At 64.7% G+C, this 114,835-nt stretch carries 100 protein-coding genes and 1 pseudogene (1 of these 101 cut by a window edge); 58 read left to right on the top strand and 43 right to left on the bottom strand.

Annotated features, from left to right (window positions below; all coding sequences use genetic code 11):
- The 5 genes from I6F17_RS22470 to I6F17_RS22450 form a co-directional block, all read right to left on the bottom strand.
- Positions 1–29: the start of a thioesterase family protein gene (locus tag I6F17_RS22470; protein WP_035997242.1), read on the bottom strand. The gene continues 391 nt to the left of window position 1, outside the view; the window shows 29 of its 420 coding nt (coding positions 1–29); it begins with the start codon at positions 27–29; its stop codon lies beyond the left edge, outside the window.
- A 23-nt stretch (positions 30–52) separates the two neighbouring features.
- Positions 53–814, bottom strand: a complete 762-nt coding sequence (locus I6F17_RS22465; RefSeq protein ID WP_036036313.1) for an SDR family NAD(P)-dependent oxidoreductase — start codon at positions 812–814, stop codon at positions 53–55.
- 25 nt (positions 815–839) lie between these two features.
- Entirely contained in the window at positions 840–2,723 is a 1,884-nt protein-coding gene (locus tag I6F17_RS22460) for a feruloyl-CoA synthase (protein WP_225129888.1), read from the bottom strand.
- Positions 2,724–2,733: 10 nt separating this feature from the next.
- Positions 2,734–3,543: a crotonase/enoyl-CoA hydratase family protein gene (locus I6F17_RS22455; protein ID WP_225129886.1), complete on the bottom strand. Its 810-nt coding sequence runs from the start codon at positions 3,541–3,543 to the stop codon at positions 2,734–2,736.
- A 125-nt stretch (positions 3,544–3,668) separates the two neighbouring features.
- Positions 3,669–4,514 (bottom strand): SDR family NAD(P)-dependent oxidoreductase, encoded by an 846-nt coding sequence (locus I6F17_RS22450; protein WP_036036317.1) that lies wholly within the window; start codon positions 4,512–4,514, stop codon positions 3,669–3,671.
- 181 nt (positions 4,515–4,695) lie between these two features.
- Here I6F17_RS22450 and I6F17_RS22445 point away from each other — a divergent pair, with 181 nt between their 5' ends.
- The 4 genes from I6F17_RS22445 to I6F17_RS22430 all read left to right on the top strand — a co-directional run bounded on the left by I6F17_RS22445 (position 4,696) and on the right by I6F17_RS22430 (position 9,982).
- Positions 4,696–6,192, top strand: coding sequence for an aldehyde dehydrogenase family protein (locus I6F17_RS22445; protein ID WP_036036319.1), 1,497 nt, complete (start codon positions 4,696–4,698; stop codon positions 6,190–6,192).
- Between the two features lie 236 nt (positions 6,193–6,428).
- Entirely contained in the window at positions 6,429–7,556 is a 1,128-nt protein-coding gene (locus tag I6F17_RS22440) for an alkene reductase (RefSeq protein ID WP_035997262.1), read from the top strand.
- Between the two features lie 152 nt (positions 7,557–7,708).
- Positions 7,709–8,212 carry a GFA family protein gene (locus tag I6F17_RS22435; protein WP_225129884.1) on the top strand — a complete coding sequence of 168 codons (504 nt, stop codon included), beginning with the start codon at positions 7,709–7,711 and terminating at the stop codon, positions 8,210–8,212.
- Between the two features lie 108 nt (positions 8,213–8,320).
- Positions 8,321–9,982, top strand: a complete 1,662-nt coding sequence (locus I6F17_RS22430) for a thiamine pyrophosphate-binding protein (protein WP_225129882.1) — start codon at positions 8,321–8,323, stop codon at positions 9,980–9,982.
- A gap of 162 nt (positions 9,983–10,144) precedes the next feature.
- On the opposite strand, the gene I6F17_RS22425 is transcribed toward I6F17_RS22430, so the two are convergent.
- Positions 10,145–11,524: an LLM class flavin-dependent oxidoreductase gene (locus I6F17_RS22425; RefSeq protein WP_225129880.1), complete on the bottom strand. Its 1,380-nt coding sequence runs from the start codon at positions 11,522–11,524 to the stop codon at positions 10,145–10,147.
- A 309-nt stretch (positions 11,525–11,833) separates the two neighbouring features.
- Between I6F17_RS22425 and I6F17_RS22420 the strand changes: the two genes are divergently transcribed.
- The 6 genes from I6F17_RS22420 (at position 11,834) to I6F17_RS22395 (ending at position 17,595) form a co-directional block, all read left to right on the top strand.
- A complete protein-coding gene (locus tag I6F17_RS22420; RefSeq protein WP_225129878.1) occupies positions 11,834–13,231 on the top strand; it encodes a M20 family metallopeptidase in 1,398 nt (465 codons plus the stop codon).
- 87 nt (positions 13,232–13,318) lie between these two features.
- Positions 13,319–14,230, top strand: coding sequence for an amino acid ABC transporter substrate-binding protein (locus tag I6F17_RS22415; RefSeq protein WP_225129876.1), 912 nt, complete (start codon positions 13,319–13,321; stop codon positions 14,228–14,230).
- 129 nt (positions 14,231–14,359) lie between these two features.
- Positions 14,360–15,091, top strand: coding sequence for an amino acid ABC transporter permease (locus I6F17_RS22410; RefSeq protein ID WP_035997279.1), 732 nt, complete (start codon positions 14,360–14,362; stop codon positions 15,089–15,091).
- A gap of 3 nt (positions 15,092–15,094) precedes the next feature.
- Positions 15,095–15,787, top strand: a complete 693-nt coding sequence (locus I6F17_RS22405; protein ID WP_128266201.1) for an ABC transporter permease subunit — start codon at positions 15,095–15,097, stop codon at positions 15,785–15,787.
- 12 nt (positions 15,788–15,799) lie between these two features.
- The gene (locus I6F17_RS22400; protein ID WP_225129875.1) at positions 15,800–16,531 is read left to right on the top strand and encodes an amino acid ABC transporter ATP-binding protein; all 732 of its coding nucleotides are present in this window, start codon (positions 15,800–15,802) and stop codon (positions 16,529–16,531) included.
- 203 nt (positions 16,532–16,734) lie between these two features.
- Positions 16,735–17,595, top strand: a complete 861-nt coding sequence (locus I6F17_RS22395) for a D-amino-acid transaminase (protein ID WP_057028294.1) — start codon at positions 16,735–16,737, stop codon at positions 17,593–17,595.
- 176 nt (positions 17,596–17,771) lie between these two features.
- Here I6F17_RS22395 and iaaH read toward each other — a convergent pair whose 3' ends face one another.
- A complete protein-coding gene (gene iaaH / locus I6F17_RS22390; protein WP_225129873.1) occupies positions 17,772–19,190 on the bottom strand; it encodes an indoleacetamide hydrolase in 1,419 nt (472 codons plus the stop codon).
- Between the two features lie 75 nt (positions 19,191–19,265).
- Entirely contained in the window at positions 19,266–22,715 is a 3,450-nt protein-coding gene (locus I6F17_RS22385) for an indolepyruvate ferredoxin oxidoreductase family protein (RefSeq protein WP_225129870.1), read from the bottom strand.
- A gap of 152 nt (positions 22,716–22,867) precedes the next feature.
- Between I6F17_RS22385 and I6F17_RS22380 the strand changes: the two genes are divergently transcribed.
- A complete protein-coding gene (locus I6F17_RS22380; RefSeq protein WP_225126576.1) occupies positions 22,868–23,323 on the top strand; it encodes an Lrp/AsnC family transcriptional regulator in 456 nt (151 codons plus the stop codon).
- 244 nt (positions 23,324–23,567) lie between these two features.
- Positions 23,568–27,674, top strand: coding sequence for a GAF domain-containing protein (locus I6F17_RS22375; protein ID WP_225129867.1), 4,107 nt, complete (start codon positions 23,568–23,570; stop codon positions 27,672–27,674).
- On the opposite strand, the gene I6F17_RS22370 is transcribed toward I6F17_RS22375, so the two are convergent.
- The 5 genes from I6F17_RS22370 to I6F17_RS22350 form a co-directional block, all read right to left on the bottom strand.
- Positions 27,648–27,989 (bottom strand): hypothetical protein, encoded by a 342-nt coding sequence (locus tag I6F17_RS22370; protein ID WP_036036357.1) that lies wholly within the window; start codon positions 27,987–27,989, stop codon positions 27,648–27,650. The two genes, I6F17_RS22375 and I6F17_RS22370, sit on opposite strands and share 27 nt — an antisense overlap.
- A 225-nt stretch (positions 27,990–28,214) precedes the next feature.
- Complete coding sequence (gene galE, locus I6F17_RS22365) at positions 28,215–29,207, bottom strand: UDP-glucose 4-epimerase GalE (protein WP_225129864.1); 993 nt, start codon at positions 29,205–29,207, stop codon at positions 28,215–28,217.
- 19 nt (positions 29,208–29,226) lie between these two features.
- Positions 29,227–30,030, bottom strand: a complete 804-nt coding sequence (locus I6F17_RS22360; RefSeq protein WP_036036361.1) for a WecB/TagA/CpsF family glycosyltransferase — start codon at positions 30,028–30,030, stop codon at positions 29,227–29,229.
- The gene (locus I6F17_RS22355) at positions 30,023–32,398 is read right to left on the bottom strand and encodes a GumC family protein (protein WP_225129862.1); all 2,376 of its coding nucleotides are present in this window, start codon (positions 32,396–32,398) and stop codon (positions 30,023–30,025) included. The genes I6F17_RS22360 and I6F17_RS22355 overlap by 8 nt, the downstream gene beginning before the upstream one ends.
- A 291-nt stretch (positions 32,399–32,689) precedes the next feature.
- Positions 32,690–33,490, bottom strand: a complete 801-nt coding sequence (locus I6F17_RS22350) for a methyltransferase (protein ID WP_225129860.1) — start codon at positions 33,488–33,490, stop codon at positions 32,690–32,692.
- Positions 33,491–33,812: 322 nt separating this feature from the next.
- Between I6F17_RS22350 and I6F17_RS22345 the strand changes: the two genes are divergently transcribed.
- On the top strand, positions 33,813–34,841 hold the full coding sequence (locus I6F17_RS22345) for a glycosyltransferase (RefSeq protein ID WP_225129857.1): 1,029 nt from the start codon (positions 33,813–33,815) through the stop codon (positions 34,839–34,841).
- Between the two features lie 11 nt (positions 34,842–34,852).
- Here I6F17_RS22345 and I6F17_RS22340 read toward each other — a convergent pair whose 3' ends face one another.
- Positions 34,853–35,839: a glycosyltransferase gene (locus tag I6F17_RS22340; protein WP_225129855.1), complete on the bottom strand. Its 987-nt coding sequence runs from the start codon at positions 35,837–35,839 to the stop codon at positions 34,853–34,855.
- Between the two features lie 249 nt (positions 35,840–36,088).
- Between I6F17_RS22340 and I6F17_RS22335 the strand changes: the two genes are divergently transcribed.
- The 4 genes from I6F17_RS22335 to I6F17_RS22320 all read left to right on the top strand — a co-directional run bounded on the left by I6F17_RS22335 (position 36,089) and on the right by I6F17_RS22320 (position 40,648).
- Entirely contained in the window at positions 36,089–37,192 is a 1,104-nt protein-coding gene (locus I6F17_RS22335) for a glycosyltransferase family 1 protein (protein ID WP_225129852.1), read from the top strand.
- 3 nt (positions 37,193–37,195) lie between these two features.
- A complete protein-coding gene (locus I6F17_RS22330) occupies positions 37,196–38,548 on the top strand; it encodes an O-antigen ligase (RefSeq protein ID WP_225129850.1) in 1,353 nt (450 codons plus the stop codon).
- Positions 38,545–39,690, top strand: a complete 1,146-nt coding sequence (locus I6F17_RS22325; RefSeq protein ID WP_225129849.1) for a GNAT family N-acetyltransferase — start codon at positions 38,545–38,547, stop codon at positions 39,688–39,690. Before I6F17_RS22330 ends, I6F17_RS22325 begins: the two co-directional genes overlap by 4 nt.
- A gap of 73 nt (positions 39,691–39,763) precedes the next feature.
- Positions 39,764–40,648, top strand: a complete 885-nt coding sequence (locus tag I6F17_RS22320) for a methyltransferase (protein ID WP_225129847.1) — start codon at positions 39,764–39,766, stop codon at positions 40,646–40,648.
- Positions 40,649–40,714: 66 nt separating this feature from the next.
- Here I6F17_RS22320 and wrbA read toward each other — a convergent pair whose 3' ends face one another.
- Complete coding sequence (wrbA, locus tag I6F17_RS22315) at positions 40,715–41,314, bottom strand: NAD(P)H:quinone oxidoreductase (RefSeq protein ID WP_057028278.1); 600 nt, start codon at positions 41,312–41,314, stop codon at positions 40,715–40,717.
- Between the two features lie 45 nt (positions 41,315–41,359).
- Complete coding sequence (locus tag I6F17_RS22310) at positions 41,360–42,058, bottom strand: pirin family protein (RefSeq protein WP_035997400.1); 699 nt, start codon at positions 42,056–42,058, stop codon at positions 41,360–41,362.
- Between the two features lie 116 nt (positions 42,059–42,174).
- Here I6F17_RS22310 and I6F17_RS22305 point away from each other — a divergent pair, with 116 nt between their 5' ends.
- The gene (locus I6F17_RS22305; protein ID WP_036036387.1) at positions 42,175–43,110 is read left to right on the top strand and encodes a LysR family transcriptional regulator; all 936 of its coding nucleotides are present in this window, start codon (positions 42,175–42,177) and stop codon (positions 43,108–43,110) included.
- A gap of 183 nt (positions 43,111–43,293) precedes the next feature.
- Here the strand turns inward: I6F17_RS22305 and I6F17_RS22300 are convergent, their stop codons facing one another.
- The gene (locus I6F17_RS22300) at positions 43,294–43,551 is read right to left on the bottom strand and encodes a hypothetical protein (protein WP_225129845.1); all 258 of its coding nucleotides are present in this window, start codon (positions 43,549–43,551) and stop codon (positions 43,294–43,296) included.
- A gap of 141 nt (positions 43,552–43,692) precedes the next feature.
- Here I6F17_RS22300 and I6F17_RS22295 point away from each other — a divergent pair, with 141 nt between their 5' ends.
- A complete protein-coding gene (locus tag I6F17_RS22295; RefSeq protein ID WP_225129843.1) occupies positions 43,693–44,679 on the top strand; it encodes a tripartite tricarboxylate transporter substrate binding protein in 987 nt (328 codons plus the stop codon).
- Positions 44,680–44,687: 8 nt separating this feature from the next.
- Here the strand turns inward: I6F17_RS22295 and I6F17_RS22290 are convergent, their stop codons facing one another.
- A complete protein-coding gene (locus I6F17_RS22290) occupies positions 44,688–47,303 on the bottom strand; it encodes an autotransporter outer membrane beta-barrel domain-containing protein (protein WP_225129841.1) in 2,616 nt (871 codons plus the stop codon).
- 252 nt (positions 47,304–47,555) lie between these two features.
- Here I6F17_RS22290 and I6F17_RS22285 point away from each other — a divergent pair, with 252 nt between their 5' ends.
- Entirely contained in the window at positions 47,556–47,894 is a 339-nt protein-coding gene (locus I6F17_RS22285; protein WP_036036395.1) for a hypothetical protein, read from the top strand.
- Positions 47,895–47,900: 6 nt separating this feature from the next.
- On the opposite strand, the gene I6F17_RS22280 is transcribed toward I6F17_RS22285, so the two are convergent.
- Together I6F17_RS22280 and I6F17_RS22275 are read right to left on the bottom strand one after the other, a co-directional pair.
- Positions 47,901–48,368 (bottom strand): YbaK/EbsC family protein, encoded by a 468-nt coding sequence (locus I6F17_RS22280; RefSeq protein ID WP_225129839.1) that lies wholly within the window; start codon positions 48,366–48,368, stop codon positions 47,901–47,903.
- Between the two features lie 42 nt (positions 48,369–48,410).
- Positions 48,411–49,142: a haloacid dehalogenase type II gene (locus I6F17_RS22275; protein WP_225129836.1), complete on the bottom strand. Its 732-nt coding sequence runs from the start codon at positions 49,140–49,142 to the stop codon at positions 48,411–48,413.
- A 510-nt stretch (positions 49,143–49,652) separates the two neighbouring features.
- Between I6F17_RS22275 and I6F17_RS22270 the strand changes: the two genes are divergently transcribed.
- Together I6F17_RS22270 and I6F17_RS22265 are read left to right on the top strand one after the other, a co-directional pair.
- Positions 49,653–50,024 carry a hypothetical protein gene (locus I6F17_RS22270; RefSeq protein WP_036036406.1) on the top strand — a complete coding sequence of 124 codons (372 nt, stop codon included), beginning with the start codon at positions 49,653–49,655 and terminating at the stop codon, positions 50,022–50,024.
- 652 nt (positions 50,025–50,676) lie between these two features.
- A pseudogene (locus I6F17_RS22265) lies at positions 50,677–51,482 on the top strand (transglutaminase family protein).
- A gap of 2,130 nt (positions 51,483–53,612) precedes the next feature.
- Here I6F17_RS22265 and I6F17_RS22260 read toward each other — a convergent pair.
- Together I6F17_RS22260 and I6F17_RS22255 are read right to left on the bottom strand one after the other, a co-directional pair.
- Positions 53,613–53,870, bottom strand: coding sequence for a hypothetical protein (locus tag I6F17_RS22260; RefSeq protein WP_036036411.1), 258 nt, complete (start codon positions 53,868–53,870; stop codon positions 53,613–53,615).
- 266 nt (positions 53,871–54,136) lie between these two features.
- Positions 54,137–54,508, bottom strand: a complete 372-nt coding sequence (locus I6F17_RS22255; protein ID WP_036036434.1) for a helix-turn-helix domain-containing protein — start codon at positions 54,506–54,508, stop codon at positions 54,137–54,139.
- Positions 54,509–54,669: 161 nt separating this feature from the next.
- Between I6F17_RS22255 and I6F17_RS22250 the strand changes: the two genes are divergently transcribed.
- The 3 genes from I6F17_RS22250 (at position 54,670) to I6F17_RS22240 (ending at position 57,896) form a co-directional block, all read left to right on the top strand.
- Positions 54,670–55,404, top strand: coding sequence for an SDR family oxidoreductase (locus I6F17_RS22250; RefSeq protein ID WP_225129834.1), 735 nt, complete (start codon positions 54,670–54,672; stop codon positions 55,402–55,404).
- Between the two features lie 184 nt (positions 55,405–55,588).
- The gene (locus I6F17_RS22245) at positions 55,589–56,842 is read left to right on the top strand and encodes a glycosyltransferase (protein ID WP_225129832.1); all 1,254 of its coding nucleotides are present in this window, start codon (positions 55,589–55,591) and stop codon (positions 56,840–56,842) included.
- A gap of 10 nt (positions 56,843–56,852) precedes the next feature.
- On the top strand, positions 56,853–57,896 hold the full coding sequence (locus I6F17_RS22240) for an HlyD family efflux transporter periplasmic adaptor subunit (RefSeq protein ID WP_036036419.1): 1,044 nt from the start codon (positions 56,853–56,855) through the stop codon (positions 57,894–57,896).
- A 470-nt stretch (positions 57,897–58,366) separates the two neighbouring features.
- Here I6F17_RS22240 and I6F17_RS22230 read toward each other — a convergent pair whose 3' ends face one another.
- A complete protein-coding gene (locus I6F17_RS22230) occupies positions 58,367–59,251 on the bottom strand; it encodes an amidohydrolase family protein (RefSeq protein ID WP_036036421.1) in 885 nt (294 codons plus the stop codon).
- Between the two features lie 309 nt (positions 59,252–59,560).
- Here I6F17_RS22230 and ykgO point away from each other — a divergent pair, with 309 nt between their 5' ends.
- The 3 genes from ykgO (at position 59,561) to I6F17_RS22215 (ending at position 60,814) form a co-directional block, all read left to right on the top strand.
- Positions 59,561–59,686, top strand: coding sequence for a type B 50S ribosomal protein L36 (ykgO, locus tag I6F17_RS22225; protein WP_006611362.1), 126 nt, complete (start codon positions 59,561–59,563; stop codon positions 59,684–59,686).
- Positions 59,687–59,793: 107 nt separating this feature from the next.
- Positions 59,794–60,429 carry a tetratricopeptide repeat protein gene (locus I6F17_RS22220; protein ID WP_225129828.1) on the top strand — a complete coding sequence of 212 codons (636 nt, stop codon included), beginning with the start codon at positions 59,794–59,796 and terminating at the stop codon, positions 60,427–60,429.
- A gap of 124 nt (positions 60,430–60,553) precedes the next feature.
- Positions 60,554–60,814, top strand: a complete 261-nt coding sequence (locus I6F17_RS22215) for a hypothetical protein (protein WP_035997474.1) — start codon at positions 60,554–60,556, stop codon at positions 60,812–60,814.
- Positions 60,815–60,821: 7 nt separating this feature from the next.
- Here the strand turns inward: I6F17_RS22215 and I6F17_RS22210 are convergent, their stop codons facing one another.
- On the bottom strand, positions 60,822–61,004 hold the full coding sequence (locus I6F17_RS22210) for a hypothetical protein (protein ID WP_028180446.1): 183 nt from the start codon (positions 61,002–61,004) through the stop codon (positions 60,822–60,824).
- Positions 61,005–61,331: 327 nt separating this feature from the next.
- On the opposite strand from I6F17_RS22210, the gene I6F17_RS22205 reads away from it, so the two are divergent.
- The gene (locus I6F17_RS22205) at positions 61,332–62,288 is read left to right on the top strand and encodes an alpha/beta hydrolase (protein ID WP_225129826.1); all 957 of its coding nucleotides are present in this window, start codon (positions 61,332–61,334) and stop codon (positions 62,286–62,288) included.
- 119 nt (positions 62,289–62,407) lie between these two features.
- On the opposite strand, the gene cycA is transcribed toward I6F17_RS22205, so the two are convergent.
- A complete protein-coding gene (gene cycA, locus I6F17_RS22200) occupies positions 62,408–62,803 on the bottom strand; it encodes a cytochrome c-550 CycA (protein WP_225129824.1) in 396 nt (131 codons plus the stop codon).
- 226 nt (positions 62,804–63,029) lie between these two features.
- On the opposite strand from cycA, the gene I6F17_RS22195 reads away from it, so the two are divergent.
- Positions 63,030–64,523, top strand: coding sequence for an FAD-linked oxidase C-terminal domain-containing protein (locus I6F17_RS22195; protein WP_225129822.1), 1,494 nt, complete (start codon positions 63,030–63,032; stop codon positions 64,521–64,523).
- 5 nt (positions 64,524–64,528) lie between these two features.
- On the opposite strand, the gene I6F17_RS22190 is transcribed toward I6F17_RS22195, so the two are convergent.
- Together I6F17_RS22190 and I6F17_RS22185 are read right to left on the bottom strand one after the other, a co-directional pair.
- Positions 64,529–65,299, bottom strand: coding sequence for a hypothetical protein (locus I6F17_RS22190; RefSeq protein WP_225129820.1), 771 nt, complete (start codon positions 65,297–65,299; stop codon positions 64,529–64,531).
- A gap of 219 nt (positions 65,300–65,518) precedes the next feature.
- Positions 65,519–67,096, bottom strand: coding sequence for a sodium:proton antiporter (locus I6F17_RS22185; protein WP_225129817.1), 1,578 nt, complete (start codon positions 67,094–67,096; stop codon positions 65,519–65,521).
- Positions 67,097–67,182: 86 nt separating this feature from the next.
- On the opposite strand from I6F17_RS22185, the gene I6F17_RS22180 reads away from it, so the two are divergent.
- The 5 genes from I6F17_RS22180 to I6F17_RS22160 all read left to right on the top strand — a co-directional run bounded on the left by I6F17_RS22180 (position 67,183) and on the right by I6F17_RS22160 (position 73,283).
- Positions 67,183–67,941 (top strand): hypothetical protein, encoded by a 759-nt coding sequence (locus tag I6F17_RS22180; RefSeq protein ID WP_225129815.1) that lies wholly within the window; start codon positions 67,183–67,185, stop codon positions 67,939–67,941.
- A gap of 309 nt (positions 67,942–68,250) precedes the next feature.
- Positions 68,251–69,642 (top strand): tetratricopeptide repeat protein, encoded by a 1,392-nt coding sequence (locus I6F17_RS22175; RefSeq protein WP_225129813.1) that lies wholly within the window; start codon positions 68,251–68,253, stop codon positions 69,640–69,642.
- A 361-nt stretch (positions 69,643–70,003) separates the two neighbouring features.
- A complete protein-coding gene (locus I6F17_RS22170; RefSeq protein WP_225131300.1) occupies positions 70,004–71,914 on the top strand; it encodes a propionyl-CoA synthetase in 1,911 nt (636 codons plus the stop codon).
- A 159-nt stretch (positions 71,915–72,073) separates the two neighbouring features.
- Positions 72,074–72,343 carry a hypothetical protein gene (locus I6F17_RS22165; RefSeq protein ID WP_035997494.1) on the top strand — a complete coding sequence of 90 codons (270 nt, stop codon included), beginning with the start codon at positions 72,074–72,076 and terminating at the stop codon, positions 72,341–72,343.
- 193 nt (positions 72,344–72,536) lie between these two features.
- Positions 72,537–73,283, top strand: coding sequence for an OmpW family outer membrane protein (locus I6F17_RS22160; RefSeq protein ID WP_225131298.1), 747 nt, complete (start codon positions 72,537–72,539; stop codon positions 73,281–73,283).
- 83 nt (positions 73,284–73,366) lie between these two features.
- Here I6F17_RS22160 and I6F17_RS22155 read toward each other — a convergent pair whose 3' ends face one another.
- On the bottom strand, positions 73,367–74,062 hold the full coding sequence (locus I6F17_RS22155; protein ID WP_035997500.1) for a cell cycle transcriptional regulator TrcR: 696 nt from the start codon (positions 74,060–74,062) through the stop codon (positions 73,367–73,369).
- Positions 74,063–74,325: 263 nt separating this feature from the next.
- Between I6F17_RS22155 and ispH the strand changes: the two genes are divergently transcribed.
- The 3 genes from ispH to rnhA are packed head-to-tail and all read left to right on the top strand — an operon-like array spanning position 74,326 to position 76,745.
- Positions 74,326–75,294, top strand: a complete 969-nt coding sequence (gene ispH / locus I6F17_RS22150) for a 4-hydroxy-3-methylbut-2-enyl diphosphate reductase (protein ID WP_036021214.1) — start codon at positions 74,326–74,328, stop codon at positions 75,292–75,294.
- A 6-nt stretch (positions 75,295–75,300) separates the two neighbouring features.
- Positions 75,301–76,284, top strand: coding sequence for a homoserine kinase (locus I6F17_RS22145; protein WP_225131296.1), 984 nt, complete (start codon positions 75,301–75,303; stop codon positions 76,282–76,284).
- A complete protein-coding gene (rnhA, locus tag I6F17_RS22140; RefSeq protein ID WP_035997507.1) occupies positions 76,281–76,745 on the top strand; it encodes a ribonuclease HI in 465 nt (154 codons plus the stop codon). Before I6F17_RS22145 ends, rnhA begins: the two co-directional genes overlap by 4 nt.
- 110 nt (positions 76,746–76,855) lie before the next feature.
- Here rnhA and I6F17_RS22135 read toward each other — a convergent pair whose 3' ends face one another.
- From I6F17_RS22135 to I6F17_RS22110, 6 genes are all read right to left on the bottom strand, one after another.
- Positions 76,856–77,341: a peroxiredoxin gene (locus I6F17_RS22135; protein WP_028180275.1), complete on the bottom strand. Its 486-nt coding sequence runs from the start codon at positions 77,339–77,341 to the stop codon at positions 76,856–76,858.
- Between the two features lie 108 nt (positions 77,342–77,449).
- Positions 77,450–78,004, bottom strand: a complete 555-nt coding sequence (locus tag I6F17_RS22130) for a DUF924 family protein (protein WP_225131294.1) — start codon at positions 78,002–78,004, stop codon at positions 77,450–77,452.
- Between the two features lie 15 nt (positions 78,005–78,019).
- Positions 78,020–79,705 (bottom strand): long-chain fatty acid--CoA ligase, encoded by a 1,686-nt coding sequence (locus I6F17_RS22125; protein WP_225131293.1) that lies wholly within the window; start codon positions 79,703–79,705, stop codon positions 78,020–78,022.
- Between the two features lie 190 nt (positions 79,706–79,895).
- A complete protein-coding gene (locus I6F17_RS22120) occupies positions 79,896–81,401 on the bottom strand; it encodes a D-alanyl-D-alanine carboxypeptidase family protein (RefSeq protein WP_225131291.1) in 1,506 nt (501 codons plus the stop codon).
- Between the two features lie 189 nt (positions 81,402–81,590).
- The gene (locus I6F17_RS22115; RefSeq protein WP_225131288.1) at positions 81,591–83,387 is read right to left on the bottom strand and encodes a glucan ABC transporter ATP-binding protein/ permease; all 1,797 of its coding nucleotides are present in this window, start codon (positions 83,385–83,387) and stop codon (positions 81,591–81,593) included.
- Positions 83,388–83,469: 82 nt separating this feature from the next.
- Positions 83,470–84,519 carry an ABC transporter substrate-binding protein gene (locus tag I6F17_RS22110; protein ID WP_225131286.1) on the bottom strand — a complete coding sequence of 350 codons (1,050 nt, stop codon included), beginning with the start codon at positions 84,517–84,519 and terminating at the stop codon, positions 83,470–83,472.
- A gap of 226 nt (positions 84,520–84,745) precedes the next feature.
- On the opposite strand from I6F17_RS22110, the gene I6F17_RS22105 reads away from it, so the two are divergent.
- The 7 genes from I6F17_RS22105 (at position 84,746) to I6F17_RS22075 (ending at position 90,333) form a co-directional block, all read left to right on the top strand.
- Entirely contained in the window at positions 84,746–85,105 is a 360-nt protein-coding gene (locus I6F17_RS22105) for a hypothetical protein (RefSeq protein ID WP_036036482.1), read from the top strand.
- Between the two features lie 117 nt (positions 85,106–85,222).
- Positions 85,223–85,627 carry a phosphoribosyl-ATP diphosphatase gene (hisE, locus tag I6F17_RS22100; RefSeq protein WP_057028251.1) on the top strand — a complete coding sequence of 135 codons (405 nt, stop codon included), beginning with the start codon at positions 85,223–85,225 and terminating at the stop codon, positions 85,625–85,627.
- A gap of 46 nt (positions 85,628–85,673) precedes the next feature.
- On the top strand, positions 85,674–86,276 hold the full coding sequence (locus tag I6F17_RS22095) for a YqaA family protein (protein ID WP_081492862.1): 603 nt from the start codon (positions 85,674–85,676) through the stop codon (positions 86,274–86,276).
- Between the two features lie 47 nt (positions 86,277–86,323).
- Entirely contained in the window at positions 86,324–86,866 is a 543-nt protein-coding gene (locus I6F17_RS22090) for a hypothetical protein (protein WP_225131284.1), read from the top strand.
- Between the two features lie 30 nt (positions 86,867–86,896).
- Entirely contained in the window at positions 86,897–88,297 is a 1,401-nt protein-coding gene (locus I6F17_RS22085) for an aspartate ammonia-lyase (RefSeq protein WP_036036488.1), read from the top strand.
- A gap of 271 nt (positions 88,298–88,568) precedes the next feature.
- The gene (locus I6F17_RS22080) at positions 88,569–89,537 is read left to right on the top strand and encodes a nitronate monooxygenase family protein (RefSeq protein WP_036021244.1); all 969 of its coding nucleotides are present in this window, start codon (positions 88,569–88,571) and stop codon (positions 89,535–89,537) included.
- 22 nt (positions 89,538–89,559) lie between these two features.
- Positions 89,560–90,333: a thioesterase family protein gene (locus I6F17_RS22075; protein ID WP_225131282.1), complete on the top strand. Its 774-nt coding sequence runs from the start codon at positions 89,560–89,562 to the stop codon at positions 90,331–90,333.
- Positions 90,334–90,707: 374 nt separating this feature from the next.
- Here I6F17_RS22075 and I6F17_RS22070 read toward each other — a convergent pair whose 3' ends face one another.
- On the bottom strand, positions 90,708–92,270 hold the full coding sequence (locus I6F17_RS22070) for an AMP-binding protein (protein ID WP_225131280.1): 1,563 nt from the start codon (positions 92,268–92,270) through the stop codon (positions 90,708–90,710).
- Between the two features lie 108 nt (positions 92,271–92,378).
- On the opposite strand from I6F17_RS22070, the gene I6F17_RS22065 reads away from it, so the two are divergent.
- From I6F17_RS22065 to I6F17_RS22050, 4 genes are all read left to right on the top strand, one after another.
- Positions 92,379–93,344 carry a nitronate monooxygenase gene (locus tag I6F17_RS22065; RefSeq protein ID WP_225131279.1) on the top strand — a complete coding sequence of 322 codons (966 nt, stop codon included), beginning with the start codon at positions 92,379–92,381 and terminating at the stop codon, positions 93,342–93,344.
- A gap of 136 nt (positions 93,345–93,480) precedes the next feature.
- A complete protein-coding gene (locus I6F17_RS22060; RefSeq protein ID WP_036021252.1) occupies positions 93,481–93,729 on the top strand; it encodes a hypothetical protein in 249 nt (82 codons plus the stop codon).
- Between the two features lie 133 nt (positions 93,730–93,862).
- On the top strand, positions 93,863–94,576 hold the full coding sequence (locus I6F17_RS22055; protein WP_225131277.1) for a hypothetical protein: 714 nt from the start codon (positions 93,863–93,865) through the stop codon (positions 94,574–94,576).
- Positions 94,577–94,666: 90 nt separating this feature from the next.
- The gene (locus I6F17_RS22050) at positions 94,667–95,344 is read left to right on the top strand and encodes a hypothetical protein (protein ID WP_225131275.1); all 678 of its coding nucleotides are present in this window, start codon (positions 94,667–94,669) and stop codon (positions 95,342–95,344) included.
- 60 nt (positions 95,345–95,404) lie between these two features.
- On the opposite strand, the gene I6F17_RS22045 is transcribed toward I6F17_RS22050, so the two are convergent.
- The gene (locus I6F17_RS22045) at positions 95,405–96,961 is read right to left on the bottom strand and encodes a winged helix-turn-helix domain-containing protein (RefSeq protein WP_036036501.1); all 1,557 of its coding nucleotides are present in this window, start codon (positions 96,959–96,961) and stop codon (positions 95,405–95,407) included.
- Positions 96,962–97,330: 369 nt separating this feature from the next.
- Here I6F17_RS22045 and pcaB point away from each other — a divergent pair, with 369 nt between their 5' ends.
- A complete protein-coding gene (gene pcaB, locus I6F17_RS22040; RefSeq protein ID WP_225131273.1) occupies positions 97,331–98,692 on the top strand; it encodes a 3-carboxy-cis,cis-muconate cycloisomerase in 1,362 nt (453 codons plus the stop codon).
- A 113-nt stretch (positions 98,693–98,805) separates the two neighbouring features.
- Positions 98,806–100,065 carry an aminopeptidase gene (locus tag I6F17_RS22035; RefSeq protein ID WP_128264391.1) on the top strand — a complete coding sequence of 420 codons (1,260 nt, stop codon included), beginning with the start codon at positions 98,806–98,808 and terminating at the stop codon, positions 100,063–100,065.
- A gap of 88 nt (positions 100,066–100,153) precedes the next feature.
- Here I6F17_RS22035 and I6F17_RS22030 read toward each other — a convergent pair whose 3' ends face one another.
- Positions 100,154–100,708 carry a hypothetical protein gene (locus tag I6F17_RS22030; RefSeq protein ID WP_225131271.1) on the bottom strand — a complete coding sequence of 185 codons (555 nt, stop codon included), beginning with the start codon at positions 100,706–100,708 and terminating at the stop codon, positions 100,154–100,156.
- A 237-nt stretch (positions 100,709–100,945) separates the two neighbouring features.
- On the opposite strand from I6F17_RS22030, the gene I6F17_RS22025 reads away from it, so the two are divergent.
- On the top strand, positions 100,946–101,401 hold the full coding sequence (locus I6F17_RS22025; RefSeq protein WP_035997581.1) for a cupin domain-containing protein: 456 nt from the start codon (positions 100,946–100,948) through the stop codon (positions 101,399–101,401).
- Between the two features lie 81 nt (positions 101,402–101,482).
- Here the strand turns inward: I6F17_RS22025 and I6F17_RS22020 are convergent, their stop codons facing one another.
- The 6 genes from I6F17_RS22020 to I6F17_RS21995 all read right to left on the bottom strand — a co-directional run bounded on the left by I6F17_RS22020 (position 101,483) and on the right by I6F17_RS21995 (position 107,431).
- Positions 101,483–102,535 (bottom strand): amidohydrolase family protein, encoded by a 1,053-nt coding sequence (locus I6F17_RS22020; protein ID WP_109142361.1) that lies wholly within the window; start codon positions 102,533–102,535, stop codon positions 101,483–101,485.
- Positions 102,536–102,645: 110 nt separating this feature from the next.
- On the bottom strand, positions 102,646–103,167 hold the full coding sequence (locus I6F17_RS22015) for a hypothetical protein (protein WP_225131269.1): 522 nt from the start codon (positions 103,165–103,167) through the stop codon (positions 102,646–102,648).
- Positions 103,168–103,238: 71 nt separating this feature from the next.
- Positions 103,239–104,183 carry an EamA family transporter gene (locus I6F17_RS22010; RefSeq protein WP_225131266.1) on the bottom strand — a complete coding sequence of 315 codons (945 nt, stop codon included), beginning with the start codon at positions 104,181–104,183 and terminating at the stop codon, positions 103,239–103,241.
- 68 nt (positions 104,184–104,251) lie between these two features.
- The gene (locus I6F17_RS22005; RefSeq protein WP_225131264.1) at positions 104,252–105,064 is read right to left on the bottom strand and encodes an MBL fold metallo-hydrolase; all 813 of its coding nucleotides are present in this window, start codon (positions 105,062–105,064) and stop codon (positions 104,252–104,254) included.
- 91 nt (positions 105,065–105,155) lie between these two features.
- Positions 105,156–106,685 (bottom strand): permease, encoded by a 1,530-nt coding sequence (locus tag I6F17_RS22000; protein ID WP_225131262.1) that lies wholly within the window; start codon positions 106,683–106,685, stop codon positions 105,156–105,158.
- Positions 106,682–107,431, bottom strand: a complete 750-nt coding sequence (locus I6F17_RS21995; protein ID WP_036036532.1) for an ABC transporter ATP-binding protein — start codon at positions 107,429–107,431, stop codon at positions 106,682–106,684. The genes I6F17_RS22000 and I6F17_RS21995 overlap by 4 nt, the downstream gene beginning before the upstream one ends.
- A 274-nt stretch (positions 107,432–107,705) precedes the next feature.
- Here I6F17_RS21995 and I6F17_RS21990 point away from each other — a divergent pair, with 274 nt between their 5' ends.
- The 6 genes from I6F17_RS21990 to I6F17_RS21965 all read left to right on the top strand — a co-directional run bounded on the left by I6F17_RS21990 (position 107,706) and on the right by I6F17_RS21965 (position 114,500).
- Positions 107,706–108,581: a branched-chain amino acid ABC transporter permease gene (locus I6F17_RS21990; protein WP_036021277.1), complete on the top strand. Its 876-nt coding sequence runs from the start codon at positions 107,706–107,708 to the stop codon at positions 108,579–108,581.
- A 5-nt stretch (positions 108,582–108,586) separates the two neighbouring features.
- Positions 108,587–109,738: a branched-chain amino acid ABC transporter permease gene (locus I6F17_RS21985; RefSeq protein WP_036036537.1), complete on the top strand. Its 1,152-nt coding sequence runs from the start codon at positions 108,587–108,589 to the stop codon at positions 109,736–109,738.
- A complete protein-coding gene (locus tag I6F17_RS21980; RefSeq protein ID WP_035997604.1) occupies positions 109,735–110,493 on the top strand; it encodes an ABC transporter ATP-binding protein in 759 nt (252 codons plus the stop codon). The genes I6F17_RS21985 and I6F17_RS21980 overlap by 4 nt, the downstream gene beginning before the upstream one ends.
- 3 nt (positions 110,494–110,496) lie before the next feature.
- The gene (locus I6F17_RS21975) at positions 110,497–111,285 is read left to right on the top strand and encodes an ABC transporter ATP-binding protein (protein ID WP_035997607.1); all 789 of its coding nucleotides are present in this window, start codon (positions 110,497–110,499) and stop codon (positions 111,283–111,285) included.
- A 95-nt stretch (positions 111,286–111,380) separates the two neighbouring features.
- Entirely contained in the window at positions 111,381–113,219 is a 1,839-nt protein-coding gene (locus I6F17_RS21970) for an AMP-dependent synthetase/ligase (protein ID WP_225131260.1), read from the top strand.
- An 81-nt stretch (positions 113,220–113,300) separates the two neighbouring features.
- The gene (locus I6F17_RS21965) at positions 113,301–114,500 is read left to right on the top strand and encodes an ABC transporter substrate-binding protein (RefSeq protein ID WP_035997612.1); all 1,200 of its coding nucleotides are present in this window, start codon (positions 113,301–113,303) and stop codon (positions 114,498–114,500) included.
- The last annotated feature ends 335 nt before the right edge of the window (positions 114,501–114,835 follow it).

Genomic DNA, 114,835 nt, shown 5'->3' with positions numbered 1-114,835 from the left:
ATCTGGACCTCGCGCCGGTTCACGAACATCTGGCGGGCCTTACTCTGCGAATTTACTTGGGCGCCATGCGCAGCGAGCCGTCGAGGCGCACCACCTCGCCGTTCAGGTAGGCATTCTCGACCATGTGCAGCGCGAGCGCGGCGAACTCGTCGGCCTGGCCGAGCCGGCGCGGGAAGGGGATCGCGGCGGCGAGCGAGTCCTGGGCCTCCTGCGGCAGGTTCGCCAGCAGCGGCGTCAGGAACAGGCCGGGGGCGATCGTCAACACGCGGACGCCGAACTGCGCGAGCTCGCGCGCGATCGGCAGCGTCATGCCGACGATGCCGCCCTTGGAGGCCGAATAGGCGGATTGGCCGATCTGGCCGTCATAGGCGGCAACGGAGGCGGTGTTGATGATGACGCCGCGCTCGCCGGTCGCCTGCGGCTCCAGCTTGGACATTTCGGTGGCGGCGAGGCGCAGCATGTTGAAGGTGCCGATCAGGTTGACCTTGATCACCTTGTCGAAATCCGAAAGCGCCATCGGGCCGTCGCGGCCGACCACGCGCTTGGCGACGCCGATGCCGGCGCAATTGACCAGCACGCGCGCCGGGCCATGGGCCTTGGTCGCCTGCGCGATCGCGGCTTCAGCGGAGGCGGCATCGGAGACGTCGCAGGTGACGGCCACGCCCTTGATCTCCGCCGCGACCGTTTCGGCCAGCTTGGTGTTGAGGTCGCACACCGCGACCTTGGCGCCCTGCGCCGCCAGTTTTCGCGCGGTGGCCGCGCCCAGTCCCGATGCGCCGCCGGTGACGATGGCTGCCTGATCCTTCAACAACATGGCGTTCTCCTTTGGCGATATTTTTCTAGGCGACCGATATCACACGGTTCGACGGATTGGCAGCGTAGAGCTCCTCGATCAGCTCGCCGCGATGCTCCAGCACCGCACGCTGGTTGATCGAGCCCTTGTCGGTGACTTCGCCCTTGTCGATCGAGAGCGGCGTGTCCATCAGGATCGCGCGTGTGATCCGTGTCGAGGATCCCGTGGCCTGGCCGAGGAAACGGGTCAGGCGCTCGCGGAACGCCTCGCGCACCAGGCGGTCGCGCGTCGCGACGACGAGATCGTCGGGCGGCAGTGTCGGGTTGATCAGGCGGCAGCCGTCGAGATCGAGCACGACCAGCGCGGAGATCTCGTCGCGGTTGATGCCGGCGATGACGACGTCGCGCACCAGGGGCGCGCAGGCCGCGGTGAGGCGCGCGCGCAGGGGACCGACGCTGACCCAGGTGCCGCTCGCGAGCTTGAAGTCCTCGCTGACGCGGCCGTCGAAATCGAAGCCGGCGTTGAAATCATCGGGATCGGCGGGCTTGAGCGCATCGCCCATCTTGTAAAATCCTTCCTCGTCGAAGGATTTTGCCGTGATGTCGGGTTGGCGCCAGTAGCCGGGCATCACGTTCGGCCCCTTGGCGCGCACTTCCAGCTTGCCGTTGTTCGGCACCAGCTTGGCGTCGTTGCCGGAGACGGGCAGGCCGACATGGCCGGAGCGGCTGGTGCGCGGATTGACCGACATGAAGAACGGCGCGGTCTCGGTCGCGCCGAGACCGGTCAGCATCGGCACGCGATAGCCCTTCTCCTTCGCCGCGAGCTCGTCGAGGCTGTTCCAGACGAACGGCGACAGCGCCGCGCCGGAGAAGAACATCGCATGCAGCCGGTCGAAGAACTTGGCGCGCAAGCCCTGGTCGTCGCGCAGATAGGGCAGCAGCGATTCATAGCCCTTGGGCACGTTGAAATAGACCGTCGGTGAAATTTCCCGGAGATTGCGCACGGTCTCCTCGATGCCCCCAGGCACCGGCTTACCGGCGTCCAGATACATCGAGCCGCCGTTGTAGAGCGTCAGGCCGATGTTGTGATTGCCGCCGAAGGTGTGATTCCACGGCAGCCAATCGATGATGACCGGCGGCTCGTCCTTCAGGAAGGCGAGCGTCTCGCGCAGCATCACCTGATTGGCGCAGATCATGCGCTGGGTGTTGATGACGGCCTTGGGATTGCCGGTCGAGCCCGAGGTCAGCAGGAATTTTGCGATCGTGTCGGGGCCGATCCTGCCGTGAACGTCGTCGAGATCGCCACAGATCGGCGTCGCCATCAGATCGGCCAGCAGGGTGACGTCGCGGCCCGGCACGTGGCCATAGGACGCGGCGATCTCGGTGCCGAGCGAGACGTTGGCGGCGAGCGCATCGGCGAACTTGTCGGCATCGTCGGCGAAGACGAGGCCCGGCGTCAGCAGCTTCATCAGATAGGACAGCTTGCCGTAATCCTTCGACACCAGCGAATAGGCCGGCGACACCGGGCAGAACGGAACGCCGGCATAGAACGCGCCGAACGCCAGGAGCGCGTGGTCGATCGAATTGCCCGAGAGGATGACGACCGGCCGCTCCGCCGACAGGCCGCGCTGGATCAATGCGGAAGCGATGTGCCGGCTCGCAGTGAGCAGCTCGGCATAGGTGATCTTGCGCCAGCCGCGGCCGCCTTCGCGCTCGGCCATGAAGACGCGGTTCGGCGTCGTCGTGGCCCAATGATGCAGGCGGTCGGTGATGCGGACCGGATAGTCGCCGAGCGGCTGCTTTGGCCGCAGGTAAATCGTGCCGTCGTCGCGCCGCTCGATGTTGACGACGGGATCGCCGAACGAGATGGGCCGCAGCGGGAAATTGCTCGCGCCGCGCTCGATGCCGGAAGAGGACGGCTGGGCGCTCATGACTTTACGCTCATGATTTGGGCTTCACCTTCGCGGTCTTGTGCTCGAGGAATTCGCGGATCCGCCGCTTGGCCTCCTTGTCGCTCTGCGCGACGGTGGCCATCAGCGACTCCATCAACAGGCCGGTCTGCGGATTGGCCTCTGCGATCATCGGCAGCGCCTGGAGCACGGCGAAATTCGTCAGCGGGGCGTTGGACGCCACCTTGGTCGCAAGCTCCAGCGCTTTGCGGAGCCCGTTGCCGGCCTCCGTCAGATATTGCGCAAAGCCGTAGGACGCGCCCTCGGTCGCGCTGTAGACGCGTCCCGTCAGCATCATGTCCATCATCCGGGCAACGCCGATCAGCCGTGGCAGCCGCACCGAGCCGCCGCCGCCGACGAAAATGCCGCGCTGCCCCTCCGGCAGCGCGAAATAGGTCGAGGGCTCGGCGACGCGGATATGGGCCGCGCAGGCAAGCTCCAGCCCGCCGCCTATCACGGCGCCCCGGAGCGCTGCGATCACTGGCACGCGGCTGTACTGGATGCGGTCGAACACCCGGTGCCACATCTGGGAGTGCAGGAGCCCGCCGGTGGCGTCGTGCTCGGTCAGCTCGGAGAGGTCGAGGCCGCTGGAGAAATGGTCGCCGATGCCGTGGATGACGACCGCGCCGATATCCTCGGGCAGGTTCGCAAAACACTCGCCGATTTCCAGGATAATGCCGTCATTGAGCGCATTGCGCTTGGCCGGCCGGTTCAGACCCACGGTCAGAACCCGGTCCGCCCGCTCGATCCTCAAAAGCCCGGAGGGACCCGCGTTCGCGGTCTCGGCGTTTCCTTGTGTCATTTGCGTCCTTGTCAGAATAGTTATGTTCTATAACGAATTTTGGGGGAGTCAAGGTGGGGCAAGGCCAGGTGGCCGTGACCCCATCCTCTCCGCGAGACCCGAGCGAGCGAGTGAGCGGTGCAGGCCTACTCTCGCGCCACAAACTTCGCGAACGCATCGGCGTAATCCGGATGCCAGCGCGACAATGGCGGGCGGTTCTCGACGATATCGCCGGCCGCCCAGAGCATGCGCTTCTCGTCGAGCGCCCGCGGCACGTCATTGTCCGGGCAGAGAATGTAGAAATCGCCGGCCTCCAGCCGCGCCAGCATGAAATCGACCGTCTGCTCCGGCGTCCAGGCGCCGGCCGGCTTCTCGGTGCGTCCCTTTGCAGTCAGGCCGGTGAAGACGAAACCCGGGATCAGCAGGTGCGCCGTGACGCGACAGTCATTCGTGTTGCGCAACTCGTGCTGGAGCGCCTCGGTGAACGCCTTCACGCCGGCCTTGGAGACGTTGTAGGCGGGATCGCCGGGCGGCGTGGTGATGCCCTGCTTGGAACCGGTGTTGATGATGAGGCCGCATTTGCCACGCGCGATCATGTTCGGCGCGAAGACACGCGAGCCGTTGATGATGCCCCACATGTTGACGGCGATGATGCGCTGCCAATTGTCCGGCGCGTCGAACAAGGTGCTGCCGGGCTGAATGCCGGCATTGTTCATGAGGACATCGGTGCCGCCGAACCGCGCGTGGACGGCGCGCTCGAGTTCCGTCACGCTCTCGATCCTGCTGACATCGACGGCCGAGGTCATGATGTTTGCGGCCGATGTTACGGATGACAATTTTGTTGCAGCTTCTGCCAAGCGTGTCTCGTCGACGTCAGCGATACATACCTTCATTCCGGCGCGCGCAAAGGCGGTGGCGGCGGCAAGTCCGATGCCGGCTGCGCCGCCCGTGATCACGGCAACATTGTCCTTGACGATGGCGGGATGTGACATGGACCGTCTCCCTGGCAAGCTTTCGGCCGAGCTATAGCATGGCAGCAATGCGACCCTGCACAAGTCGGCATGGGAGGTCTTCGTTCCGCGCTGCCTTTACGCCTATCAGGCGCGGCTGTATCCTCGGCCGAACGATCCCGCCCAGATCGAACCAATCAATCAGCTGACAGGGAGTGCAGCCATGGCTGTGTCGCAGGCTATTCCGATCACGCGCCATCCGTTCGCCAACGGGTCCTACAAGCAGATGCTGATCGACGGCAAATGGATCGATGCAGCTTCGGGCAAGCGCTTCGAGACCCGCAATCCCGCCACCGGCGAGCTGCTCGCAACCGTCGCCGAGGGTGACAAGGAAGACATCGATCGCGCGGTTGCGGCCGCCCGCCGCGCCTTCGAAGGTCCGTGGAGCAAGGTCAAGCCGTTCGAGCGGCAGAACCTGCTTCTGAGGCTCGCCGATCTCGTCGAGAAGAATTTCGACGAATTGTCGCAGCTCGACACGCTCGACATGGGCGCGCCGCTGAGCCGCACCCGTGCCTACCGCCTGCGTGCCATCGGCATGCTGCGCTATTACGCCGGCCAGACCACCGCGATTCACGGCGAGACCATCGAGAACTCGCTGCCCGGCGAGATCTTCTCCTACACGCTGAAGGAGCCGGTCGGCGTCGTCGGCGCCATCATTCCCTGGAACGGGCCGCTCACTGCGACGATCTGGAAGATCGGCCCGGCGATCGCGACCGGCTGCACCGTGGTGCTCAAGCCTGCCGAAGAAGCGCCGCTGACCTCGCTGCGCATCGCCGAGCTCGCGATGGAAGCGGGCGTGCCGCCCGGCGTCATCAACGTCGTTCCTGGCTATGGCGAGACCGCGGGGGCGGCGCTCGCCTCGCATCACGACGTCGACAAGGTCGCCTTCACCGGCTCGCATGTCACGGGCCAGTCGATCATCCGTGCGTCCGCCGGCAATCTCAAGCGCGTCTCGCTCGAGCTCGGTGGCAAGTCGCCGGACATCGTGTTCGCCGATGCCGATCTCGACGCCGCCGTGCCCGGCGCGGCGATGGCGGTGTTCGCCAATTCAGGGCAGATCTGCAGCGCCGGAACGCGCCTGTTCGTCGAGCACTCGATCTACGACGAGTTCGTCGGCCGCGTCGCCGAGTTCGGCAAGAAGCTGCAGGTCGGCAACGGCCTCGATCCCAACGTGCAGATCGGGCCGCTCGTCTCCGAGCAGCAGCTCGAACGTGTCACCGGCTATCTCGACATCGGCCAGAAGGAGGGCGCGAAGGCGCTTGCCGGCGGCGGACGGGTCACCGAAGGCGCGTTGTCGAAGGGCTTCTTCGTCTCGCCGACGGTGTTCGCGGGTGTCGAGGACAACATGCGCATCGCGCAGGAGGAGATTTTCGGCCCCGTCATCTCCGCGATCGCGTTCAAGGACATGGACGAGCTGGTCAAACGCGCCAACAACACCACGTTCGGCCTCGGCTCTGGTCTGTGGACGCGCGACGTCAGCAAGGCCCATGCGGTGGCGAAACGCTTGCGTGCCGGCTCGGTGTGGGTCAACTGCTACCAGGCGATGGATCCGGCCGTGCCGTTCGGCGGCTACAAGATGAGCGGCTACGGCCGCGAATCCGGCAAGCAGCACGTCGAGGAATATCTCAACGTGAAGGCCGTCTGGATCAAGACGGCGTAAGGCCGGCTCTCCTTCGCCTCTCCCCGCTTGCGGGGAGAGGCCGGAATTCGCGCAACGCGCGGATTCCGGGTGAGGGGGACTCTCCGCGAGTCCAATTCTCACCGCGATTGCCGAGGCAGCCCCTCACCCCCAACCCTCTCCCCGTAAGAACGGGGAGAGGGAGAACAACCACCGCCTTCAGGCGGTCAGTCTCCCTCACAATCATCTGCATCCTTTCAAAGACATCCGGGGACCACATGAAATTCGAAGCCTTGTTCAAGCCGTTGCAGGTCGGTCCCTACCAGCTCGCGCATCGCGTCGCGATGGCGCCGCTAACGCGCATGCGGGCCGAGCGCGACACTTTCGCGCCGCGGCCACTCAACGCCGAATATTACGGCCAGCGCGCGACGAAGGGCGGCCTGATCATCGCCGAAGCCTCGCCGGTGCTCTCGCACGGCCGCGGCAACCCGGCGACGCCCGGCATCTATTCGGAGGCGCAAGTCGCGGGCTGGCGCAAAGTGACGGATGCCGTGCATGCCAAGGGCGGCGTCATCTTTCTCCAGCTCTGGCATGTCGGCCGCGTCTCTCATTCCTCCTTCCACGGCGGCGAGCTGCCGGTTTCGGCCTCGGCAATTCCGATCAAGGCCGAAGGCATGAAGGCGATGACGGCCGACGGAAAGATCGCCGACTACGAGACGCCGCGCGCGCTCGAGACTGATGAGGTGAAGGGCATCGTCGAGGCGTTCCGGCAGGGGGCCAAGAACGCGCTCGCCGCCGGCTTCGACGGCGTCGAGATCCACGGCGCCAACGGCTATCTGCTCGAGCAATTCCTGCAATCGCGCAGCAACCAGCGCACCGATCAATATGGCGGCGGAATCGAGAACCGTGCGCGCCTTCTGCTCGAGGTCACGCAGGCCGCGATCGACGTCTGGGGCTCGAACCGTGTCGCTGTGCGGCTGTCGCCCTACGGCATCGCCAATGATTCCGGCGAGCCCGATCCGATGCCGCTCTATACCCATGTCGTGAAGGCGCTCGAGAAGCTGGGTTTGGCTTACCTGCATTTCATCGAACCGCGCTCCAGCGGCTCGGGCCGCGCCGAGGTCAACTGGCAGAACGTGCCATCGGCGATGGTGCTGTTCCGTCCGCTCTACAGCGGCGTGCTGATGACCGCCGGCGGCTTCACCGGGGAGACCGCGAATGCGGCGATCGCCGACGGACATGCGGACATCATCGCCTTCGGCCGCATCTTCATCTCCAATCCTGATCTGCCGCGTCGTCTCGAGCACGGCTACCCGATCACGCCGTATAATCGCGCGACGTTCTATAGCGGCGAGGAGAAGGGGTACACGGATTATCCGGTGTATGACGAGCTGACGCCGGCTTGATCTGTCATTCCGGGGCGCGACGAAGTCGCGAGCCCGGAATCCATCGGGCCGCATGACCTAGACTTGGGATGGATTCCGGGCTCGATGCTTCGCATCGCCCCGGAATGACGAGCTTGATTCGCTGCGCTAGCAATGACGACGGAGAGACGTCCATGGCCAAAGCCGCAGCCGCCGCAGGGATCGCCACCGGCCAATGCCTCTGCGGCAAGGTCGCCTTCGAGATCGACGTTCCCGCGCGCTGGGCCTGGCACGATCATTCCGCTGCCAGCCGCCGCGCCCATGGCGCGGCCTACGCCACCTATGTCGGAAGCTGGAAGAAGCGCTTCCGCATCACCTCAGGCAAGACCGCGCTGACCCGCTACGAGGACAAGGCGACGAAGACCGCGCGCAGCTTCTGCTCGCATTGCGGCACGCCGATCATGTACGAGCGCCCGCGCGGGCCGCACATGGTCAACATCCCGCGCGCCCTGTTCAACGAGCGCACCGGCCGCCAGCCGCTCTATCACATCGCCATCGAGGAGCTGCAGGAATGGGCCTATACCGGCGAGCCCCTGGTGCCGCTGAAGGGCTTTCCCGGCGTCGTCTGGCAGCGCTCGAAAAGGAAGAAGCGCGCGAGCGGGGACGACCCGTTCGAACTCGGGCGGGAGGAAATGTAGCGCCTCTCCCGTGCAACGCAGCCATGACCGCGCTTCCTTGCGCCTCTGCCAGCATCTCGGCCATCATGCTTTCGGTCCTTGCGGCAACGGTCCGCTCCTGGAGGAAACATGAAGAACAAGATCACCGGCCGCTCCGCCTTTCTCGCGCTGCTCAAGGACGAGGGCATCACGCATCTGTTCGGCAATCCCGGCACCACCGAGCTGCCGATCATGCATGCGCTGAAGGACCATCCCGATCTCACTTATGTGATGGCGATGCAGGAGAGCTTGGTGGTCGCGATCGCCGACGGCTACAGCCGCGCTTCGGGCAAGCTCGTCGCCTGCAACGTTCACGTCGCGCCCGGCCTCGGCAACGCCATGGGCTCGCTCTACAACGCCCAGTTCACGGGCACGCCGATGATCCTGACGGCGGGCCAGCAGGAGCAGGGCCACGGTCTGATGGAGCCGGTGCTCTATGGTCCGCTGGTGCGCATGGCCGAGCCGCTGGTGAAATGGGCGGTCGAGGTGACACGGCTGGAGGACCTGCCGCGCATCGTGCGCCGTGCCGCCAAGGTGGCGATGACGCCGCCGACCGGGCCGGTGTTCATCTCGCTGCCCGGCGACATCCTCAACAGCGAAGCCGGGATCGATCTCGGCCGCTCCACCCGCATCGATGCGCGCACGAAACCGTCGGACGAGGCGCTGAAGGCCTTTGCCGCACGCCTGCTCAAGGCTGAGCGTCCCGTGATCGTCACCATGGACGAGGTGGTCAAGAGCGATGCTTTGACGGAGGCGGCTGAACTGGCCGAGCTGCTCGGCGCTGCGGCCTATCAGTCCTCGACGCCCTACGGCTCGCACTTTCTGTCCGAAAGCCCGAGCTTCGTCGGCACGCTCGCGCGCGTGCAGAAGGTCGCCCGCGATACGCTCGCGCCCTACGATCTCTTGATCGCGCTCGGCGGCGATCCCTTGCGGATGTCGGTCTATAGCGAGGTCGATGCGCTGCCTGAGGGCCTCGGCATCGTGCAGATCGGTCTCGTCGATTGGGAGATCGCCAAGAATTACGGGGCCGAGATCGCGCTGAAGGCGGATCTGAAGGAAACGCTGCGCGCGCTGATCGCGGTACTCAAGGACATGGGCGGCGCGGCCCTCGCGAGCCGCGCCAAGCAGCGTCTCGCCGAGCTCGCGCCGAAGAACTGGACCGCGCGCCGCGCCGCGTTGGTCGAGCAGATCGGCAAGAGTGCCGGCCGCACACCGATCGATCCGGACTTCCTGGTGCTGCAAATGGTCGAGGCCATGCCCGATAACGCCATCCTGGTCGACGAAGGTCTGACCTCCAGCCGCCAGATCACGGCCCTGCATCCGCATCGCGACCGCTACGGCTATCACGGGCTCGCCTCCGGCGGCATCGGCTGGGGCCTGCCGGCCTCGGTCGGCGCCAGCATTGCCAATCCCGATCGCCCCGTGGTGTGCTTCTCCGGCGATGGCAGCGCGATGTACTCGATCCAGTCGCTCTGGACCGCGGCGCATCACAAGCTGCCGCTCAACGTCGTCATCGCCAACAACGGCGGCTATCGCATCATCAAGCAGCGCCTGCTCGCCTTCCACGGCGATGACAATTACGTCGGCATGGATTTCGTCGATCCGCCCGTGGATTTCGCCGGCCTCGCCAAGGCGCTCGGCTGCGAGACGATCAAGGTCAGCGATGTCAGCGAACTGAAGGCGACGCTGGCCTCGGCGTTTGGCCGGCCGGGGACGAAGCTGATCGAGGTGATGGTGGACGGGAAGGTGTAGGCCCGGAGTCGTCCCCGCGAAGGCGGGGACCCATACCGCGTGATCTATCGACTGCGGCTGGTAGGCGTACCGAACTCCCGAGTCTTCGCCAAACTACTTCCTGTGGTTATGGGTCCCCGCCTTCGCGGGGACGACAGCCTGGCTGTGGCGCGATTTTTCCGCCTACCTCTTCTTCCCCACGCGATACCCCGCCGCCGGATGCGGTGCACCTAACCGCGCGCGGCCCCCACCGAACAGCTTCTCCCGCAACGTGCCCTTGGCGTACTCGCTCTTGTACCGCCCCCGCCGTGTCAGCTCCGGCACCAGCATCTCGGCGATGTCCTCGAAATCGCCGGGCGAGATCGCGAACGCGACGTTGAGGCCGTCAACATCCGTCGCCTCGAACCATTGCTCGATCTTGTCCGCAACCATCTCGGGCGTGCCGACCACGACCGGGCCGGCGCCGCCGATGCCGACATGCTCGGCCACGTCGCGCACGGTCCAGACGCGGTCGGGGTCGGCGCGGGTGACGTTGTCCATGGCGCTGCGGCCGGCATCGTTCTGGACGTGGCGCACCTGCTGGTCGAGGTCGTAGCCGGAGAAGTCGACACCGGTCCATCCCGACATCAGCGCCAGCGCGCCTTCTGGGCTGATGTGGCGGCGGTAGTCGGCGTATTTTTCCTTCGCCTCGGCTTCCGTCCGTCCGAGGATGATCGTCATCATCGAGAACATCAGGATTTCGGCGGGGTTGCGGCCGAGCGAGGCGGCCTCCTGCCGGATCGCGGAGACGCGCGGCGCGATCACCTTGGCCGAGGGCCCCGACATGAACACGCACTCGGCGTGCCTGGCCGCGAACTGCCGGCCGCGCGGCGAGGTGCCGGCCTGGTACAGCACCGGCGTGCGCTGCGGCGAGGGCTCGCTGAGGTGAATGGTGTTGTTGATTCGGTAGTTCGCGCCCTCATGATTGACGCGATGAACCTTTGCCGGGTCGGTGAAAATGCCGCGCTTGCGGTCGCGCAGCACGGCATCGTCCTCCCAGCTGCCTTCCCAGAGCTTGTACACCACCTCCATATATTCGTCGGCGATGTCGTAGCGGTCGTCGTGCCCGGTCTGCTTGTCCTTGCCCGCGCCGCGCGCGGCGCTGTCGAGATATCCGGTGACGACGTTCCAGCCGATCCGCCCCTCGGTGAGGTGATCGAGCGTCGACATCCGCCGTGCGAACGGATAGGGCGGCTCGAAGGACAGATTGCTGGTGACGCCGAAGCCGAGATTTTGCGTCACCGCCGCCATCGCCGACAGCAGCAGCAGCGGCTCGTTCGACGGCGTCTGCGCTGCATTGCGCAAGGCTGCGTCAGGGCTGTTGCCATACACGTCATAGACGCCAAGCACGTCGGCCAGGAACAGCCCGTCGAAACGGCCGCGCTCCAGCGTCTTCGCGAGATCGATCCAGTAGGACAGGCGGTTATACTCGGCGGTACGGTCGCGCGGATGGGTCCACAGGCCCGGTGATTGGTGTGCGACGCAATTCATCGCAAAGGCGTTGAGCCTGATCTCTTTGGCCATGCTGGTCCCTCGGCGCCCTGTACTGATCGCTCTTCGAATGATAGATGTGCGCCCCAACTTGGCGAAGTTCTTGCATATAATTGGCCCTTGGCAAGGGCCAAGATAGAAGGCTTGCGCTTGGCAAGGCCAAAGTCAGCGTCGCAGCTGTGCCTGGCAAGCCAGTCTCAAGGAAGCAAGAACGAAATCCCAAGAGGACCACGAGAAGAGACCTACAAGAAGCGAACTACAAGAACTATCCGAGTCCCCGCCACTTTCGAAGGCCAACCCGCCTCAGGTAAGGTCCTTCGTCTCACATCTCGAAAAGCAAGTATGACCAGAGCCGACGCCATCGCCCGCGCCCGTGAGGATTTCAACTCCGGCGCGTTCCTCGCTGAACTCGACCGCCGCGTCGCCTACAAGACCGAGAGCCAGAATCCGCAGCGCGGCCCCGAGCTGCGCGCCTATCTGGAGCAGGAGATGCAGCCGGCTTTCGCCGCGCTCGATTTTTCCAGCCGCATCGTCGAATCCCCGAGCGGCAAGGCGCCGTTCCTGTTCGCCGAGCATCACGAGAGCGCCTCGCTGCCGACCGTGCTGGTCTACGGCCATGGCGATGTCGTCGACGGCATGGAAGGCGAGTGGCGTGATGGCCGGGATCCCTGGCGCACCAATGCTTCCGGGACGCGCCTCTATGGCCGCGGCACCGCCGACAACAAGGGGCAGCACAGCATCAATATGGCCGCGCTGCGTGCGGTGCGCGAGGCGCGCGGCGGTAAGCTCGGCTTCAACGCCAAGTTCATCATCGAGATGGGCGAGGAGATCGGCTCGCCCGATCTCGGCAAGGTCTGCGATCTCCATCGCGACGCGCTCAAGGCCGACCTGTTCATGGCCTCCGACGGGCCGCGCCTCTCGGCCGATCGGCCGACGCTGTTTCTCGGCTGTCGTGGAGGCATCCGCATCCATCTCGACGTGAACTTGCGCGACGGCGGCCACCATTCCGGCAATTGGGGCGGCGTGCTCGCCAACCCCGCGACCATCCTGGTCAACGCGATCTCCACCCTGGTCGACGGCCACGGCCGTCTCCAGCTCGATGCCTTGAAGCCGCCGCGGCTGACCAACCAGATCCGCTCCTATCTCGCCGACGTCGAGGTGGTGCCGACTGCGGACGAGCCGGCGCTGGCCGAAAATTGGGGCGAGGAGGGTCTATCGGCCGCTGAACGGCTCTACGCCTGGAACACGCTGGAAGTGCTGGCGATGTCCTCAGGCAATATCGAGAAGCCGGCCAACGCGATTCCGGGCCAGGCCAATGCCGTGCTGCAACTGCGTTTCGTGGTCGGGACGAAGGTTGAGGGGCTAATCGACGCTGTCCGCGCGCATCTGGTCGGACGCGGTTTTCCGATGGTCGAGGTGCGCGCGGCGCAGAGTTTTGCTGCATCGCGCACCGATTTCGACAGCCCGTGGATCAAATGGGCGGCGGATTCGGTGCGAGAGACCACCGGCAAGGCGCCGGCCGTGCTGCCGAATTTCGGCGGTTCGCTGCCCAACGACGTGTTTTCCGAGACCCTGGGACTGCCGACGATCTGGGTGCCGCATTCCTATCCCGGCTGCTCCCAGCATGCGCCCAATGAGCACATCCTGCTGCCATTGACCGAAGAGGCCTTGACGGTGATGGCCGGGCTGTTCTGGGATCTCGGCGAGTTGCCAAAGCCACCGACTGGCCCGTTAACCTGAGCCGATAATCCAGCCGAAAGTTACATTCTAATCCGGCCCGATTTGTGCTTGCATCCGGGCCGCATCATCCGAAAGGGGAAGAAAAACGTGAAACATTTCCGTCACATCGGGCTCGCGCTCGCCGCGACCCTCGTCGTCAGCCAAGCCGGGGCCCAGGAGCTGACCGGCACGCTGAAGAACATCAAGGACACCGGCGCCATCACGCTCGGCTTCCGCGATTCCTCGATCCCGTTCTCCTACCTCGACGACAACCAGAAGCCCGTCGGGTTCGCGATGGACATCTGCTACAAGATCGTCGAGGCCGTGAAGAAGGAGCTCAAGCTCGACAAGCTCGAGGTCAAGCTCAACCCGGTGACCTCGGCGACGCGTATCCCGCTGATGGCCAACGGCACCATCGACCTCGAATGCGGCTCGACCACCAACAATGCCGAGCGCCAGAAGCAGGTCGCCTTCACCAACACCCACTACCTGACCGCCAGCCGCTATGTCTTCAAGAAGTCGAGCGGCCTGAAGTCGATCGATGACCTCAAGGGCAAGACCGTGGTCTCGACCGCCGGCACCACCAACATCAAGCAGCTCACCGAAGCCAACGCCGCCAAGGGCCTCGGCGCCAACATCATTCCGGCCAAGGATCACGCAGAAGCCTTCCTGATGGTCGAGACCGACCGCGCGGTCGCCTTCGTCATGGACGACATCTTGCTGGCGAGCCTCGTCGCCGGTTCGAAGAACCCGGGCGACTACGTTATCTCCAAGGATGCGTTCTCCAAGCCGGAGCCCTACGGCATCATGCTGCGCAAGGACGATCCCGCGTTCAAGAAGGTCGTCGATGCGGCCACGGCTGCGCTCTACACCTCCGGCGAGGCCGAGAAGATCTACGATAAGTGGTTCACCCAGAAGATCCCGCCGAAGGGCCTGAACCTCAACACGCCGATCTCGGCCGAGCTGAAGAACGAGTTCGCCAAGCCGACGGACTCGCCGAACCCGGACGACTACAAGTAAGATAAAACCTCGATCTTTCGATCGGAATCATGTCCGGCCACTCTTGACACCAGAGTGGCCGGACATTTGCATAGGCCTGAGACTTTCTCTGAAGACGTCCAATGACGGGCGCGTTCGCGCGGGGGACACGTGAACTACAACTGGAACTGGGGAATCTTCTTCCAGCCGAACCCGATGGGGACCGGCACCTACCTCGACATGCTGCTGTCGGGGCTGGCGCTGACCCTCAAGACCGCGGCGCTGGCCTGGGTGATCGCGCTGATCACGGGCTCGATCGTCGGCGTCATGCGCACGCTGCCGTCGAAGGGCGCCAATTGGTTCGGCTTCGCCTACGTCGAATTCTTCCGCAACATGCCGCTTCTGGTGCAGCTCTTCCTGTGGTTCTTCGTGTTGCCGGAGATACTGCCGAGGGCGGCCGGGCTGTGGCTGAAGCAATTGCCGAACGCGCCGTTCTGGACGGCCGCGATCGGGGTCGGCTTCTTCATGTCGGCGCGCGTGGCCGTGCAGCTGCAGGCCGGCATCTCCTCGCTGCCGCGTGGGCAGAAGATGGCGGCGACTGCGCTCGGCCTGACCACCGTGCAGGGCTATCGCTACGTGCTGCTGCCCATGGCCTTCCGCATCATCCTGCCGCCGCTGACGTCTGAATTCCTCAACACCATCAAGAACACCGCGGTCGCGATCACCATCGGCCTGCTGGAGCTGACCGGACAGGCGCGCTCGATGCAGGAATTCTCGTTCCAGGTGTTCGAGGCCTTCACCGCCGCGACCATCCTCTATCTCCTCGTCAACGCCGTCGTCGTGACCGCGATGCGCTTCCTCGAGCGCTGGGTCGCGATCCCCGGCTACATCACGGGGAAATAAGCGATGTTCGGCAATCTCGATTTCGATGTCATCCGCCGCGCGCTGCCCTATCTGTTCTACGAGGGCATGACGTTCACGCTGACGCTGACCTTCCTCGCAGCTCTCGGCGGTCTCGTCTTCGGCACGGCGCTCGCCCTGATGCGCCTGTCCGGATTCAAGATTCTGGGCCGCATCGCCGGCATCTATGTCGACTTCATGCGCTCGCTGCCGCTGGTGCTGGTGATCTTCTGGTTCTACTTCCTGGTGCCCTATATCGGGCAGTGGGTGACAGGCGCCTCGCGTCCGATCAGCGTCGGCGCGTTCACGTCCTCGCTCGTCACTTTCATCATGTTCGAGGCGGCATATTTCTCCGAGATCATGCGCGCCGGCATCCAGTCGATCTCGCGCGGCCAGCCGGCCGCGGCGAGTGCGCTGGGGCTGACCTACGCCCAGACCATGCGCTACGTCGTGCTGCCGCAGGCCTTCCGCAACATGCTGCCGGTGCTGATCACGCAAACCATCGTGCTGTTCCAGGACACCTCGCTGGTCTACGTCCTGTCGATCACCGACTTCCTGGGCGCGGCGAGCAAGGTGGCGCAGCGTGACGGCCGCCTGGTCGAAATGTATCTGTTCGCCGCCGTGGTCTACTTCACCATCTCCTGTATCGCGTCCTACGGCGTCCGCCGCCTCCAGGCGCGCATCGCCATCATTCGCTAGGGCTCCCCGCTCATGATCGAAATCAGCCACGTCAACAAATGGTACAGCCCGAGTTTCCAGGTGCTGACCGACTGCACCACCAATGTCACCAAGGGCGAGGTCGTCGTGGTCTGCGGCCCCTCCGGCTCGGGCAAGTCGACGCTGATCAAATGCGTCAATGCGCTGGAGCCGTTCCAGAGCGGCGACATTCTGGTCGACGGCACCAAGGTCAACGATCCCAAGACCGATCTGCCGAAGCTGCGCTCGCGCGTCGGCATGGTGTTCCAGCATTTCGAGCTGTTTCCGCACCTCAAGATCATCGACAATCTCTGCCTGGCGCAGGAGAAGGTGCTCGGGCGGCCGCACGACAAGGCTCAGACCAAGGGCATGCAGCTCCTGGAACGGGTCGGCCTGAAGGAGCAGGCGCAGAAATTCCCGGCGCAGCTCTCCGGCGGCCAGCAGCAGCGTGTCGCCATCGCGCGCGCGCTCGCAATGGATCCGATCGTGATGCTGTTCGACGAGCCGACCTCGGCGCTCGATCCGGAAATGGTCAGCGAGGTGCTCGACGTCATGGTCGATCTCGCCCGCGAGGGCATGACCATGATGGTCGTCACCCACGAGATGGGCTTTGCCCGCAAGGTCGCCAACCGCGTCATCTTCATGGACCGCGGCGAGATCGTCGAGGACGCAGCAAAGGACGATTTCTTCGGCAAGCCCCGCAGCGACCGCGCGCAGAAGTTCTTGTCGAAGATTCTCTCGCATTAATCAGCGCCACCGTCATTCCGGGGCGCGACGCAGTCGCGAGCCCGGAATCCATAACCACCATCGGGGGTATGGATCCTCAGGTGCGCAATTGCGCACCATAGCTCGCGCTACGCGCGCCCCGGGATGACGAGGGTAGGCTTTATCCAGCCCGCCAAATCTCCTATACCGGTGGCCAAATCCCTTCCCTCCCCAGGAGACCTGCCTTGGACTCGATCGCCTACGTCAACGGCTCATTCGTCCCGCTCTCGGAAGCCAAGATCTCGGTGCTCGATCGCGGCTTCCTGTTCGCCGACGGCATCTACGAGGTCTCGGCCGTGCTCGACGGCAAGCTGGTCGACAATGCTTCGCATCTGGCGCGGCTGGAGCGGTCCGTCGGCGAGATCAAGTTGAAGTTGCCGGAGACCATCGAGCGCATCACCGAGCTGCAGAAGGAGCTGATCGCGCGCAACAAGCTCGTAAACGGCCTCGTCTATCTCCAGGTGACGCGCGGCGCCGACAAGGGCCGCGACTTCCCGTTTCCCAAGGCCGACGTCAAGTCGAGCCTGGTGATGTTCACGTCCGAGAAGGACATCATCAACGCCGCGGTGGCCAAGACCGGCATCAATGTCATCACGGTGCCCGACATCCGCTGGGAGCGCCGCGACATCAAGAGCGTGGCGCTGCTGGCGCAGGTGCTGGCAAAGCAGGCCGCGGCGGAAGCCGGCGCCGGCGAAGCCTGGATGCTGCAGGATGGCTATGTGACCGAAGGCGGCTCGTCCACGGCGTTCATCCTGACCAAGGACGACGTCATCGTCACCCGCCAGAACTCCAACGCGATCCTGCCGGGCTGCACCCGCAAGGCCGTGATCGCGCTTGCCGAGGAGCGCCAGCTGCGCGTCGAGGAACGCTCCTTCACGGTCGCCGAAGCGCTCGCTGCCAAGGAAGCGTTCATCACCAGCGCATCCTCGTTCGTGCAGCCGGTGGTCGCCATCGACGGCAAGACGATCGGCGACGGCAAGCCCGGCCCGATGGCGACGCGCCTACGCGAGATCTACGTGGACTTCGCCAAGGCGACGGCGGTGTAAGCGGCATACGTAGCGGTCGTAGGGTGGGCAAAGGCGCGCTTGCGCCGTGCCCCCACTCTTCGTCATTGCGAGCGAAGCGAAGCAATCCAGAATTCCTCAGCAGAAAGATTCTGGATTACTTCGTCGCAAGCGTTCCTCGCAATGACGGCGGGAGCGAAGCGTAGGGCACGATTCCGTCAACGTGGCGGCGGCAATCGTCCAAACACGCTGTCCAGCGCCATGCCGATCGCGAGCAGGCGGGGATCGCTGCCGGCGGGGCCATCGAGCTCAAGCCCGATCGGCAATCTGCTGCTGGCGCCGAGCGCGATCGGGATCTGGATGCCGGGAATCCCGGCATTGCTGCCGGGGTCCGTGTTCTGAATGAACAGCCCGAAATTCTCGAGGCTGCTGGACTCCGGATTGGAGGGAATGGCGACGCGCGGGGTGGTCGGGAAGGCGATCGCATCGAGCCGGTTGTCGGCAAAGCTCCTGGTGTACAGCGCCTGCAGCGCGGGGCGCGCAATCTCGATCGCGGCGTCGTAGATCGGCTTGGCGTCGACCAGGGTGCCGTCGGGACCAGGCAGCTTGCGCGGGATCACCAAGCCGTCATAGGTGCCCTTCACATCGGCGCTGGCGATCTGCTCCGCCAGTGCCGCGATGGAGAGGCCGGTGCCGGTGTGCCTGAGATAGGCGACCAGATCGTCATAGGCCTCGTACAGCGCGACGGGAAAGCTGACCTGGGCGTCGAGCTCTGCCAGTTGCGACATCTCGATCTCGACGACCGTGACGCCTTGCACCTTCATTTTCGCGACGGCTTCCTGGAACGCGGCCTCGGTGTCGGCATCGAGATTGGCCAGCATCGATCTCGCGAGGCCGAGGCGGACCTGCGTCAGATCCGCCGGCGCAAGCGCATCGCCACCGGCGATGACGCGGTCGAGCAGCGCGACATCCGCCATGGTCGCAGCCATCGGGCCCGCGGTATCGCGGGTGTGCGAGATTGGCGCGATGCCGTCTTGCGGATAGCGGCCGACCGTCGGGCGCAGCGAGGCGCATCCGTTCAGGGCGGCAGGCACCCGCACCGATCCGCCGGTGTCGGTGCCGAGCCCGCCGGCGACGATCCGCGCGCCGATCGCCGCGCCCGTGCCTGACGAGGAGCCGCCGGCGATCAAAGTGCGATCATAGGCGTTGCGCACGCCGTACTCGGCGCCGGTCTTGAATGCGGTGTTGTAGCCGGAGATGCCGAAGGCGAGCTCGTGCATGCTGGTCTTGCCGATGATGACCGCTCCGGCATCGCGCAGCTTTGTCACGACAGGCGCGTCGGTCTTCGGAATGTAATCCTTCAGCGCCGGTGTGCCTGCGCTACAGGGCAGTCCCGCGACCTCGATATTGTCCTTGATCACGATGGGTACGCCGCCGAGCGGCTTTGTCTTGTCGCCTGCCGCGTCGAACGCGGCCGCGGCCTTCAAGGCGCCGGCTTCGTCCAGGGTGACAAAGGCATTGAGCTCGGCGTTGGCCTTGGCACGGGCCAGGGCTTCCCGGGTGAGTGCGGTGCTCGTGAATGTCCCGGCGGCAAGGCCGGCCGCGGCCTCGGTCAGTGTCAACTGGTCGAAATCCATGATGCATCACCCGATTGCAGGAGGCCATCAGAGCGCCCCTTAAGGAGCAGAGGCTGAAGCGTCCGCGGCGCCGCGTCAACCGGTGGCGTGCATCCTTGCCGGCGATGGCGTGTCCAGTTCGGCGAGCAGCCGCTCGACGTCGGCCTTCACCTTCACAACCGCGATGTCCTTCACCGGGCCATAGCCGCGGATATCCATCGGGCCTTTGGCGATCGCCACGAGATTTGGCAGATGCGCCGTATCGAGCTCGCCCAGCATCCGCTCGATCAGGCCTTCATACCAGGCGATCAGTTCACGCTCTGCGCGCCGTTCCGCGGTGTAGCCGAACGGATCGAAAGGCGTTCCGCGCAGTGCTTTCAAGCGCGCGAGCATGGCCAGAGGCACCTGAATCCACTGGCCGAAGGCGCGTTTGCGCGGACGTCCCCGTGCATCGCGCCGCGACTTCAGGAACGGCGGGGCGAGGTGGTACTGGATGCTGAAGCCGTCCTCGAATTCACGCTTCAGCTCGTCGAGAAAGCCGCTTCGCATGTGGAGCCGCGCCACCTCGTACTCGTCCTTGTAGGCCATCAGCTTGAACAGGCCGCGAGCGACCGCCTCCGTCAGCGCCTCACTGTTCAGCTTGGCCTCGGCATTGCGGACCTTTCCGACCATCGCCCGGTAGCGCGCCGCGTAGGCGTCGTCCTGATAGGTCGTGAGGAACTCGGCGCGCCGGGCAATGATCTGGTCGAGCGTCTCGGCTTCAGGTGCCTTGTCCGAGGTCGGCAGAAAATCCGGATCGGCAGCGGCGATCCGGCCCCAGGCAAAGGCCTGCTTGTTGCGCTCGACCGCGACGCCGTTGAGCTCGATCGCGCGGAGCAGCGCCTGCAGCGAAACAGGGACGAGACCGCGCTGCCAGGCAAAGCCCAGCATGATGATGTTGGCGTAGACGGCATCGCCGAGCAGGCGCTCGGCCAGCGCATTGGCACTGAACGTGTCGAGATTGTGCTCGCCGATGACCTGACCGATTGCGCGCAGGCGGCTTGGCGCAGCGAGATCGGCGTCGCGGAAGCGGACCACGTCGCCGGTCGGCATTTCCGCGGTGTTGACGGCGGCACGGGTGCCGCGGCGATATGTGCCTGAGGCCTTGGGCGAGGAGCTGACGACGAGATCGCAGCCGATCAGCGCATCGGCCGCGCCCTGGTCGATGCGAACCTGGTGCAGCGCCTCGGGGCTCGCGGCCAGGCGAATGTAGCTCAGCACAGGCCCGAATTTCTGCGCAAAGCCGGTGAAGTCGAGCACCGAAACGCCGCGGCGTTCCAGATGCGCGGCCATGCCGATCAGCGCGCCGACGGTGATCACGCCGGTGCCGCCGACGCCGGTCACCAAGAGATCGTAGGGCCGCTCGAGCGTTGCGGGCGCGGGCAGGGGTAGCGTGGCGGCGCGGCCGGCGGCATCGATCCGGCTCGCGCTCTTCTTCCGCCGCGTCGCGCCTTCGACCGTGACAAAGCTCGGACAGAAGCCGTTGAGGCAGGAAAAATCCTTGTTGCAGGCCGACAGATTGATCTGCCGCTTGCGCCCGAACGGCGTCTCCTTCGGCTCGACGCTGAGGCAATTGGATTCGACCGAGCAGTCGCCGCAGCCTTCGCAGACGAGGTCGTTGATGTAAGCGAAGCGCTTGGGATCGGCCATCTGCCCGCGCTTGCGCCGGCGCCGCTTCTCGGTGGCGCAGGTCTGCTGGTAGATCAGCACCGAGACGCCGGGAACCTCGCGCAGCTCGCGCTGCACGGCATCCATCTCCTCACGCGGATGGATGGTCACGCCGGATGGCAGGTCGGCCGGCCTGAATTGCGGGGGATCGTCCGACACCAGGGCGATGCGCTCGACACCTTCGGCGCGGACGCTGTGGGCGATGGCATGGACGCTGACGGGCCCATCGACCGGCTGGCCGCCGGTCATGGCGACCGCGTCGTTGAACAGGACCTTGTAGGTGATGTTGGCCCTGGCCGCGATCGCCTGCCGGATCGCCATCGAGCCGGAATGGTAGTAGGTGCCTTCGCCGAGATTCTGGAACACGTGCTTGCGGCCGGTGAATCGCGATGAAGCAGCCCAGTTCACGCCCTCGCCGCCCATCTGGATCAGTGAGGAAGTCTCGCGGTCCATCCAGCTCGCCATGAAGTGACAGCCGATGCCGGCGAGCGCCTTCGATCCTTCCGGCACTTTGGTCGAGGTGTTGTGCGGACATCCCGAGCAGAAATAGGGCGTGCGCGTCGCGCCGCTGACATTGATCGTGCGCGCGGCCTCCGGCATCAGGGCGGCCACGCGCGCGGCGAGATTGAGACCCGGAAACTTCGGATCGAGCCGGCGCGCGAGCACGTTCGCGAGCGCGCGAGGCGACAATTCGCCGATCCAGGAGATCAGCCGTGCGCCGGTTTCGTCGTGCTTGCCGACCATGCGCTCGGGCTTGCTGCCGGGATAATCGTAAAAATATTCCTTGAACTGGCTCTCGATGATGCCGCGCTTCTCCTCGACCACCAGGATCTCGCGCTTGCCCTTCACGAACTCCATCGCGTCGTGCAGCGCCAGCGGCCAGACCATGCCGACCTTGTAGACGTCGATGCCGAGGCGGCGGCAGGCGGCTTCATCGAGGCCCATCAGCCGCAGGGCTTCCATCAGGTCGAGATGCGCCTTGCCGGTGGTGACGATGCCGTAGGTGGCGTTGGGGATATCGTAGATGTGGCGGTCGATCGGATTGGCCTTGGCAAAGGCGTAGACGGCGTGCTTCTTGGCTTCCAGCCGTTCCTCGATCTGCGGGCCCGGCAAATCGGGCCAGCGATAGTGCAGGCCGCCCGGCGGCGGCGTGAAGTCTGGCGTGCGGAAGAGGCGCGGCGGGCGGAGCGCGACGGAGGCGCCCGATTCCACGATCTCGGAGATCGCCTTGAAGCCGACCCACATGCCGGAGAAGCGGCTCAGCGCGTAGCCATATTCGCCGAACGCCAGATATTCGCCGACGTCCGAGGGGTGCAGCGTCGGCATGAACCAGCTCATGAAGGCGACGTCGGACTGGTGCGGCATCGAGGAGGAGACGCAGCCATGGTCGTCGCCGGCGACCACCAGCACGCCGCCATGCGGCGAGGAGCCATAAGCGTTGCCGTGCTTGAGCGCATCGCCGGACCGATCGACGCCCGGGCCCTTGCCGTACCAGAGCCCGAACACGCCATCGACCTCGCGGTCGCCTTGCGTCTCGACCTGTTGCGAGCCGAGTACAGCTGTCGCCGCGAGGTCCTCGTTCACGGCGGGAAGGAATTCGATGCGGTCCTGCTTGAGCCGCTGCTGGATGCGCCAGAGCTCGAGATCGATGCCACCGAGCGGCGAGCCGCGATAGCCGGAGATGAAGCCGGCGGTGTTGAGCCCGGCTGCACAGTCTCGTCGCGCCTGGTCGAGCGCGATGCGGACGATGGCCTGCGTGCCCGTGAGGAAGACGCGGCCCTCCTCGCGCTCATAGCGATCGGAGAGCTCGTAGGTGTCGAGTGACGGAATGGCGTCCATGGCGGACCTCGCGCGGCATCCTGCCCAGTGATGGAAGGTTATGCCCGGGCCGCTGGTAGGTCTTACCTATTTATCCCTTCTGTTACGGAAATCCGGTAGAATTTTGCATGCAGGCGCCAAATCTGGTAGATCTGCTCGAACTGGAGCCTCCCATGATCGAAGAGCAGGACACCCGCATTCTCGCCCATCTCCAGCGAGATGGCCGCGCCACCAACCAGCAACTCGCCGACGGGGTCGGCATGTCCACCTCGGCCTGCTGGCGGCGGGTGCGCGCGCTGGAGGAGAGCGGCGTCATCCAGGGCTATGCGGCGCTGGTCGCGCGCGAGCAGGCAGGCTTTGCGATGTCCGCCATCCTCCACGTCTCGCTGGAGCGGCACGATGCAAAGTTCGTCGATGAATTCGTGGCGAGGGTCACCAAGCGCCGCGAGGTGCTGGAGTGTTTTGCGACCACCGGGGACGCCGATTATCATTTGCGCGTCGTCGTGCAGGACATGGCGGCCTACAACCGCTTCCTCGACGAGTTCATGTTCCGCATCCCCGGCATCCGCTACGTCCGCAGCAACGTGGTGCTGAAGGAGATCAAGACCAGCGTGGCGCTGCCGTTTTGAAGGAGGTGCTACGGCACCGCGATATCAACCTCCCGTAAACCAACACAGGCTGCAAAGTGGTAACTGAACATGCCATTCGTCGGCGGTTCGGCGTCGCAGCGGTATTCCGGTCAGTTTTGTCGCGCTCGTTCGCAGCTCGTTCACTTTGATCGACGGTTTGCGCCGCGCAATAACGACCACTTAGGCGATCGCCGCGCATAAAGGCCCCGGGATAAATAGGCAGAAATGCCCGGGAGCTGAGATCGTGCCGACGACACTCGCGCGCACCTTTGCGGCGTTGAGCGCCATCAATGAAGCGATCCTGTACGCGAGATCGCCGGAGGAGCTGTACCAGAAGGTCTGCGACGCCGGGTTTTCGAGCGGGGATTTTCTGGCCGTTGCCGTCTTCCTGGTCGAGCCGGACGGCCGAAGGCTGCGCTACGCGGCCGGTTGTGGCGATGACATTGCGCGGCTCCGCTCGATCGTGATCACGACGGAAGCCGGGACGCCTGAAGGGTCCGGCGTCGGCGGCGAGGCGTTTCGCGATCAGAAGCTGTGCGTCAGCAACGACTATCTGAACGATCCGCGCTCGCTGGCGTGGCGCGAAGGCGCCGCCAAGGCGCATATCGGTGCGGCCGCGGCGCTGCCGCTGCTCTGCAATGGCAAGAGCGTCGGCGTATTGTATGTGACGCGGAGCGAGGCCAACTCGCTGAACGAGCAGATGGTGTCACTGTTCGAGCGCATGTCGGCGAACATTTCCTACGCGCTGGACAATTTCGCCCGTGAGACCGCGCGGCAGACCAGCGAGCGGGCGACGCGGCGGCTCAACCGCATGTTCGGCGCCATCAGCGCCACCAACGAAGCCATCCTGCGCGCCAAGACCGAGCGGGAGCTATACCAGCTCGTGTGCGACGCTTCGGTCCACAGCGGCAAGTCGCTGGCGACCATCGTGCTGCTTCGCGAGCCGGACTCGCACTGGATGAAGCCTGTCGCCGCCACCGGGCAGAACCTCGATCTCGTCACCCAGGCACGCTATTCGGTCGATCCGGAGAGCCCTTACGGCAAGGGCATATCGGGCGAGGTGTTCAGGACGCAGAAAGCCATCGTCGAGGACGATCTCGCCAGCCGCACCAGGGGCACGCCGTGGGAGCAGGCCAACGTCAACACCGGCGTCGCCGCCTGCGTGGTCGCGCCGTTGATCAGGCACGGCGAGAGCGTCGGCGTGCTGCTGTTCTTCATCAGCCGGTCCTGGGCCAAGGACGAGGAGATCGTCGCGCTGCTGCTGCGCATGGCCGAGAACGTGTCCTTCGCGATCGAGAATTTCGGCCGCGAGGCCGAGAAAGCCCGGATCTCCGCCGAAGAAGAGTGCCTGGCGCGCATGTATGCGGCGCTCAGCGCCACCAACGAGGCGATCCTGCGGGCACGGTCGCGGGCTGAGCTGTTCGACCTCGTCTGCGAGGCGACCGCAACGGGAGCAAAGTTCACCTCGGCCACCGTCGCGCTGGTCGACCATCAGACCGGGCTGCTGCGCGTCGCCGCCTGCTACGGGCCGAATGCGGATCAGGTTCGCAACTTCACGTTCTCCACCTCCGACCAGGTGCCCGAAGGGCGCGGCTTGACCGGCACCGCGTTTCGCACGCGCCAGCCCGCCGTCAGCAACGACGTGCTCGCCGACGACCGCATTGCGCCCTGGCAGGCCAGCGCCCGCCGCACCGGCATCGCATCCTCCGCGGCCTTGCCGCTGTTCAACGGCGACCGGGTCGAGGGCGTCTTTCTGTTCAACTCCCCGGAGCGCGGCACCTTCACGCCGGAGCTCGTCGAGCTGCTGCGCAGGCTTCAGGCCAACGTCGCCTTCGCGCTCGAAAGCTTCGACCGTGCCGATGAGAAGGCGCGGGCGGACAAGCAGCGCAATCGTCTGAGCGGAATGTTCGAGGCGCTGAGCGCAACCAACGAAGCCATCATGCGCGCCAAGACGCGCGAGGAGTTGTTCGACGCGGCCTGCCAGGCGGCCGTGCTCGGCGACGTGTTCGCCTCGGCGACGATCGGCATCATCGACGAAGCACGCGAAGTCGTCCGCGTCGTTGCCGTCAAGGGACGCTTGCAGGAGCGCATGAGCGGGCGTACCTGCATCATTTCCGCCGACCATCCCGAGGGCCAGGGCATCATCGGCACCTCGCTGCGGACGTGCCGGCCCAGTGTGATGAACGATTATCTGAACGAGCCGCGCTCCGCATATTGGCGCGCGCAGGCCATCGAGGATGGAACGCGGGCTGCGGCGAGCTTCCCGCTTCTGAGAGCGGGACGGGAACCGGTCGGCATTCTGCTCTTCCTCGCACCGGAAGAGAATACGTTCACGCCCGATCTGGTCGAGCTGCTCGGGCGGCTCGCGGAGAACGTCTCCTTCGCACTCGACAATTTCGAGCGCGCCGAGGAGAAGGCCCGCACCGAAGCGCAGAAGGAGCGCCTGACGCGCATGTTCGCGGCGCTGAGCGCGACCAACGAGGCGATCATGCGCGCGAAGTCGCGGGCCGAGCTGTTCGACCTCGTCTGCCTTGCGGCGTCGAACGGCGCCAAGTTCACCTCGACCACGATCGCGCTGGCAAGGGCCGGCAGTGATCGGCTGGAAATCGTAGCGAGCGCGGGCCCGTCCGCCGACACCACCCGTAATGTGCGGCTCTCCGTCGATCCGGAGCGGCCCGAAGGACGTGGGATGAGCGGCACGGCGTTCCGCACGCGCCAGCCCTGCATCAGCAACGACTATCTCAACGACGACCGCGTGAGCGCCTTCCACGCCATCGTGCGCGGCGACGGCGCGCGGTCGGGGGCCGCGTTTCCGCTGATCGCGCATGACCACGCGGTCGGCGTCATGATCTACATGTCCACCGAACCGGCGACCTTCACGCCCGAATTCGTCGACCTGCTGCAGCGCCTCGCCGACAACGTCTCCTTCGCGATGGAGAATTTCGATCGCGCGGACGAGAAGAACAAGGCCGACGAGCGTATCGAATACCTCGCCTCGCACGACAGCCTGACCGACCTGCCGAACCGCGAGACCTTCAACGGGCTCTTGCGCGAGGCGATCGACGCGGCGCAACGCCACGATCACCGCTTTGCGGTGCTGTTCATCGACCTCGACCGCTTCAAGGTCATCAACGATTCGCTGGGTCACGAGGCGGGCGACCTGCTCCTGCTCGAAGTGGCGAACCGCCTGCGCGGCGCCCTGCGGGCGAGCGACGTGGTCGCGCGCCTCGGCGGCGACGAGTTCGTGGTGATCCTTGACCAGTGCGGCGAGATCGAGGACGTCCAGCGCATCGCCACCGGGCTGCTCGCCGCGCTCGCCGAGCCCATGCAGCTGGCCGGCCACGAGTGCCATTCCACCGCCTCGATCGGCATCGCGATGTATCCGGCCAACGGCTCCGACGCGCAGACGCTGACCAAGAACGCCGACATGGCGATGTACCTCGCCAAGGAGGACGGCAAGAACGGCTATCGCTTCTTCTCCAACGAGGTGAAGACGCAGTCGATCGAGCGGCTGTCGCTGGAGAGCGCGCTGCGCCGCGCGCTGGAGCGCGAGCAGTTCTCGCTCAACTACCAGCCCAAGGTGGACATGGCGACGGGTCAGATCACGGGCGTCGAGGCGCTACTGCGCTGGGCGCATCCCGATCTCGGCAACGTCTCGCCGGCACAGTTCATTCCGCTCGCGGAGGAAACCGGGCTGATCGTGCCGATCGGCCGCTGGGTGCTGAAAGAGGCCTGCGCGCAGGCCATGGCCTGGCAGCGCCGCGGCCTGCTGCCGCTGTCGATGGCGGTCAACCTGTCGCCGCGGCAGTTTGCGGACGAGCATCTGTTGCAGGACGTCGACGAGGCGCTGGCGGCCTCCGGCATGTCGCCGGTGCTGCTCCAGCTCGAGGTCACCGAGAGCATGATGATGCGCAATGTCGGCCGCGCGCTCAAGGTGCTCGACTCCATCCAGAGCCGTGGCATCCGTCTCGCCATCGACGATTTCGGCACTGGCTATTCGTCGATGTCGCTGATGAAGCACTTCCCGATCGACACGATCAAGATCGACCGCTCCTTCGTGCGCGACCTGCCGCAGGATTCGGAGGATCAGGCCATCGCGCAGGCGATCATCAGCATGGGCAAGGCCCTCGGCATGACCGTCGTCGCCGAAGGCGTCGAGAACGCCGAGCAGGAGGCATTCTTGCGCGCCCATGGCTGCGACGAGATGCAGGGCTTCCTGATCTCTAAGCCGCTGCCGGCGCGGCAGATGGGCGAGCTGCTGCGGCCCATGGCGCTGCCCGTCGCGCCGCCGCTCCAGCCGGAAGCGACCGGCGAAGACGCAGGCTCAGGGCTGAAACGCGCTGTCGTCTGACGGCTGCGGGTGCAGCTCGCGCACCTCGTGCTCTTCCCCCTCGGACTTGCTCGGAAAGTCCTGGGGACCGGTCAGTGACGTCTGCTCGGTGAACAGCGCGAGAATGGCGCGCGCGCCCTCGGCGAAGCTCGTCCCTTCGCTCACGTTCAACGCGCAGCAGCTTGTTGCGCTCATCGGCTCCTGGTCGTCGACCACGGCCATCGCGGGCCCCCACCACCAGGCGGGCGCGGGCGAACGCTCGTTCTCCGGCACCACATGCCAGCGGACGAACTCCTCCATCACGCGCTCGAATTCCAGGCGGGCAGCCTGATGCATGTGGTCGATGCTCCCGGAATCGCGTCCGACGACGGGTCGACACGCTGACTAGATCGTCACGTCGCTCGGAAAAATCGGCTCGTGCAAGCGAACCGAACCATGAAAGGCCGACATCGCCGTCGGCAATGCGGATCGCGCGGCTGTCGGCAATGTGCCGGCGCAGCCGCGACAAGTCATTCTAGCCGCTGCAGGGCACGGCAAGCAAGCGATCGGAGCCGCGATTGCCTAACGCGGCCTGAACGGATGCGCCTTCTGGTGCCAGGCCCAGGCCGTGCGGACGATCGTCGGCAGGTCGGAGTGACGCGGCACGAAGTTCAGCACCTTTCTTGCAGCAGAGGGATCGGCGACCAGAAAGGTGGGATCGCCGGCGCGGCGCGGCTTGATCGTGTGCGGCACCTCGCGCCCGGTCTCCTGCCTGATGGCGTCGAGGATCTCGCGCACGGAAAAGCCGGAGCCGGTGCCGAGATTGAAGCTGCCGCCGGCATGGCCTTGCTCCAGAAGCCTCAAGGCCGCCACATGCGCCGCCGCAAGGTCCGTGACATGGATGTAGTCGCGGATCGCGGTGCCGTCGGGCGTGTCGTAATCGTCGCCGAACACCGCGAACTCGACATGGCCCTGAAGCGCCATCATCGCGCGGGGAATGAGGTGGGTTTCGTTGTCGCGCAGCTCGCCGATGCCACCGGCCGGATCGGCGCCGCTGGCGTTGAAATAGCGCAGGCAGAACGCGCCGAAGCCATAGGCCGTGCGGTAATCGGCGAGCATGCGCTCGATCATCAATTTCGACGCGCCGTAAGGATTGATCGGCGCGCAAGGAAAGTCTTCCGGTAGCGCCTTGGAATCGGCGTTACCGTAGACGGCGCCGGTCGAGGAGAACACGATGCGATGGCAGCCCGCGTTGCGCATCGCCTGCAGCAGCGACAGCGTGCCCTGGACGTTGTTGATGTAATACTTCTGCGGGTCGGTCATGGATTCCCCGACGAGGCTCGCCGCCGCGAAATGCATCACCGCCGTGATCTTGTGGTCGGCGAAGGCGCGCGCCAGCGCCGCGCCGTCGAGCAGATCGCCCGTCACCAGCGGGCCCGATACGAAGCTGCGATGACCTGTCGAGAGATTGTCATAAACGACGGGCTGATAGCCGGCGGCGGACAATGCACGGCAGGCATGCGAGCCAATATAGCCAGCGCCCCCGGTGACGAGGACGGTCGGTCGGTCGGTCATGTCGTATTCTGCTCTTCTCTTAGCGGAGGGGGCGGTTGCGGCTGAAGAGAAGATAGAGCGCGCGGGGGTTGGTGGTCAAATAACGCCAGAGCAGACGGCGCGGCTCGAGCAGGGTGCGCCAGACCCATTCGAGCCCGATCTTCTGCATCCATTGCGGCGCGCGGGAACGACTGCCTGACAAGAAGTTGAACAATCCGCCGGATGTCTTGATGACGCCAACATTGGTCAGATGCGGCGTGAATTCCTTCACGAATGCCTGTTCGTTGGGCACACCGAGCGCGACCCACAGATAGTCCGGTGCCAGGGCGTTGATCTCCTCGACCTTGGCACGCAGCGCCTCGCCGCGCAGATAGCCGTGGCTGTGCCCGACGATCTTGAGACGTGGATACATTTTCTGGACGTTCGCGACCGCCGCGGCGTTCTCGGCCTCGCTTGCGCCGAACATGTAGAAGGTGCGGCCGGCGGCTTCGGCCTTGCGCGCGACGACGTGGAACAGGTCCGTGGTTGCGACGCGCTCCGGCAGCGGGAACCAGGATTGCAGCTTTGAAGCGGCGACCAGCGGCTGTCCGTCGGCGTTGATCAAATCGGCGGCACGGAACAGCTGCTCGGTCTGCGGCTCGGTCGAGCAGCGCGCCAGCACCTCGCCATTGGCCGAGGTCAGGAACAGCGGACGGCCGATGCGATGGTCGGGATTCGTCGCCTCGATCATGAAATCGGCGGTCTCTTCCAGGTCGATCGCGGCCATGCGAAGTCCGCCGACGGTGATTCTCGGCACCTCGGCAGTTGCTGCCCGTCCGTCGAGGTTGACGCGGCGCTCAAGCATATTGTCTGCCTCGCTGGCGCGTTTGCATTGCAGGGGTGAGCTCGTCGAGCACGACGCCGACGAGCTTGCGCTCGGCCGGGCCGAGCGCGGCTAGGATCTCTTCCAGGCTGTCGTTGACGTCGAGGCTGGTCGGCAGCACGGCCACCAGCGAGTCGATGTCCTCGAGCAGCTTGCGGCCGCCGGCCGCGAGCGGAATGGCCGGGCCGTCGAGGATCACGAGATCATAGCCGCCCGCGGAATGGGCCTGCACAATCGCCTTGTGGATGGCATCGGCGGCTTTGCCGGCGTCGCCTTCGGCGGCCGGCAGCACCGAGATGCCGTTGACCGTCTTGATCTCGCGCGCGTCCTTGCTGCCGATCGAGAGCCAGCCGAGCCTGCTCGGCTCGCTCTTGCCGGGACGGATGACCCTGTTCGTGAGCGAGCGCCCCTGATGGTCGGCATCGATCATCAGCACGCAGGCGCCGTCGCGTGCGGCCGCCAGCGCGAAGTTCAGCGCGGCCACGCTGCGGCCGCTGGTCTTGCCGGTGCCGACGAGCGCAACGACCGGCATCGCCTTGGCGCCGGCGCGCCGCGTCACCGCGGCGCGCATGTCGCGCCAGGCGTTGAGCAAGCTCGTCATGGGAAAGCCGGGGCGCAGCGTCGGCCAACCAAGCCGCGTGAGATCGACGCCGCCGCCGGTGGGAAGTATGGCGCCGAGCGTATGGATGACGTCGGCCTCCTGGAAGCGTGCGATCAGCGGCTTCTCGATCGCTGGCTGCTCGACCATCGAAGGCTGCAGCGGGGGCGCGGCAAGTTCCGGCATGGACGGCGCAGCTTCAGGAGCGCGCGGGGCCTGGCGCGGCTGAGCAACCTCCGCAGCGCGCGGGAGCTCCGGTGCTCGGGACGCCTGCGGCGCCGGCGAGCGCTCACGCCGGGCGGGTGTCGGCGTCGCGGGCGCGGCTGCACCGGCGAAAAGCAAATCTGCCACGACGAACCAGCTCGATGCTGCGATCGCCCCGAAGATGAAGCCGATCATGGCGAACAGGCTCATGGCGGGCGGGAACGAGCGCCGCTGCGGCACCGTCGCCTCGCCGATGATGCGGGCGGCCGAGGTGTTCAGGCTCTCCTGCTCCTCGGTCTCGCGGGAGCGCTTGAGAAAGGACTGATAGACCTCACGGCTTGCGTCGGCCTCGCGCTCGAGCTCGCGCAGGCGCACGGCGGCCTGGCTGAGCTGAACGCTCTGCCGCTTCTGCGCTTCCAGCGCCCGGTTGAGCGAGGCTTCGTAGTCGCGGGCGCGCGTCAAATCGTTCTTGGCGGACTGGGCGAAGCGGTCGATCTCTTCGTTGATGGTGCGCTTGAGGTCCTCGACCTGCTTCTCGGTCTGGCGCAGCGCGGGATGGCGCGGCCCGAGCTCGCTGGCCTGCTCCGCATATTTCTTGCGGGCGTCCGCATATTGCGCGCGCAAATTCGCAATGGTCGGCGATTGCAGCGCCTCCGGAATCGCGCCGGCATCGGCAGCGGTGCGGCGGCTCGCCTCGATCTGGTCGAGCCGCGCCTGCGCGTCCATCGTCGCCGCGCGGGCCGCGGAAAGCCGCTGGTTGCTGGCAGAGAGCTGCTGATCGCTGATCAGCGCATCCTGGGTGCCGACGAAATTGTTCTGGGCCTTGTAGGTCGCCAGCGCGGTCTCGGCGTTACGCAGCCGGTCGCGCAGCTCATTCAGGCGGCTGGAGAGATCGTTGGTGGCGCGCCGTGCCGCCGAAGCCTGCGACTTGCGGGACTCGGCGAGATAGGCATTGGTCAGCGTGTTGGCGAGCATCGCCGCCTTGGCGGGATCCGTCGACCAGACCTCGATGTCGACGATGAAGCTCTTCTCGGTTTTGCGGATCGCGATGTGCTTGTTCAACGCATCGAGCGCCGCGAGCTCCACTTCCCTCTTCTCCGCAGCGGAGGGCGCGCGCGGCTGCAGGCCGATCAGGCCGAGCAGCGACGACATCAGGCTCCGAGCCTCACCGCCTCCGAATTCCGGATCCTTGTCGAGGCCGGCCTGCTGGATCACCTGGAGCAGCACGCTGTTGGAGGTGATCAGGCGCGCCTGGCTCTCCACCACCATGGCCATGCCGGTGACGTCCTGGGCCCGGGGCGTGAGCTCGCGGTCGACGAGCTGAAGCTCGCGCGGGTCGACATAGAGCTGAGCGGTGGCGGTGTAGCGAGGCGTCACGCTCTTGCCGATGGTGACGGCAAGCGCCGCACCGAGCAGGGCGGCCGCGGCGATCGCGACCTTCCGCCGCCAGAGCAGATGGGCGAGCTCCAGCACGTTGAAGCCGGCCTGAGGCTTCCGTTGCTCGGCCTCTGGTCTGGCTCGATCGATCGGCTGGCTATAATCAAGCATGATCCCCAGCTTTCATTCCAAGTGCCGCGGGCTGAGGGGTTACTCTTCGCTTTACGCCACGCACCCGGGATATAGGTGCCCAATCAACGCAACAGGGAAAATTAACCATACTCATTGAGGGACTATTCACCGAAATGGCAAACAAAGCGTTTAAGCGCATGCCATCCCTCGGCGCGTCCCTATGACGCCCGCGATACCCGCCGCTTCCAGGAATTAACGGTTCGTTACCGCGCGCAGCATGGCCGCGAGCCGTCGTTCGTCCGTTGGTGGGCCGCGCACGTGCCATCGCCGTCAGATCCTCCGAAGGATGACGTGATAGTCGCCGCGGCGGACGTCGGTGCCGCGCGGCAGCACGGCATTGAGCACCGCGGCGCCGGCGTCGACCAGGGCCGCAACCAGCGGCTTGCGCCGGCGCATCTCGGGATAGCGCGGACTTTCGACCTCACGACGATAGATCATCTCGAGGCCGTTGGCGGCCGCGAATGCTTCCAGCCGGGGCAGCGTCACCAGCGGATGGAAGAACGTCGGGAACGGCGGCTCGCCCGGCAGGCCGGCGTCCTTGATGCCGCGGATGTGCCGGTAGAACCAGACGTGAAACCAGTGCGGCGAATATTTGGTGACGACCCCGGAGAGCGAGCGCGGATTCGGTGCGCCGATCAGGATCATCCCGCCGCGCCTCAGCGCATCGCGGAAGTTCAGGAGCGCGGCGTCGACATGGGGCAAGTGCTCGATCACGTTGTAGCAGATCACGAGATCGAAAGTGTCGCGGGCGAAGCGGTAGGTCTGGACGTCGCCGAGGATCGACTCGTCGGCGTAGGTGTTGTTGCGGACCTGGTCCTCGTCGATGTCGACCACGGTGACCTTGCTGCGGCTCAGCAATTCCGGTGGCAGAACGCTGCACGAGCCGCCGCCCGCCTCATAAATCGCGAGCCGGCCCTGCGGCAGCTCGCGGCACAGCACGTCGTGGACGGCGAGCAGGCTGTCGCGGGCTTCGCCGGGAACGAGATCATGGAGCGCCTCGGCATATGGTGCAGCCGCGGGGAATTGGATCGCCGTGGCTGTCGCGAAATCGATCGGGGCTGGCTTGTTCATGGATTCTGACCGCGCTTGTTCTATTCAAATTTACAGGAAAAAATGCGCCTGCCCGAAGAGCAAATCCGATGCCGCACCATCTCACCGATCGCAGTGCTTACGGCCCGGTTAATGCGCATGCGCATTAACTACGGTATTGTTCATGTTGGAGCGTTGCCGGCGCATGGACCGCCAATTGCAGCATGACGCGCGGCGAACTTGGTGGCTATGTACCGCGCGGCAGCCGTCCATTTTGAGACGCATCCGTCCCGCGGCGATGTGCCGTCGTGGGACGCGCGATCGAAGCAGGGATTCTTCAATACATCTCGGACATCTAGACCTCATGACATTGATCCCGACAGACCTGTCTGCGGCCCGGATTGCGGCTGCCGTGCGCGATCCCAACCGGGAGATCGTGGCGAGCTCTCGCGTCATCGACCTGTCGGTCGGCATCATCGTCTGTGTTCCCTGCTTCCGTCGTCCGCAACACCTGCGCCTGACGCTGGAGTCGCTCGCGAACCAGCGCACTCCGCGCTCCTTTGCCGTCGTCATGGTCGAGAACGATGCGGTGCGGCGCGAAAGCGCGCCGGTTGCCGCGGAGTTTCTGGCCGCTGGAAGACTCCAGGGCGTCTGCCTCATCGAGAAGCGACAGGGGAATTGCCAGGCGATCAATGCTGCCTTCGAGACGGCGCAGCAGCTGTTTCCCGCCGCTAACCGTTTCCTGATGATCGACGACGACGAGATCGCATCAAGCGACTGGCTCGAGCTGATGGTCCGCACCGCGGAGGCGACCGGCGCCGACGTGGTCGGCGGGCCGGTGCTGCCGGTCTTCGACGACGACAGCAAGCCCTGGCTTTCGCGTCATCCCGCCTTCTGTCCCGCCTACGACTACAGCGGTGCGGTGCCGCTGATCTACGGCTGCGGCAATTGCCTGATCACGCGTGCCGTCTTCGAGCGGTTCGACCGTCCCGCGTTCGACCTGCGCTTCAATTTTCTCGGCGGCGGCGATTGTGATTTCTTCGTGCGGTGCCGTGACGCCGGTATGCTGTTCCACTGGACGGCGGAGGCCGTCATCACCGAGACCGTGCCGCGTAGCCGCACCAGCCTCGGCTGGATCGCAAAGCGCGGCTTGCGCATCGGCGCGATCAATTATCGTGTGCAGTACAAAGCCGCCCCGAGCGCAGCAGCGCGGGCGCGGGTGTTTGCGCAGATGCTGGGCCGCTTGCCGCTGTCGCTGCTTCGCGCCGCCGCCTTGTTGCCGTCGTCGAAAGCCGTCGTCGCGATGCATCCCGTGATGGTTGCGTCTGGCGCCGCCCTGGCGGCCCTCGGCCTCGAGCCGAAGCCTTACGAGGCCTCGAAGATCGCGTCCTGACGCGGCGAGGATTAGATACCGAAACGGGCGAGGGCGACCCGGATTGCCGAGCGCGGCAGCGATTTGAGCGACTGGCGGCCGATCATCGCGAGATAAGCGAACGCCTGGCGATACCTGCCGAAGCGGACCGCTTGCATCGCCGAGTAGGTGACGAGATGAATCTCGGCGGCAAGGCGCAGCCCGGCTGTCATGTGCTCGGGCAATCTCGCCAGGATCAACCCGTCATCGAACACCCGCGCGATGGCCGGGAAGAAGTCCCTCGGCGTCCGGACCGCGGCGTTCATGGTGTTGGCGGTGTGAAGACGATAATCGAGCAGCAACTCCGGCGCGAACGCGAACTCCCCGATCGCAGCGAGGCGGCACCAGCAATGCCAGTCCTCGCAATATTTGAGGGACGTATCGAAGCCGCCGATGGCGCGGAAAGCTTCCGCGCGTGCGAGCGCGATGCCGCCATTGACGATGAAATTGCCGGCGGCGAGCCGCGTCAGCACGTCTCCGGACGGCTTCCGGCGCCCCTTCAACAGGCCGCGCCGGCCGATCTGGCGGCCTTCGCTGTCGATGGTGTTGTAATCGCCATAGACGAGAACGGCGCGCGGCGCGCCACGCGCTGCAGCGAGCAGCGCCGCTACCGCGCCGGGGCGCAGGCGGTCGTCGGCATCGAGGAAGAGCAGCCACTCGCCGCTTGCCTGTCTTGCGCCGAGGTTGCGTGCGGCCGATACGCCCGCGGAATCGTTGCGGAACAAGTGCAGCCGCGGGTCACGCATGCCGCGGACGATCGCAACGGTTTCGTCGTCCGAGCCGTCGTCCACGACGATCACCTCGGTCACCTCGCGCTGCGCCAGAGCGCTGGCGAGCGTTTCGCCGACATAGGCCGCAACGTTCTTGGCCGGAATGATGACCGATACCGGTGTGGTCGAGCCGACCTGAAGCGGAAAGCGCGCCGGCGCTGCCGCGCGGGAGGCGGCTGGCAGTTCGAGAACCTCTTCAGCGGTGATCAAGCTACGGCTCGCCTTTAATGATCCGTTAACCAGGACCCATGTGCCGCGCTGGTAACGCGGGCGATCTACAAGTCCAGCGTGCGCGCATGATACTCGCATTGCGCTCGAACCGTTGCCGAGAAGGGCCGTGTGCCGCCGGTTTCGTAGAATAACGTTAAGCCGCTGGCATTAAGCCTGTGGCAAATTTGGAAGAGTGCGGCGGCCTGTCCCGTGCGAGAATACGCATCGGAATGCCGCGGATGGAATCCCGTGCCCGCAAACAGGTTCGAACACGGCCCCGATACGATGATCCTGAACCTCTTTTACGAGGACAAGGATGACCGCTGGTTTCCGGGCGACCGGCATCTGCGTCGCATCGCCCGCCGGTTGTTGCTCGGCGAGCCGCGCATGAGTGGCCAGCTGCGCGTGTTCCTCAATCTCTGTGCGGGGCTCGACCGGCTCGGCATCCGCTACCGCGTCAACGATTACGGTTACATCGCGGAACATCCCGACGAGCTTGCCTGTATCGTCGGGCGCACGTTCCTGCTCGACAAGTTCGTATGGAAGAACCCGATCCTGCTCGGCGCTGCCGCCCACAATCATCCGCTCGACGACCCTGATCTATTCAAGCGCCTGCCGGTGAAGAAGGTCGTGGTGCCTGGTCCCTGGTACGTCGATATGTACCGTCCATACTGGCCCGACACCGAGGCCTGGCCTGTCGGCATCGACACGAATCTCTGGGCGCCGTCGGCTCGAGCCCAAAAGACCGTCGATGTCCTGATCTACGACAAGGTGCACTGGGATCGCGAGCGCTACGCGCCGGAGATGATCGAGCCCGTGCGCGCCCGGCTCGTCAGGGAAGGCCGCTCGTTCACGGAGCTGCGCTACGGCAGCTACAAGGAGGCAGATTATCAGGCTGCGCTCGCGCGTTCGCGCGCGATGATCTTCCTGTGCCAGAGCGAGAGCCAGGGCATCGCCTATCAGCAGGCCTTGTCGTGCGGCGTCCCGGTGTTTGCCTGGGATCCGGGCGGGCCATGGCGCGACCGCGATTATTATCCGCACCGCGTGCAGTTCGCGCCGGTGTCGTCAGTGCCGTACTGGGACGAACGCTGCGGCGTCAAGTTCACCGACATCGCCGGCTTCGAGGCGGGCTGGGACAATTTCTGGGCCGGGTGCACCGCGGGCGCGTTCGATCCGCGCGGCTACATCCTGGACAATCTCACGCTGGAGCAACGGGCGCTGCAATATTACGAGATCGCGCGGAGCATCATGCGGCAGCCCGCGATGTCGCAGACCTCCGCAAGGCCCGTTGACGAAGCCTCGGAAGGGTTGAGCCGCGACCCCAAGCTTCGCCGGCGTTACCAAATGTCTTGAGCCATGGACCGCAGTGCCGCCAACATGACCGACGTCGAGGCCCGTTCGTTCGGCTATATCCTGCGTGATCGCCTCGCAGGGCTCGATGCCGTGCAGGTGGCGCGCTGCCTCGTCGCGGTCGGGGCGCTGCTGCTGGTGCTGGTGACACTCGATCCGTTCCCGGACCTGCGCAATCCCGACGTCACCATGATCGTCGGCGGACGAATGGCGCTGACCTATATCGCCTGGGGCCTGCTGGCTGCGGTCGCTATCCTGTGTGTCGCTGCCACCGATGCGCCCGCGCTGAAGAGCCTGGTGACGCCGCTGCATCTCTGCCTGCTGGGCTGGCTTGTGATCAACATCGTGTTCTCCGAAAGCCGCGGCGTTTCGATGCAGCGATTCGTGCTCACGGTCAGCGTGACGTCGCTCGCCATCGTGTTGCCGTTGCTGCCGCCGACGCGGCGCAGCTTCAACCTTTGCCTGGGCGGCGCCGCGCTCGTGCTGCTCGCGCTGTGCTATCTCGGCGTCTTCCTCGCGCCGCAATATGCGGTCCACACGGCGCTCGACGTCACCGAGCCGCAGCTTGCCGGCGACTGGCGCGGCAGCTTTGGCCACAAGAACATCGCCTCCGCCGTGATGACCATCCTGGTCTATGTCGGCATCTACCTGTCCGCCGTCGGCTCGTTCGTGATGGGGCCTGTGATCGCCGTGCTGGCCGGCACCTTCCTGATCTTCACCGGCGGCAAGACGTCCTCGGTGCTGTGCCTTGCGATCTACGTGCTCGCTTCGCTGGTCTATGTCACGCCAAGCCTGTGGCTGAAGCGGCTCATCTGCTTCGTGCCGCTGATTGCGATGAACCTGTTGACCGTCGGCAGTGTCGTCAGTCCGGTGCTGGCGGAGATGACACGGCTGCTTCCGCTCGATCCCACCTTCACCGGGCGCTCCGCGATCTGGGATTTCGCGCTCGCGGCCGTCGCCGAGAAGCCGATCATCGGCCACGGCTATTCTGCGTTCTGGGACGACGTGAGTGCGCGGGCCACCGCGGAAGGAGCCGAATGGGCGACATCGGCGGCGCACAGCCACAATAGCTACCTCGATCTCGCGGTCACGATCGGTCTGCCGGGGCTGCTGCTGGTGATCCTCATCTTCGTGCTCGCCCCGCTCCGCAATTTCCAGACAGCGCAGGCTCACAGCCGCAGTGGCGCACTGGCCAAGCTGTTCCTGACCGTGTGGCTGTTCGGCCTGTACTACGGTGCCACCGAGACCTTCCTGCTCGAACGACAGAATCCGATCTGGTTCATGTTCGCGCTGGCGGTGGCCGGCCTGCACTTCCTGGCGAGGTTCCAATGCATCGAGCAGACCGAGCCCCGCGCATGACCTTCCTCAGCGTTGATCAGCCCGACGATTTTGCGTCCAGCGCGTCGGCCATTGCGGTCGATTTCCTGCGTGACTGGCGGCACGCGGCCTCGCGCCTGAGCGCCGGGCACCGCACCGCCTTCCAGCATGCTAACTGGCTCGGCGCCTGGTACGAGTCGTTTCACGACGTCGGGCCACTGATCGCCGTGATCTCCGATGCTGCCACCGGCAAGGACATCGCAGTCGTGCCGATGATCAGCCATGTCAGGCGCGGCATCCGCATCGTCGAGTTCGCGGACCTCGGCGTCTCCGACAACAACGCACCGATCCTGGCGCTCGATGCCTCGTTGGATGCGGGAACGGCGGACGCGATCAACACGGCGCTGATCGGCGCGTTGCGCGCGCTGCCCGATCGTCTCGATCTGCTCCGCCTGAAGAAGATGCCGGCAGAGGTCGGCGGCAAGCCGAATCCGCTGGTATCGCTCGGCCGGATCGGATCATCCTCGCTCAACGGCAATCTCGTGTTGATGGGCGACGACTATGGCGGCTATCAGGCCGCGATCAAGCGCCTGCAGATGCCGCGCTGCTGGCGGGTCTTCAGCCGTCTTGCCGGTGCGCGGTTCGAGATCGCCCCCGACGTCGGGCGTGCGCACGAGCTGTTGGACGTGATGGATCTCCAGCAGCAGGCACGCATGCAAAAGCTCGGCTCGCGGTTCGTTCTCAACGACGAGACCCATGCGCGATTCTATCGCGAGGTCGTCCGCCGGGGCCTCGCGGGAGGTTATGCCATGGTCTCGGCATTGGTGTGCGAGGAAGGCATTGTCGCCACCGCGCTCGGCGTCAAGCATGGCGCGACCTATGTCCTGCTGCGCATCAGCCATGGCGGCGATCAATGGTCGAGCTGCTCGCCGGGTCTGCTCGTCACCGAGCGCACCCTGGCGGCGCTGCATGCGCAAGGCCTGCGCCGTTTCGACCTCAGCATCGGCAATCAGGACTACAAGCGGCGCCTCGGCGCCGAGAGGGTGCCGCTGACCGATGTCAGCGTCGCGCTGTCCTGGCGCGGCCTGCCCTTCGCCTGGCGCGATCACGCCGCGCAGGGCCTTCGGCGCTATCCGAAGCTCGCCTCCCTCGCGGCGAGGGCGATGGGCAAGGGAGCGCGCTGACGCCACGCAGGGTTGCAAGGTCACTCGAACATCGCGCTCGATGTGTTATCGTCGCCGCAATAGCGGAGGCGACATGGAAGACCGTTCGGCCAAATATCGTGCATTCTATGCGCAGTTGATCAGCGCGGCGGCGAAGGCTGCGGACCCTCGCCTCGAGCAGGCCTTTCGGACCGTCAGGCGCGAGCCGTTCGCCGGGCCCGGGCCGTGGTCGATCTGTCTCGGCGGTCATCCCTATGTGGTCACGCCTGACGATGATCCCGCCTTCCTCTATCAGAACGCACTGTTGGCGCTGGACCCGGCGCGCGGTCTAAACATCGGCATGCCCGGAGCGCACGCCTATTGGCTCAGCGGCTGCGCCGTGAAGGAAGGCGAGACCGTGGTCCAGATCGGCGCCGGCAGCGGCTATTACACCGCCATTCTGGCGTATCTCGTCGGTCCCGGCGGCCGCGTTCACGCCTATGAGATCGATGAACGTCTGGCGGGACTTGCGCGCGATAATCTGAAGGACGTCGCCCATGTGGACGTGCGCGGACGGTCGGGCATCGCGGCGGATCTGCCGGAGGCCGACGTGATCTATGTCTGCGCGGGCGCGGCACAGCCGGCGCCGGAATGGCTCGATGCGCTGCGGCCCGGCGGGCGGCTGGTGTTTCCGCTCGCGCCCGAAGGCATGTACGGCGGCATGTTGATGATCACGCGGCCGGATGACGGTGAAATCTGGCCGGCGAAATTCCTCAGTCGCGCCCAATTCATCGGCTGCGCGGGATTGCAGGATGCCGAGGCCGGCCGGCGATTGGGCGAAGCGTTCACGAAAGGTTGGGAAGGGGTGCAGTCGTTGCGGAGAGAGGGCGTCCCCGACGAGACATGCTGGTTTGCCGGCGAGGGCTGGTGGCTTTCGACGGCGCCCGCACCTCTACCGACGGAGCCGGTTCGGCCTCACGCCGACATCACGCAGATTTAGCGGTGACCGTATCCCAATTCCGGATTGGGGCGGCATTCCCCGACTGAGAATGCCGCCCGGGTTGCATCAGCCATGCAGCTTTTTGGCGGTCTCCGCGATCTGGCGGCCCTGATAGCGCGCGCCGGCGAGCTCGTTGGCGCTGGGCTGGCGGCTGCCGTCGCCGCCGGTGATCGTGGTGGCGCCATAGGGCGCACCGCCCGTGACCTCGTCGAGCTTCATCTGGCCGGCAAAGCCGTAATTCATGCCGACCACGACCATGCCGAAATGCAGCAGGTTGGTGATGATCGAGAACAGCGTGGTCTCCTGGCCGCCGTGCTGGGTCGCGGTGGCCGTGAAGGCACCGCCGACCTTGCCGTGCAGCGCGCCCTTGGCCCAGAGCCCGCCGGCCTGGTCGAGGAAGTTCGCCATCTGCGAGGCCATGCGGCCGAAGCGGGTGCCGGTGCCGACGATGATCGCGTCGTAATTGGCGAGGTCCTCGATCTTGGCGACCGGCGCGGCCTGGTCGAGCTTGTAATAGGAGGCTTTCGCGACCTCGGCCGGCACCAGCTCGGGCACGCGCTTGATGTCAACGGTCGCGCCGGCCTCGCGCGCGCCTTCGGCGACGGCATTCGCCATCGCTTCGATATGGCCATAGGCGGAATAATAGAGGACAAGAACTTTGGTCATGGTGGTCTCCGTTGGGATTGGGTGAGGTGATTGGTTGCTTGATCGTCACGCCGCGTCGACGAGCACGAGCTCGGAATCTTCGAGCGCCGTGATCTTCAGCTTGGCCTCGTCGCGGATCGCGGCGCCGTCGCGGGCATTGACGCGGACGCCGTTGATCTCGACGGCGCCTGCCGCCGGCACCAGATAGAGATGCCGCGACGTCTGCGGCTCATACTCCGCGCTCTCGCCCGCCTTCAGCGTGGTGGCGAGCACCCGGGCATCGGCGCGGATCGGCAGTGCGTCCGTGTCGCCGGCAAAGCCGCTCGCGATGGTGACGAGCCTGCCGGAGCGGTCTGCCTTCGGAAACGGCTTCGAGCCCCAGGTCGGCTGTCCGCCGCGCATCGCCGGCTCGATCCAGATCTGGAAGATCCGCGTCCTGGTCGGCTCGAGATTGTACTCGGAGTGGCGGATGCCGCTGCCGGCGCTCATCACCTGCACGTCGCCCGCTTCAGTGCGGCCCTCGTTGCCGAGGCTGTCCTGATGGGTGATCGCGCCTTCGCGCACATAGGTGATGATTTCCATGTTGGCGTGGGGATGGGCGGGAAAGCCGGTGTTGGGCGCGATCTCGTCGTCATTCCACACGCGCAAGGCGCCGTGGCCCATGTTGTTCGGGTCGTAATGGCCAGCGAACGAGAAATGATGCTTGGCCTTGAGCCAGCCGTGATCGGCGCCGCCGAGCTTCGCGAAAGGTCTGAGTTCGATCATCTGTGCAATTCCTTGATGTCCCGATTGATCTGTTGGATAAGCCTTCGCCTGTGGTATAGAAATAGAAACTGTTGAAACGCATTGTTTCTCTAAATGCCCCATCAGGATCGACTGCCATGGCAAAGCTCCCAGACTTCGAAGCGCTCGCGATCTTCGCCAAAGTCGTGGAGCTGCGATCTTTTGCGGGGGCTGCGAGCGAGCTTGGGATGTCAAAGGCCACGGTGTCCAAGGCGGTCACGCGATTGGAGGAGCGGCTCGGCGCGCGGCTGTTCAACCGCACCTCGCGCCGGCTCGCGCTGACCGATGCCGGCCACAAGCTCGCCGAACGCGCGACGCGCCTCTTGGCCGACGGCGAGGCCGCCGAGAACGAGGCGCTGGCGCAGTCGGTGGCGCCGCGCGGCCTGGTGCGGCTCGCCGTTCCCATGACGTTCGGTATCAAGGCCGTGGCGCCGCTGCTGCCCGAGTTCTTCCAGGCCTATCCGGAAGTCTCCGTCGATCTGCATTTGAGCGATGCGACCGTCGACCTGATCGGCGAAGGTTTCGACATGGCGGTGCGGATCGCGCGGCTGCCGGACTCTTCGCTGATCGCGCGGCGGCTCTTCACCATGCCGCGGTACACGGTCGCCGCGCCGTCCTATCTCAAGAAGCATGGCCGGCCGACGCACCCGATGCATCTCGCCGCACACAAATGCTTCAGCTACGCCTATCTCTCCACGCCCAACGCCTGGCACTACACCAATTCGGCCGGCGAGCAGGCCAGCGTGCGCCCGGGCGGCCAGCTTCGCGTCAACAACGGCGAAGCCGTGATGCCGGCGTTGATCGCGGGGCTCGGCATCGCCGAGCTGCCGGAATTCATCGTCGGTGAGGCGATCTCGTCGGGCGAGGTCGAAGTCATCCTGAAGGACTGGAAGCAGGCGGAAGGCGCCGTGCACCTCGTGACCCCGCCAGGCGGCCCCCGCCCCGCGCGCGTCGAAGCGCTCGCCGATTTCCTCGCAGCCAAGCTGCCGGGCACGTGCAAGCGCCGGCCGAAGAAAGGTGTGAAGGCAGGGTAACTGTCGTCCCGGACAAGCGCGCCCAAAGCGCGCGCGCCGATCCGGGACCCATAGCCACAGGCAGTGTGGCTATGGGGACTCGGAGTGACCTGCTTCGCGCAACGAAAGCGCCCTGTGGTTATGGATCCCGGATCTGCGCTGACGCTTGTCCGGGATGACCGCTCGAAGCGTGCCCACCAACTGCTACGACACCTTCACGCCATGGACCGCGACAACGCGCAGGCTCGGCTTCAGCGTCCCCTCCAATTGTGCCTTCAATTCGTGAACGCGTGGGTCGCTCGACCGCGCCGCGCATACCCCATATTGATGGACGGATCGCGCCAGCGCGCGCCGCGCTTCCGGCGTTTTCGTCAATTCGGGCGTCGAAAGCCGCAACACGATCGCCGCGAGATTCACCAGCATCTCGTCCAAGGCGAGGTCGATGGTTCCAAGATTGTGCATCACTCACTCCCTGGAAGGCCAACGGCGGCTCCGCGTCGGCGTTCCTGGCCACCCCGGACATGGCTAACGCCTGGTAAACGACTTGTCCTTGCCGGTCGCCACGTTAGGCTGGCGAAACAAGAAAATCAGGGAGGGACCACCATGGATCGACGCGATCTCTTGCGCGCCGCTGCGGCATTGCCGTTGCTGCGGGCTGCCTGGCCGGACATTGCCTTCGCGCAAACCTATCCGGCGCGCAACATCACCATGATCGTGCCGTTCCCGGCCGGCGGACAGGCCGATCTCGCTGCGCGACCGGTCGCGACGGCGTTGGAGCGAATTCTCGGCAAGCCCGTGATCGTCGACAACCGGGCGGGAGGCGGCGGCGGATCGGTCGGCAATGCCGCGGCCGCGCGTGCTGAGCCCGACGGTTACACGCTGCTGATGACGCTGTCCTCGCTCGCGGTGCTCCCCGAGGCCGACCGGCTGTTCGACCGACCCGTCGCCTACGAGGTCTCGCAGTTCATGCCGATCGCGCGCGTGCTCGCCGATCCCACGCTGCTCGCGGTGCCGGCCTCGGCGCCCTGGAGAACCGCGCAGGATTTCGTCGATGATGCGAAGAAGCGGCCGGGCCAGATCGCCTATGGCTCGTCCGGGCCGTACGGCACGCTGCATGTGGCCATGGAGATGTTCGCGAGCAGCGCGGGCATCAAGCTGCTGCACGTGCCGTTCCGCGGCGCAGGTCCTGCGCTGACCGCGATCCTCGGCGGCACCGTGCAGGCGATCGCCGCCGCACCCGGCACGCTGAAGCCGCAGGTCGACGACGGCAGGCTGCGCGTGCTCGGCAATTGCGGCGCGCAGCGCATCGCCAGCTTCCCAGACCTGCCGACCTTCCAGGAGCTCGGCTACAAGGATGTCGAGTTTTACATCTGGGCCGGGCTGTTCGCGCAGAGCGCTCTTCCCGCTCCGATCGCGACCCGCCTGCGCGAGGCGATGGCACAGGTGATGGCGAGTCCCGACGTCCTCAAGGCGTTCGAGACCTCGGGCAGTCTCGTCGCCTATCAGGACGCGCCGGCCTTCGCGCAGTTCATCGCCGCCGACAGCGCGCGCCTGATTGCGGCGGTGAAGAAGATCGGCAAGGTGGAGTAGGGCGAGATTCAGAATTCGCTGCGGACCAGGCCGCGCAGCGTGTGACGGTCGTATCCCGGCGCGAACGCGCCCTCGTACGAGGCCTTGAACGATGTCGCGGTCGTCAGATCCCACCGGATTTCGGCGCCGGCGAGCGCCACCGTGCGCGCGCGCTCGACGCCGGTGATCGCGAACGGAATGCCGGGTGCGCCTTCCAGCGCCGCCGTCGCGGTTGCCGCGCTGCCGGTAAACTCATGACGAACGGCAATGGTCGCGCCGAACTGTGCCGCGTGGCCATTCGGCATCATCATGCGCTGGCTACCACGCAGGCCGACCGTGCCATAGCCGAGATCGAAACTGCCGCCCCGCACCAGCTGATTCACCCCCGGCGCACCGGCCTCAGAAAGACTTCCCTGGCGTGTCGCGTACCAGTCGGCCTTGGCAAAGGGCTCGGCAACAAGACCCCATCCTGTCTGGAACGGCCGCGAGATGCCGAGCGAAGCGGCAAAGGTGTTTGCGCGCGAGGCGGCGGTCGCCGTTTCGCCGAGGAACGCGATCGTGCGCGAGGAGTCGAGTGCCGCAAAGGAATAGCTGATGGCGGACGCGAGATTGAAGCCGCCGGCTTCGCCGCGCGCGTAGAGGCCGGCATGTCCGGCATTGGCCTCGATACGGTCGGCGCGGCCCGCCATGCGCAGCTGGCCGGTCGATGCGCCGACCGCAAGGCCTGCCGTAAAGCCCGGCATGTGCCAGAGGTCGGCGCCGAGCGCGGCGCCGGCGATGGTCGTGTTGGTTCCGAAGGCAATGTCGCTCGCGGCCACCTTGTCCCAATTGCCATAGCCGCCAAACCAGACGCTCTGCATCGGCGCCGCGCGGCGGCGGCTCAGCGCCTTGCCGATCGGGTCCGTGGGCTCCGGCGCATAGGCGGACGCGGTCATCCGAACGGTCTCGCCGCGCGATTGCGTTCCGGCATTCCACATGAAGCTCTGGAACATGTCGGCTTGATCCGCGACGAAGCGGCGTCCATCGGCGTGGATTTGTCCGGCCAGGTCGTCGAGGCCGGCCTTGACGCCTGGCGTATTGAGCGCGGCGAGTGTGTTGATCGCAGTGGCCAGCGGTCCCGATGCGCCGCCGAACTGTGCCTGGTCGAGTGCGCCGGCCACCGCGGCCTGGTTCGGCGTCAGCCCCGACAACGTTCCGAAGCCGCCGATCTGCTGCAGCAGGAAATAGACGTTGTTGGCGTCATAGCTGAGCTGCCCTGTGACCAGCGGGCTGCCGGAGCTCGTGAGCGTTGCGAACGTGCCGCTGACGCCGCCGGCCGCCGAGAGGATGGTGTATTGCGTATTGGCGATAAAGCCTGCGCCGAGCGGCACGATCTGCGCCGTGCCGCCGTTGAGCGTCGCGGTGCCCGTTGCCGCGATCTTGTCGGACTGGCCGGCGGGGTTGATCTCGACCTGGAAGGTCGAGCCGGCATTGAAGGCGACGTTGCCGTTGACGTTGAGCGTCCCGATCGAATTGCCGGGCGCGACCATGCCGCCATTGTTGACGACGATTCCGCCGACGGTGCCGGTGCCGCCGAGATAGCCGCCATTGATCGTGACGACCGAGGGCAATGTGCCGTTCACGATCAGGCCGCCCGCGTCCACTGTCGTCGCGCCGTTGAAGGCGGTGGTGCCGGTCAGCGTCCAGACGGAGTTGCCGTTCTTCTTCAGTTCCTCGAACTCGTCAGATTGCAGGCCGGGGCCGAGATTGCCGAGGTCGAACGTGGCGCTGCCAATGCTGCCGAAGTTCAGCGTATCGGTACCGCTCCCGCCGCGAACATTCCCGGTGATCGTCGCGCCCGGCGCGAGGCCGAGCTGATCATCGCCGCCATTCAGCTCGATCGCTCCGCTGCCGCCGCCCGAGATGGTGCCGGCGTTGAAGATGGTGTCGCTGCCGGAAGAGCCCTGGATGGCGAGGAAGAAGCCGCCGGAGATCGTGCCGCCATTGACGAGCGAATTGCCGCCGGCGATGAATTGCACGCCGGTATGGCCGCCGCCGATCGATCCGCTGTCATAGACGAGGACGACATTGCCGCTCGATGTCCCGCTGATCCGGAGTCCCGTCGTGTTTGCGCCGGTGCCGACGGCCGCCCCGCGAATGTTGAGGAGGTTGTCGTTCGAATTGTCGATGACGATGGCTGCTTCGGCGTTGCCCGTACCCTCCGCGATCGCACCGGCGGCGACCGTCACATTGTTGTGGGTCGATCCGTTGGAGAGCAGGACCGCTCCGCTGTAGGTCGAGGCTGTCGCCTGATTGTTGACGGTGACATGCGAGGCGATGGTGCCGTCGAAAACGATCGCAGGTATGCCGGCGCCGGGCAGCAGCGATGTCGTCGTGCCGTCGCCGACATTGACGGTGACGTTGGTGCCGCCGGTGGCGTTGATGTGATCGGTGTTGCCGAGGCCGGTGCAGGTCGCGACATCACCCGAATTGAGCGCGCCGATCGTGCCGGTGCCTGCCACGGTGCAGGCGGCGCGCGCCGGGCTGGACGTCAGGACCGGGAAGGCAAGCACGAGGGGCGCCAGCGCGGTGGTGACCAGCAGCTTGCGGCGAAAGATTGCGGCCGTGGCGACGTTTTGCGCACAGACCGGTCTTGCAGTCGGCATCGACATTCCCCTCATTGCAGCCCATTGCTAGCGGGAACGCCGTCATGCTTCTTGGCGTCAGGCGAAATGCCTTATGGCGAAAGGCGCAAGGCGCCGGTTTGCTTCTGCCCTGTTGCTGGGGCGCCACTGACCAAGGCGTCAGCGGGAGCTGCCATGGTTCCAGTCGCGCTTTTCACATTTTGTTGTTGGTCCAGAACAAGCTCGCGTCTCATTGATTGAAGAGAATTCGAGAGACTTGGGAAGGATCTGGACATGCGAACAGAGCGGATCGCGCTAGGTGTGGCGCTTGCGGTCGGCGGCATCGTGGTGCACAGCGCTGCATCCGCGCAGGAATACCGCGGCACGATGGAACAGCAGATGGCATGTACACCTGATGTGTGGCGCCTGTGCAGCGATCAGATTCCCGATGTGAACCGCATTGTGGCCTGCTTGCAGCAGAACACGCCGCAGCTCTCGAGCGGCTGCCGCGCGGTATTCCAATCCAACAATCAGATGCCGCCGCAGCAACAGGTTCCGCGCGGTCGCGCCGCGCCGCCGCCACGCTACATTGCTCCGCCGCCTCCACAGCGGCCTTACGACGAGGACGAATAGCGCCGCTCAGGGCCTGTGCTCGCAGACGTCGACCCATTCGGCCGAGGTCAGCTCGGCCATCCGCTCCGGCGTGATGCGCACCGCGCTATGGGTCGAGCCCGCGGCCGGCACCACCACGTCGAACGCCTTCAGCGAGACGTCGCAATAGATCGGCAGCGGAGATTTCAGCCCGAACGGGCAGACGCCGCCGACCTCGTGGCCGGTGATCTCGGCGACCTCCTCCAGCCCCAGCATCTTCGGCTTGCCGCCGAACTGCGCCTTCACCTTCTTGTTGTCCATGCGCGAGGTGCCGCTCGCGACGATCAGAATCACGCGCTCGCCGATCCGCAAGCTCAGCGTCTTGGCGATCCGTCCGGGCTCGACGCCATAGGCTTCGGCCGCCAGCGCCACGGTCGCGGAGCTGATCGGGGATTCGATGACGGAGATGTCGGGGGCTTTCTCGGCGAAGAAGGCGCGTACGGATTCCAGGCTCATTCCGGGTAGCTCATTCCAATCTCATAGGCGGGCGGCGACCGCTCAAGCGATTCCCGGCAGCTCGGACAGCGCGCGGACACGATGGTCTGGTGCGAAGCCAAGCTCGTCCATCTGGGTGCGGATCGCCTTGAACATGGTGAGCGGTGCCACGAGTTCGGTCTCGACGCAAGCTAGCGCCATGGCTTCCGGCGTCACCCGCTCGATCCAGGCAACCTTCAGTCCGAACGATTTCGCCCCGGCGGCGTCCCAGGGATTGGAGGAGACGAACAGAACCTCATCAGGCGCGGTGCCGAGCACCTCGCCGATCAGCTCATAGGCCTGTGGGCTCGGCTTGAAGATCTTCTTCGCGTCGACGCTGATGGTCGCATCGAGCAGGCGGTCGAGCCCGGAATTGCGCACCAGCGCATTGAGCATGTCCGGGCTGCCGTTGGAGAGGATGGCGAGCTTGCGCGGTCTTAAGGTCGCGAGCGCTTCCGTCGCATCAGGATAGAGATCGAGATGCAGATACTTCTGGATGACGCGCTCGAACGTCTCGTTCTCGTAGGCCAGCCCGAGCACACGCAGCGTATAGGCGAGCGAGTCGCGGGTGACGACGGCAAAATCCTGGTAAGCTTGCATCAGCGAGCGCAGCCAGGTGTATTCGAGCTGCTTGATGCGCCAGACCTGCGTGATGATCTCGCCGTACCCGGGAAACGCGTCCTCGGTGACGTCAGCGACCGACTGGATGTCGTAGAGCGTTCCGTAGGCGTCGAAGACGACGGCTTTGATGGGCATTGGTTGTCCTTCCGGGCCGCTGTGGTCGCAAGAACTCCGATTGGGGCGTGGTATAATTCGTCAGCTTACCAGAGCAAAGCGGAAGTCTGCTACTGCAGGTGTGATCGGCAGCTTGTGCCGTCCCCATCGGCCTTTGGCCATCGCGAGCAAGTCTGGCCATCGTGCCTCGAGGGCCGGCTCTGAGTGGGAGACCGGATCAAAAGGATATCCTGAAAGACCGCAGCATTGCGCAAAGTGCTACCCGTAGCGCACGAGTGGCAATCTGCGTGCGCAACCCACCGCAGAACAGAACGCCCTTTACACGATCGAGCTAGCCATATAGCGTCCGTGTACAGGTCAGCAAAATGCTCACCTCGAAGCTGCCCATGAAGTAGCGACTTCCGAAGTCGCCGCCAGTCGTTGTAGCAGCAGCTCACGTGCCATCGGAAGGCGCAATCATAACATTGTGTTGATCACAGCGCGTCAGCGTCGCAGGTGCGTCTCTGCGCGCGCTCAAGAAAGGCGACCTTCATGAAACTTCCTGCAATCTTGCAAGGTGAGGCACGGACCCGCTTCCTTCAAGGAATCGCGTTCGGCGCGGTGGCGACCATGGCGATTGGATTCATGTGGGGCGGTTGGGTCACGGGGGAGAACGCCAGAATCATGCGCAATACGGCGGAGACCAGCGGCCGGATGTCCGTTCTGGTCCCGCTTTGCGTCGCTCAGTTTTCAGCCGCAGACGGCGCCCTCGCCAAATTCAAGGCGGCAAGCGCTTACTCCAGAGAGAACGTCGTCAGCGAATTCGTGAAGAATGTGGCATCCACGAACATGGATTACTCGTTTGCGAGGGCTTGTGCCACCGGGATCGAAACTGAGCTCGCAAGCGCAGCAACAAAGAGTTGACGAGCGTGCCCGCAAGCCGCACCGAGGCTGTGCGTAGAAAATACATAGCTGTTCGGTGGAATCGATCCTGAAGAGCGTCATGAGAAAGTAGATCCGTTAAGGGCCAATGCGCCAATTTGGGAACGGAGCAAGAGGGGGCGCGTCGAAGTGCCGTAAAGGCTCGACATAAGCAGGTTGGGCTTCGTACCGCCGCCTTACCGGCGCACATGACCCTAAGCGGGGGCCGACCTGCGGTCTCCACTCATGATCAGATATAATTAAAAGCGGCGGAACGTCGCTTCTAAGTGAATGTTGGTTTCACGGAGACAGAATCTTCGCGAGCAGCGGGACAGTCCCCGTCGCGGCCGGAGCGGTGTACGGGCCAAGATCCTGCGCAAGCGCCTCAAGCTATCGGATGAGCAGTTTAGAAACGTCGTTCGCAGGTCGGGCAGTTCAATCTCAGCCATCATCAAGGAAGCCACCAGTCTGAAGTAGGAGCTTGGGTCGCGCTTGCCTCAGCGCCGACCTGAACAGCGACCGGCCAGAAGCGACCAGGCTGCGACCGTGCCAGAGAGCTGGAAGCAGGCAGCAAGACGAGCTGCCGGCGCCGCCGCGCCAACGAGATCATCCCTGCAGTCAGTTCGAGGTTATCCAGTCGGGGCAGTCGTTGAGCATGAAAATACAAGTTGGCTTTGAAATGACCTACGAGTTCCAGCAAGTCACGCCATTGATCGCTGTCGTCGGTGTGCATTTCACCCGGGCATCCGACATCATTGTGCCCGATTACCTCATCACCGAGCCTTCCGTGCCGATCTCGCCATACCGCGACGGCTTTGGAAACTGGTGCAGTCGGTTCGTTGCGCCACCCGGCCGCATGCGCCTTTCCGCCAACGGTACAGTGCGCGATAGCGGTTTGCCTGATGTGAGCGCGCCTTCCGCCACGCAGTGCGCGGTCGAGGATCTGCCACCTGATACCATCGTCTATCTGCTTGGCAGCCGCTACTGCGAAACCGATCGGCTTTCCGACATCGCATGGAAGCTGTTCGAGAAAGTGGCGCCGGGTTGGCCACGGGTCCAGGCGATCTGCGATTTCGTGCATAATCATATCGCGTTCGGCTACGAGCACGCGCGGGCCACCATGACGGCTTGGGACGCATTCAACGAGGCAAGGGCGTCTGCCGCGACTATGCGCATCTTGCCATTGCATTCTGCCGTTGCATGAACATTCCAGCACGCTATTGCACCGGCTATCTCGGCGACATCGGGATCCCGCCGCCCCATGCCCCCGGGGACTTTGCAGGATGGTTCGAAGCCTATCTTGACGGCCGCTGGTACACATTCGATGCCCGCAACAACATTCCGCGAATCGGCCGCGTCCTGATCGCGCAAGGCCGCGATGCGGCGGATGTTCCGATCGTCCAAACTTTCGGACCCAACACGCTCCTCAGCTTCAAGGTGTGGACTGATGAACTTGTCTAAAGCGCTCGCCCTGGGCGATTGGGTACCAGGCGGCTGAGATTGATCTCGCTAATTGCTTGGAAGACTGCTACACAGCTTGCATCACCGCGCGCTACGTGGCTGTTATCGGTGACTGAGAGCGTTGCGCTCCCGCCTCAACCCAAGAGAAGGCGGTCAGATGTCAAATTCCGAGAAATTCGACATTAGTGAGTGGCTCGTACCACCTTTGTTGGTGCCCCTCTTCCTCGTACTGCTGATTGCGGTGGCCGCCATTTTTTAGCGGTTCAACCACGTGTCAGACCTCAAACCGGCCGTTGAGCCAGTTCAAGGCAAACAGAAGACCCAAAATGGCAAACACGGCAATCATCAGGGATGCCTACGGGGTTCCGGCAATCTTCGTTGGTTCGAAGACTGGCCGGGACGATGCGCCCTTTGTTTTCGTGAGGGTCGGAGGTGAGGAACGCCGGATGCGGTGGTCCGAATGGGATGCTCTTCCGGCCTGGACCGGCGAGAGCCCCACCTGGGCGAGTAAAACCAAATAGCCACGGAGTGCTCAGCATGAGGATGGTTCGAACAGGCACGGGGACCGCGGCGCTTCTGCTAGCATCGCTACTGGGCCTCTACGCGCCAGCAGCTTTTGCCGCGGAGCCGAATTGCCGTGGGATCGAAAGCACCAGTGCCCGCCTTTCCTGTTACGATGCGGCATTTCCTCCAAAAGCCAGGAAGCCCGCCGAAGCCGGCATCGACTCATCGTCAGGCTACAAGGATCCATTTCTTGCGGAAGAAGCCCGAACGGCCGCGAAGCTCAAGAATATTTGCCGCGGTTGCTGAGTTTCGCTTCCGAACATGCGCGCCAATGAAGAGACCCTGTAAGATGACGAAGGATGCTAGAGATCGCCGGGTGGGCCGCCAACGAAAGCGCGCTCTTCATCTGGCGGGCACGGTCTTGGATGGGAGGGCAGATCACTCTGCGAGCTCCAAGGCCCGGTCGGCCAGAAAGCAGCGGCTGCTTAACGGGCCAGCGGAATTCAAAGAGGTCCGGGTCGATCGTTCGAAGAAGACTTCAAACGACGCTGAGTGATCGAGGTTTGTCACCGCGCATGGTCGCTTCGGCCCGGAGTCATGATGACGCATGGAACATCAGGGTATCAAATACACGGTGGTCCAAACGATCAACCCGCCCGGATGGAAATGGTCGTTCGAGCGAGACGGTCGCTCACCCCGAACGGGAATTGCCTTCAATCGAGCGGAGGCTGTCAGCGCAGCTGAACGAGCGATCAGCCGGTCGCTCAGAGATCAGCAACGCCAATAGAAGCGCTGAGTTTGCAGCTCCTGCTTCCGTTTGAATTTGGTCTTCCGTCCTCGTCACATTGCCTCCCGACGTCGGCGTCACCTTCCAGCAATTCGCAACAGTTCCTGCCAGGAATCGAACAAAAGCCTCGCTATTCGGCAGATAAGGGCGCACTGTCTCACGACCATCGAGCGGCCCCTAGCATCTATCGGTGGTGTGAACGCAAGTTGCGCTCCCGCTCAACCCCGCAGCGGAGCGTCAAACATGCCGGTCCAACGGTCCTCAGGACAATCCTCGACATTCGAATACCGCCTCGCGCAAGAGGCGATCAACCTGCGCCTACAAGCTGAAGGAATGCCCGCTGGCGTCCGCCCGCACGGAGCTTCTGCGAAAAGCCCGTCAGATCGATGTTGCCGGAGAGATCAACAACTGGCTGACATCGCCGGGACTACAGCCGCCAACTTGAATTTAGGTCTCGCTTTTTGTCCGACGTGATGAACTTCACACGCTGCGCGGAGACCAACCTTTATCGGGATTTACTCTCACCCTCCCGGGGCTGGTAAGCCGCCGCCTGCGTTCTATTTAAGCGGGCGGCGTTTTTGCTTGAGATGGTATGCCATTGGACGCGGCGTCTAGCGGCTGGTCGTGATTTCCATGTGACTTTCTAGGAACGCCGCTGGGAGAACGGCTTTAAGCTTGATGGGCTACTATCGGTGACTGAGAGCTGATTGCTCCCGCCTCCAAGCCGCGGGATGCTCATGTGCCGGACATTGTTCTCGACTTCGGCCAGCGCGCGGCGCAAATCGATCGCCTTCGCGGCCATGCCCTGGTGCTTGTCGAGCTCGACGGGATGTCGGTCATCAGCGGTTCACGTCGGCGCGCTGGGCGTTCGCGAGGTCCACCGAACCGATCGGGCGCAGCTCCGTCGCGCCCCGCACGGCTTCGGACGGCACCGTGATCATGGTGGCGACGCGGCGCCAGACGGCAAACGACAACCCATCGATCATCTCCTCGTCGGTGACGACCTCATAGGGACCTGCTGGCAATTCGCGCGCCATGCCGCGGATGTGGAACGGATGCTTGAATGTGACGATTTCCCGCCGCGAACGGATGGTCATGCGCGCCTGCCTTCCTGCGAGAGCAGCCCCAACGGACACCGGCGATCGCGACCATGCGGTTTAAACAGGCCAATAGCCAGCACTATCGCAGCCACCGGGCGCCCGGCGTTTTGGTCCTCGCCATCGGCGTGATGCAGGCTGCCCTACCTCGTCACCGGAACGAACGAATACGCTACGCCAACTACGGCCGCGGCAGCGCGCTGCGGCTGGCGCGAAAGCTGCTGCTATCAGGGGCGGAGCAGATCTCGGACGACGAGGAGCGCACGCTAGGCCGTCGACCGACGTCGGGGCCGCGTCCAGGTGGCCCGCTCGGCGAAGACCTGGCTGACTTCAGCCATGTGCTCGGTGCCCCACGTGCAGAGCGGCACCAGCGCTTCGGCGAGGCTCTGGCCCAGAGGCGTGAGGCTATAGTCCACCCGCGGCGGTACCTCCTTGTAGTCGGTCCGCTTCACCAGGCCATCGGCCTCCAGCTCCTTGAGCTGCTGGATCAGCACCTTGTCGCTGACGTCGCGTATGGCGCGCCGGAGCTCGCCGTAACGGGTCGGTCCGTCCTGGGCGACGAAGTACAGGATCAGCGGCTTCCACTTGCCCGAGACGACCCGCAGCGTCGCGTCCAGGCCGCACGTGAAGCCGGGCAGATTCGGCGTGCAGCTCTGGACGTCTGCTTGAGCTTGCGCCGGCGGGGAGATGAGGTCTGAACGATCTGACGACATTTTTTGGGTACTTACCAAAAGGTGCATACTTGTCCATAGGTGGGTACGCCGCCAGCTCAGTGCAACCTCAATGAAGGGAGCACATCATGAGCAGACTACAAGGCAAGACGGCGGTGGTGACGGGCGGTGGAACCGGGATCGGGTTTGGGGCCGCCAAACGGTTCGCCGATGAAGGCGCGTTCGTCTACATCTTCGGGCGGCGGCAGGAGCAGCTCGACGTTGCGCTCGCGCAGCTGGGGTCCTCGGCCCGCGCCGTCAGGGGATCGGTCACCGATCTGTCCGACCTCGACCGGCTGTACGCGACGGTGAAAGCCGAACGCGGCAACGTCGACGTCCTGTTCGCCAATGCCGGGACCGGCGCGTTTGCGCCGCTCGGCCAGATCACGCCCGAGCATTACGATCAGATCTTCGACGTCAATGTGAAAGGGTTGGTGTTCACCGTGCAGAAGGCCCTGCCGCTGATGCGGAGGGGATCGTCGATCATCCTGACCGGCTCGAGCACGGGCGTGATGGGAACGCCGCAGTTCAGCATCTACAGCGCGACCAAGGCGGCGATCCGCAATCTCGCGCGCAGCTGGGCGCTGGACCTGCGCGGCACGGGCATCCGCGTCAACGTGCTGTCGCCGGGCCCGACCAAGACGGAGCTGGCGCTGGAGGTCGTGGGCGAGGAAGCCTTCGATGCACTCGGCAGCGCGACGCCCATCGGGCGCGTCGGTGACCCCAGCGAGACCGGGGCAGTGGCCGCCTTCCTGGCGTCCTCGGACAGCAGCTACATGACCGGCGGCGAGGTCTTTGTCGATGGAGGCCTCGCGCAGGTCTAGCGTCGTGTGCTGGAGGGCTTCGGTCGCCCGAAGCTCTCCAGCACAGCATCTCTTCATCCTTCCAGGTCCCAGCAAATTGATGGAAAGGCACGTCGATTGGGACGCATTGATCCATCTCAAAGCACGCGGAGGCCATCGACCTAGCTCTCTCCAATGAGTTTGGTCAGGTCTCTGCGGGAGCCCCATGTTCGAGATGTTGCAATTCGTCGCGAGCAACGACCCAGTTCAGCTTTTCCTTGCCGTGCTGATCTTCGATATTCCCCGCTTCACGCTTTCGCTGTTGTCGCTCGCGCTCTTTGGCATGCGCAAATCCCCAACTGACGCTCCGCCTGCCGGGCGCCCCGCGGTTAGCGTCATAATCCCCACTTTCAACGGCGGTTTCGGTCTAGAGCCGACGATTGCATCGCTGCGCCGGCAGACCCTGCAACCGGTGGAAATCATTGTCGTGGACGACGGTTCGACCGATCAGACGCGTGCCATTGCCGAACAGGCGCGTGCACTCGGGCTTATAGACATGGTGATCTGCCACGGCACCCGTTGCGGTCGTAGCCCGGCGATCAATGCCGGTGCGCGATTTGCGAGCGGAGAGCTCATTCTGACCGTCGATGCCGACACGGTTTTCGAGCCCACCGCGGTGGAACGGCTAGCGAACGCATTTCGCGATCCCCGCGTCGGTGGCGCGAGTTGCAACATTGCCATCAGCAATGAACGCGACTCGCTATGGACCGGGCTGCAAAGCGCAGAGTACCTGATGTCGATCAGCGCCGGCCGTTCCATCTTGGACGTCGCCGGTGCCATCGCTTGCCTATCCGGCGCCTGCTCGATGTATCGCCGCGAGACGTTCCTGTGCAATGGTGGGGTCGATGTCGGTCCCGGCGAAGACCTGGAGTATAGCTTGCGCCTTCGTCGCCTTGGCTATCTCGTTCGCTTCGTCCCGGACGCTTGGGCCGAGACGAACGGCCCAGCGAGCGGCATAGGCTTGCTGCGCCAACGCGCGCGATGGGATCGAGATGCGCTGAGAATCCGTTTCATGATGTACGGTGAATTGAGTCTCTTCCACCCGCTGGAGCGCTTGCCGGACACGATGCAGAGGTTGGACTTCATCGTCTTCGATCTCGTCCCGACGCTGACATTGCCGTTCTACCTGGTCTACGTCGTTCTGCTGTTTGGACCGAATGCCCCCTTATTTCTCGCCGCGATCTATGTGTCGCTTCTCTGGATCTCGTTCTTCAACATGGCGCTTGCATTCGTCATGTTCAATCGATCCCTCGGCTTCTTTGCTCTGGGTGCATCGCTGATCTTTCCCTTCTATCAAGGTGTCTATCTGAAATGCGCTCGGTTCATTTCCTATTCGTCGGAGATCATGTTCGCGACGTCGCGCCGGGACGACTTCGTGCCGCCGCGGGTTCGTCGGGTACTTCTGGGCGATCGCGGTTGAGGGAAGAACCATGGACATCAAGATCAATCGGCTCAATCCCAACGTTCCCGATCCGATCGAAAGCCGCCGGCGCGCGGCGGGCCGTGTCGTCCGCTTCACCTATGCGCTGATCGTGTTCGGAGTCCTTGCATTCTTCGTCATCTATTTCGGCGCGCCCTTCGTCTACCTCGGTGGACCCGGCACGGTCACTTCACCGCGTCAGATCGTATCGCTGCCCTACACCGTGCAGATCACCAAGATGGACCTGGAGCCAGGTACGTTCGTCAAAGCAGGCGAGGAAATTGCCGAGGTGGTTTCACCGGAGCAGGACAGCATCGTCGCAACCTATATGCGGGCACTGGCCGATATCAATGGCCGCACAGCAGAGTTGCGGATCAAGGCCCGCGTCGCGCAGGAATCGCTGAATGCAGCGCGCGCCTACCTGAAAGTAACCGAGGACGCCGCGAACCAAGTGGAGACCATGTCCTCCGCTACGTTGACGTTCCGCATGGAAGTGCTGCGCGAGCGCGCCTCCGCCGGCAAAACTGTCGTCTCTCACGAGGCCGAAGTGGCGGAATCGGCCGTTCAACTTGCGTCGCTGGACGACTTCATCGATCAGCTGCGCGCCCGCCTGAACGACGTGCAAAGCCATTTCGGCCGAGGGAAAGTCTTTGCACCAGTTGCGGGCGTCGTTTCGACCGGCATAGCGCATGTCGGTCAGTCCTTGACGGCAGGCGCCTCGATTGCCGAGATCCTCGATCCCATCGATACTTTCGTTGACTGGTACATCCCCAACGAGCGGCTGATCGATCCCAAGGTGAGCAAAGAAGTCTTTGTCGTATTCGGTAACCGCCGGATTCCCGGAAGGATCGCGCAGATCCTGCCGGTCTCGGCCGTGTATGCCGGCACCCAAGTCCAACTCAGGGATCGCCCCGCCACGCAGATTGCGCGAATTCGCTTTGATCCCGGTACGTCTCCGCCGCCGCTCAATTCAACCGTTTACGTTCACATGCATTACAGCGAGTTCGTTGCGCGGGTTGCTGGAAGGCTCGTGAATGTCTTCGGCCTTTACTGAGCGTCAACTTCGGACCGGGGCACCAGGTCATGCAAGTCGAAAGCGATCAGACGAAATGCCCAATCTGCAACACGAAGGGCTTGCAGCACTTTCCAATCTTGCACCACATGATCTGCGCTTACGTCGGTCCAAAGTACGACTTCGGACTTAGCGATAGCGCGTATTCTTGCCCCAAATGCGATCGGCAAATTGCTTCCAATGATGCCGCTTGCGAGATCGTCGGATTGAGTGCGCGCTGCCTGGGCTGCGGGAGCGAAATGATCGTCACGCCTCCAGGCCGGCAGGTGTCCAAAGAGAGGAGTGAATGAAGCCCATCGATAGCCGAGCGCTTGAAGATCGTCGGCAAGGAAAGCGTTCGATGGAGATCGAAGCTTCGGTACCGATCGAGCGCGTCGACCTCCCCCGCGAGCGAGCCGGCGACGTGCAGCGAGCCCGTGGCGCCTTAGGCGTTTCCATCCGCTACCATTGCCTCATATCCCCAGCAGCCTCCTTGCGTTCGCCTTCAGCACCTTCGGCCGGATCTCGTCGCGGATCTCGATCTTGGCGAAATCCGACAGCCAGCGGTCTGGCGTGATCACCGGCCAGTCCGAGCCGAACAGCATCTTGTCCTGCAGGATAGAGTTGATGTAGCGCACCAGGATCGGCGGGAAATATTTCGGCGACCAGCCGGAGAGGTCGATGTAGACGTTGGGCTTGTGGGTCGCGACCGAGAGGGCCTCTTCCTGCCAGGGGAAGGAGGGGTGGGCGAGGATGATCTTGAGGTCGGGGAAATCGGCCGCGACGTCGTCCATGTACATCGGGTTGGAATATTTCAGCCGCATGCCCATGCCGCCGGGCATGCCCGAGCCGACGCCGGTCTGGCCGGTGTGAAACAGCGCGATCGCGCCGCCATTGTTGATCTCTTCATAAAGCGGATAGGCCATGCGGTCGTTGGCGTAGAAGCCCTGCATGGTCGGGTGGAATTTGAAGCCGCGCACGCCGTATTCCTCGATCAGCTTGCGCGCCTCGCGCGCGCCGAGCTTGCCCTTGTGCGGGTCGATCGAGACGAAAGGAATGAGGACGTCCAGATGCTCGGAGGCGATCTCCAGCATCTCCTCGTTCTTGTAGCGGCGAAAGCCGGTCTCGCGCTCGGCATCGACAGGGAAGATCACCGCGGCGATGTTCTTGGAGCGGTAATAGGCCGCGGTCTCCGGCACGGTCGGCGGATGCTTGTGCGGCGACTTGAAATACTCCGCCATCTGCGCCTGGAAATCGTCATAGCCGTCGTCGGGATGGGTGCCGCAGGGCTCCTCGGCATGGGTGTGAATGTCGATCGCGACGACTTTGTCGATATCAGGCAGCTTCAGCTTCGGCATGGGTGTCCTCCCGACGGGTTGCCGAATTGATTATAGGATATAACGAATTTGGCAAGGCCGCGTTGGAGGCCGTTGAAGTCATTGCGAGAAAATCGGGCCGATCCGGCCGCTTCTACTGTGCATGGGGTTGTTTTCACGGTTTTGCGGGGCCGCCGGGCAGTTAACATTGACATGACCTCCCGCCATGCCTTAAGAACCGCTCCGTCCCGGGCGGTCGGTCCGCCAGCGGGAAAAATCTCATTTTGCCACATTCGCGCGTGCCGAAACGGTAGTGCCGAACACGGCCTTTCGAACGTTCAGGATTCTGCCATGAAGGTCCGTAACTCGCTGAAATCGCTGCGCGGTCGCCATCGCGCCAACCGCCTGGTCCGCCGCAAGGGCCGGGTCTATGTGATCAACAAGGTGCAGCGCCGCTTCAAGGCACGCCAGGGCTGATCACGCCCTGCCGGGCGCCTTCGCGCGCCCCGCAAGATCACGGTCTCACACGAGTTTGACGCCGCCTTTGCTTTGCAAGGGCGGCTTTGCGCGTTTAGACTTTCACCATGGCAGTGAGATTCCATTTTGCGCGCACCCTGTGTCTGGCCCTCGTGCTGGGAAGCGCCGGCCTTGCGCCGGCGGCCCTGGCCCAGCAGGTCGAGCCGCCCGGCAAGCAGAAGAAGCTGCCGGAGGCGCCGTCAAAGCTGCCGAAGGTCGACCGCAGCAAGAATCTCGATTTCCTGTTCGGCGCGCTGAAGGCGGCGCCCGACGAGGCCAGCGCCAAGCATGTCGAGGCGCGGATCTGGGCGATCTGGCTGCAGACCCCGAGCGACACCGCCGCGCTCCTGATGTCTCGCGCCAAGACCGCCGTCGATGCGAAGAAGATCGACGTCGCGATCAAGCTCCTGGATTCGATCATCAAGCTCAGGCCCGATTACATCGAGGCCTGGAACCGGCGTGCGACGCTCTATTACATGCAGAACGATTATGGCCGCTCGCTCGCGGACATTCAGCAAGTGCTGATCCGGGAGCCCCGCCATTTCGGCGCGCTCGCCGGCCTCGGCATGATCATGCAGGAGGTCGGGGACGAAAGGCGCGCGCTCGAGGCCTACCGCAAGGCGCTCGCCGTCAATCCGCACCTGGAAAAGATCCCCGACCAGGTCAAGGCGTTGACCGAGAAGGTCGAAGGCCGCGACATCTAGCTATAACTCGATCATTTCTTGAGCGATCGCGGCCGCCGCGGATTAACCACGATCCGAGCCGGGACGTTGCAAGGACTATTGCGAGGCCTGTTGCAGGCCTACCTGCATGGCAGGAGCGAAAGCCATGAAGCATTTGATGGTCGCAGCGACATTGCTGCTCGCGTCGGGGACGGTGAGCTTCGCCGACGGACTGTTCTGGGTGGTCGGCAACCGTGCCACCGGCAAATGCGCCATCGTGACCAGCAATCCAGTCATCATTGGCGACATCTGGTTCGGCGACGGTCCCTACAAGTCCAGGGCCGATGCCAAGCTTGCGCGCTCGACGATTCGCGTCTGTCCCCCGGTCACGCCCGAGGAAGAAAAGCAGGAGGAGGGGGCGAACTAGGCTGCGCTTAATGCAGCACGCTGCTGCCGCGCTCGACCAGGCCGCGGTCGGCGGCTGCGGCGTAGGCCTTTGCCAGCTCGGTCTCGAGATGCTCGTTGATCAGGAGCAGCGCCCGCACGGCACCGCGCAGGTCGCCGTTGCAGCTCGCGACGATTTCGTCGATTGCAGTATCGTTCGATCTGAAGCTCATCGAAATTCTCCGGTTCAAACCAGGACAATCCTGCCGGTCTTTCCCGCATCCACTGATGTTGCGAGGAGGATCGGCGCCCACCCGCGCCTAGATGGCGGAACCGACCATGGCGATTATATGGAAGCTGCGATGACGCCCGCATGAAGCTGATCCGAAGCTTGCGTGCGGCTTAGAATGGCTCTGATTTCATTGAGTTTTCTCGATCGGCAATTATGCACATATCCACAGCCCCTGCATTTTCAGTGGAAGCGCGCACCGCCGGCGGCGAAACTGCCGGCCGAGCAGACCCGTAACTGCCCCGTGCCCAGGATCACCCGGATTCTCTTCATGATCGTGATGTCAGTCGTGACGGCGCTGGTCCTGCTGGCGCTGCTCACGCAGGCCGGAGTCGTCGCCGTGCAGCGGGCCTTTCCGCCGCAGGGGCGCATGGTCGAGGTCGAGGACGCCGCGCTTCACGTCGTCGAGATCGGCCCGCGGGAGGCCACCCCGCCGATCGTGATGCTGCACGGCGCGAGCTCCAACCTCGAAGCGATGCGGCGGCCGCTCGGCGATCTCCTCGCCCGGGATCATCGCGTGATTCTGATCGACCGCCCCGGCCATGGCTGGAGCACGCGCGCAAGCCGGCAGGATTCGACGCCGCAGATTCAGGCGCGCATGATCGACGAGGCGCTCGGCAAGCTCGGGATCGATCGGGCGGTCTTCGTGGTGCATTCCTGGAGCGGCGCCCTCGGCGCGCGGATCGCGCTCGATCACCCGCGCCGCGTGGCAGGTCTCGTGATGCTCGCGCCCGTCACGCATCCCTGGCGCGGCGGTGTCGGGCGCTACAACGAGATCATCGCAACGCCCGTGATCGGCCCGCTGCTCGCCTACACCATCACCCTGCCGCTCGGCTATTTCATCACCGAAGCCGGGGCCCGCAACGTGTTCCTGCCGCAGATCATGCCGGATGGTTTCGTGCAGGACTCCGCGACACCGCTCTTGCTGCGCCCGCGCGAGTTCATCGCCAATGCCTATGATCTGGTGACGCTGAAGGAGTCGGTCGCCGCGCAAGTCGCGCGCTATGGCGCGATCACGGCGCCTGTTACGATCATCGCCGGCGAGCCCGACAAGACGGTGAGAACCAATATCCACGCGCGTCCGTTCGCCGCGGCGGTGTCGAATGCAAAGCTGATCGTGCTGCCCGATCTCGGCCACATGGTGCAGAACGCCGTGCCGGATCTCGTGAAGGCGGAGATCGAGACGATGATCGGAAACATCGCCCCGGCGCAGGCGGTCGCCGACTAAAGCGTTTTTCGAGCGAAGTGGAAACCGGTTCGCGCGAAGAAACGCGCCAGAACAAGAAAGCCAGAGCTTCGATTCCGATCCGATCAGAACCGAAGCTCTAGCGTCCGCCTCGTGCGCGCTTACTGCTTGATCTTCCCGTCCTTGTCGTATTGGGCAAGGAAGGCCCACAGATTGGTGATCTCGGTCTCGTTCTTGATGCCGGCGAACGCCATCTTGGTGCCGGGGATCTTGGCCTTGGGATCCTTGATGTATTCCTTGAACGTGGCCTCGTCCCAGGTGATGCCGGAATTCTTGTTGGCGTCCGTGTAGCTATAGCCCTCAGCCGTGCCCGACTTGCGGCCGTTGAGGCCGTTGAGCTCCGGGCCGACCTTGTTCTTGGCGCCTTCGCCGATCGCGTGGCAGGCCAAGCACTTGTTGAACGATGTCTTGCCGGCCGCGACATCCTGCGCCATCGCGGCGGGTGCGGTGGCAATGACGGTGAGGATTGTCACCGCGCCGAAAGTAAGTTTTGTCATAAGTGTGCTCTTCGTCTCTTCCCGGGTATGGAGGGTCGTGGTTTTGGCAGGTCCGGTGCAAGTGGACAAGCCGCGAAACTCTGACAGGTTTCCTGCTAGCAGACTTGCCCCAGAGAGAACTTGCGCTGCAACAAAGCAATGCGACCTTCGGAGGACCTACCCAAAGACGACAAGACATGATTGATTTGCCGAGATAATTCCATCCGTCGGACGAAGGCTTCTTAAAATGGCCATCATGATGCCCGCAAGCGACCAAGCCGTGCTGGCGCGTCGCAGCGAAATCGTCGCCGCCTTGCGCGCAATCGTGCCGGGCGAGGGCGTGATCGACAGCCTCGCCGAGATGCGGGCCTATGAATCCGACGGGCTGACCGCCTATCGGCAGCCGCCGATGGTCGTGGTGCTTCCGGATACGACCGAGCAGGTCTCGCTCGTCCTGAAATATTGTGCGGCGCAGAACATCAAAGTGGTGCCGCGCGGCTCCGGCACTTCGCTGTCCGGCGGCGCGCTGCCCCTCGAGGACGGCGTGCTGCTCGGCCTCGGCAAGTTCAAGCGCATCCGCGAGATCGATTTCGACAACCGCGTCGTCGTCACCGAGCCCGGCGTCACCAACCTCGCAATCAGCCAGGCGGTCGCCCATGCCGGCTTCTATTACGCGCCCGATCCGTCCTCGCAGATCGCCTGCTCGATCGGCGGCAACGTGGCGGAAAATTCCGGCGGCGTGCACTGTCTGAAGTACGGCATGACCACCAACAACGTGCTCGGCTGCGAGATCGTGCTGATGAGCGGCGAGGTCCTGCGCATCGGCGGCAAGGGGTGCGAGAATTCCGGCTATGACCTGATGGGCGTCATCACCGGTTCCGAGGGCCTGCTCGGCGTCATCACGGAGATCACGGTGCGCATCCTGCAGAAGCCCGAGACGGCGCGCGCGCTGATGGTTGGCTTCGCGCAAGTCGAGGCAGCCGGCGAATGCGTGGCCCGCATCATCGGCGCCGGCATCATCCCCGGCGGCATGGAGATGATGGACAAGCCCGCGATCCACGCCGCGGAGGCCTTCGTCCATGCCGGCTACCCGCTCGATGTCGAAGCGCTGCTCATCATCGAGCTCGACGGGCCCAAGATCGAGGTCGACGAGCTTATAACGCGCGTCGAGGCCATTGCGAACGCCTGCGGCTCGACCACCTGCCAGATCTCGACTTCCGAGGCCGAGCGCAACCTGTTCTGGGCCGGCCGCAAGGCCGCATTCCCCGCGGTGGGCCGCATCTCGCCCGATTATCTCTGCATGGACGGCACCATCCCGCGCGGCGCGCTGCCGAAGGCGCTGGCGCGCATCCGCGAGCTCTCGGAAAAGTACCAGCTCGGCTGCGCCAACGTGTTCCACGCCGGCGACGGCAATCTGCACCCCCTGATCCTCTACGATGCCAACAAGCCCGGCGAGATCGAGCGCGCCGAAGCCTTCGGCGCCGACATCTTGCGCGCCTGCGTTGAGTTCGGCGGTGTGCTCACCGGCGAGCACGGCGTCGGCATTGAGAAGCGCGACCTCATGCCCGACATGTTCAGCGAGATCGACCTCAACCAGCAGCAGCGCCTGAAATGCGCCTTCGACGCCAAGGGCCTGCTCAATCCCGGAAAAGTATTTCCGACCCTGCACCGTTGCGCCGAGCTCGGCCGCATGCACGTCCACGCGGGGAAGCTGGCGTTCCCGGATTTGCCGCGGTTCTAGGCCGCCTACTGCGCCAGCGCCAGGATGCCGCCGGCAAATGCGTGCCACGCCGCCGTTTCGCTGACCGGCCAGTTGAGCACCTTCACCGCCAGAAGCGCGAGCGTGCCCGTGATGTACACCGGATGCACGCGGCCCTCGGCGCGCCAGTCGCGCACCATGGCGACGACGAGCAGAAGGGAGGCGACCACAGCAGGCGCGATCGTCACGGGCACCGGCGGCGGGCCGGGCGGTCCTGATGGTGCGAGGAAGGTCAGGAACCAGCGCGCGATCGCGGCGTCGAGGATCGAGACCGCCGCGAGCAGCATCAGGCGCTTGTGAACCTCGAGCCTGCGCGTGTTCATGATGGCGAGCGCGAACACCACGGCAAAGAATGCGATGCCGCTCAGCGGCACGATCGAGAAGGCGATGCCGGCATCGGCCTGTCCGAGCGCCGCGGCGTTCTTCATCGAGGTCACGGACGCGAAGAAGCCAAAAATGACCATGGCGGTCGCAAGCGAGACGCCGACGATGCCGAACGAGCGGTGGTTGACCACACGGCCGGAGGCTGCGAGCCAGGTCTGGAGCACGAAGTACAGCGACCAAGTGAAGAACAAGAGTCCGTGAAAATGGATCACCGGGCTTGTAGACAATGTCCGGTGAGCGAACGGCACCCAATAGGTCGGTGCGAAGCCGAGAAAGGCAGTGGCGGCGCAGGCGAGCGCCATGTGGAGATAAAAATATCGTGCAGGCGAGGCATCACGCGCGCGTACACGACGGTCGTGGATCAGGGTCGTCATCAGGGGTGAGTCTGGAGAGGCGGGGTTTGGTTCAACGTCTCCCGTCCACCCTCCGGTGTCGTCCCGGACAAGCGTAAGCGCAGATCCGGGACCCATAACCATAAGACGTAGTTGTACCGCTCGCCGGCAACTCCGAGTCTTCGCCAAACAGAATTTCGTGGCTATGGGTCCCGGATCTGCGCGCGCTTTGGGCGCGCTTGTCCGGGACGACGGCGGAGGTTAACCGCCCGCGCTCAATTCTGCGCGATCGAGCTCCTCCTCGAGCCGATGAAACGCATCGTCGCCGATCACCTCGGTGGCGCGCAGGTCGAAGATCGCCTTGCGCGCGGCCTCGATAGCGCGGCGGCGCAGGGGATCGGCGGGCAGTTCGCCGTTGCTGATGCCGCCGTTGGGATCGGTCTCGGCCTGCATCAGGATGGCGCGATATTCGAGCCGCAGGATTTCCGCCTCCTCCGACGGATCGCTCTCGATCGCATCGAGCGCGGCGCGATAGGCCACGGCGCGGCCGCGGGCGACCTCGATGCCGACGGGATCGTCGTCCTTGAGGTTGAAAGCGAGGATCAGCGGCCGCAGCGTCAGACCCTGGATCACCAGCGATCCCAGCACCACCGCAAACGCGATGAAGACGATGAAGTCACGATAGGGAAAGTTTTCCGGCAGGGCGAAGGCGGTGGCGAGCGTGACGAGGCCGCGCATGCCGCACCAGGAGATGATGAGCCCGCCCTTGGGCGAGGCCACCTGCTGCGGATCCTTGGGATGATAGAGCCCCTGCGCGATCAGCACCCGCAGGCTCGTGCGATAGAACGTCACCCAGAACAGGCGCACCAGGATCACCGTAAGCAGGATCCAGGCGGCGGCCACGCAGTATTCCCAGCGCACGTCCGCATCCAGCCGCGTCCAGATCGGCCGCATCTGCATGCCGATCAGCATGAAGGCGAGCACGTTGAGCACGAACACGGTCGTCTCCCACACCGCATAGGACGGCACCCGCAGCCGCGCCGGGATGCGCGCCGGTGCGGTGCGCGCGACCGTGATGGCGTAGACCACGATGGTGAGGATGCCGGAGAGACCGAGATGCTCGGCGGCGATCCAGACCATGAAGGTGGTGGTGAACTGCACGATGATGGCGCTCGGCGCCTCCGTCACCCGCTCCATGAACAGCGGAATGATGCGGCCTGCGGCCAGACCCGCGATGACGCTGCCGACCAGCGCCAGCGCCATGGTCGGGGCGACCTGGCTCCAGGTCAGATGCTCGGTGGCGACCGCGCCGACGGCGATGCGATAGATCAGCAGCGCGCTGGCATCGTTGAGCAGGCTTTCGCCCTCCAGCACCTTGACCATGCGGTGGGGCAGCTTGACCTGGCTCAGGATCGCAACCGCAGCGGCCGCATCCGGCGGCGCCACGATGGCGCCGAGCGCGACCGCGGCGGCCCAGGGCATGTCGGGCATCAGCCGGTGCGCGACATAGGCCACGGCGGCCGTGGTCAGCCCGACCGCGGCCACCACCAGGGTCGAGACCGGAACCCAGTTCTTGCGAAGGTCGCGCAGCGACGTGTCGAAGGCGGCATCGAGCAGGACCGGCGCGACAAAAAGGGCAAGGGCGAGGTCCGGTTCCAGCGTCCAGGACGGGCTCGACGGCACGAAGGCGATCAGCGCGCCGCCGATGGCGAGAAAGGTCGGGTAGGGCACCTTGATCCGCCGCGCCAGCGCCGATAAGCCAACCGCGCCGAGCAGCAACACAATGATCCATTCGAATGTCGACACGATGATCCCCGAAGCCGATTTCAGCGGCGCCACAAGCTAGCACCAATCCGGCCGTATGATGGATAGTGCGGCTTCAAGGCCAGAGCTTAACATCGACGACAAGGCTTCGACTGCAACGCATGCGTTTTCTCATTCAGCTGATCGGCGCCGGACTGCTCTATGCGCTATCGTTCGCCCCGGCCGATGCCGCGACCGGCGGCGAGCCGGTGGCTGTGACGCAGGTCGATGTCGCGCCCTGCCTCGCCGCGGCCGCAGCCGATGACATGGACAAGGCCGCCACTGCCTGCGCCGAAGTGATCGACAACGAGAAGACGACGAAGGCCGATCTGATTAAGGCTCTGATCGCGCGCGGTGCGCTCTATGCGCGGCACGATCAGGTCGACCACGCCATCGCCGACGACAGCCGTGCTCTTCTGCTCGATCCCGGCCTTGCCGACGTCTTCAATGCGCGCGGCGAACTCTGGCTGAAGAAGGCTGACAAGCCGAAGGCGGTGCAGGATTTCGGCGCAGCGCTCAGGATCGATCCGAACCACGAGAAAGCCAAAGCCAATCACAAGGCGATGGCGCGCGAGATCGAGCGGATCGGCGCGCAGATGGCGGTCGCCGGCAAGCCCAGCTTCAATTGCGGGCGAGCGCGTTGGGCGGTGGAACGGGCGATCTGCGGCAATCGCGAGCTCGCCGATCTCGATCGCGAGGTCTTTGCCTCCAATGCCCGTGCGATCCGGGAGGCGCTCAATGCGGCCGAGGCCAAAGCGCTCCAGCGCGAGCAGGTCGAGTTCATCGCGCGCCGCAATGCCGATTTCGGCCGGCCGGGATACGACCTGAAGAAGGCGATGCAGGAGCGCTTTCAGCGGCTGAACGGTGTGGGTGGATATTGAGACTTTCGCCTCTCCCCGCAAGCGGCAGGGCAATCGCATTTGAATATTGCAGGGGTCGTCATGCCCCGGGCTTGTCTCGGGCATCCACGTTCTTTGTGCCGTGTGGGAAGGCGTGGATGGCCGGGACAAGCCCGGCCATGACGCTGTGGAGACAGCCGGTGCCCATAGCCACATCTCATATGCGATAGTCCCAGCCCCAAGCGGGGCGAGGGAGAGCCGGCAGCGCTCCGTCCCTCCCAGGCCCGGTTTGAACCCATCGCTTGCCAGCTGCGACAACGGTGAGAACCCGACGTCACGGAGCCCTATGTCATGTGCGGCACTCACGCCTCCGCGCAAGCGCTTTCGCCTGCCAAAATCTCGCTTCGCGCCCTCTTTCTCGGCGCGGCCATGAGTTTCGTTCTCGCGGCTCCCGCCGCGGCGAGCACCGAGTGCGTGCTGGGAAGCAAGGCCGCCCCGGCCGAGTTGATCTCCGCGTGCAGCGCCATCATCGACCAGACCGCCAATTCGGCCGTCGAACGCAGCGCGGCCCTCGTCGTCCGCGCCGAAGCCAATGCGCAGACCCTTGGAGGCCAGTCACAGGCGCTGCGGGATCTCGACCGCGCCATCGCGCTCGACGGCAAGAACGCGAAGGCCTGGCGCGTGCGCGGCGATCTCCTGCGCGAGGCCGGCGGCGATCTCAATCGTGCCGCGGCGGATCTGACCAAGGCGATCGAGCTCGACCCGCAGGATGCCGAAGCTTACGAGCTGCGCGGCGTCGTCTACACCAATCAGCGCCGCCTCGACCGCGCGCTCGCCGATTACGACCAGGCGATCAAGCTGAAGCCGGACGATGCGCAAGCTTGGTCCGACCGCGGTGTGGCCTATTATCTCGGCGGCGACAACGAGAAGGCGATCAGAAATTTCGACGAGGCGCTGCGGCTCGATCCCAACCGCGCGCGCACCTACACCAACCGCGGCGCGGCCTACAAGAAGCTCGGCCACCTCGACAAGGCGGTCGCCGACGACGGCGAGGCGATCAGGCTCGACTCGAAGGTGCCGGAATATTACGACAACCGCGGCCTGACCTATGCTGCGATGGGCGAGTACGACAAGGCGATTGCCGATTACGACCAGGCGATCCGGCGGGAGCAGCGCGCCAACTTCCTGACCAACCGCGGCGATTCCTACCAGTTCAAGGGCGAGCTCGGGGCGGCGCTGAGCGACTACGAGGCTGCGCTGAAGCTCGATCCGAATTTCGCGAAGACCTACAACAACCGCGCGGTGCTCTACAAGAAGATGGGCGAGCGCAAGAAGGCGCTTGCCGATTATGAGACGGCGCTGAAGCTGGATCCCGGCAACGAGAATGCAGCGAACGGCCGCCGCAGCATGATTGCCGAGATCGCCAGGTTCGGCGCGGCGTCGCCGGGCCCAATGCATGCGCGCTCGGCCGACGATAGCGGTCCGTCCTTCAAGTGCGCGACCGCCAAGCGCGAGGTCGAGAAAGTGATCTGCGCCGATCCGCAGCTCGGCGTGCTCGACCGTCAGATCGCCGAGACCTATGAACGCGTGCTGAGGGCTTCCAAAGGACGTTCCGCTAGCGACCTGCGCAAGACCCAGCGCGAGTTCCTCACGACGCGCAATGCGAGCTTCCGCCGCCCCGGATACGATCTGAAGAAGATCATGCAGGACCGCTTGCAGCGGCTGAACGCGATGGAGAGCTGAGAGGCTGAAGCCTTGCGGCTGGCTCCGTAACCTCTCCCGCCTGCGGGAGAGGTCGACGCGCTCGGAGAGCGCGGCGGGTGAGGGCTCTCTCCTCTTGGGGACCTCATGAATCTTGCACGATCCCAACGCGGAGACACCCCCACCCCCAACCCTCCCCCGCAAGCGGGAGAGGGAGCCGACTGCCGATGCCGCGCAAGCTTCACGCCTCTCCGCCAAAAAACCCATCCTTTTCAGCTTGAACCGCGGCCCGTTCCCGGGAAAATGGCTCCAAACAAGGCCGGCAATTGATCCTGGTCATGGCGGGGCGCCCGTCCTGCCACGAGGTTCAAGCCAGGTGAATAAAGGGAACGGGAGCGCGGGAATGAATATCCAGGGCAAAAGCAGCTATCATGAAGTCCATGCGCGCTCGCTGGCCGATCCCGAGGGCTTCTGGGCCGAGGCGGCGAAGGAGATCGACTGGATCGAGCCTGCGACCAAGGTCTTCGATCCCTCGCAAGGAACCTACGGCCGCTGGTTCGCCGGCGGCGTCGTCAACACCTGCTACAACGCCCTCGACCGCCACGTCGAACGGGGCCGCGCCGACCAGGTCGCGCTGATCCATGATTCGCCGCTGACGGGCTCGGTCACCAAGCTCACATATGCCGAACTGCTGAACGAGGTCCAAGCGCTGGCCGCAATCATGCAGGATTTCGGCGTCGCCAAAGGCGATCGTGTCATCCTCTATATGCCGATGGTGCCGGAGGCGGTGGTCGCGATGCTCGCCTGCGCGCGGCTCGGTGCGGTGCACTCGGTGGTGTTCGGCGGCTTTGCCGCGAAGGAGCTTGCCACCCGCATCGACGATGCGCAGCCCAAGCTGATCCTGTCCGCCAGCTGCGGCATCGAGCCCGGCCGCATCGTGCAGTACAAGCCGCTGCTCGACGAGGCGATCAGGCTTGCCAGCAGCAAGCCGAAGGCCTGCATCGTGCTGCAGCGTCCGCAGCTCACCTGCGAGATGACGCCGAGCCGCGATTACGACTGGGCCAGCCTGCGCCGCAAGGCGCTGAACGACGGCAAGCGCGCGGCTTGCGTGCCTGTCGCCGCGACGGACCCCCTCTACATCCTCTATACCTCGGGCACAACAGGCGTGCCGAAGGGCGTCGTGCGCGACAATGGCGGGCATCTCGTCGCGGTGAAATGGTCGATGTTCAACCTCTACGGCGTCAAGCCGGGCGAGGTCTGGTGGTGCGGCTCCGACATCGGCTGGGTGGTCGGCCACAGCTACATCGTCTACGGCCCGCTGCTGCATGGCGCGACCACGATCATGTACGAGGGCAAGCCGGTCGGCACGCCCGACGCCGGCGCGTTCTGGCGCGTGATCTCCGAGCACAAGGCGGTGGCCTTCTTCACCGCGCCGACGGCCTTCCGCGCCATCCGCAAGGAAGACCCGGAAGGGAAATTCATCCGGCAGTACGACCTCTCGAAATTCCGTACCCTCTTCCTCGCCGGCGAGCGCGCCGATCCGCCGACCGTGGAATGGGCGGAGCAGCAGCTGAAGGTACCGGTGATCGACCATTGGTGGCAGACCGAGACCGGCTGGTGCATCGCCGGCAATCCGGTCGGCCTCGGCATGCTGCCGGTGAAGCACGGCTCGCCGACGGTGCCGATGCCGGGCTATCAGGTCGATGTCGTCGACGAAGCGGCAAAGCCAGTCGGCCCCAAAACCATGGGCTCGATCGTCATCAGGCTGCCGATGCCGCCGGGCTGCCTGCCGACGCTGTGGAATCAGGACGCGCGCTTCAAGGAGGCGTACTTGAGCGAATTCCCCGGCTATTACAAAACCTCCGACGCCGGCTACAAGGACGAGGACGGCTATGTCTTCGTGATGGGCCGCACCGACGACATCATCAACGTCGCCGGCCATCGCCTCTCCACCGGCGGCATGGAGGAGATTTTGGCCTCGCATCCCGATGTCGCCGAATGCGCCGTGCTCGGCGTCAAGGACGCGATCAAGGGCGAGGTGCCCTGCGGCTTCCTGGTGCTGAAAGCGGGCGTGAAGCGCCCGCCGGCCGAGATCGAGAAGGAGATCATCGCGCTGGTGCGCGACAAGCTCGGCCCGGTCGCCGCGTTCAAGCTCGCCATCACCGTCGGCCGCCTCCCGAAGACGCGCTCCGGAAAGATCCTGCGCGGCACCATCAAGAAGATCGCCGACGGCGAATCCTGGACCATGCCGGCGACGATCGAGGATCCCAAGGCACTCGACGAGATCGGCGAGGTGCTGAAGGGACGGATGTGACGCGAAGCGTCATCCCGAGGGCGGGAAGGGCGTTGCTTCACCGCTCTCCACTGTCATCGCCCGCCTGTGCGGGGAACGACAGCGAGCGTGGAACGGCGTCCAGGGACTTACAATCTCCGTATTCCGCGCTAAACAGGGCCGGCCGATAGGGGACCTCGTATGCCACTTGCCGCCGCGCCACGCCTGCTGACCGCCTTAGCTCTCGCCGTCGCTCTCTCCGCCTGCTCGGCGCGCTACCAGAATCCGGTGGCGGCGGGCGGCGATGATGACGATGCCGTCTGCCAGAGCCGCGGCTATGCGCAGGGCTCGCCGGATTACGTGGCCTGCCGCAAGGACCGCGACGTCCAGCGCAACGCGGCCACCGCGCGCGCCGACCGCCGCCAGCGCGATCTCGGCGAGTACATGCTGAACAACCCCGTGCGCCCGTGATGTGAGCTGCGGCACTATGCTGCCGCGCCACCCGCTTCGCATTCGCGGTTTCCGTGACACATCTGCAACGCCGGGGGCCAAATCGCGTCGCGATAGTCCTGGTTTGATCGGCATCAAATCCTTCACCATCCTCTTTCTGCTCTGACGCTGATGTCGCGCAACGACGCGTCGACATGGTTGAAGGGGATTGAAAATGGATGGAACGATAAGAAACTTGGCGCGGGTCGCGACGCTCGGCGCGATGCTCGTGGGCACTTTTGCATCAGTGCAGGCGGCAGATCTGCCGGTCTACAAGAAGGCGCCGGTGCCGGTGGAGGCGTTCAATCCGTGGATGATCCGCCTTCGGGTGCTCGGCGTATTGCCGGATGCGGGCGGGAGCACCGTCAATGTCGCGGGCGTGCCTTCGCTGTCGTCGCCGAATTCAGGCCTGTCGATCAGCGACCAGGTCGTCCCCGAGCTCGACATCAGCTATTTCTTCACCAAGAACATCGCTGCCGAATTGATCCTGGGCGTGACCAGGCATTCGATCAGCGGCACCGGCTCGCTCGCGAATCTGCCGATCGGCAAGACCACGCTGCTGCCGCCGACGCTGACGCTGCAATATCACTTCGACCAGTTCGGCGCGTTCAAGCCGTATGTCGGCGCGGGCGTGAACTACACCGTGTTCTTCAACAATTCCGCGGCCAATGCGCCTTCCGCGATCGCCGGTCCGCCCGCGATCGTCGCCACCACAACCAACCTGCACGTCAGCAACGCCTGGGGCGGCGCCGTCCAGTTCGGCTTCGACTACATGATCGACCGGCACTGGGGTCTCAACGTCGACGTCAAGAAGCTCTGGCTGCGCCCGAACTACAGCGCCACCGTTTCCGGCCTGCCGGTCACCGGCACCGCGCATATCGATCCGTGGCTGGTCGGCGCGGGTGTGACCTACAAGTTCTGACCTGAAGCCCAGCTCGGGCGTACAAACAAAACGCGGCAGGTTTTCCTGCCGCGTTCGCGTTGATGGTGGATGAACGGGAGGAATTACTCCTCCTCGTCCTCGTGCTTCTTGCCGCCGAGCGTCTTCAGCTTGGCGAACACGGCGTCGACGTTGAGGTCGTCGCTGGACTTCTCCGCGGGCTCGTACTCGTCCTTGCGGGTGGTCTCGGAGGCCGGCAGCAGGGTGGCGCCGCCATAGGCTGCGTCGATCGGCTTCTCCTTCGCCGCGCGCTGCACCTCGAAATCGAGCTCGATCTGCGAGCACAGGCCGAGCGTGACCGGGTCGATCGGGGTCAGCGCCGAGGTGTTCCAGTGGGTACGGTCGCGCACGCTCGCGATCGTGCTCTTGGTGGTGCCGACCAGGCGCATGATCTGGGCGTCCTTGAGCTCCGCATGGTTGCGCAGCAGCCAGAGGATGGCGCTCGGGCGCTCATGGCGGCGCGAGACCGGGGTATAACGCGGGCCCTTGCGCTTGGGCTGGGGCGGCAGCACCACCTTGCTCTCCTGGAGGCGGAGCCGGTAGTCCGGGTTCTTCTCGCCCTTCTCGATTTCCTCGCGGGTCAGCTGGCCATTGGAGAGGGGATCCATGCCCTTGATGCCCTGGGCGGCGTCGCCGTCGGCGATGGCGCGCACCTCGAGGGGATGCATCTTGGTGAAATCGGCGACCTGGTCGAAGGTCAGCGCGGTGTTGTCGAGCAGCCAAACGGCGGTCGCCTTGGGCATCAGAGGTGCGTTGCTCATGGCAAATCTCCTTTGTGCTTCGCCCACCCCTCTGGAGGCGAAACCGGTGGTCATCAGCGATGACAGGGAATTCGCGCTATATAAGCCCGGAGGGGGTAGCCATGCAATGGTTCTGCTATAGATAGTGCCTTGACACCGCCCGAAAGGGGGCCCAATTCCCTTTGAACCGCTGTAAGGTTCAAGCCGACAGTTTTAAGCCAAATTCCCATCCATCGACCGCCCCGGCAGAACGCGATCGGGTGATTCGGTCCCGAGATCGCTCAATGTCAGCCAAACCAGACCTCAAGATCGTGCTTTGTTCTCCCCGCGGCTTCTGTGCCGGGGTGGTCCGGGCGATCGACACCGTGGAACGGGCGCTCGATAAGTACGGCGCCCCCGTCTATGTTCGCCACGAGATTGTGCACAACAAGTACGTCGTCGATGGGTTGAAGAAGAAGGGCGCCATCTTCGTCGAGGAGCTCGCCGAAATCCCCGAGAATACCACCGCCCCGGTGGTGTTCTCGGCCCATGGCGTGCCGAAGTCGGTTCCGGCCGACGCCCAGTCCCGCAATCTGTTCTCGCTGGATGCGACTTGCCCGCTGGTGACCAAGGTGCATCGCGAGGCCGCGATCCATTTCAAGCGCGGCCGCGAGATCTTCCTGATCGGCCATTCCCACCATCCCGAGGTAGTCGGCACGCTCGGCCAGCTGCCGCCCGGCGCAGTGACCCTGATCGAGACCGCCGAGGATGCCAAGACCATCACGCCGAAGGACCCCAACAACCTCGCCTTCGTGACGCAGACCACGCTGTCGATCGACGACACCGCGGAGATCGTCGCGCTGCTCAAGGAACGCTTCCCCAACATCAACGGGCCGCACAAGGAAGACATCTGCTACGCCACCACCAACCGCCAGCTCGCGGTGAAGAAGGTGGCGCCGGTGGTGGACGCGCTCATCGTGGTCGGTGCTCCCAACTCGTCGAACTCGCAGCGCCTGCGCGAGGTTGCCGAGCGCGAGGGCTGCAAGATCGCGGTGCTGGCGCAGCGCGCCGCGGACCTCGACTGGACCAGGTTCGGCAACATCAAGAGCCTTGGCATCACCGCTGGCGCGTCCGCGCCTGAGGTGATCGTCGAGGAGATCATGGACGCCTTCGCCGAGCGCTACACGCTGCACGTGGAGACGGTCTCGGCCGCGGAAGAGAACGAGTTCTTCCCGTTGCCGCGTCAGGTGCGCCCCGAAGCTGCCGCCGAGTAGACCTTGATGGCGGTCTACACCGACGTCGCCGCCGACGAGCTTGCGGATTTCCTGAAGCAATACGATCTCGGCGAATTGCTCTCCTACAAGGGCATCGCCGAGGGCGTCGAAAATTCCAACTTCCTGCTGCACACAAGCAAAGGCTCGTTCATCCTCACGCTGTACGAAAAGCGCGTGGCAAGGAACGATCTGCCGTTCTTTCTCGCGCTGATGACGCATCTGGCCGAGCACGGCGTCAATTGTCCGCTGCCTGTGAAGGCAAGAGACGGCGAGGCGCTGCGCGAGCTGGCAGGCCGGCCCGCAGCGATCATCACCTTCCTCGAAGGCGTCTGGCCGCGCAAGCCGAACGCGACCCATTGCGCCGGGGTCGGCGAGGGGCTGGCGAAGATGCATCTGGCAGGCGCGAATTTTGCGATCAAGCGCACCAATGCGCTCTCGGTTTCCGGCTGGCGACCGCTGTTCGACGCAGCTTCAAGCCGCGCCGACGAGGTGCAGCCCGGTCTGCGCGATTTTCTTGCCGCCGAACTTGATTATCTCTCGAGCGGCGTCTGGCCGAGCAACCTGCCCGAAGGCGTGATCCACGCCGACCTTTTCAACGACAACGTCTTTTTCCTCGGCGACAAGCTCTCGGGGATCATCGACTTCACCTTCGCCTGCAACGACATGCTGGCCTATGACGTCGCGATCTGCCTCAACGCCTGGTGCTTCGAGCCGGATCATTCCTTCAACGTCACCAAGGCGCGTGCCTTCCTCAACGCCTATGGCCGGGTGCGCAAGCTGAGCGAAGCCGAAGAGGCCGCGCTGCCGCTGCTGGCGCGGGGCGCGGCGATCCGCTTCCTGCTGACGCGGCTGGTCGACTGGCTCAACGTGCCCGCAGGCGCGCTGGTCAAGCCGAAGGATCCGGTCGAGTATGTCCGCAAGCTGCGCTTCCATCAGAGCGTGACGAGCGTGCGCGATTATGGGCTGATGCCGTCGGGGCTGGTGGCGTGAGCGAGCTACCCAATGTCACGATCTATACCGACGGCGCCTGCTCGGGAAATCCCGGGCCGGGCGGCTGGGGCGCGATCCTGAAGTTCGGCGACAAGGAGAAAGAGCTGAACGGCGGCCAGCCGCACACCACCAACAACCAGATGGAATTGATGGCGGCGATCTCGGCGCTGGAAGCGCTGAAGCGGCCGTGCACGGTCGACCTCTACACCGACAGCCAGTATGTCCGGCAGGGCATCACCGGCTGGATCTTCGGCTGGAAGCGCAACGGCTGGCGTACCGCCGACAAGAAGCCGGTGAAGAATGTCGAGCTATGGCAGCGCCTCGACGCCGCGCTGAAGCAGCACGAGGTCCGCTGGCACTGGGTCAAGGGCCACGCCGGCCACCCCGAGAACGAGCGCGCCGACCAGCTGGCGCGCGACGGCATCGTCATGGCGCGGTTGCAGCAGCGGGTGAGGGAGTAGATGTCATTCCGGGGCGCCCGAAGGGCGAGCCCGGAATCCATTCCTCTCCGCGTTGTGACGTGAGATAGATTCCGGGCTCGCGCTGCGCGCGTCCCGGAATGACCAGAGTCTTACAGCTGCCCGAGCAGCGTATCGCCGCCGGAGACCTCGACCTTGCCGGGCATCGCCTCGAGGTTCAGCTTCTTGACCACGCCGTCCTCGATCAGCATCGAATAGCGCTTGGAGCGGATGCCGAGGCCGTTGGCGGAGGCGTCCAGCTCCATGCCGATCGCCTTGGTGAAGTCGGCATTGCCGTCGGCGAGGAAGACGGCCTCGTCGCGCTGGTCGGTGTCGCGCTTCCAGGCGTTCATGACGAAGGCGTCGTTGACGGAGACGATGGCGATGGTGTCGACGCCCTTGTCCTTCATGGCATAGGCGTTGAGGAAGATGCTCGGCAGATGCATCTTGTGGCAGGTGCCGGTATAGGCGCCGGGCACCGCGAACAGCGCCACCTTCTTGCCCTTGAAGATGTCGTCGGTGGTCTTCACCTGCGGGCCTTCCGCCGTCATCACGCGGAATTTCGCCTCGGGCAGCTTGTCGCCAATCTGGATCGCCATCGTCAGTCTCCCTGAAAATCGGTCCCGCTTTTTAGACCGGGCGGCGGGCCTGCACAATATTGCCAGTGGCGGAAGCGGCGAGGATGGCGGCCGTTCACCGTGATGTCATCAGCCGGCGCAACCGCCGCCGTCGAGGAAGGCCTGCTCCTCCTCGGTGGTGTCGCGGCCGAGGAGACGGTTGCGGTGGGGAAAGCGGCCGAACCGCGCGATGATATCGGCGTGGTCGCGCGCGTATTTCAGGCTTTCGGTATTGTCGGTGTTTTGAAACAGCGCGACGCAATGCAACTGGTCGGCCAGGTGCTCGGAATGCATGAAGGGCAAATAGAGGAATTCCAGCAGGAGGGGATCAACCCTGCGATCGACGCCGCGCGCGATGGCGCGGCGGGCGACGTCGCGCGCCTGTGCGTCGCTGGCAAAGGCCTGCGGCGTGCCGCGAAACATGTTGCGGGGAAACTGGTCGAGCACGATGACGAGTGCCAGCACGCCGTCGTCGCTTGTCTCCCATGAGGCAAGCTCGCCGGCGGCTGCCTTCTGCCACAGCGAGAGAAAGCGGCGTCGTATCTCCGCATCGAAATCATCGCTGCGCTCGTACCAGCGTTGGCGCCCGGCCTCTCGCCAGAAGGCGAGAACGCCTGATGGCGTGATGTCGCGGGCGTCAGCCATGAACGGAGGCGCGCCTTACGCCGCCTCCGCCTTCTTCTCGTCGCGCAGCTGCCGACGCAGGATCTTGCCGACATTGGTCTTCGGCAGGTCATTGCGGAATTCGACGTGCTTGGGCACCTTGTAGCCGGTGAGCTGGTCGTGACAGAACTTGATCACGGCATCCGCCGTGAGGTTCGGGTCCTTCTTCACCACGAAGGCCTTCACCGCTTCGCCCGACTTGGAATCGGGGATGCCGATCACGGCGCATTCGAGCACGCCTGGATGGCTCGCGATGACTTCCTCGACCTCGTTCGGATAGACGTTGAAGCCGGAGACCAGGATCATGTCCTTCTTGCGGTCGACGATTTTGATATAGCCCCTCTCGTCCATCACGCCGATATCGCCGGTGCGGAAATAGCCGTCCGCGGTCATCACCTTGGCGGTCTCTTCCGGCCTGTTCCAGTAGCCGGACATCACCTGCGGGCCCTTGGCGCAGATCTCGCCCGCCTGGCCGAGCGGGACCTCGTTGCCCTCGTCGTCCCGGATCGAGATGTAAGTCGACGGCACGGGGATGCCGATCGAGCCGGCGAACTCGGTCGCCGTGGGCGGATTGCAGGTCAGGACAGGCGACGTCTCCGACAGGCCGTAGCCCTCGGCGATGCTGCAGCCCGTGATGTTCTTCCATTGCTCGGCAACGGGGCGCTGCACCGCCATGCCGCCGCCGTTCGAGATCTTCAGCTTGGAGAAGTCGAGCTTCTTGAAGTCGGGATGGTGCATCAAGGCGTTGTAGAGCGTGTTCACGGCCGGGAAGGTGTTGACCTGGTATTTCGCCAGCTCCTTGATGAAGCCGGGGATATCGCGCGGGTTCGGGATCAGCAAGTTGCAGCCGCCAGCGCGCACAGCCAGCAGATAACAGGCCGTCAGCGCGAAGATGTGATAGAGCGGCAGCGCGCAGACGATCATGAGCTGGTCGACATGCGGCGGCGCGGCGAGCGCCGGCTGCAGCCACGCATCGTTCTGCAAGACGTTGGCGACGATGTTGCGATGAAGCAACGTGGCGCCCTTGGAGACGCCGGTGGTGCCGCCGGTATATTGCAGGAAGGCGACGTCACCAGGCGACAGCTTCGGCTTGTTGAACGTCATGCCGCGGCCGGCGGACAGCGCGTCGTTGAAAGAGACCGAGCCCGGCAACGACCAGGCCGGTACCATCTTTTTGACCCGGCGGACGACGAGGTTGACGATCACGCCCTTGAAGCCGAGCAGGTCTCCCATGCTGGCGACGATGACGTGCTTCACCTGCGTCTTCGCGATCACCTGCTCGACGGTGTGGGCGAAGTTCTCCAGCACGATGATCGCTTCGGCGCCCGAATCCTTCAGCTGGTGCTCGAGCTCGCGCGGCGTATAGAGCGGGTTGACGTTGACCACCGCGAAACCGGCGCGCAGCACGGCGGCCGTCGCGACCGGGTATTGCAGCACGTTCGGCATCATGATGGCGATACGCGCGCCGCGCTGCAGCCCGCGGCCCTGCAAGTAAGCGGCGAGCGCGACCGACATCTGGTCGAGGTCGCGATAGCTGATCGACTTGTCCATGCAGATGAATGCCTTGCGGTCGGCGAACTTGGTGAAGCTCTCCTCCAGCAGGTCGACCAGCGATGCGTATTGCGTCGGCTCGATATCGGCAGGCACGCCGGGCGGATATTGCTTGAGCCAGATGCGCTCCATGGAAGACTCCCCTCATTGACCAGGGCCCGTTGTTCTCGGGCTTGCCTCGTTGTCGCCAGTATCCAGCTTGCCGGAACGGGTGGCAAGCCGTCGTGGCTTAGGGCAAAGGTCGGGCCGTCGCTACTGGAATCGTCGCAAAACGGTGCTGCCGCAGGTGCGAAGCGGGGCTGCGGTTTAGTGCCGAGCGGCGTTAACTGTTGTTGGCCGGCTTGGCCGCGGCGGGAGGCTTCGTCGCAGCGGGGGTCGTCGCTGCCTTGGGCTTGGCGGGCTTCGCCGCCTGATCGCCGCCGGCCGAAGGCTTCTCGGCGGGCTTCGCCACCGCATCCGGCTTGGTCGCGGCATGCTTGGCGCCAGCCGGCTTGGTTGCGGCCGGTTGGGGCGTGGCCGGCTTGGCCGCCTTGCCGTCAGTCGGCTTGGCATCCGGCTTGGCCGCCGCGGTCTTGGTGTCCTTGGGCTTATCGGCCGGCTTGTCGGCGGCGTCTGGCTTCTTGGCGACGCGCGGCTTCTTGGCGCGCGGCTTGGACGCGGCCTGCTGGTCGGCATCGGCTGCCACAGCGGCAATCAGGGCGGTGCCGGTGCGGGTCGGGCCGGTATAGACCAGCACGGGCTCGGTCGGCGCCGCAGCCGAGGCCATCAGCTCGGAAGCTTTCATCAGCGGCGGCTGCAGGCCTGCCGTGAAGAAGGTGAACTGGGCCGCGCCGCCGGTGGCGGAGCCCGATCCGGTCGCGCCGCCACTGGCCGCAATCAGCGCATCGTCGTCGTCGCTGGCCGGCCGCTTGCGGTTGGGTCCGCACATCTCGTCGCGCAGGTTCGGCGGCGTGGCATCGACCGGCACGAGATTGTCGACCGTGCCGAGCGAGGGGCGCAGCCAGGTGAGGTTGTCCGGAGCGAAGCCACGCTCCAGCAGCTGCGCCGCCTTCACCGCGCGTGCCGTGCCGGAGTTTGCACCGAGCACCACCGCGATCAGCCGGCGGCCGTTGCGCGTGGCCGAGGCGACGAGGTTGTAGCCGGAGGCGCAGATGAAGCCGGTCTTGAACCCGTCGGCGCCGGGATAGCGGCCGATCAGCTTGTTGAAATTGCCGGTGACGCGCTTGCCGAAGCGGATCGCCGGGATATGCATGTAGTACTCGTATTCCGGCAGGTCGCGCAGGAAAGACCGCGCCAAGATGCCGAGGTCGCGCGCAGAGGTGATCTGGCCTTCGGCGGGCAGGCCGTTTGGATTGACATAGCTCGTCTGCGCCATGCCGAGCTTCCTCGCGGTGTCGTTCATCACCGCGGAGAAGCCGTCGACCGAGCCGCTGACGCCTTCGGCGAGCACCACGGCCATGTCGTTCGCCGACTTGACCATCATCATCTTCAGCGCGTTGTCGACGGTGACTTGGGTTCCCGGGCGGAACCCCATCTTCGATGGCGATTGCGAGGCCGCGGTCGGCGACACCGTGAGCAGCGTGTCGAGCGTCAGCCTGCCGTCCTTGACCGCCTTCAGCGTCACATAGGCGGTCATGATTTTGGTCACGGAGGCCGGGTACCAGGGAAGGGTCGCGTTTTCGGCCTGCAACACCTTGCCGCTGTCGGCCTCGATCAGCAGGAGCGCTTCTGCGCTCGCCGTGCGCGGCGCGAGCATCGCGGCACAGGCGAGCGTCACAGCGAACAGGTTGAACAGGGATTTGCGAAGCAGCGGGCGAAGGGCGTGCACTATCCGATTCCGGTCCTTGGAGATCCGCCTGATACGGTCGGTTCTCGTGATCTGATTGTCGGTTCTGAAATCCAGCGCCGCCGCTTGCGGCGTCGCAAACCTATACCGGCTGGTGCGTCGAGAATAGGGGGATCGGCGCGGTATTCCGCAACGAAGTAGGCCGAATTTCGACGGTCCTCTCGGGACTTGCTAGGGGGATTTGGCAGCTGTCGCGGCAGCCTCGGCGGCCGTCACGCTGGCCCGTGCGTTCTCCTGCACCATGAACTGGGCCTTGGCCATCTCGGCAAAATGGCCGCCTTTGGCCACGAGTTCATCGAAAGTTCCGGTTTCGATCACCCGTCCATTCTCGAACACCAGAATCCGCGTGGCGTTGCGGATGGTGGAGAGGCGATGGGCGATCACGAAGGTGGTGCGGCCCCTCATCACTTCGTCGAGAGCGGCGTTCACCTTGACCTCGGTGACCGCGTCGAGCGCGGAGGTCGCCTCGTCCAGGATCAGGATCGGCGGATCCTTGAGCAGGGCGCGGGCGATCGAGAGCCGCTGCCGTTCGCCGCCGGAGAGCATGCGGCCGCGCTCGCCGGCATTGGTCTCGAAGCCGCCGCTGCGCTCGATGAATTCGAGCGCCTGCGCGCGCTCCGCCGCCTTGCGCATCTCGGCCTCGGTCGCATCCGGCTTGCCGACGCGCAAGTTCTCCGCGATCGAGCGGTTGAACAGCAGCGCTTCCTGGAACACGACACCGATGTTCCGCCGCAGCGAGGTCAGCGTGACGCCGCGCACGTCCATGCCGTCGATCTTGATGACGCCGGATTGCGGATCGAAGGCCCGGTGCAGGAGCGCAATCGCGGTGGACTTGCCGGCCCCGGTCGGGCCGACCAGCGCAATGGTCTGGCCCGGCAGCGCGGTGAAGGTGAGGTCCTCGATCGCCGGCCGTTTGCCGTCATAGGAGAACGTGACGTCGTTGAACTCGACGAGGCCCGACAGCCTGCCGGCATCGATTGCGTCAGGCCGGTCGTGCACCGCGGGCACGGCGTCGAGCACATTGAAGAACTCGCGCAGCCGCGGAGCTTCCATGAACACGTTGTTGATGAAGCTGACCACCTGCTCGAGCTTCTGGATCAGCAGCGTCGCGAAGCTCACGAACATCACGATCTCGCCGACCGAGGTCAGGCCCTGGTCGTGCAACGCGATGCCGAGGGTGAAGATCGCGAGCACCGTGATGGTGGTGGAGGCGCGCGTGATCACCGTGACCAGCGCCCACCACGACAACACCGGCATCTGCGCGGCCAGCAGCTCGTCGGCGACCGAGCGCAGCCCTTTGACCTCGGATTCGACGCGCACGAAGCTCTGCACCAGCGCGACGTTGCCGAGCGCATCAGACGCGCGCGCGGAGAGCTCGCTGTAGTGCTCCTCGACCGCCATCTGCATGCCGAAGGTCCTGCGCACCACGAAGGTGGTCAGCGCCGTGAAGACGATGCAGAGCACGAACAAGAGGATCGCCAGCCGCCAGTTCAGGTAGAGCGACAACGGCAGCAGCACCAGGACCGAAAGGATCGCGGCAAAATGCTCGCGGAAAAAGCCGAGCCACAGCCGCCACAGCGCGTCCGTGCCGTTGAGCATGACCTTCATCAGCCGGCCGGAATGGGTGCCGGAGTGGAAGGTCAACGGCAGCTGCAGGATGTGCTCGAAATAGTCGGTCAGCACCGCCTGGCGCTGGCGATGCGAGAGCCGGTCGGCCTGCAAGGCCACCAGCGCGCTGCAGACGATGGTGAACAGTCCGAACGCGACCCAGGCGACCAGGAACGGCCAGGCCGAGCTCGAGCCGGCCACGGTCTTGCCCGAGAGGACGTCGACGATCCGGCCGAACAGCACGGGCTCGGCGAACTGGGATCCCGCCAGCAGGAGGTTGGCGACCGCGAGGAGCCAGCCCAGCCGCGCCTCCTTGCCGAGCAACTCGAGAACGCGGGTGTAGAGTCGGACGATGGACATGTGGGCGAGGGACTCGGCGACGAGGGAGCCCACATTCTAAGCAGGGACCGCCGCGAGATACAGCGCAAGCTTTCAGTTTTACTCAGTTGATCAGCCGCTCTGCCCGCGGCGGCAGGAACTGGCCGTCGAAGACGTCGCGAGCCGTCGGCCGTTTGCGGAATTTGAAGTCCCGCGCGATCTGATCAATCGAACGTTCCAGGCGCGCCGGCTCGACGCCGCCGAGGCCGTAGCGCTTGACCTCGTCGGTCAGGATATTGTCGGCAAGGACCGCGTGCAGGCGCTTCAGCTCCAAATTGCGGTCGCCGTCCTCGATGCGGCTCACGGCCTCCTCCGCCGCACGCGCCGGCTCCCTGGCCGTCGCGGTGATGCCCGCGATCAAGGCGCGGACGAAGCCTTTCACGGCATCCGGCTTCGCTGCGGCGAAGGCGGTGTTGGCGACCACGGCAAAGCCGTAGGCCTCACAGCCGTAGTCCGCATAGCGCAGCACGACGAGATCGGCTTCGGGTACGCCGCGATCGCGCAGGTTCACCGCCGAGAGATAGCTGAACCCGGCGACGGCATCGACCTGTCCTGCGGACAGGATCGGCTCGCGCACCGCGGCACTGATCTTGTGGAATTTGACGTGCGATGCCTTGATGCCGTTCTGCTGCGCCAGCGCCGGCCACAGCCGCATCGACAGATCGCCGTCGGCAACGCCGACGGTCTTGCCGTCGAGGTCGGGCAGGAGACGGATGCCGCGGCTTTTGCGCGCGATGATCGCGTAAGGCGCGCGGTCGAACAGCACGAACACGGCCTTGACCGGCGCCGCGTCGTCCTTGTCGCGAAAGCGTATCAGCTCGTTGATGTCGACGAGCGCAAGCTCGCTGTCGCCTTTGGCGAGCCGTGCGAGCGCCTCCGGCGATCCGCTCGCGCTGTTGAAGGACACGTTGAGATGCTCGGCGCCGAACCTGCCGTCCTTCGCCGCAAGGAAGAATGGCGCCATGCTCGCATCGATGGGACGGTCGAAGGTGAAACGGATGGCGGTCGAGGGAGTGCCGCTCTCGGCCGCAATGCATTCGCGCACCGTCGATGCGGTGAACGCGATTGCAAGGGCCAACAGGTATTGAAGGGCGATCGTCTTGAATCCGGACATCGGTCGCGCCGGCCCCGCAATGTTATGGTTTCGTGACGCTTGGCAAGCGCCGGCCCGCGACGAACGTGCGCGCGCGAACATGAACGGCGGATGAGCGGGCTTGCGGCATCGTTACGCAACCCCGTTCAGCTTGTGTTGGGATTGGGGAACCTACTTAGGTGGTGAGTGTTTGACAGACATCAGCCTGTCGTCAGGCACATCCGAGGTCCCAAGGAGGGTCCAGATCATGTTTGACAGCCTTTCGAAGTTCGTCGGCCGCAAGGCCGTTCTGGCCACGATCGCCGTGATGGCCCTGACTGCCGCTGCACCCAGCGCCTCTTACGCGGGCGGTCGTCATTGGCATGGCGGTGGCGGCGGCGCCGCTGCTGCCGCGATGTTCGGGCTCGCCGCGACCGGCCTCGCGATCGCAGCCAGCCGCAATGCCTACGCCTATGATCCGGGTCCGGTTTACTATTACGAGGGCGGCCCGGCCTATTACAGCGGCCCCGGCTATGGTTCGTATTATTACGACTCGGGCAACCGCTACACCTATGGCGGCTACAAGAATCCCTGCGCCCACGGCTATTCCGGCTACAGCTGCTATTGACGGATCGGCCATTCTGATCGACGAACAGGCCGTCGCGCTTGCCGCGGCGGCTTGTTTTTTGCTTACATTGCCGCGTGTTAACACGCCGGCCATCTGTTTCGAGTAGTTTTGCGTACCATGAGTGATTCGCTTGAGCGGCTATATCTGGCTGTACTCGCGGCCAGAGACCTTGATCCGGCAACATCGCGCACGGCCCGGCTGTTTCAGCGTGGGCCCTCAAAAATGGCAAAGAAGCTCGCCGAAGAGGCCATCGAAGTCGTCATCGATGCGGTCAATGGCGATAGCGAGGCCGTGATCCGGGAAAGCGCCGACCTGCTCTACAATCTCACCGTGCTGTGGGCTTCGGCCGGAGTACGCCCCGAGGACGTCTGGCGGGAAATGACACGGCGGGAGGACATGCTCGGAATTGCCGAAAAACTGCCGAAGTCGCCGGCGAAATTGCCCAAAGTCGCGTCACCGCGCATGGCCTCGCGGCGGCCTATTGTCGCGCTCGACGGCCGCGCCGCGCGCAAGCGCCACTAGAAACGTCACAAATCGCTCAAAAACTGGCGATGGACAAATCCGTCCCATGGTGCTTCATCGCGGCGCCATGCTGAAACGAATGTACGACTGGTGCATCGACGCCGCCCACAAGCCCTATGCGCTCTGGATCATGGGCATCGTGTCCTTCGCCGAAAGCTCCTTCTTTCCGGTCCCGCCGGATGTGATGCTGATTCCGATGTCCCTGGCGCGGCCGCAGCGCGCCTGGTTCTATGCCGCGATCTGCACCGTGACCTCGGTGCTCGGCGGCGTCGTCGGCTACGCCATCGGCGCGCTGCTGTTCGACTCGGTCGGCCAGTGGCTGATCCAGGTCTACGGTCTCGCCGACAAGGTTGACGCCTTCCGCGCCTCCTATGCGGAATGGGGTGCGGTCATCATCCTGCTCAAAGGACTGACGCCGATCCCCTACAAGCTCGTCACCATCACCTCGGGCTTTGCCGGCTACAACATCCTCCTGTTCGTCCTGTGCTCGATCGTCGCGCGCGGCGGACGCTTCTTCGTCGTCGCGATCCTGCTCAACCGCTACGGTGACTGGATCCGGGTCAGGATCGAGCGGCATCTCGGATTGTGGGTCGCGCTCGGCGCGATCGTGCTGGTGCTCGGCTTCGTTATCGCCATCAAGCTGATCTAGAGCCGCGGCGCTTTGCCGCCGCGCCGGCTTCGGCTACGGTTGTCGTCATGATGGTTCGATCCGGCAATCCGGCGGCACGGCATGGGACGCTGATGTCGACAGCGCTGCTGCTGCTGCTGCTCGCTGCCGGAGGGGCGGCCCGGCCGCAATCCGCCCCGCCGGCGCTCGGCCTTCAGCAGCAGGGGGCGCCGGCCGGCCCGTCGCCATCGACGCCCCCTCCTTCGGCGCCGCCGGCGCGCGAGGAGAATCCCGGGCTGATCAACGAAATGGGCAAGCTGTTCGACAAGCTGCCTTTGATCCTGCCGCCGATCAAAAGCCCCAGTGAAACCATGGACGACCTGTCGCGGCTGGCCAAGCCCTCGACCATGGTGTCAGGGCGCGTGATCTGCCCGGTCTCTGCGAACGGCGCGCCCGACTGCAAGCAGGCGGCCGACCAGCTCTGCCAGGGCAAGGGCTACAAGGAAGGCAAGAGCCTGAACGCCGACTCCGCGGAAAAATGCTCGGCCAAGGTCCTGATCCCGGGCCGGCAACGTAAACCGGACGACTGCCGCACCGACACTTTCGTGACCAGCGCGCTGTGCCAGAACTGAAAGCCGGCGCGCGAGAACCAAGGAGCGCCCATGAGCCGCACGGAGCAGGACTTCCTCGGACAGCGTGAGATCGCCGACGACATCTATTACGGCGTCCAGACCATCCGGGGTAAGGAGAACTTCCACATCACCGGCATTCCGATGAACCAGGAGCCTTACTTCGTGAAGGCGCTTGGTTACGTCAAGAAGGCCGCCGCGATGGCCAATCGCGACCTCGGCGCGATCGATGCCAAGGTCGCGGACGCCATCATCCTCGGCTGCGACCGCGTTATCGCGGGCGACATGATGGATCAGTTCGTCACCGATTTCATCCAGGGCGGTGCCGGCACGTCGACCAACATGAACGCCAACGAGGTGATCGCCAACCTCGCGCTGGAATCGCTCGGCTTTGCCAAGGGCGACTACCAGCACGTCAGTCCGAACGATCACGTCAATTACGGCCAGTCGACCAACGACACCTATCCGACCGCCTTTCGGCTGGCCCTGATCCTGCGGCTCGAGAGCTACATGACCGCGTTGCGCCAGCTCCAGGAAGCCTTCTTCGCCAAGGGTCGCGAGTTCGACCGGGTGCTGAAGATGGGCCGCACGCATCTGCAGGACGCCGTGCCGATGTCGCTCGGCGCCGAATTCCGAGGCTGGGGCACCACGATCGGCGAGGAGGTCGACCGCATCTCGGAAGCGCGCGCGCTGCTGCGCGAGATCAATCTCGGCGCCACCGCGATCGGCACCTCCGTCACGGCGGCGGTCGGTTATCCCAAGCTCGCCGTCCGGCACCTCAGTGCGCTCACCGGCGTGGATTTCATCCTCGCCGGCGATCTCGTCGAGGCGACCTCCGACACCGGCGCCTATGTGCAGCTCTCCGGCGTTCTCAAGCGCACGGCCAGCAAGCTGACGAAAATCTGCAACGACATCCGCCTGCTTGCCTCCGGTCCGCGCGCGGGCTTGAACGAGATCAACCTGCCGCAGCTTCAGCCGGGCTCCTCGATCATGCCCGGCAAGGTCAATCCGGTCATTCCCGAAGTCGTCAACCAGACCAGCTTCCTCGTCATCGGCCTCGATACCACGGTGACGCTGGCGGCAAGCGCCGGTCAGCTCCAGCTCAACGTGATGGAGCCGGTGATCTCGTTCGCGCTGTTCTTCTCGATCCGCACCATGGAGCGCGCGGTCAACAGCCTGCGCGAGAATTGCGTCGTCGGCATCACCGCCAACGAGGAGCACACCCGCAACATGGTGCTGAACTCGCTCGGCATCGTCACGGTGCTGAAGCCGCTGCTCGGCTACAAGCAATGCGCCGAGATCGCGCGCGAAGGCTACAAGACCGGCAAGTCGCTGCACCAGATCGTCGTGACCGAACGCAAGCTGCTGACACAGGAGAAGTGGGACGAGATGTTCTCGTTCGAGCGGCTGATCAACCCGGATTTGATCGGGTAGGCGGTCGCTGTCATTCCGGGGCGCGCGAAGCGCGAGCCCGGAATCCATTTCGCCGCGCGTGCTGACGCCCGATGGATTCTCTGATGCGCAATCGCGCATCATAGCTCGACGCTCTGTCTCGCCCCGGAATGACGGGTGAGGAATTCCGCTGCTTGGAATTGCGGCAATGGCCTCCGCTGCGGCGCCAAAACGCAATACTTGACAGTGGAAAGATTGCCTTGTTGGTATGGCTCCCAACTTCAATTTGACCGGCTGAGAGGATCGTACCGCAATGTCCATGCCTGCCTTGTTCAAGGGGCGCCTGTCGATCCCCGTGATCGGCTCGCCGCTCTTCATCATCTCGGTGCCCGATCTCGTGATCGCGCAGTGCAAGGCGGGTGTGGTCGGCTCGTTTCCGGCGCTGAATGCGCGGCCGCCGGAGCTGCTGGACGAATGGCTGGCGCGGATCACCGAAGAGCTCGCGGCCTATGACCGCGCTCATCCCGACAGGCCGTCGGCGCCGTTCGCGGTCAACCAGATCGTGCACAAGTCGAACAACCGGCTCGACCACGACATGCAGCTCTGCGCCAAGTACAAGGTGCCGATGATCATCTCCTCGCTCGGCGCCCGCGAGGAGCTGAACCAGGCCGTGCACGGCTGGGGCGGCATCGTCTTCCACGACGTGATCAACCAGAAATTCGCGCACAAGGCGATCGAGAAGGGCGCCGACGGGCTGATCCTGGTCGCGGCCGGCGCCGGCGGCCATGCCGGCACCATCTCGCCGCTGGCCTTCGTGGCCGAGACACGAAAATGGTTCGACGGTCCGATCGCGCTGTCGGGTGCGATCGGCAACGGCAAGGCGATCCGCGCCGCGCGCATCCTGGGGGCCGACTTCGCCTATATCGGTTCGGCCTTCATCGCGACCAAGGAGGCCAATGCGGTCGAGAAGTACAAGGAGATGATCGCGGGCTCGAGCGCCGACGACATCGTCTATTCCAATCTCTTCACCGGCGTGCACGGCAATTATCTGAAGCCCTCGATCCTGGCGGCGGGCATGGACCCCGAAAATCTGCCGACGTCCGATCCCTCCAAGATGAACTTCGGCACGGACGCCTCCGGCGAGCGCGCCAAGCCGAAGGCCTGGAAGGAGATCTGGGGAAGCGGCCAAGGCATCGGCAGCATCGACAAGGTCGTGCCGGCGGCCGAGCTGATCGCGCGCTTCAAGAAGGAATACGACGAAGCGATCGATCCGCCGTTGTGATCGCACCCAGATCGAGTGCTGCATGCCCCCCATTTACCGCGTCGACGGCAACGACGTCGTCACCAGCCCCGATGCAGCCGGCCCCTGGGATCGGCGCATGCAGCACGGCTCGGCACCGGCATCGCTGGTGACATGGGCGGCTGAGCGCATCCCTGCGGCGGTGCCGATGGATGTCGCGCGCGTGACCATCGATCTGATGCGCCCGGTACCGGTGGCGCCGCTTACGATCGCCACCGAAATCTTGCGCGAGGGCCGCAAGATCCAGCTCTGCGGGATCAAGCTGCTCGCCGACGGCGTGCAGGTGGTCGGCGCCACCGTGCTCAAGATCAGGCGCCAGGCGCTGACGCTGCCCGACGAGGTCGAGGAACTTCCGGTCACGTTGCCGTCGCCGGAGGATTCATTGGTCGAGGACGGTCACGCCGCCACCAGCCCGTTCGTGCGATCGGTCTCGATGCGCGCCGCGCGCGGCCGCTTCGGCCGGGCCGGCGCCGGCGCGATCTGGTTTCGTGTCGACCATCCGCTGATCGAAGGCGAGGCCGTCTCGCAGGCGATGCGCGCCGTGGTCGCCGCCGATTTCTCCAACGGCACCGCTTCGACGCTCGACTTCCGTGCCTGGACCTACATCAACGCCGACCTCACCGTGAGCTTTGCGCGCCAGCCGGTCGGCGAGTGGATCCTGCTCGACGGCGATTCCTGGATCGGCCCCGACGGCGCGGGCCTTGCGATGTCACGCCTCGCCGACCGCCAGGGCTATTTCGGCCGCGCGGTGCAGAGCCTCGTGATCGAGAAGCGGTGAGAGGCGCTATGTGCGATCAGCCGGGCGATGACACCGATCGTGTGAGAGCTCTCTCGCGTATCGCGGGATTGAACGGCAGACTTCCGCCGCCGCGGAAGGGATGCAAGGTCGTGTTCGACCAGGGCATCCTGCCAGTTCACACACCGTAGAAGATCTTGATCCCCCACAGCACCACGATGATGGCCGTGATCAACGTGATCGCGGCGACTGCACTTTCCAGGGAAGCGACTCTCATTTCACTCTCCGCTTCCCAGCCCCGTCAGCGGTTTAGTTGATTCCCTGATTCGCCGGCAATTGCGCGGGCATCGCCGTCGCAGACTCCGTTGCGGGCTGTGGTGCCGAAGCAACAACGACACCGTAGAATTCCGGAGTCTTTACCCCACCATCCGGTCCCGCCCGCTCCAGAAGCCCGCACGCAGCACCTTCTTGTCGACCTTGCCGACCCCGGTCATCGGCAATTGCTTGACGAACTGGATCTGCTTGGGCGCATGCGCCGAGCCCTTCCGCGTCTTTACCAGGTTGATCAGCTCGTCCGGATTGGGGTTCGTCCCTTCGCGCGGGACGACGATGGCGGTGACGGCTTCGCCCCATTTCTCGTCGGGAATGCCGACGACCGCGACCATCGCCACGTCCGCGTGCTGCGACAGGACGTCCTCGACCTCGCGGGGGAAGATGTTGAAACCGCCTGTGACGATCATGTCCTTCTTGCGGTCGAGGATGAACATGTAGCCGCGCTCGTCCTGACGTGCGATGTCGCCGGTGTGGACCCAGCCGTTCTTCAGCGTCTCGGCGGTGGTATCGGGCCGCTTCCAGTACTCCGCCATCGCATGCGGCGCGCGCACGCAGATCTCGCCGGCCTCGCCCGTCTTCACCTCCTGGTCGTTGTCGTCGAGGATCTTGACCTCGCAGGCCGCGATCGGGAAGCCGCAGGACAGGAACAGCTCCGGCCGCTGGGGATCGTGGTCGGCCTTGCGCAGCACCGAGACGGGATAGCATTCGGTCTGCCCGTAGAGCTGCGAGAACACAGGGCCGATGCGTTCGATGCCCTCCAGCAGTCGGCTCGGCGACATCGCGGAGGCGCCATAGAGCACGAGCTCGAGCGAGGAGAGGTCGGTCTTGCCGAGCGCGGGCTGATCGAGCAGCACATAGATCATGGTCGGAACGAACAGCGTGAAGTTGATGCGCTCGCGTGCGATCGTTGACAGCACGGCTTCGGGATCGAAGCCTTTCAGCATGTGCACGGTGCCGCCGCGCATCAGGGTCGGCAGCACCTTCGTGCCCGCGACATGGCTGATCGGCGCGACCGTGAGGTAGCGCGCAGCCTCGGGGATCTCGAAGTCGGCCAGGATCGCGCCGGCGGCGCCGGCATTTTCGCGGTGATAGCGTAGCGCGCCCTTGGATTTTCCGGTGGTGCCGCCGGTGTAGTTCAGTGTGGCGAGATCGTCGGAGCCGGCGAGGCACTGTGCGCTGGCGTGCCCCGCACTCTCGACCGCCGCCAGCAGATCGACGCCGTAGCCGGCCGGTCCCATAGTGAAGACCGCCTTGAGCCGACCGGCCTTCGCGGCGAGCTCGCCGCCGCGGTCGCGGAAGGCGGCCGCATCCACCACCAGCATCTCGGCTTCGGAATCCTTGAGCTGAAACAGCTGGTCCTCCAGCGAGCCCAGAGGGTGGAGCCAGGTGATGCAGAGGCGGGCCAATTGGGCGGCGACGCCGGCGCACCAGCTGTCGGCGCGGTTCGCCGTGAGGAAGGCTACGCGGGCGCCGGGCTCCAAGCCGAGCCGCATGAACACGCCCTGGATCCGTCCGATCAGGTCGATGGCACCCCGATAGCTCAGCGATCCCTCGGGCCAGGCGAAAGCAATGCGGTCGGGATAGCGCGACAGCGCTCGTAGCGTCTGCGCACAAGCCGGGCATGATGCGTGGAGCGGATCAGGCATATGTTTCCTCGTTGCTTTGTCACCGGCTTATGGCGTGCCAATGTTGCTGACGACGCTAGCACAGAGACTGCGGGAGGAAACCACAAAGCCCGCGCGAGGGAGGCATGCATGCCATCAGATCGACTGCAACGCTTCCGCGATCGTCATGCTCTGCCGCTGATCGCGGCGCCGATGTTTCTGGTATCGGGCGTCGAGCTCATGGTTGCAGCCTGCCGCAACGGGGTGATCGGCAGCTTTCCCACCGCGAATTGCCGTGGCGCGGAACAGCTCGATGAATGGCTGACCGAAATCAAGCTGCGGCTGCGGCAGCATGAAGATCAAACCGGGCGAAAGGCAGCGCCACTTTGCCCGAACTTGATCGTCCACCGCTCCAATGCGCGGCTGGAGCAGGATCTCGCCGTGCTGCTGCGGCACAAGCCGGAGATCGTCATTACGTCGGTCGGCTCGCCGGCGCCAGTCTTGAAGCCGCTGCACGACGCCGGCGCGCTGGTGCTGGCGGACGTGGCCTCGATCCGCCATGCCGAACGCGCCGCGGAAGCGGGGGCGGACGGGCTGGTCCTGCTCACTGCCGGTGCTGGCGGCCAGACCGGCTGGCTCAACCCGTTCGCCTTCGTCCGTGCGGTGCGCGCATTCTACGACGGCATCATCGTGCTCGCGGGCGGAATTAGCGACGGTCGCGCGCTGCGTGCCGCCGAAGTGCTCGGCTGCGATCTCGCCTATATGGGCACGAAGTTCATCGCGACGCGTGAGAGCAGGGCGGACAAGCGTCACAAGCAGATGCTGGTCGAGAGCAGCGCCGACGACATCTTGCTCACCACCGCGTTCACGGGCTTGCAGACCAGCATGCTGAGGCCATCGATCGCGGCCGCCGGGCTCGATCCCGACAATCTGCCGGCGCGCGGCGCGATCAATATCACTGCGGATATCGACGTCGCCGCCCGCGACAGCCGCCCCAAGCGCTGGCGCGATATCTGGAGCGGCGGGCATTCGACATCGGGTGTCACTGATGTGCTCGCGGTCGAGGATCTCGTTGCGCAGACCATCGCCGAATATCGGGAAGCGGGTGGGCGGTAGCGTCGTCGCCTCTCCCACAGGGGATCGGGCAGGGTTAATCCCGCATGCCTCCGGCCCATCCCACTTAACGGCGGATTAACCATCGCCAGCCAAGAATCCCTCTTGTGGCCGCCAATCAGGACGAGAGGGACAGGCGATGGACTTCAATTATCTCAACGGCAAAACGGCTGCGACCCTGGACGAGATCCGCGTCCGCGTCGCCCATGCGCTGGCCCGCCACCCGCTGTGTCGCAACGTCCGGTTTGACATCGTCAGCGTCCCCCGGACCCGCCGCGGCGGCAATTGGACGGTGACGCTGCAATCGGTCGAGCCGCGCGCGGTCTGGGAAGCCTCGGAGATCGTCGCCGACATCCAAGATGCCTATGACCTTGCGGCAGCAGCCTGATTTCGTTGGGGGTTTCTGGACGATGTCGCCTTACTCCGCGCGATTGCCGCCGCAATGGCACGGTTCAGCCTTAATTATCGCCCAGTTTCCGGGCAGTGATCACGTGGACTTGAAGTCGGACGGGGAGAGACGTTTGTCCAAAGCCATCACCATCGTCGCGCTGACCTGTTTCCTCGTCCTCGGCGCCGCCACCACCGCGATCCTCGGCCGCGACAGCGTTCCCAGCGTCAGCGCCGCGATGATCGCCGAGGCGCCCCCGGCCAAGCCGCTCGCAACCAACCGCGCCGCCAAGGCCGACCGTCTGGTTCCGACGCTCGCGCTGGCCTCGGCCGCGATCGAGCCGGTCCAAGTTGCCGCCGACAAGCTGGCGCAGGCACCGGTCCTGACCGAGCCGCTGCGTCAGGCCTTCGCCGCCGCCACGCCATCCGATTTCCCGATGCCGAAGCCGAGCGCGCACGAGGCGCCCGCCGCGACCGAGGTTCCGGCCATCGAAGTTCCGGCCAAGCCGAAAGTCGTCGCCAAGCCGCAGCCGCAAAAATCCTATTCGCTGCTGTCCGACGTGCAGATCGCGGGCATCAGGGATCGCCTGAAACTCTCCTCGTCCCAGGAATATTACTGGCCCTCGGTCGAGACCGCGCTGCGCAACGTCGCCCGCAAGATCCAGGCGAACAGGCTGTCGAATCCCAATGCACCGCCCAGCGCGCAGATCGATCCGAATTGCGACGAGGTGCAGCAGCTGAAGTCGGCCGCGATGCCGCTGTTGTTCCAGCTTCGCGACGACCAGAAGGAAGAAGTGCGCAAGCTCGCTCGCCTCATCGGGCTTGAGAAGGTCGCGCAGCAGATCTGACGCACGCGGTTCCTCGTCGAGGAGCCGCGGCTTATCAGGAACATCTGGCAATCCCCACGCGTTGCCCGCTCCGAAAGAGGGAGTGGATGAATGCGCGCCTCGACAGCTTATTTTGTCGGTGCCGGAACTATCGTCGCGGCCATCGCCATTGGTCTCGGTGGCGGCATCGTTGCCGGCAACATCATGAATCCGGTTGCGTCCAAGCAGGGGCCGGACACCAGCAAGCTGGCGCAGCGCGCGGCAACTCCCACGCCGGCCAGCACTAACGCTCCCTCCGAGCGTGTGAACTATCTCACCGGCTCACAAGCCTTTGGCGCGATGATCGTCGCGCCCGCACAGGCCGAAGCAAAGCCTGAACCCGCAAAACCCGACACGCCAACCACGCAGGCGAATGTCCCACCGGCGCTTCAACCCTCGCAAGCCGCTGCAGTCGAGCCGCCCAAGCCCGCCGCTGCGCCACAGGCCGCAAGGCCTGCCGAGCAGCAGGCCTCGACCGAGCCGTCGTCCTCACCGAATAACGCCTATGCCAAGGCAAGGGATTCCGATGTGAAGCGCGCCGCGTCCGAACGGCGCCGAGCCGAGCGTCGCGAGCGCTGGGCCGAGCGCCGCTATTATTACGAGTCCCGCGAGCCGCGCGGCATGCGCGACCGCACCGATTGGGATGACGTCGCCCGCAACATCCGCGAGGATTCCGAGGCGCGCGATTACGCGGGCCGGACGCGCGGCGGCTTCCCGCAGATCAAGCTGTTCGGGCCTGACGACGATTAGCAGCTGACGCGGGAATCGTAGCTGCAAGCGGAGCAGCCGCTCCAGTATTTCCCGCAACGCTCACGTCATTCCGGCGCGCCGCAACCCCTCGAGATAGTGCGTACGATCCTCTTCCCGCAGCATCGGCAGCTCGCGTGTGATCCAGGCCAGCGAGACCTCGGGCTGGGTGCGGCGCAGGCCTTCCAGGGCGGATGCTGCGAGAGCGGGATCGCCGAGCATGCCGGCGGCGGCCGTCAGCACGCGGTGGGCGCCGACGAAATCCCCGCGCTGGCGCATCGATTCCCGAGCCATCTGCACGGCGCCCGCATAGTCGCGGCCGACGAACCGGGCATAGGCCGCAACCCCGCAATAGATCGCCGCGAGCGGGTCGCGCGGGCTCAGCCGCAGCGCGCGGCGGGCGGCGGCATCGCCGTCCTGCCAACGTCCGGCATAGCATAGCGTCACGCCGTGGAAGGCATGCGCCATCGCGAAATTCGGGTTGAGCCGCAGGGCCAGCTCGAATTCGGCCAGCGCATCATCGAAGCGGCGGCGGAACAGATAGGTGTAAGCAAGGCCGTGATGGGCCCAGGCATCCTCGCGGTCGGCCTCCACCGCCGCGAGCGCCGCACGTTCGGCGACCGGCACGGTGGCAGCCATGTCGGCCCAGCCCATATGCGCGCCGAAGATATGGCTGGTGGCGAGCAGGCCGAGCGCCTTGCCATAGGCGGGATCGACCGCCACCGCTTCTTCCAGCAGCTTCTGCGCGGCGGCATTGTCCTCGCGGGTGATGCGCCAATAATGCGACAGCGCGCGCATCACGAGGTCCCATGCATCCAGGCTGCCCGGCGGCTTCTGCTGGGCCCGGAAGCTTTCGGCAGCATAGAGCTGCGGCTCGATGGCGGCGACGATCGCTTCCGTGATCTCGTCCTGCACGGCGAAGATGTCGGCGAGTTCCCGGTCGTAGCGTTCGGCCCAGAGATGGCTGCCGGTCGAGACGTCGTTGAGCTGGGCCGAGATGCGCACCCGTTCGCCGCTCCGCCGCACGCTGCCCTCGACCACGTAGCGCACCCCGAGCTCCCGCGCGACCTCGTGGATGTGCACGGCGCGGCCCTTGTAGACGAAGGAGGAGTTGCGCGCGATGACGAAGAACCAGCGCAGCTTCGACAGCGCCGTGATGATGTCCTCGCTGATACCGTCGGAGAAATAATCCTGCTGGACCTCGCCGCTCATATTGGTGAAGGGCAGCACGGCGATCGCGGGCCGCTCCGGCAGCGCGAAGGTGGCTTGGGACGGGGCGATCCGGATCGGCTCCGGCGCGACCGCGCCGATTTGCGTCTGGACGTCGCCGACGAAGCGAAAACCCTTGCGGGTGATGGTGCGGATCAGCGACTGGCTCGCGCCATCGTCGCCGATCGCCTTGCGCGCCGCGTTGATCCGGCTGGTCAGTGTGGATTCGGAGACGCTGCGCCCGTGCCAGATCTTGTCGATCAGCTCGTCCTTGCTGACGACCCGGTCGCGGTTCTGCATGAGGTGGACGACGAGGTCGAAAACCTGCGGCTCCACGGCAATGGGAACCTGCTCGCGGCTCAGCTCGCGCCGGTCGGTATCGAGAAGGTGGTCCCGGAACAGAAACTGCACGTCGAAAACTCGGGCCTCATTGCGAAATCGGGCAAACAAACAAAATGAAATTTGGGTCGAAAGATCGTGTGTCTGCCGAAGGGGGCGTTTGGTTCATCGCAATCGCGTGATGGCAGCCATGTGGTTTTCCGAGGGGAATACATCCGCAGCTAGATGTTGCGGTGTAAATCTGGCGACGAGATCAGGCGCCCCTCCAGCACCGTCATCCTGGAGCGCGGGAGCGTAGCGCAGGTCCTCTCAGCGACAACGGCTTCGCCATTGCGCGGGAATGCCGTTTTAGTGTCGCGCACAACGGGGAATGCCCTTTGCCGATCTGCCCTGCGTACGTAAGGTACACCGACAGAAAACACCAACCCAGAAGAAGTGTCCATGCCTGCTTTCCCCGCCGCCACCACTGTGCTCGACTCCCTGCTGTTTCGCGACGCCTTCGGTACGCCTGAGATGCGCGAGGTGTTCTCGGACGTCGCGACGGTCGCACGCTATGTCGAGGTCGAGGTGGCGCTGGCGAAGGCGGAGGCGAAGTGCGGTGTGATCCCACAGGAGGCGGCCGCAGCGATCGCGGCGCGAACCGACATCGGCGCGCTCGACTTCGATCTGCTCAGGCAGGAGACCGATGTCGTCGGCTATCCGATCCTGCCTTTGGTGCATCAGATGGTGAAGCAATGCGGCGAGGCGGGCCGCTACGTGCATTGGGGCGCCACCACGCAGGACATCATGGACACCGCCGTGGTGCTGCAACTGCGCGCCGCGCTCGAGATCGTCGAACGTGACATCGCCGAGCTGCGCAAGATCCTCGCCGATCTCTCGAAGCGCCATCGCGACACGGCGATGGCGGGCCGCACCCATCTGCAACAGGCGCTGCCGGTGACCTTCGGCTACAAGAGCGCGATCTGGCTCGCGATGTTCGACCGCCACGCCGAGCGGCTGGCGCAGCTGAAGCCGCGCGTGCTGGTCGGTCAGTTCGCCGGCGCGGCCGGCACGCTGGCGTCGCTCGGCGACAGGGGGTTCGAGGTGCAGGAGGCGCTCTGCAACGAGCTGAAGCTCGGCGTTCCCGCCTCGACCTGGCACGTCGCGCGCGACGGCTTCGCCGAAGCCGTGAACTTCCTTGCTCTCGTCACCGGTTCTCTCGGCAAGATCGCGCTCGACATCATGATCATGGCCTCGACCGAATTCGCCGAGGTCTACGAGCCCTTCGTCAAGGGGCGCGGCGCCTCCTCGACCATGCCGCAGAAGCGCAACCCGATCTCCTCGGAGCTGATGCTTGCGGCCTCCAAGGCGGTGCGCCAGCACGCCGGCCTGATGCTCGACGCCATGGTGCAGGATTTCGAGCGTGCCACCGGCCCCTGGCACGCGGAATGGATGGCGATTCCCGAAAGCTTCGTGCTGGCCGCCGGCGCGCTGCACCAGGCGAAGTTCGCGCTTGCGGGCCTCATCGTGGACGAGGCGAAGATGAACGACAATCTTGCCATCAGCCGCGGCCTGATTGTGGCCGAAGCGGTCATGATGGGCCTCGCCCCGCAGATCGGCCGGCAGGAGGCGCATGACGTTGTCTATGACGCCTGCCGTCAGGCCAACGAGAAGGGAATGAGTCTTGCTGACGCGTTATCCGCAGATTCACGGATATCGAGCCGCATCGATCGTGCCACAATCGAGGCGCTCACTTCACCGAAAAATTACCTCGGCCTTGCGCCCGCCATGGTCGACCGGGTGCTGGCATCGGCAACGCGTTGAAAACCAAGATGCGTGAAACTGCGTATCTTTCCAAGGGCGCAAGACGCTCGCATACTTGTGCCCCGCGATGCTAGACTTAAATTGAGTGAGCGACTTTCGGCAGAGGGCCCGGCATGACTGATCAACGCAATCCTTCCACTCCCATCGATCCGGCGAAGCTCGACCGACTGGCCGAGGTGGCGGTGAAAGTGGGCCTGGGCTTGCGGCCGGGACAGGATCTGCTTCTGACGGCGCCCGCGATCGCGCTGCCGCTGGTGCGGCGGATCGCCGTGCATGCCTACAAGGCCGGCGCCGGCCTCGTGACGCCGATCCTGTCGGACGAGGAGATGACGCTGGCGCGCTACCGCCACGGCCACGACAACAGTTTCGATCGTGCCGCCGGCTGGCTCTACGAGGGCATGGCCAAGGCGTTCTCCGACAACACTGCACGGCTTGCCATCGTCGGCGACAACCCGATGTTGCTGTCCGGCGAGGATCCTTCCAAGGTGGCGCGCGCCAGCAAGGCCAATTCGATGGCCTATCAGCCTGCGCTGGAGAAGATCGTCAATTTCGACACCAACTGGAATATCATCGCCTATCCGAGCGCGTCCTGGGCGAAGCTGGTGTTCCCGAACGATCCCGAGGACATCGCGGTCGGCAAGCTCGCAGACGCGATTTTCGCCGCGTCCCGTGTCGATCGCGAGGACGCGATTAGCAATTGGGCGAGCCACAATGCGGTGCTGCGCGAGCGCACCAACTGGCTCAACGGCCAGCGTTTCCGCGCGCTTCAGTACTCGGGTCCCGGCACCGATCTCACCATCGGCCTTGCCGACGGCCACGAATGGGAAGGCGGCGCCTCGCTGTCCAAGAACGGCATCAGCTGCAACGCAAATATCCCGACCGAAGAGGTCTTCACCACGCCGCATTGCCGCCGCGTCTACGGCCACGTCGTGAGCTCGAAGCCGCTGTCCTATCAGGGCACGCTGATCGACAACATCGCGGTGCGGTTCGAGGACGGCAAGATCGTCGACGCCAAGGCCTCGCGCGGCGCCGAGGTGCTGAACAAGGTGCTCGATACCGACGAGGGCGCGCGGCGCCTCGGCGAGGTGGCCTTGGTGCCGCATTCCTCGCCGATCTCGCAGAGCGGGCTGTTGTTCTACAACACGCTGTTCGACGAGAACGCGGCCTCGCACATCGCGCTCGGCCAGTGCTATTCGAAATGCTTCGTCAACGGTGCCCAGCTCACGCCGCAGCAGATCGCGGCGCAAGGCGGCAACCAGAGCCTGATCCATATTGATTGGATGATCGGCTCGGCCGAGACCGACATCGACGGCATCTTGGCCGACGGCAGCAAGGTGCCCGTCTTCCGCAAGGGCGAATGGGCGAAGTCGTAATCTAGATTTTGGTGCAATAGGCAGCCCAGGACGTGGTCAACCTCTCCCCGCTGGGGAGAGGTGAACGTCCTCGCGTCAGTCTTCCCCCTCACGCCGCCGCGTTGCGCAGGGTCGGGCTGTTGTCGATGCTGAAGCGGTTGAACAGCGTCGTGAACGGGCTGCCGTCGGTGGCCCGCACGATCGCGTCGGACGCCGCCACCGCCTCGTAGAGCGCGCCAACCGGATCGTCCGCGTCCGCCAGCGCGAGCGCGCCGCGGATCTGTTCGCGGGCCTCGCTGACGTCATCCTCGTCTTGGAGCCTTGCCTCCAGCGCATCCGCCGCGCGGCGCATCTCTGCAAGGTCGCCGCCCCCGGAGAATTTGAGGATGTCGCGCCAGTAGGGACGGGCAACGACAAGCTGGATCAATGCATCGAAACTTTCCGCGATGATGCCCGCGCGGCCTTCTGACGAGACATAGAGCACATTCTGCGACGGCAGCAGCACGAACGCGCTGCCGGAGCCGTCACTGCCGATGTGCCGCGGGCTTTCGACGCCGTCGATGGTGAACCAGGGCTCCTCGTTCGGTTCGAAGGAGACGTCGAGACTGCGGAGCCTGGCGACGACCTCGCTGTTGGCTGTCAGAATCTCCGGCGTGAGGGGCATCGGTGCGGCTCCTTCCCAAGACTTCGCGCACTTTGTCGCACCCCGGACAAGCTAGGTTCATATGTGCGAATTCGCAGAGGAAATCGTGACGTTAACCGTATCGCACCCGCAACTCGGGGCTGATTGTCGAGTGCCATGTAAGAAAGAATTAAAAGCAGCCTACTAGCGTCCCAACTTCTTTCGAAGCAATCCGGGCCGAGACCCGGCCATTCATATTTATATCTTCTGGGGAAGCAGATGTCGCGCACATTGATTGAAATCGGTAGTTGCAATGTGGATCTCGAGCTGCGGCCGATCGAGCCGTCCTGGATCATCGAGGGCAATCCGGTATCCCGCTCCCGCGTCTTGTCGACCAGCGCCGACGGCACCGCGCAGACGATCATCTGGCACTGCACCGAAGGCCGCTTCAACTGGTACTACGACATCGACGAGACGATCATGATCATGGAAGGATCGATCGTGCTCGAGAGCGACGGCATGCCGCCCAAGCGCTACGGCCCCGGCGACGTCATTTTCTTCCGCGACGGCGCGCATGCCAAATGGCATGTCGAAGGCCACGTCAAGAAGATCGCCTTCTGCCGCAAGACCAATCCGGTGATGATCGGTTTCCTGATCCGCGTCATCAACAAGCTGAAGAAGATGTTCGCCTCCACCGGCGAGCGCCGTCCGGCCTCGCTGATGGGCGCCGGCTAAGCGGACACCAGGGTTTCAAGGACGCTTCCCAGCGGCCACGACGAAGAGGGGTCGGGATCAAGGTCCCGGCCCCTCTTTTCATCATGACGGCAGCTCGAGCCGGTAGACGTCGATCGCGGTCTGCGAGAACAACGCCGTCTTGTCGGCCTCGCTCAGCTTTGAGGTGATACGCTTGAAGGCATTGAAGATCACCTGGTAGCTGCACTGGCCCTTGTCCGGGGGGAAATTGCTTTCGAACATCGCGCGCTTCGGGCCGAACGCCTCGATGCAGGTCTCGACATAGGGCCGCCAGGCCGCGGCAAGCTCCTCGGATGTCGGCGGCCTCTCGCGCAAATGGAAGTCGTAGCCAAGCAGGCACATCGCGAGACCACCGAGCTTCACCACCACATTTTCGCATGTCGCGATCTCCCGGATCGAGGCGCGCCATTGCGCAAACACCTCCTCGCGCCGGCCCGCGAAGCGGCCGGTTCCGACCGGGCCGCCGCAATGGTCGAGCACAATCCTGGTGTCGGGGAAGGCGCGCGCCAGTGCCGTGAGCTCACCGATTTGCGGGTGGAACAGCCAGGCATCGAAGCTGAGTTTGAGGGGCGCGAGGCAGGCAAAGCCTTTGCGGAAGGTCGGATCCTGCAACAATCCCTTCGGTCTGTTCGCATACATGCCGGCGACGACAGGATCTTCGTCCCAGGCCGATGAATGCCTGATGCCGCGAAAGCGGCCGTTGCCAGCGGCGATCTCGGCTTCCAGCACGCCCTTTGCGGCGTCGCCGAGCAGCAGATTGGCATGGCTCACGATGCCGGCGCAGATCGCGGCCTTGCCGTAGCCGCCGCTCGCACTCATGGCGGCGACGCCGTTGGCAAACTCGACCTCGCCAACGGGCCGGAACGCCTCGGGCCCATGCGCGCGGTACATCGAACGGCAGTCGACATAGACGGTGGCGATGACGTTGTGACCGGAGGCGATGTCGGCGGCCATCTCCTCGATCAGATAGCGGTGCCCGCGATTCCACAGATGATGATGGGGATCGACGATCGGCCGCAAGGGATCGATGATCTCCTCCCGATGCAGTGCGAGCCAGTCCTCACGCGGATCGACGAACAGCCCGCTCGTGTTGGCGGGTACACCGCTTGCTGCCATCGGCCTTCGCTCCCTGATGTTTTGTGTCGGGAGCCTAGCACCTCATTTCCGCATGCAGCAGCGCGCCTTGCGCAACCGCACCCATCATCACGAGCAATGCGGTATGCTCGTCAGCCCGTCCGCCGTCTTGCGCTTACTTGGACCATCAGCCGCCAGTCCACTGCCGTGGCCGGCTTGACCTCCCCACGCCAACGGAAGGAGTCCCCGGTAATCTCAGTAAAGCTCCAGCGCGTCAGCTCGCCGGATTCGGTTGTGCCTTCCTGCACGATGTCCTCGCCGCGGGGACGGCCGATCTGCTGCCGGAACACGCGGCGGCCCGGATCGAACCAGGAAATCCGCCACGCATCCATGGCCGGATCGTAGACGCGCAACGTGGTGCCGTACCAATTGCCGGCGATCGGAAAGGCTGCGCTGCCCGCCGGCCGGGGAATGATCCAGACGTCCTGCACCGCACGGCCTTCCAGCACCCAGCCGAAATGGATTTCGCCCGGCGCGGTGTGGCTTCTGCCGTCCGGTCCAAAGGCGGTGATCTCGGCGTCCCAGTCGCCCACGAAACGGCCGTAGAGCCGGAGCGCGGACGCGTGTTCGGGATGCGGTGCGCTGGCGTGAAGAAGTCTCGCAAAGTCGTTCATGTTGCTCTCCTGCTGCGGAGGATTCAGCACGGATGAGCCGCGGGCGACTTGGAGAAAATTGCCGTCGGTCGTCAGGTCTTGCGCAGCGACAGATGTCTCATGGGACGATCGGCCTCCGCCTGCGTCGACCGATTGCTCGAGCTCTCAGCACGCCAGATGGCGACAACGGCGACAATGACGAGACTCGCGCCCACGAGCATCATGCGAGAGAACGGCTCTCCGAGCACGAGGGTGCCGAGCAGCACCGCGATGACCGGATTGACGAATGTGTAGGTCGAGACCAGGGAGGTCGAGACATTCTCGAGCAGCCAATTGTAGGCGGCGAAGCCGATGACGCTGCCGGACACGATCAGCCAAAGAGCTGCTGCAACGGACGTCATCGAGACCTCGCTCGGTCTAAAACTCTCCAGCTCGCCCGTGAGCCAGCTGATCGCGAACAACACGGCGCCCCCGATCGACAGTTGCATGCCAGACAGCGCGATCGCGGATGCTTGATGCGACATGCCGCGCGACAGCACGGTGCCGATCGACCACGACAGCGCCGCCGCGAGCAGCCAGACGATCGGAAGCATGCTGATTCCGGCCTGCTCGGCGTTCTGCCATGCCACGAGCCCGACGCCCACGAAGCCGGGGATGAGCGCGAGCAGCGCGATCGGCCGCGGGCGCTGATCGCCCGGAAAGAGCGTGTCCGCCAGCAGGATCCAGAACGGAATCGTGGCGAGCACGATGGCGGCGACGCCGGACGGAACCGATTGTTGTGCGAAGGCGAGAACGCCGTGGCAGCCGACGAAGAAAAGCAGCCCGCAAAGGCCTGCCTGCAACCATGTCCGGCCCGGGGTATTCGCGACCTGCCTGCCGCTGAAGGCGAGCAAGATCATGCCGCCGCATAACGATCGAACGGCCATCAGCAGAAACGGCGGTATCGATTGCAAGCCTAGCGTGATCGCGAAATAGGTGGAACCCCACAGGAGATAGATGGCCGCAAACGAGCCGATGACCATGAACCGTCTGCTCATGATTGCTCCGACTGAGGTGGGTCTTGGAGCAACCAAGTCGTTGACGGGTGATGCGTTCCGGTTCTGAGTCAGACCCCGTCGAGGATGATCACCGTCGGCTTCGTCGGCAGCGTATCCCGTGACATCCGGAACGAGCGCTCGACGCGCCGGTCGATCTCGAACTGTTGGCCGATCCGGCGCATGAAGTCGTCGAGCGGGGTGGCGAAGCGGTGCATCGGCAGCACCACCGAGGCGCGCAGCCGCTTGGTGATCTCGGAGATGCCGTCGAGCGTCATGGTATAAGTGCCGTCGATCGGCACCATCACGATGTCGAGCCGTCCGATCTGGGCGAAATGGCTGTCGTCGAGCTTGTGATGGAGGTGGCCGAGATGGCCGATGCAGAGGCCGGCCGCCTCGAAGATGAAGATGGAATTGCCGTCGCGGATCATGTTGCTGCCGGCATCGTCGCCGTAATAACGGCGGATGTCGGTGGTGACGTTGCGGATGAAGGTGTCGCTGATGCGCTGCGACACGATCGCCGGCTTGCCGTCCTCACTCCAGCCATGCAGCACGTGCGGAATGCGCTTGTCCGGAAAGAGAGTGTAATGGGTGCTGTGCGCCCGGTTCATGGTGACGACATCGGGCAGTCGCCCGACCTGATAGGCGCCGCTATAATCGGTGGCGATACGCAAGCCGGCGGGCGTGTCGATGAAATAAGTGGAGTGGCCGGCATAGGTGATCTCGACCTCGGGCGCAGCTGCAGCCTGCCTGAAGACGACCGGCATGATCGGCGGCGCCGCATTGGCCATCGCCAGGCATTCGCTGCGCAGTGGCTGCTGGGCCAGGGCAGGGGTCAGGAATGCGCCGAACAGCGCGATAGCCGCCAAAACCAGTCGCCGCATGGATCCGTCCCCGATGACTTCGCGGCGAAGTCTAGCGTGCAATGCGGAGCCTCGCCAATGGGGGGCGATCAACAGCGCGTCAGTGTCGCACCTATTGCGCGCGCTTCGGGCTGAACTTCCAGGTGACCGCGACGAGGCCTGCGGTGATCAGGCCGCTGATGAGGCCGGCCAGGGGCAGGGCGAGCAGCAGTGCGGCGGTGGCGGCCCAGCCGATCGATGAGAAGGCCTCGGCGAAGGTCGCAAGCCGCGAAGACGTCTGCCGGCGTCGGAATTGGCTGCGCCTTGCCTGCACCCGGAACCAGAGCTGGATCGCGGTCGCTGAGGCCGCGCTGATGATGATCGCACCCGCGCTGATTGCGGCCTGGGATAGCGAGGCAAAGGCCAGCGCCGCGAGCAGCGGAGCGAAGATTGCGGCAATCGCGATCAGCACCACCTCGATCTTGGCACGGATGATGCCGGACGGCATCAAGGGCGCGGTCGCGACCAAGTCGGGCGCGTCCTCGCCCGAGATCGTCAGCCAGGCGAGCCCGCCGGCGAGCTGTCCGGCCGCCATCACGATGACGGGTGTGATCAGTGTCAGCGCCGCGGAGCTGTCGGCGAAATTGCGCCAGAGCAGCAGCGCCGGCGGCACCAGATAGAGCAGCTGCATCAAGGTCTGCGAGATCAGCCATGGATCGCGCCACAACAGCATGAATTCCTTGCGACGCAGCGCCTGCTGGCGCGATCCGCCGCGGAACGGGCGGTCCTTTGCACGGACGCGGCCGGACGTGGCGTAGGCGGCCGCATTGATCGCGGTGTCGGCAAAGCGGTGCGAGAAGATCGCCATCACGCCGCCGAGCATGACCAGAGCGAGCGCGAGAAGCAGCGCCAGCGCCTCGCTGTCGCCCATCGCTGCCCGCGCCGGCCACCACCAGATGCTGTCGACGTCGGGGGCGTAGGCGGCAACGCTGCCCGAGGTCAGGATGGTGAAGCGCGACAGCGTGCCGTAGGACATGATCGCGGCGACCTGAAGCGCGATCACGAAACCCGCACCGATGATGGCGGCGAGGATCTGTGCGATCAGGCGCGTCCGGGCCGGGCCGATCAACCGGAACAGGAGAATGGTGACGGCGATCGCGATCGCCGCCGCGGACAGGCCCATCGCAATGACGACGCCGAAGGCCGCCAGCCAGCGCGCGCCGCCGCCGATCACCAGAACGTCGATGAAAGGCGTCGAGAACAGCAGCGCCAGCACGGTGACGGTCATCGCGATCGCGGCGATGCGGACCGAGAACAGATTGGCTAGCCGCGCCGGCGAGGACATGATCAGGTCGAGATCGGCGCGGGCGTAGAATACCCGCGTCACGGATTCGATCGCCTGCGACAGCATCAAGGTCCAGGCGAGAAAGATCGTCGCCGAAATCACGATCAGAGAGGATTTGTCGAGCGGCAGCTGCAGGTCGGCGAAACGGCCGATCACCGCCCAGGCCGGCAGGTGGAGCAGCGCGGCGAAGCACATGAGGCCGATGATTGCGGCGCGCGCCCGTTTGCGCCGCCCGCCCGTCATCATGGCGAGCCATTCGCGCCAGGCGAGCCGCAGCTCGTGGCGGGCAAACCAGGACAGCGCGGTGGCCGAGCTCATGCCGCTTCCTGAAGCGTCACCAGCGCGATGAAGAGATCTTCCAGGCTGGTGTCGGCATGGCCGTTCTGCTGACGCAGCTCGGTGAGCGTGCCTTCCGCGACCAGGCGGCCGGAGGCGATCACGCCGATGCGGTCGGCCATGCGCTCGGCAACTTCGAGGATATGCGTGGTCATGATGACGGTGCAGCCGGCGCGGACACGCGCGCTGAGCAGGCCCTTCACATGGCGGGCGGAAACCGCATCGAGCCCCGTCAAGGGTTCATCGAGGATGATGAGGCGGGGATCGTGCACCAGCGCCCCTGCGAGAGCGACCTTCTGGCGCATGCCCTTGGAAAAGCCCTCGCAGCGCTCGTGGCGATGCGCCTCGAGGCCGAGCGAATCGAGCAGTTCCTCGGCGGCCGGTTGCGCGATTGGCGGCGCGATGCCCCAGAGGCCGGCAACGAATTCGAGATATTCGAGCGGGGTGAGCTTGTCGTAGATCATGGGCTCGTCGGAGACCCAAGCCATCATCTGCTTGGCGGCGACAGGGTCTTGGAGCGCATCGATGCCGAAGATCGAGACGGCGCCGGCATCGGGCCTGAGCAGGCCCGCAACCATGCGTAAAGTGGTGGTCTTGCCGGCGCCATTGGGGCCGACCAGCGCGTAGAATTCGCCGGCGTGAATGGTGAGATCGAGGCTGTCGACCGCCAGACGGTCAAAACGCTTTGTTAACCCTCGGACTTCCAGGGCCGAGTTGTCCGGCTTCATGACGGCCACACCATCCGGTTTGCATCGCCCGCGACCATGACTCGAAGATGTTTCGGCACCGTGAATCGCACTGCCGCAAATTCCGCCAACCGGATTGGACTAAAGGCAAGGCACGCCCGCAAGTCACCCTTTGTTGACAGCGCGCGGGCGTTCAGGCTGAATTGATTCCGGACAAATGGCGCGAACGCGGCGAAACGACTGCGTAGCGACTGGACACAAGATGCGGCAAGGCGGCCTCGAAGAACGCCGGTTGCATCGGGGAGGACGCGCGTCAATGCTGGATTTCGTTCAGCAGCTGGTCAGCGGTGTTGCGCTCGGCTGCGTCTACGGCCTGATCGCGCTCGGCTTCGTGCTCGTCTACAAGGCCACCGAAGTCGTCAATTTTGCCCAGGGCGATCTGATGATGCTGGGCGGTTTCTTCGCCTTCACCTTCATCGGCATGATGGGCCTGAACTACTGGATCGGCTTCGCCGGTGCGGTCGCCGCCATGGCGCTGTTCGGCATGCTGGCCGAGCGCGTGGTTGTGCGGCCGATCCTCGGCTATCCGCAGTTCTCCATCATCATGGTCACGATCGGTCTCGGCTATTTTCTGCGTTCGGTCGCGGGGATGATCTGGGGCACCGACGACCTGAAGATCGAGACGCCGTTCAGCCAGGGTGTGCTGCGCATGGGCTCGCTGGTGCTCGCCTATGACAAGCTCTCGGTGATCGCAGCGACGATGATCCTGTGCACCCTGCTCTGGCTGTTCTTCAACAAGACCACGCTCGGCACCGCGATGCGCGCCAGCTCCGAGAACATGCTGGCGGCCTATTACATGGGCATTCCGGTCAAGCGCGTGGTGGCGGTGGTCTGGGCGATCAGCGCGGCGGTCGCGACCTGCGCCGGCGTGCTGCTGGCGCCGATCACCTTCATCCACTCCAATGTCGGCCTCGTGCTCGGCCTGAAGGCGTTTCCCGCCGCCGTGCTCGGCGGTTTCGGCTCGATCCCGGGCGCGGTGGTCGGCGGCGTCCTGATCGGCGTGATCGAGAGCATGGCCGGCTTTTACCTGCCCGAGGGCTGGAAGGACGCCGCGCCTTACATCGTGCTGCTCACCGTGCTGCTGCTGAAGCCCGAGGGCCTGTTCGGCCTCCACGTCCGCAAGAAGGTCTGAACGCCATGCGCTTCCTGTTCAAGACCGACTACGAGGACGACATCAAGCTGTTCCCGCATTCGGGCTACGTCATCACCTACGGCGTCCTGCTTGCGCTGCTGCTGATCGCGCCCCACGTGCTCTCCAGCTATCTGATGAGCCAGCTCGTCTTCGTCTGCATCTATGCGATCGTCGGCGTGGCGCTGCTGATTCTGACCGGCTTCACCGGCCAGGCCTCGCTTGGGCACGCGGCGTTCCTCGCGATCGGCGCCTACACGGCGGCGTACTTGCAGAAATACAACGTGCCGTTCCCCGTCTACTTCCTCGCCGCCGGGCTGTTGACCGGCATCATCGGCGCGATGGTCGGCTTTCCGGCGCTGCGCCTCACCGGCATCTATCTCGTCATCGCCACCATCTCGTTTGCCCTGATCGTGGAGGAGATCCTGGCGCGGTGGGAAAGCGTCACCCACGGTAACGAGGGCATGCGGGTCAAGACGCTGTCGCTGCTCGGCGTCGCCGTGCCGCGCGACAGCCCGACCTTCTATTATCTCTGCCTCGCCGTGCTGGTGCTGACCATCGTCGGCACGCTCAATCTGCTGCGTTCGCCGACGGGCCGCGCCTTCGTCGCGATCCGCGATTCCGAGACGGCGGCACGCAGCATGGGCGTCAATGTCGCGCTCTACAAGGTGAAGTCGTTCGCGATCTCGGCCGCGATCACCGGCTTTGCCGGCGTCCTGTTCGCGCACAAGCTCTCCTTCATCTCGCCGGAGATGTTCACGCTTCAGCTCTCGATCGAGTTCATCATCGTGATCCTGATCGGCGGCACCTTCAGCCTGCACGGCGCCGTGCTCGGCGCGATCTTCATCGTGATGATCGACCCGTTCCTCACCTATCTCAAGGACGACATGCCCGGCATCATCGCTGGCATTGCCGCGACATTCGGCGCCGGCACGGCGACTGCGGGCAATATCCAGGCGAAGGTCGCGGCCTTCGCCTCGCTCAACGGCCTGAAGGGCGCGATCTACGGCATCATCATCGTGCTGTTCGTGCTGTTCGAGCCGCTCGGGCTCTACGGCCGCTGGCTCAAGATCAAGCTCTTCTTCCAGCTGTTCCCGCTCTACAAGCGCGCCACCTTCAAGCGGCAGAAGATCTACGTGAAGTCGGAGCGCAATCGATGAGCTATTTCCGCGCCGAGAACCTGTCGCTGCATTTCGGCGGCCTCAAGGCGGTCGATGCGGTCTCGTTCGCGGTGGAGAAGGGCGAGATCCTCTCGATCATCGGGCCGAACGGAGCCGGCAAGAGCTCGATCTTCAACCTGATCTCGCGGATCTACCGGCCGACCTCGGGCCGTATCTTCTTCGAGGACCAGGACATCACCGAGCAGCCGCCCTACGACATCGCCAAGCTCGGCATCGCCCGTACCTTCCAGAACATCGAGCTGTTCGAGAACGCGACCGTGCTGTCGAACCTTCTGGTCGGCCGCCACCGCCATTCGACCACGCAGCTGTGGCAGGAGCTCTTGTTCCTGCCGAGCGTGCGGGCCAACGAAAAGGTTCACCGCCGCCGGGTCGAGCAGGTCATCGAATTCCTCGACCTCGAACCCTATCGCGACAAGCTGATCTCGGGCCTGCCTTACGGCGTGCGCAAGGTGATCGAGCTGGCGCGCGCGCTGTGCTCGGAGCCGAAGCTGATCCTGCTGGACGAGCCGTCCTCGGGTCTCAACGTGGAGGAGACCGGCGATATGTCGTTCTGGATTCGGGACATGAGAACCGAGCTCGGGATCACGGTGCTGATGGTCGAGCACGACATGTCGCTGGTCAACCGGGTCTCCGATCGCGTCATCGCACTGAACTACGGAAGGGTGCTGGCGATGGGCTCGCCCGCTGAAGTGCAGCAGCACCCCGACGTCGTCGCCGCGTATCTGGGAGCCTGACCGATGGATGCCGCTGCGCCCCAGGATATCATCCTCAAGCTCTCCAACATTGAGAGCTATTACGGGCCGATCATGGCGATCCGCGGCATCTCGCTGGAGGTGCCGCGCGGGCGCATCGTCACGCTGCTCGGGGCCAACGGGGCCGGCAAGACCACCGTGCTGAAGACCATCTCCGGCATCCTCGATCCGCAGAAGGGCGCGATCGAGTTCATGGGCAAGCCGATCCAGCGCATGGAGGCCGACCGCATCGTGCGGCTCGGCCTCAGCCACGTGCCGGAGGGGCGCGAGGTGTTCCCGTTCCTCTCGGTGCGCGAGAACCTGATGATGGGTGCCTATCCGCGCAAGGACCGGGACGGCGTCGCGGAGGACATGGAGCGCGTCTACGGCTATTTCCCGCGCCTGAAGGAGCGCATCAACCAGCCGGCGGGCCAGCTCTCCGGCGGCGAGCAGCAGATGCTCGCGATTGGGCGCGCGCTGATGAACCGGCCGACGCTGCTCTTGCTCGACGAGCCCTCGCTCGGCCTGTCGCCGCTGCTGGTGAAGGAGATATTCACCATCATCCGCCGGGTCAACGAGGAGCAGGGCATGTCGATCCTGCTGGTCGAGCAGAACGCCAAGGTGGCGCTGGAAACCGCCCATTACGGCTATGTGTTGGAGATCGGCCGTATCGTGATGAACGATACCTGCGACCGCTTGATGCATTCCCAGGACATCCAGGAATTCTACCTTGGCGCCAAGGAAGCCGGCGCGCGCGGCGAGCGGCGCTGGAAAAAGAAGAAGACGTGGCGGTGAGGACGAGCTGGCAGTAAGATGAGCTTGCCCAACGTTGAGCAAAGACCGGCCGGCAAGGCAGGCAGCGGAGGGAAGGCGACAAGGAGGAGAGGTGCATGGCCCGACCGGCGGTGCTGACGGTCGCTGATACGATCGCGAAGAGCTTCTTGCGCGCCGCCGAGACGCGGGGCGACAGGCCGGCGATCCGCGAGAAGAAGTTCGGCATCTGGCAGCCGACGAGCTGGCGAGAATGGCTGGAGATCTCCAAAGAGATCGCCTACGCGCTCCGCGCCGTCGGCTTCATGCCCGGCGAGGTCGCCTCCATCATCGCCAATGCCGTGCCCGAATGGGTTTATGCCGACATGGGCATATTGTGCGCCGGCGGCGTCTCTAGCGGAATCTATCCGACAGATTCTTCGTCCCAGGTCGAATATCTCGTCAACGATTCCGCCACGAAGGTGATCTTCGCCGAGGACGAGGAGCAGCTCGACAAGATTCTCACCTGCCGCGCGCGGTGCCCCAGCTTGCAGAAGATCATCGTGTTCGACATGGAGGGCCTCAGCGGTTTCTCCGACGACATGGTGATGTCGCTGGACGAGTTTCGCGCGCTCGGCCGCAACCACATGGTCGGCCGCGAAGCGCTGTGGCAGGAGATGATCGACAGCCGCAGCGCCGGCGATCTCGCGATCCTTGTCTATACGTCCGGCACGACCGGCCCGCCGAAAGGCGCGATGCACGCCAATCGCAGCGTCACCCACCAGATGCGACACGCCAACGACTTCATACCTGCGCGAGAGGACGAGAACCGGCTGGTCTTCCTGCCGCTCTGCCACGTCGCAGAGCGTATCGGCGGCTATTACATCTCGGTCGCGCTCGGCTCGGTGATGAATTTTGCCGAGAGCCCGGAAACCGTGCCTGACAATCTGCGCGAGGTGCAGCCGACCGCCTTTCTGGCCGTGCCGCGCGTCTGGGAGAAGTTCTATTCCGCCATCACCATCGCGCTGAAGGATGCAACGCCGCTGCAGCAATGGGTCTATCGCCGCGCCATCGGCATCGGCTACCGCATGGTCGATTGCCGGCTCGAGGGCAGGGCGGTGCCGCTATCGTTGCGCATCGCCAACCGCATCGCCTACCTGGTCGCGTTCCGCAACATCCGCCGCATGATCGGACTCGACCGCTGCCGCATCGCGTTCACCGGCGCAGCCCCGATCGCACCGGAGCTGATCCGCTGGTATCTGGCGCTCGGCATCGACATGCACGAGGTCTACGGTCAGACCGAGAATTGCGGGGTCGCAACCATGATGCCCGCGGACAAGATCAAGCTCGGCTCGGTCGGCACCGCGGTGCCCTGGGGCGAGGTCGCGCTGTCGCCCGCCGGCGAGATCCTGATCAAGGGCGACTTCCTGTTCATGGGCTATCTGAACCAGCCGGAGAAGACCGCAGAGACGATCGATTCCCGCGGCTGGCTGCACACCGGTGACGTCGGCACCATCGACAATGAGGGCTTCGTGCGCATCACCGACCGGATGAAGGACATCATCATCACCTCGGGCGGCAAGAACATCACGCCGTCCGAGATCGAGAACCAGCTCAAGTTCTCGCCCTACATCTCCGACGCGGTCGTGATCGGCGACAAGCGGCCCTATCTCACCTGCCTCGTGATGATCGACCAGGAGAATGTTGAGAAGTTCGCTCAGGATCACGACATCCCCTTCACCAATTATGCCAGCCTGTGCCGGGCGAGGGAGATCCAGGACCTGATCGGGCGCGAGATCGAGCATGTCAACGGCAATTTTGCCCGCGTCGAGACCATCAAGAGGTTCTACCTGATCGAGCGCCAGCTCACGCCCGAGGACGAGGAGCTGACGCCGACCATGAAGCTGAAGCGCGGCTTCGTGAACAAGCGCTACGCCGCCGAGATCGAGGCGATGTATCGCGAGCGTGCGGTGGCGTGACGAGCCGGTCCATTTCGAGAAAGCGAAGGAGCTGTGGCCCCGCCCTTCGTGCAATACGGGCCTTTAGGAGAGGAGACGTCAATGTCGAAATCGTTCAGCGCATTCGGCCTTGCTGTGGGTGCCGTGGTGCTCACCTGTCTGCCGGCCGCAGCGCAAACCAAGGTCACCAACGAGGGCATCTCGGCAACCGAGATCGTCATCGGCACTCACCAGGACCTGTCAGGCCCGATCAAGGGGTGGGGCGTTCCGGTCGCGAACGGCATGAAGATGGCGGCCGAGGAGATCAATGCGGCCGGCGGAATTCACGGCCGCAAGATCCGGCTGGTCGTCGAGGACAGCGGCTACGATCCGAAGAAGGCCGTGCTGGCATCGCAAAAGCTGATCGAGCGCGACAAGATCTTCGCGATGGTGGGGCCGATGGGATCACCGACGGTGCTCGCCGCGCAAGACATCCTGTTCGATGCCGGTGTCCTGCAGCTGTTCCCGCTGACGGCGGCCGAATTCACCTTCAAATTCGATCCGGCCAAGCCGCAGGAGCGCCTGAAGTTCAACAATTTGCTGCCCTATGTCGAGAGCACGCGGGCTGCGGTGAAATACATGATCGAGTGGAAGGGCTTCAAGAAGCCCTGCATCATGCATCAGGACGACGAGTACGGTAAGAACGTGCTCGATGGCTTCAATCAGCAGCTCACCGCCATGAAGGCGCAGCCGGCCTCGATCACGAGCTACAAGCGCGGCGCCTCCGATTTCAGCGCGCAGATCGCCAAGATGAAGTCAGATGGCTGCGACCTCGTCGTGCTCGGCACCGTGCTGCGCGAGACCATCGGGGCGATGACCGAAGCCAAGAAGCTCGGCTGGGACGTCACCTTCCTCGGGGCCACCCCCACGAACGTGATGGAGGTTCCTGCGCTGGGTAAGGACGCCGTCGAGGGTCTCTATGCTGCCAGTGGCTTCGAGATTCCTTATGAGGACACCGCCAAGGGCAAGGTGAAGGATTGGCTCGTCAACTACAAGAAGATGTTCAACGCCGACGCCAACACGCAAGCCATCATCGGCTACAATGCCATGATGACTTTTGCGTTCTATGCCAACAAGGCCGGCAAGGATCTCACCGGGCAGAAGATGCTCGATGCGCTCGAGTCGGGCGAGAAATTCCTCGACATCTTCAACTCGCCCCCCACCAAGTTCTCCAAGACCGACCACCTCGCCAACACCATCACCCAGGTGCAGCAGGTCAAGGGCGGCCGCTGGGTGCTGGTGAAGGACAATCTGATGTTCTGATGCGGGCTCTCTTGCGTCGAGCTCAGTGCACCCTCTCCCCTTGTGGGAGAGGGTGGATCGCCGCGAAGCGGCGAGCCGGGTGAGGGGTCTCTATCCTCACGCACGGTCTTGCGTGCGGAGAGAACCCCTCATCCGGCGCGCTTGCGCGCTGTCCAGCGGATGGATTGGTAACAAAACAGACCGGATGGATAGGTAACAATCGTTCATGGTTCGGTCCGCTGCGGCGCAGCGCTAGCGCAGCGCCGCAGCGTTGATGTTTTCTGATCGATGATGCCGATCGGCACGCTGAAGAAGCGCACCTGCCATTGCCCGTCAGCGGTTTCCTCCACGGCAAC

Origin of the sequence: Bradyrhizobium sp. NBAIM18 (genome assembly GCF_020193825.1) — a bacterium.
GTDB classification, from domain to species: domain Bacteria; phylum Pseudomonadota; class Alphaproteobacteria; order Rhizobiales; family Xanthobacteraceae; genus Bradyrhizobium; species Bradyrhizobium yuanmingense.
This window is presented reverse-complemented; position numbering and strand designations above follow the sequence as displayed.

Bases quoted from the DNA above. Each gene is read 5' to 3' on its own strand.
- I6F17_RS22195 (WP_225129822.1), top strand. From the start codon at position 63,030: ATGGCCATCATGATGCCCGCAAGCGACCAAGCCGTGCTGGCGCGTCGC.
- I6F17_RS22050 (WP_225131275.1), top strand. From the start codon at position 94,667: ATGCGCGCCTCGACAGCTTATTTTGTCGGTGCCGGAACTATCGTCGCG.
- I6F17_RS22305 (WP_036036387.1), top strand. From the start codon at position 42,175: ATGGCAAAGCTCCCAGACTTCGAAGCGCTCGCGATCTTCGCCAAAGTC.
- I6F17_RS22125 (WP_225131293.1), bottom strand. From the start codon at position 79,705: ATGGAGCGCATCTGGCTCAAGCAATATCCGCCCGGCGTGCCTGCCGAT.
- I6F17_RS21965 (WP_035997612.1), top strand. From the start codon at position 113,301: ATGTCGAAATCGTTCAGCGCATTCGGCCTTGCTGTGGGTGCCGTGGTG.
- pcaB (WP_225131273.1), top strand. From the start codon at position 97,331: ATGCCTGCTTTCCCCGCCGCCACCACTGTGCTCGACTCCCTGCTGTTT.
- ispH (WP_036021214.1), top strand. From the start codon at position 74,326: ATGTCAGCCAAACCAGACCTCAAGATCGTGCTTTGTTCTCCCCGCGGC.
- I6F17_RS22070 (WP_225131280.1), bottom strand. From the start codon at position 92,270: ATGCCTGATCCGCTCCACGCATCATGCCCGGCTTGTGCGCAGACGCTA.
- I6F17_RS22220 (WP_225129828.1), top strand. From the start codon at position 59,794: ATGGCAGTGAGATTCCATTTTGCGCGCACCCTGTGTCTGGCCCTCGTG.
- I6F17_RS22460 (WP_225129888.1), bottom strand. From the start codon at position 2,723: ATGAGCGCCCAGCCGTCCTCTTCCGGCATCGAGCGCGGCGCGAGCAAT.
- I6F17_RS22000 (WP_225131262.1), bottom strand. From the start codon at position 106,685: ATGAGCTCGGCCACCGCGCTGTCCTGGTTTGCCCGCCACGAGCTGCGG.
- I6F17_RS22155 (WP_035997500.1), bottom strand. From the start codon at position 74,062: ATGAGCAACGCACCTCTGATGCCCAAGGCGACCGCCGTTTGGCTGCTC.
- I6F17_RS22005 (WP_225131264.1), bottom strand. From the start codon at position 105,064: ATGCGGCGACTGGTTTTGGCGGCTATCGCGCTGTTCGGCGCATTCCTG.
- I6F17_RS22300 (WP_225129845.1), bottom strand. From the start codon at position 43,551: ATGCACAATCTTGGAACCATCGACCTCGCCTTGGACGAGATGCTGGTG.
- I6F17_RS22015 (WP_225131269.1), bottom strand. From the start codon at position 103,167: ATGAACGACTTTGCGAGACTTCTTCACGCCAGCGCACCGCATCCCGAA.
- I6F17_RS22360 (WP_036036361.1), bottom strand. From the start codon at position 30,030: ATGCTTGAGCGCCGCGTCAACCTCGACGGACGGGCAGCAACTGCCGAG.
- I6F17_RS22320 (WP_225129847.1), top strand. From the start codon at position 39,764: ATGGAAGACCGTTCGGCCAAATATCGTGCATTCTATGCGCAGTTGATC.
- I6F17_RS22080 (WP_036021244.1), top strand. From the start codon at position 88,569: ATGTCCATGCCTGCCTTGTTCAAGGGGCGCCTGTCGATCCCCGTGATC.
- I6F17_RS21970 (WP_225131260.1), top strand. From the start codon at position 111,381: ATGGCCCGACCGGCGGTGCTGACGGTCGCTGATACGATCGCGAAGAGC.
- wrbA (WP_057028278.1), bottom strand. From the start codon at position 41,314: ATGACCAAAGTTCTTGTCCTCTATTATTCCGCCTATGGCCATATCGAA.
- cycA (WP_225129824.1), bottom strand. From the start codon at position 62,803: ATGACAAAACTTACTTTCGGCGCGGTGACAATCCTCACCGTCATTGCC.
- I6F17_RS22385 (WP_225129870.1), bottom strand. From the start codon at position 22,715: ATGGACGCCATTCCGTCACTCGACACCTACGAGCTCTCCGATCGCTAT.
- I6F17_RS22030 (WP_225131271.1), bottom strand. From the start codon at position 100,708: ATGCCCCTCACGCCGGAGATTCTGACAGCCAACAGCGAGGTCGTCGCC.
- I6F17_RS22260 (WP_036036411.1), bottom strand. From the start codon at position 53,870: ATGACCATCCGTTCGCGGCGGGAAATCGTCACATTCAAGCATCCGTTC.
- I6F17_RS21995 (WP_036036532.1), bottom strand. From the start codon at position 107,431: ATGAAGCCGGACAACTCGGCCCTGGAAGTCCGAGGGTTAACAAAGCGT.
- I6F17_RS22210 (WP_028180446.1), bottom strand. From the start codon at position 61,004: ATGAGCTTCAGATCGAACGATACTGCAATCGACGAAATCGTCGCGAGC.
- I6F17_RS22465 (WP_036036313.1), bottom strand. From the start codon at position 814: ATGTTGTTGAAGGATCAGGCAGCCATCGTCACCGGCGGCGCATCGGGA.
- I6F17_RS21975 (WP_035997607.1), top strand. From the start codon at position 110,497: ATGGATGCCGCTGCGCCCCAGGATATCATCCTCAAGCTCTCCAACATT.
- I6F17_RS22160 (WP_225131298.1), top strand. From the start codon at position 72,537: ATGGATGGAACGATAAGAAACTTGGCGCGGGTCGCGACGCTCGGCGCG.
- iaaH (WP_225129873.1), bottom strand. From the start codon at position 19,190: ATGGATTTCGACCAGTTGACACTGACCGAGGCCGCGGCCGGCCTTGCC.
- I6F17_RS21990 (WP_036021277.1), top strand. From the start codon at position 107,706: ATGCTGGATTTCGTTCAGCAGCTGGTCAGCGGTGTTGCGCTCGGCTGC.
- I6F17_RS22090 (WP_225131284.1), top strand. From the start codon at position 86,324: ATGATGGTTCGATCCGGCAATCCGGCGGCACGGCATGGGACGCTGATG.
- I6F17_RS22370 (WP_036036357.1), bottom strand. From the start codon at position 27,989: ATGCATCAGGCTGCCCGCCTGGAATTCGAGCGCGTGATGGAGGAGTTC.
- I6F17_RS22075 (WP_225131282.1), top strand. From the start codon at position 89,560: ATGCCCCCCATTTACCGCGTCGACGGCAACGACGTCGTCACCAGCCCC.
- I6F17_RS22435 (WP_225129884.1), top strand. From the start codon at position 7,709: ATGGCCAAAGCCGCAGCCGCCGCAGGGATCGCCACCGGCCAATGCCTC.
- I6F17_RS22010 (WP_225131266.1), bottom strand. From the start codon at position 104,183: ATGAGCAGACGGTTCATGGTCATCGGCTCGTTTGCGGCCATCTATCTC.
- I6F17_RS22190 (WP_225129820.1), bottom strand. From the start codon at position 65,299: ATGACGACCCTGATCCACGACCGTCGTGTACGCGCGCGTGATGCCTCG.
- I6F17_RS22085 (WP_036036488.1), top strand. From the start codon at position 86,897: ATGAGCCGCACGGAGCAGGACTTCCTCGGACAGCGTGAGATCGCCGAC.
- ykgO (WP_006611362.1), top strand. From the start codon at position 59,561: ATGAAGGTCCGTAACTCGCTGAAATCGCTGCGCGGTCGCCATCGCGCC.
- I6F17_RS22345 (WP_225129857.1), top strand. From the start codon at position 33,813: ATGACATTGATCCCGACAGACCTGTCTGCGGCCCGGATTGCGGCTGCC.
- I6F17_RS22425 (WP_225129880.1), bottom strand. From the start codon at position 11,524: ATGGCCAAAGAGATCAGGCTCAACGCCTTTGCGATGAATTGCGTCGCA.
- I6F17_RS22350 (WP_225129860.1), bottom strand. From the start codon at position 33,490: ATGAACAAGCCAGCCCCGATCGATTTCGCGACAGCCACGGCGATCCAA.
- I6F17_RS21985 (WP_036036537.1), top strand. From the start codon at position 108,587: ATGCGCTTCCTGTTCAAGACCGACTACGAGGACGACATCAAGCTGTTC.
- I6F17_RS22240 (WP_036036419.1), top strand. From the start codon at position 56,853: ATGGACATCAAGATCAATCGGCTCAATCCCAACGTTCCCGATCCGATC.
- I6F17_RS22450 (WP_036036317.1), bottom strand. From the start codon at position 4,514: ATGTCACATCCCGCCATCGTCAAGGACAATGTTGCCGTGATCACGGGC.
- I6F17_RS22400 (WP_225129875.1), top strand. From the start codon at position 15,800: ATGATCGAAATCAGCCACGTCAACAAATGGTACAGCCCGAGTTTCCAG.
- I6F17_RS22135 (WP_028180275.1), bottom strand. From the start codon at position 77,341: ATGGCGATCCAGATTGGCGACAAGCTGCCCGAGGCGAAATTCCGCGTG.
- I6F17_RS22105 (WP_036036482.1), top strand. From the start codon at position 84,746: ATGTTTGACAGCCTTTCGAAGTTCGTCGGCCGCAAGGCCGTTCTGGCC.
- I6F17_RS22430 (WP_225129882.1), top strand. From the start codon at position 8,321: ATGAAGAACAAGATCACCGGCCGCTCCGCCTTTCTCGCGCTGCTCAAG.
- I6F17_RS22130 (WP_225131294.1), bottom strand. From the start codon at position 78,004: ATGGCTGACGCCCGCGACATCACGCCATCAGGCGTTCTCGCCTTCTGG.
- I6F17_RS22170 (WP_225131300.1), top strand. From the start codon at position 70,004: ATGAATATCCAGGGCAAAAGCAGCTATCATGAAGTCCATGCGCGCTCG.
- I6F17_RS22175 (WP_225129813.1), top strand. From the start codon at position 68,251: ATGTGCGGCACTCACGCCTCCGCGCAAGCGCTTTCGCCTGCCAAAATC.
- I6F17_RS22270 (WP_036036406.1), top strand. From the start codon at position 49,653: ATGAAACTTCCTGCAATCTTGCAAGGTGAGGCACGGACCCGCTTCCTT.
- I6F17_RS22205 (WP_225129826.1), top strand. From the start codon at position 61,332: ATGATCGTGATGTCAGTCGTGACGGCGCTGGTCCTGCTGGCGCTGCTC.
- I6F17_RS22325 (WP_225129849.1), top strand. From the start codon at position 38,545: ATGACCTTCCTCAGCGTTGATCAGCCCGACGATTTTGCGTCCAGCGCG.
- I6F17_RS22310 (WP_035997400.1), bottom strand. From the start codon at position 42,058: ATGATCGAACTCAGACCTTTCGCGAAGCTCGGCGGCGCCGATCACGGC.
- I6F17_RS22230 (WP_036036421.1), bottom strand. From the start codon at position 59,251: ATGCCGAAGCTGAAGCTGCCTGATATCGACAAAGTCGTCGCGATCGAC.
- I6F17_RS22165 (WP_035997494.1), top strand. From the start codon at position 72,074: ATGCCACTTGCCGCCGCGCCACGCCTGCTGACCGCCTTAGCTCTCGCC.
- I6F17_RS22330 (WP_225129850.1), top strand. From the start codon at position 37,196: ATGGACCGCAGTGCCGCCAACATGACCGACGTCGAGGCCCGTTCGTTC.
- I6F17_RS22295 (WP_225129843.1), top strand. From the start codon at position 43,693: ATGGATCGACGCGATCTCTTGCGCGCCGCTGCGGCATTGCCGTTGCTG.
- I6F17_RS22420 (WP_225129878.1), top strand. From the start codon at position 11,834: ATGACCAGAGCCGACGCCATCGCCCGCGCCCGTGAGGATTTCAACTCC.
- galE (WP_225129864.1), bottom strand. From the start codon at position 29,207: ATGACCGACCGACCGACCGTCCTCGTCACCGGGGGCGCTGGCTATATT.
- hisE (WP_057028251.1), top strand. From the start codon at position 85,223: ATGAGTGATTCGCTTGAGCGGCTATATCTGGCTGTACTCGCGGCCAGA.
- I6F17_RS22060 (WP_036021252.1), top strand. From the start codon at position 93,481: ATGGACTTCAATTATCTCAACGGCAAAACGGCTGCGACCCTGGACGAG.
- I6F17_RS22095 (WP_081492862.1), top strand. From the start codon at position 85,674: ATGGTGCTTCATCGCGGCGCCATGCTGAAACGAATGTACGACTGGTGC.
- I6F17_RS22440 (WP_035997262.1), top strand. From the start codon at position 6,429: ATGAAATTCGAAGCCTTGTTCAAGCCGTTGCAGGTCGGTCCCTACCAG.
- I6F17_RS22035 (WP_128264391.1), top strand. From the start codon at position 98,806: ATGACTGATCAACGCAATCCTTCCACTCCCATCGATCCGGCGAAGCTC.
- I6F17_RS22355 (WP_225129862.1), bottom strand. From the start codon at position 32,398: ATGCTTGATTATAGCCAGCCGATCGATCGAGCCAGACCAGAGGCCGAG.
- I6F17_RS22405 (WP_128266201.1), top strand. From the start codon at position 15,095: ATGTTCGGCAATCTCGATTTCGATGTCATCCGCCGCGCGCTGCCCTAT.
- I6F17_RS22250 (WP_225129834.1), top strand. From the start codon at position 54,670: ATGAGCAGACTACAAGGCAAGACGGCGGTGGTGACGGGCGGTGGAACC.
- I6F17_RS22380 (WP_225126576.1), top strand. From the start codon at position 22,868: ATGATCGAAGAGCAGGACACCCGCATTCTCGCCCATCTCCAGCGAGAT.
- I6F17_RS22115 (WP_225131288.1), bottom strand. From the start codon at position 83,387: ATGTCCATCGTCCGACTCTACACCCGCGTTCTCGAGTTGCTCGGCAAG.
- I6F17_RS22445 (WP_036036319.1), top strand. From the start codon at position 4,696: ATGGCTGTGTCGCAGGCTATTCCGATCACGCGCCATCCGTTCGCCAAC.
- I6F17_RS22110 (WP_225131286.1), bottom strand. From the start codon at position 84,519: ATGTCCGGATTCAAGACGATCGCCCTTCAATACCTGTTGGCCCTTGCA.
- I6F17_RS21980 (WP_035997604.1), top strand. From the start codon at position 109,735: ATGAGCTATTTCCGCGCCGAGAACCTGTCGCTGCATTTCGGCGGCCTC.
- I6F17_RS22215 (WP_035997474.1), top strand. From the start codon at position 60,554: ATGAAGCATTTGATGGTCGCAGCGACATTGCTGCTCGCGTCGGGGACG.
- I6F17_RS22280 (WP_225129839.1), bottom strand. From the start codon at position 48,368: ATGAGCCTGGAATCCGTACGCGCCTTCTTCGCCGAGAAAGCCCCCGAC.
- I6F17_RS22025 (WP_035997581.1), top strand. From the start codon at position 100,946: ATGTCGCGCACATTGATTGAAATCGGTAGTTGCAATGTGGATCTCGAG.
- I6F17_RS22180 (WP_225129815.1), top strand. From the start codon at position 67,183: ATGCGTTTTCTCATTCAGCTGATCGGCGCCGGACTGCTCTATGCGCTA.
- I6F17_RS22275 (WP_225129836.1), bottom strand. From the start codon at position 49,142: ATGCCCATCAAAGCCGTCGTCTTCGACGCCTACGGAACGCTCTACGAC.
- I6F17_RS22145 (WP_225131296.1), top strand. From the start codon at position 75,301: ATGGCGGTCTACACCGACGTCGCCGCCGACGAGCTTGCGGATTTCCTG.
- I6F17_RS22020 (WP_109142361.1), bottom strand. From the start codon at position 102,535: ATGGCAGCAAGCGGTGTACCCGCCAACACGAGCGGGCTGTTCGTCGAT.
- I6F17_RS22290 (WP_225129841.1), bottom strand. From the start codon at position 47,303: ATGCCGACTGCAAGACCGGTCTGTGCGCAAAACGTCGCCACGGCCGCA.
- I6F17_RS22065 (WP_225131279.1), top strand. From the start codon at position 92,379: ATGCCATCAGATCGACTGCAACGCTTCCGCGATCGTCATGCTCTGCCG.
- I6F17_RS22455 (WP_225129886.1), bottom strand. From the start codon at position 3,543: ATGACACAAGGAAACGCCGAGACCGCGAACGCGGGTCCCTCCGGGCTT.
- I6F17_RS22285 (WP_036036395.1), top strand. From the start codon at position 47,556: ATGCGAACAGAGCGGATCGCGCTAGGTGTGGCGCTTGCGGTCGGCGGC.
- I6F17_RS22245 (WP_225129832.1), top strand. From the start codon at position 55,589: ATGTTCGAGATGTTGCAATTCGTCGCGAGCAACGACCCAGTTCAGCTT.